Source organism: Aeromonas sp. s12 (assembly GCF_040907925.1).
Lineage (GTDB): Bacteria > Pseudomonadota > Gammaproteobacteria > Enterobacterales > Aeromonadaceae > Aeromonas > Aeromonas veronii.
The window spans coordinates 1-113,033 of the sequence record NZ_JBFOCT010000039.1 but is presented as its reverse complement, the minus strand read 5'-3'; the positions used below and the strand labels follow the sequence as shown (position 1 = coordinate 113,033).

The 113,033-nt window shown below is 60.1% G+C and carries 101 protein-coding genes, 5 tRNA genes and 1 riboswitch (1 of these 107 running past the window's edge); of the genes, 46 read left to right on the top strand and 60 right to left on the bottom strand.

Translation table 11 applies throughout. The features are described 5' to 3' along the window. From AB5Y67_RS20680 to AB5Y67_RS20650, 7 genes are all read left to right on the top strand, one after another. Positions 1–2,636, top strand: partial view of a M66 family metalloprotease gene (locus AB5Y67_RS20680; RefSeq protein WP_320628423.1) — the 3' portion only. 346 nt of this gene lie to the left of the window's left edge; 2,636 of the gene's 2,982 nt are visible here — the last part of the coding sequence; the start codon falls outside the window, past its left edge; the stop codon is at positions 2,634–2,636. Positions 2,637–2,715: 79 nt separating this feature from the next. Beyond that, entirely contained in the window at positions 2,716–4,632 is a 1,917-nt protein-coding gene (locus AB5Y67_RS20675) for a glycoside hydrolase family 19 protein (protein ID WP_199427356.1), read from the top strand. A gap of 793 nt (positions 4,633–5,425) precedes the next feature. Beyond that, positions 5,426–5,501 (top strand) — tRNA-Ala (locus AB5Y67_RS20670). A gap of 28 nt (positions 5,502–5,529) precedes the next feature. Continuing rightward, positions 5,530–5,605, top strand: a tRNA-Ala gene (locus AB5Y67_RS20665). 65 nt (positions 5,606–5,670) lie between these two features. Continuing rightward, positions 5,671–5,746 (top strand) — tRNA-Ala (locus AB5Y67_RS20660). A gap of 48 nt (positions 5,747–5,794) precedes the next feature. Beyond that, a tRNA-Ala gene (locus AB5Y67_RS20655) sits at positions 5,795–5,870 on the top strand. Between the two features lie 34 nt (positions 5,871–5,904). Then, positions 5,905–5,980, top strand: a tRNA-Ala gene (locus AB5Y67_RS20650). 171 nt (positions 5,981–6,151) lie between these two features. On the opposite strand, the gene AB5Y67_RS20645 is transcribed toward AB5Y67_RS20650, so the two are convergent. Beyond that, positions 6,152–8,335, bottom strand: coding sequence for an ExeM/NucH family extracellular endonuclease (locus tag AB5Y67_RS20645; RefSeq protein WP_199416424.1), 2,184 nt, complete (start codon positions 8,333–8,335; stop codon positions 6,152–6,154). Between the two features lie 293 nt (positions 8,336–8,628). Continuing rightward, a riboswitch (cyclic di-GMP riboswitch) is annotated at positions 8,629–8,711 on the top strand. A gap of 149 nt (positions 8,712–8,860) precedes the next feature. Here AB5Y67_RS20645 and AB5Y67_RS20640 point away from each other — a divergent pair. Further along, complete coding sequence (locus tag AB5Y67_RS20640) at positions 8,861–11,857, top strand: glycosyl hydrolase family 18 protein (protein WP_199416429.1); 2,997 nt, start codon at positions 8,861–8,863, stop codon at positions 11,855–11,857. 139 nt (positions 11,858–11,996) lie between these two features. Continuing rightward, complete coding sequence (locus AB5Y67_RS20635; RefSeq protein WP_005335238.1) at positions 11,997–12,941, top strand: chemotaxis protein CheV; 945 nt, start codon at positions 11,997–11,999, stop codon at positions 12,939–12,941. Positions 12,942–13,123: 182 nt separating this feature from the next. Here the strand turns inward: AB5Y67_RS20635 and AB5Y67_RS20630 are convergent, their stop codons facing one another. After that, positions 13,124–13,735, bottom strand: a complete 612-nt coding sequence (locus tag AB5Y67_RS20630) for an arylesterase (protein ID WP_199427355.1) — start codon at positions 13,733–13,735, stop codon at positions 13,124–13,126. A gap of 56 nt (positions 13,736–13,791) precedes the next feature. On the opposite strand from AB5Y67_RS20630, the gene AB5Y67_RS20625 reads away from it, so the two are divergent. Both AB5Y67_RS20625 and AB5Y67_RS20620 read left to right on the top strand, forming a co-directional pair. Then, the gene (locus AB5Y67_RS20625; protein WP_123172480.1) at positions 13,792–14,487 is read left to right on the top strand and encodes an ABC transporter ATP-binding protein; all 696 of its coding nucleotides are present in this window, start codon (positions 13,792–13,794) and stop codon (positions 14,485–14,487) included. Between the two features lie 36 nt (positions 14,488–14,523). Continuing rightward, a complete protein-coding gene (locus tag AB5Y67_RS20620) occupies positions 14,524–16,971 on the top strand; it encodes an ABC transporter permease (RefSeq protein WP_199427354.1) in 2,448 nt (815 codons plus the stop codon). A 126-nt stretch (positions 16,972–17,097) separates the two neighbouring features. Here the strand turns inward: AB5Y67_RS20620 and AB5Y67_RS20615 are convergent, their stop codons facing one another. Beyond that, positions 17,098–18,003, bottom strand: coding sequence for a TIGR01777 family oxidoreductase (locus AB5Y67_RS20615; protein ID WP_110302630.1), 906 nt, complete (start codon positions 18,001–18,003; stop codon positions 17,098–17,100). A gap of 252 nt (positions 18,004–18,255) precedes the next feature. On the opposite strand from AB5Y67_RS20615, the gene AB5Y67_RS20610 reads away from it, so the two are divergent. Beyond that, positions 18,256–19,785, top strand: a complete 1,530-nt coding sequence (locus AB5Y67_RS20610; protein ID WP_325793506.1) for an EAL domain-containing protein — start codon at positions 18,256–18,258, stop codon at positions 19,783–19,785. 74 nt (positions 19,786–19,859) lie between these two features. On the opposite strand, the gene AB5Y67_RS20605 is transcribed toward AB5Y67_RS20610, so the two are convergent. After that, on the bottom strand, positions 19,860–21,041 hold the full coding sequence (locus AB5Y67_RS20605) for a PLP-dependent aminotransferase family protein (protein WP_199427352.1): 1,182 nt from the start codon (positions 21,039–21,041) through the stop codon (positions 19,860–19,862). 349 nt (positions 21,042–21,390) lie between these two features. Here AB5Y67_RS20605 and trmB point away from each other — a divergent pair, with 349 nt between their 5' ends. The 6 genes from trmB to AB5Y67_RS20575 all read left to right on the top strand — a co-directional run bounded on the left by trmB (position 21,391) and on the right by AB5Y67_RS20575 (position 25,835). Beyond that, positions 21,391–22,104 carry a tRNA (guanosine(46)-N7)-methyltransferase TrmB gene (gene trmB / locus AB5Y67_RS20600; protein WP_005335228.1) on the top strand — a complete coding sequence of 238 codons (714 nt, stop codon included), beginning with the start codon at positions 21,391–21,393 and terminating at the stop codon, positions 22,102–22,104. A 48-nt stretch (positions 22,105–22,152) separates the two neighbouring features. Next, the gene (locus AB5Y67_RS20595; protein ID WP_005348158.1) at positions 22,153–22,485 is read left to right on the top strand and encodes a YggL family protein; all 333 of its coding nucleotides are present in this window, start codon (positions 22,153–22,155) and stop codon (positions 22,483–22,485) included. Positions 22,486–22,607: 122 nt separating this feature from the next. Continuing rightward, the gene (gene glsB / locus AB5Y67_RS20590; RefSeq protein WP_199427351.1) at positions 22,608–23,528 is read left to right on the top strand and encodes a glutaminase B; all 921 of its coding nucleotides are present in this window, start codon (positions 22,608–22,610) and stop codon (positions 23,526–23,528) included. A 29-nt stretch (positions 23,529–23,557) separates the two neighbouring features. Next, complete coding sequence (locus tag AB5Y67_RS20585) at positions 23,558–24,853, top strand: sulfurtransferase (RefSeq protein WP_005335221.1); 1,296 nt, start codon at positions 23,558–23,560, stop codon at positions 24,851–24,853. A 203-nt stretch (positions 24,854–25,056) separates the two neighbouring features. Next, positions 25,057–25,266 (top strand): YgdI/YgdR family lipoprotein, encoded by a 210-nt coding sequence (locus AB5Y67_RS20580; protein ID WP_005335219.1) that lies wholly within the window; start codon positions 25,057–25,059, stop codon positions 25,264–25,266. A gap of 167 nt (positions 25,267–25,433) precedes the next feature. Continuing rightward, positions 25,434–25,835, top strand: a complete 402-nt coding sequence (locus AB5Y67_RS20575) for a DUF2541 family protein (RefSeq protein ID WP_103250950.1) — start codon at positions 25,434–25,436, stop codon at positions 25,833–25,835. 83 nt (positions 25,836–25,918) lie between these two features. On the opposite strand, the gene mog is transcribed toward AB5Y67_RS20575, so the two are convergent. Beyond that, positions 25,919–26,449 carry a molybdopterin adenylyltransferase gene (gene mog / locus AB5Y67_RS20570; RefSeq protein ID WP_005348144.1) on the bottom strand — a complete coding sequence of 177 codons (531 nt, stop codon included), beginning with the start codon at positions 26,447–26,449 and terminating at the stop codon, positions 25,919–25,921. Between the two features lie 393 nt (positions 26,450–26,842). Between mog and AB5Y67_RS20565 the strand changes: the two genes are divergently transcribed. The 4 genes from AB5Y67_RS20565 to folA all read left to right on the top strand — a co-directional run bounded on the left by AB5Y67_RS20565 (position 26,843) and on the right by folA (position 29,185). Then, a complete protein-coding gene (locus AB5Y67_RS20565) occupies positions 26,843–27,178 on the top strand; it encodes a DUF3135 domain-containing protein (RefSeq protein ID WP_021229719.1) in 336 nt (111 codons plus the stop codon). Between the two features lie 235 nt (positions 27,179–27,413). Continuing rightward, positions 27,414–28,211: a threonine/serine exporter family protein gene (locus AB5Y67_RS20560; protein ID WP_005348133.1), complete on the top strand. Its 798-nt coding sequence runs from the start codon at positions 27,414–27,416 to the stop codon at positions 28,209–28,211. Continuing rightward, complete coding sequence (locus AB5Y67_RS20555; protein ID WP_026035076.1) at positions 28,208–28,675, top strand: threonine/serine exporter family protein; 468 nt, start codon at positions 28,208–28,210, stop codon at positions 28,673–28,675. Before AB5Y67_RS20560 ends, AB5Y67_RS20555 begins: the two co-directional genes overlap by 4 nt. A gap of 18 nt (positions 28,676–28,693) precedes the next feature. Further along, positions 28,694–29,185, top strand: a complete 492-nt coding sequence (gene folA / locus AB5Y67_RS20550) for a type 3 dihydrofolate reductase (RefSeq protein ID WP_150389531.1) — start codon at positions 28,694–28,696, stop codon at positions 29,183–29,185. A gap of 79 nt (positions 29,186–29,264) precedes the next feature. On the opposite strand, the gene AB5Y67_RS20545 is transcribed toward folA, so the two are convergent. From AB5Y67_RS20545 to prfB, 5 genes are all read right to left on the bottom strand, one after another. Further along, a complete protein-coding gene (locus AB5Y67_RS20545; RefSeq protein WP_150389530.1) occupies positions 29,265–30,047 on the bottom strand; it encodes a phosphoadenylyl-sulfate reductase in 783 nt (260 codons plus the stop codon). Beyond that, on the bottom strand, positions 30,037–31,761 hold the full coding sequence (gene cysI / locus AB5Y67_RS20540; protein WP_150389529.1) for an assimilatory sulfite reductase (NADPH) hemoprotein subunit: 1,725 nt from the start codon (positions 31,759–31,761) through the stop codon (positions 30,037–30,039). Before cysI ends, AB5Y67_RS20545 begins: the two co-directional genes overlap by 11 nt. Then, complete coding sequence (locus tag AB5Y67_RS20535; protein ID WP_064340790.1) at positions 31,761–33,551, bottom strand: assimilatory sulfite reductase (NADPH) flavoprotein subunit; 1,791 nt, start codon at positions 33,549–33,551, stop codon at positions 31,761–31,763. The genes cysI and AB5Y67_RS20535 overlap by 1 nt, the downstream gene beginning before the upstream one ends. Positions 33,552–33,748: 197 nt before the next feature. After that, positions 33,749–35,284, bottom strand: coding sequence for a lysine--tRNA ligase (gene lysS / locus AB5Y67_RS20530; protein ID WP_005335201.1), 1,536 nt, complete (start codon positions 35,282–35,284; stop codon positions 33,749–33,751). 16 nt (positions 35,285–35,300) lie between these two features. Continuing rightward, a protein-coding gene (gene prfB, locus AB5Y67_RS20525; protein WP_100645262.1) for a peptide chain release factor 2 occupies positions 35,301–36,399 on the bottom strand; the annotation gives its coding sequence in 2 pieces (ribosomal slippage) (positions 35,301–36,323 and positions 36,325–36,399; 1,098 coding nt in all). Between the two features lie 257 nt (positions 36,400–36,656). Here prfB and AB5Y67_RS20520 point away from each other — a divergent pair. Continuing rightward, complete coding sequence (locus AB5Y67_RS20520) at positions 36,657–38,528, top strand: methyl-accepting chemotaxis protein (protein WP_199427376.1); 1,872 nt, start codon at positions 36,657–36,659, stop codon at positions 38,526–38,528. A 240-nt stretch (positions 38,529–38,768) separates the two neighbouring features. Here the strand turns inward: AB5Y67_RS20520 and gltS are convergent, their stop codons facing one another. Next, positions 38,769–39,968, bottom strand: a complete 1,200-nt coding sequence (gene gltS / locus AB5Y67_RS20515; protein ID WP_005348115.1) for a sodium/glutamate symporter — start codon at positions 39,966–39,968, stop codon at positions 38,769–38,771. 446 nt (positions 39,969–40,414) lie between these two features. Between gltS and ansA the strand changes: the two genes are divergently transcribed. Next, complete coding sequence (gene ansA / locus AB5Y67_RS20510) at positions 40,415–41,422, top strand: asparaginase (protein WP_042054747.1); 1,008 nt, start codon at positions 40,415–40,417, stop codon at positions 41,420–41,422. Between the two features lie 260 nt (positions 41,423–41,682). Here ansA and AB5Y67_RS20505 read toward each other — a convergent pair whose 3' ends face one another. Further along, positions 41,683–41,976: a YeaC family protein gene (locus AB5Y67_RS20505; protein ID WP_199427349.1), complete on the bottom strand. Its 294-nt coding sequence runs from the start codon at positions 41,974–41,976 to the stop codon at positions 41,683–41,685. A 120-nt stretch (positions 41,977–42,096) separates the two neighbouring features. After that, positions 42,097–43,530, bottom strand: a complete 1,434-nt coding sequence (locus AB5Y67_RS20500; RefSeq protein WP_043822179.1) for a glyceraldehyde-3-phosphate dehydrogenase — start codon at positions 43,528–43,530, stop codon at positions 42,097–42,099. Positions 43,531–43,741: 211 nt separating this feature from the next. On the opposite strand from AB5Y67_RS20500, the gene AB5Y67_RS20495 reads away from it, so the two are divergent. Then, positions 43,742–44,542: a DUF2989 domain-containing protein gene (locus tag AB5Y67_RS20495; RefSeq protein ID WP_043822181.1), complete on the top strand. Its 801-nt coding sequence runs from the start codon at positions 43,742–43,744 to the stop codon at positions 44,540–44,542. Positions 44,543–44,549: 7 nt separating this feature from the next. Next, entirely contained in the window at positions 44,550–45,110 is a 561-nt protein-coding gene (locus AB5Y67_RS20490) for an NUDIX domain-containing protein (RefSeq protein ID WP_199427375.1), read from the top strand. Positions 45,111–45,217: 107 nt separating this feature from the next. On the opposite strand, the gene lipA is transcribed toward AB5Y67_RS20490, so the two are convergent. The 14 genes from lipA to leuS all read right to left on the bottom strand — a co-directional run bounded on the left by lipA (position 45,218) and on the right by leuS (position 59,686). Then, on the bottom strand, positions 45,218–46,183 hold the full coding sequence (lipA, locus tag AB5Y67_RS20485; RefSeq protein WP_005335190.1) for a lipoyl synthase: 966 nt from the start codon (positions 46,181–46,183) through the stop codon (positions 45,218–45,220). After that, complete coding sequence (lipB, locus tag AB5Y67_RS20480; protein ID WP_139409042.1) at positions 46,180–46,857, bottom strand: lipoyl(octanoyl) transferase LipB; 678 nt, start codon at positions 46,855–46,857, stop codon at positions 46,180–46,182. Before lipB ends, lipA begins: the two co-directional genes overlap by 4 nt. Before the next feature lie 62 nt (positions 46,858–46,919). Then, positions 46,920–47,183 (bottom strand): DUF493 family protein YbeD, encoded by a 264-nt coding sequence (gene ybeD / locus AB5Y67_RS20475; protein WP_005335178.1) that lies wholly within the window; start codon positions 47,181–47,183, stop codon positions 46,920–46,922. A 292-nt stretch (positions 47,184–47,475) separates the two neighbouring features. Continuing rightward, entirely contained in the window at positions 47,476–48,672 is a 1,197-nt protein-coding gene (locus tag AB5Y67_RS20470; RefSeq protein ID WP_005335176.1) for a D-alanyl-D-alanine carboxypeptidase family protein, read from the bottom strand. Positions 48,673–48,858: 186 nt separating this feature from the next. Next, positions 48,859–49,839 (bottom strand): septal ring lytic transglycosylase RlpA family protein, encoded by a 981-nt coding sequence (locus AB5Y67_RS20465; protein ID WP_199427348.1) that lies wholly within the window; start codon positions 49,837–49,839, stop codon positions 48,859–48,861. Then, on the bottom strand, positions 49,781–50,779 hold the full coding sequence (gene mltB, locus AB5Y67_RS20460; protein ID WP_199427347.1) for a lytic murein transglycosylase B: 999 nt from the start codon (positions 50,777–50,779) through the stop codon (positions 49,781–49,783). The genes AB5Y67_RS20465 and mltB overlap by 59 nt, the downstream gene beginning before the upstream one ends. Continuing rightward, a complete protein-coding gene (gene rodA, locus AB5Y67_RS20455) occupies positions 50,779–51,882 on the bottom strand; it encodes a rod shape-determining protein RodA (RefSeq protein WP_005335170.1) in 1,104 nt (367 codons plus the stop codon). The genes mltB and rodA overlap by 1 nt, the downstream gene beginning before the upstream one ends. Continuing rightward, positions 51,875–53,797: a penicillin-binding protein 2 gene (gene mrdA, locus AB5Y67_RS20450; RefSeq protein ID WP_103250745.1), complete on the bottom strand. Its 1,923-nt coding sequence runs from the start codon at positions 53,795–53,797 to the stop codon at positions 51,875–51,877. Before mrdA ends, rodA begins: the two co-directional genes overlap by 8 nt. 103 nt (positions 53,798–53,900) lie before the next feature. Continuing rightward, positions 53,901–54,368, bottom strand: coding sequence for a 23S rRNA (pseudouridine(1915)-N(3))-methyltransferase RlmH (rlmH, locus tag AB5Y67_RS20445; RefSeq protein WP_064339578.1), 468 nt, complete (start codon positions 54,366–54,368; stop codon positions 53,901–53,903). A 19-nt stretch (positions 54,369–54,387) separates the two neighbouring features. Next, complete coding sequence (gene rsfS, locus AB5Y67_RS20440; RefSeq protein WP_005335165.1) at positions 54,388–54,729, bottom strand: ribosome silencing factor; 342 nt, start codon at positions 54,727–54,729, stop codon at positions 54,388–54,390. A gap of 103 nt (positions 54,730–54,832) precedes the next feature. Beyond that, a complete protein-coding gene (gene nadD, locus AB5Y67_RS20435) occupies positions 54,833–55,483 on the bottom strand; it encodes a nicotinate-nucleotide adenylyltransferase (RefSeq protein ID WP_108612148.1) in 651 nt (216 codons plus the stop codon). Next, entirely contained in the window at positions 55,477–56,514 is a 1,038-nt protein-coding gene (gene holA, locus AB5Y67_RS20430) for a DNA polymerase III subunit delta (RefSeq protein WP_257701324.1), read from the bottom strand. The genes nadD and holA overlap by 7 nt, the downstream gene beginning before the upstream one ends. Continuing rightward, positions 56,514–56,996, bottom strand: a complete 483-nt coding sequence (lptE, locus tag AB5Y67_RS20425; RefSeq protein WP_005335160.1) for an LPS assembly lipoprotein LptE — start codon at positions 56,994–56,996, stop codon at positions 56,514–56,516. Before lptE ends, holA begins: the two co-directional genes overlap by 1 nt. Positions 56,997–57,109: 113 nt before the next feature. After that, positions 57,110–59,686: a leucine--tRNA ligase gene (gene leuS, locus AB5Y67_RS20420; RefSeq protein WP_325793535.1), complete on the bottom strand. Its 2,577-nt coding sequence runs from the start codon at positions 59,684–59,686 to the stop codon at positions 57,110–57,112. Positions 59,687–59,831: 145 nt separating this feature from the next. On the opposite strand from leuS, the gene AB5Y67_RS20415 reads away from it, so the two are divergent. Next, on the top strand, positions 59,832–60,320 hold the full coding sequence (locus AB5Y67_RS20415) for a zinc ribbon-containing protein (RefSeq protein ID WP_181223064.1): 489 nt from the start codon (positions 59,832–59,834) through the stop codon (positions 60,318–60,320). A gap of 82 nt (positions 60,321–60,402) precedes the next feature. Here AB5Y67_RS20415 and AB5Y67_RS20410 read toward each other — a convergent pair whose 3' ends face one another. From AB5Y67_RS20410 to fldB, 3 genes are all read right to left on the bottom strand, one after another. Then, complete coding sequence (locus tag AB5Y67_RS20410) at positions 60,403–61,743, bottom strand: TldD/PmbA family protein (RefSeq protein WP_325793539.1); 1,341 nt, start codon at positions 61,741–61,743, stop codon at positions 60,403–60,405. After that, positions 61,743–63,143, bottom strand: a complete 1,401-nt coding sequence (locus tag AB5Y67_RS20405) for a TldD/PmbA family protein (RefSeq protein ID WP_325793541.1) — start codon at positions 63,141–63,143, stop codon at positions 61,743–61,745. Before AB5Y67_RS20405 ends, AB5Y67_RS20410 begins: the two co-directional genes overlap by 1 nt. Before the next feature lie 202 nt (positions 63,144–63,345). Beyond that, positions 63,346–63,864 carry a flavodoxin FldB gene (gene fldB / locus AB5Y67_RS20400; RefSeq protein ID WP_069554118.1) on the bottom strand — a complete coding sequence of 173 codons (519 nt, stop codon included), beginning with the start codon at positions 63,862–63,864 and terminating at the stop codon, positions 63,346–63,348. Between the two features lie 249 nt (positions 63,865–64,113). Between fldB and xerD the strand changes: the two genes are divergently transcribed. Next, positions 64,114–65,013, top strand: coding sequence for a site-specific tyrosine recombinase XerD (gene xerD, locus AB5Y67_RS20395; protein WP_100654759.1), 900 nt, complete (start codon positions 64,114–64,116; stop codon positions 65,011–65,013). A gap of 72 nt (positions 65,014–65,085) precedes the next feature. Here the strand turns inward: xerD and mscL are convergent, their stop codons facing one another. Then, on the bottom strand, positions 65,086–65,496 hold the full coding sequence (mscL, locus tag AB5Y67_RS20390) for a large-conductance mechanosensitive channel protein MscL (RefSeq protein WP_042054731.1): 411 nt from the start codon (positions 65,494–65,496) through the stop codon (positions 65,086–65,088). A 316-nt stretch (positions 65,497–65,812) separates the two neighbouring features. Here mscL and AB5Y67_RS20385 point away from each other — a divergent pair, with 316 nt between their 5' ends. The 3 genes from AB5Y67_RS20385 (at position 65,813) to AB5Y67_RS20375 (ending at position 69,518) form a co-directional block, all read left to right on the top strand. After that, on the top strand, positions 65,813–66,460 hold the full coding sequence (locus tag AB5Y67_RS20385) for a disulfide isomerase DsbC N-terminal domain-containing protein (RefSeq protein ID WP_005335146.1): 648 nt from the start codon (positions 65,813–65,815) through the stop codon (positions 66,458–66,460). Then, positions 66,426–68,156, top strand: a complete 1,731-nt coding sequence (recJ, locus tag AB5Y67_RS20380; protein ID WP_368208067.1) for a single-stranded-DNA-specific exonuclease RecJ — start codon at positions 66,426–66,428, stop codon at positions 68,154–68,156. Before AB5Y67_RS20385 ends, recJ begins: the two co-directional genes overlap by 35 nt. A gap of 177 nt (positions 68,157–68,333) precedes the next feature. After that, positions 68,334–69,518 (top strand): MerR family transcriptional regulator, encoded by a 1,185-nt coding sequence (locus tag AB5Y67_RS20375; RefSeq protein ID WP_325793546.1) that lies wholly within the window; start codon positions 68,334–68,336, stop codon positions 69,516–69,518. A gap of 67 nt (positions 69,519–69,585) precedes the next feature. Here AB5Y67_RS20375 and lnt read toward each other — a convergent pair whose 3' ends face one another. The 5 genes from lnt to miaB all read right to left on the bottom strand — a co-directional run bounded on the left by lnt (position 69,586) and on the right by miaB (position 75,251). After that, complete coding sequence (lnt, locus tag AB5Y67_RS20370; protein ID WP_325793548.1) at positions 69,586–71,130, bottom strand: apolipoprotein N-acyltransferase; 1,545 nt, start codon at positions 71,128–71,130, stop codon at positions 69,586–69,588. A 148-nt stretch (positions 71,131–71,278) separates the two neighbouring features. Beyond that, a complete protein-coding gene (corC, locus tag AB5Y67_RS20365) occupies positions 71,279–72,163 on the bottom strand; it encodes a CNNM family magnesium/cobalt transport protein CorC (protein WP_005354092.1) in 885 nt (294 codons plus the stop codon). Positions 72,164–72,258: 95 nt separating this feature from the next. Continuing rightward, entirely contained in the window at positions 72,259–72,723 is a 465-nt protein-coding gene (ybeY, locus tag AB5Y67_RS20360; protein WP_325793552.1) for an rRNA maturation RNase YbeY, read from the bottom strand. After that, positions 72,720–73,763 carry a PhoH family protein gene (locus AB5Y67_RS20355; RefSeq protein WP_201946311.1) on the bottom strand — a complete coding sequence of 348 codons (1,044 nt, stop codon included), beginning with the start codon at positions 73,761–73,763 and terminating at the stop codon, positions 72,720–72,722. The genes ybeY and AB5Y67_RS20355 overlap by 4 nt, the downstream gene beginning before the upstream one ends. Positions 73,764–73,817: 54 nt before the next feature. Then, the gene (gene miaB / locus AB5Y67_RS20350; RefSeq protein WP_005335132.1) at positions 73,818–75,251 is read right to left on the bottom strand and encodes a tRNA (N6-isopentenyl adenosine(37)-C2)-methylthiotransferase MiaB; all 1,434 of its coding nucleotides are present in this window, start codon (positions 75,249–75,251) and stop codon (positions 73,818–73,820) included. 265 nt (positions 75,252–75,516) lie between these two features. Between miaB and AB5Y67_RS20345 the strand changes: the two genes are divergently transcribed. From AB5Y67_RS20345 to AB5Y67_RS20330, 4 genes are all read left to right on the top strand, one after another. Continuing rightward, entirely contained in the window at positions 75,517–76,680 is a 1,164-nt protein-coding gene (locus tag AB5Y67_RS20345; protein ID WP_325793555.1) for an FAD-dependent oxidoreductase, read from the top strand. A gap of 49 nt (positions 76,681–76,729) precedes the next feature. Then, positions 76,730–77,296 carry an isochorismatase family cysteine hydrolase gene (locus AB5Y67_RS20340; RefSeq protein ID WP_325793556.1) on the top strand — a complete coding sequence of 189 codons (567 nt, stop codon included), beginning with the start codon at positions 76,730–76,732 and terminating at the stop codon, positions 77,294–77,296. A gap of 132 nt (positions 77,297–77,428) precedes the next feature. Continuing rightward, complete coding sequence (locus AB5Y67_RS20335) at positions 77,429–78,109, top strand: cold shock domain-containing protein (protein WP_123172508.1); 681 nt, start codon at positions 77,429–77,431, stop codon at positions 78,107–78,109. Positions 78,110–78,308: 199 nt separating this feature from the next. Then, positions 78,309–79,247: a sensor domain-containing diguanylate cyclase gene (locus tag AB5Y67_RS20330; protein WP_005335125.1), complete on the top strand. Its 939-nt coding sequence runs from the start codon at positions 78,309–78,311 to the stop codon at positions 79,245–79,247. Between the two features lie 94 nt (positions 79,248–79,341). On the opposite strand, the gene AB5Y67_RS20325 is transcribed toward AB5Y67_RS20330, so the two are convergent. Then, positions 79,342–80,250 carry a LysR family transcriptional regulator gene (locus tag AB5Y67_RS20325; RefSeq protein WP_199416099.1) on the bottom strand — a complete coding sequence of 303 codons (909 nt, stop codon included), beginning with the start codon at positions 80,248–80,250 and terminating at the stop codon, positions 79,342–79,344. A 116-nt stretch (positions 80,251–80,366) separates the two neighbouring features. On the opposite strand from AB5Y67_RS20325, the gene AB5Y67_RS20320 reads away from it, so the two are divergent. Continuing rightward, positions 80,367–80,612, top strand: coding sequence for a hypothetical protein (locus AB5Y67_RS20320; protein WP_182963374.1), 246 nt, complete (start codon positions 80,367–80,369; stop codon positions 80,610–80,612). Positions 80,613–80,644: 32 nt separating this feature from the next. Beyond that, positions 80,645–81,292, top strand: a complete 648-nt coding sequence (locus AB5Y67_RS20315) for an HAD-IA family hydrolase (protein ID WP_199416098.1) — start codon at positions 80,645–80,647, stop codon at positions 81,290–81,292. Positions 81,293–81,406: 114 nt separating this feature from the next. Here AB5Y67_RS20315 and AB5Y67_RS20310 read toward each other — a convergent pair whose 3' ends face one another. Then, complete coding sequence (locus AB5Y67_RS20310) at positions 81,407–82,009, bottom strand: nitroreductase family protein (RefSeq protein ID WP_042082707.1); 603 nt, start codon at positions 82,007–82,009, stop codon at positions 81,407–81,409. A 248-nt stretch (positions 82,010–82,257) separates the two neighbouring features. On the opposite strand from AB5Y67_RS20310, the gene AB5Y67_RS20305 reads away from it, so the two are divergent. Continuing rightward, positions 82,258–83,808, top strand: coding sequence for a sensor domain-containing diguanylate cyclase (locus AB5Y67_RS20305; RefSeq protein ID WP_162516197.1), 1,551 nt, complete (start codon positions 82,258–82,260; stop codon positions 83,806–83,808). 247 nt (positions 83,809–84,055) lie between these two features. Further along, positions 84,056–84,538 carry a YMGG-like glycine zipper-containing protein gene (locus AB5Y67_RS20300; protein ID WP_005354064.1) on the top strand — a complete coding sequence of 161 codons (483 nt, stop codon included), beginning with the start codon at positions 84,056–84,058 and terminating at the stop codon, positions 84,536–84,538. Positions 84,539–84,634: 96 nt separating this feature from the next. On the opposite strand, the gene AB5Y67_RS20295 is transcribed toward AB5Y67_RS20300, so the two are convergent. From AB5Y67_RS20295 to AB5Y67_RS20275, 5 genes are all read right to left on the bottom strand, one after another. Further along, positions 84,635–85,591, bottom strand: coding sequence for a D-2-hydroxyacid dehydrogenase (locus tag AB5Y67_RS20295; RefSeq protein ID WP_150389512.1), 957 nt, complete (start codon positions 85,589–85,591; stop codon positions 84,635–84,637). A gap of 133 nt (positions 85,592–85,724) precedes the next feature. Continuing rightward, a complete protein-coding gene (locus AB5Y67_RS20290) occupies positions 85,725–86,489 on the bottom strand; it encodes a DUF3530 family protein (RefSeq protein ID WP_199427327.1) in 765 nt (254 codons plus the stop codon). A 134-nt stretch (positions 86,490–86,623) separates the two neighbouring features. Continuing rightward, complete coding sequence (gene efp, locus AB5Y67_RS20285) at positions 86,624–87,190, bottom strand: elongation factor P (protein WP_005335100.1); 567 nt, start codon at positions 87,188–87,190, stop codon at positions 86,624–86,626. Between the two features lie 45 nt (positions 87,191–87,235). Further along, entirely contained in the window at positions 87,236–88,432 is a 1,197-nt protein-coding gene (gene earP, locus AB5Y67_RS20280) for an elongation factor P maturation arginine rhamnosyltransferase EarP (protein WP_325793560.1), read from the bottom strand. A gap of 96 nt (positions 88,433–88,528) precedes the next feature. Next, positions 88,529–89,572 carry a GMP reductase gene (locus AB5Y67_RS20275; RefSeq protein WP_199427325.1) on the bottom strand — a complete coding sequence of 348 codons (1,044 nt, stop codon included), beginning with the start codon at positions 89,570–89,572 and terminating at the stop codon, positions 88,529–88,531. A gap of 381 nt (positions 89,573–89,953) precedes the next feature. Here AB5Y67_RS20275 and AB5Y67_RS20270 point away from each other — a divergent pair, with 381 nt between their 5' ends. The 3 genes from AB5Y67_RS20270 to AB5Y67_RS20260 all read left to right on the top strand — a co-directional run bounded on the left by AB5Y67_RS20270 (position 89,954) and on the right by AB5Y67_RS20260 (position 92,389). After that, positions 89,954–90,448, top strand: coding sequence for a RimK/LysX family protein (locus AB5Y67_RS20270; RefSeq protein ID WP_199427324.1), 495 nt, complete (start codon positions 89,954–89,956; stop codon positions 90,446–90,448). A gap of 138 nt (positions 90,449–90,586) precedes the next feature. Next, positions 90,587–91,063 carry a CesT family type III secretion system chaperone gene (locus AB5Y67_RS20265; protein WP_234915133.1) on the top strand — a complete coding sequence of 159 codons (477 nt, stop codon included), beginning with the start codon at positions 90,587–90,589 and terminating at the stop codon, positions 91,061–91,063. 33 nt (positions 91,064–91,096) lie between these two features. After that, positions 91,097–92,389: a phospholipase gene (locus AB5Y67_RS20260; RefSeq protein ID WP_139748386.1), complete on the top strand. Its 1,293-nt coding sequence runs from the start codon at positions 91,097–91,099 to the stop codon at positions 92,387–92,389. Positions 92,390–92,483: 94 nt separating this feature from the next. Here the strand turns inward: AB5Y67_RS20260 and AB5Y67_RS20255 are convergent, their stop codons facing one another. The 7 genes from AB5Y67_RS20255 to AB5Y67_RS20225 form a co-directional block, all read right to left on the bottom strand. Then, on the bottom strand, positions 92,484–93,926 hold the full coding sequence (locus tag AB5Y67_RS20255) for an ATP-binding protein (protein WP_325793561.1): 1,443 nt from the start codon (positions 93,924–93,926) through the stop codon (positions 92,484–92,486). After that, entirely contained in the window at positions 93,923–94,609 is a 687-nt protein-coding gene (locus AB5Y67_RS20250) for a response regulator (protein WP_005335091.1), read from the bottom strand. Before AB5Y67_RS20250 ends, AB5Y67_RS20255 begins: the two co-directional genes overlap by 4 nt. Positions 94,610–94,739: 130 nt before the next feature. Then, positions 94,740–95,306: a tetratricopeptide repeat protein gene (locus AB5Y67_RS20245; protein WP_234915135.1), complete on the bottom strand. Its 567-nt coding sequence runs from the start codon at positions 95,304–95,306 to the stop codon at positions 94,740–94,742. 67 nt (positions 95,307–95,373) lie between these two features. Continuing rightward, positions 95,374–96,243, bottom strand: coding sequence for an SDR family oxidoreductase (locus tag AB5Y67_RS20240; RefSeq protein WP_199427320.1), 870 nt, complete (start codon positions 96,241–96,243; stop codon positions 95,374–95,376). Between the two features lie 42 nt (positions 96,244–96,285). Beyond that, entirely contained in the window at positions 96,286–96,939 is a 654-nt protein-coding gene (locus tag AB5Y67_RS20235) for a TenA family transcriptional regulator (protein WP_368208066.1), read from the bottom strand. Next, a complete protein-coding gene (locus tag AB5Y67_RS20230) occupies positions 96,936–98,402 on the bottom strand; it encodes an AMP-dependent synthetase/ligase (protein WP_199427319.1) in 1,467 nt (488 codons plus the stop codon). Before AB5Y67_RS20230 ends, AB5Y67_RS20235 begins: the two co-directional genes overlap by 4 nt. Then, the gene (locus AB5Y67_RS20225; RefSeq protein WP_100645294.1) at positions 98,399–99,073 is read right to left on the bottom strand and encodes a thermostable hemolysin; all 675 of its coding nucleotides are present in this window, start codon (positions 99,071–99,073) and stop codon (positions 98,399–98,401) included. The genes AB5Y67_RS20230 and AB5Y67_RS20225 overlap by 4 nt, the downstream gene beginning before the upstream one ends. A gap of 144 nt (positions 99,074–99,217) precedes the next feature. Here AB5Y67_RS20225 and AB5Y67_RS20220 point away from each other — a divergent pair, with 144 nt between their 5' ends. After that, complete coding sequence (locus AB5Y67_RS20220) at positions 99,218–99,865, top strand: class I SAM-dependent methyltransferase (RefSeq protein ID WP_199427318.1); 648 nt, start codon at positions 99,218–99,220, stop codon at positions 99,863–99,865. 46 nt (positions 99,866–99,911) lie between these two features. Here AB5Y67_RS20220 and AB5Y67_RS20215 read toward each other — a convergent pair whose 3' ends face one another. Then, the gene (locus AB5Y67_RS20215) at positions 99,912–101,300 is read right to left on the bottom strand and encodes an FAD-binding oxidoreductase (protein WP_199427317.1); all 1,389 of its coding nucleotides are present in this window, start codon (positions 101,298–101,300) and stop codon (positions 99,912–99,914) included. A gap of 28 nt (positions 101,301–101,328) precedes the next feature. Continuing rightward, positions 101,329–102,252, bottom strand: a complete 924-nt coding sequence (locus tag AB5Y67_RS20210) for an ABC transporter six-transmembrane domain-containing protein (protein ID WP_199427316.1) — start codon at positions 102,250–102,252, stop codon at positions 101,329–101,331. A 107-nt stretch (positions 102,253–102,359) separates the two neighbouring features. Here AB5Y67_RS20210 and AB5Y67_RS20205 point away from each other — a divergent pair, with 107 nt between their 5' ends. The 3 genes from AB5Y67_RS20205 to AB5Y67_RS20195 all read left to right on the top strand — a co-directional run bounded on the left by AB5Y67_RS20205 (position 102,360) and on the right by AB5Y67_RS20195 (position 105,130). Further along, complete coding sequence (locus AB5Y67_RS20205) at positions 102,360–102,953, top strand: TetR/AcrR family transcriptional regulator (protein ID WP_005335070.1); 594 nt, start codon at positions 102,360–102,362, stop codon at positions 102,951–102,953. A 109-nt stretch (positions 102,954–103,062) separates the two neighbouring features. After that, positions 103,063–104,289, top strand: coding sequence for a winged helix-turn-helix domain-containing protein (locus AB5Y67_RS20200; RefSeq protein WP_199427315.1), 1,227 nt, complete (start codon positions 103,063–103,065; stop codon positions 104,287–104,289). Between the two features lie 91 nt (positions 104,290–104,380). Further along, positions 104,381–105,130, top strand: a complete 750-nt coding sequence (locus AB5Y67_RS20195) for an ABC transporter substrate-binding protein (protein ID WP_103250772.1) — start codon at positions 104,381–104,383, stop codon at positions 105,128–105,130. 89 nt (positions 105,131–105,219) lie between these two features. Here the strand turns inward: AB5Y67_RS20195 and AB5Y67_RS20190 are convergent, their stop codons facing one another. The 8 genes from AB5Y67_RS20190 to AB5Y67_RS20155 all read right to left on the bottom strand — a co-directional run. Further along, positions 105,220–106,344, bottom strand: a complete 1,125-nt coding sequence (locus AB5Y67_RS20190; RefSeq protein WP_199427314.1) for a M20 family metallopeptidase — start codon at positions 106,342–106,344, stop codon at positions 105,220–105,222. A 25-nt stretch (positions 106,345–106,369) separates the two neighbouring features. Beyond that, the gene (locus AB5Y67_RS20185; protein ID WP_005335063.1) at positions 106,370–106,837 is read right to left on the bottom strand and encodes a YjiG family protein; all 468 of its coding nucleotides are present in this window, start codon (positions 106,835–106,837) and stop codon (positions 106,370–106,372) included. After that, the gene (locus AB5Y67_RS20180; RefSeq protein WP_005335061.1) at positions 106,834–107,562 is read right to left on the bottom strand and encodes a nucleoside recognition domain-containing protein; all 729 of its coding nucleotides are present in this window, start codon (positions 107,560–107,562) and stop codon (positions 106,834–106,836) included. The genes AB5Y67_RS20185 and AB5Y67_RS20180 overlap by 4 nt, the downstream gene beginning before the upstream one ends. Positions 107,563–107,814: 252 nt before the next feature. Further along, a complete protein-coding gene (frdD, locus tag AB5Y67_RS20175) occupies positions 107,815–108,171 on the bottom strand; it encodes a fumarate reductase subunit FrdD (RefSeq protein ID WP_005335059.1) in 357 nt (118 codons plus the stop codon). A 10-nt stretch (positions 108,172–108,181) separates the two neighbouring features. After that, the gene (locus AB5Y67_RS20170; RefSeq protein ID WP_005335058.1) at positions 108,182–108,580 is read right to left on the bottom strand and encodes a hypothetical protein; all 399 of its coding nucleotides are present in this window, start codon (positions 108,578–108,580) and stop codon (positions 108,182–108,184) included. A gap of 16 nt (positions 108,581–108,596) precedes the next feature. Continuing rightward, positions 108,597–109,331: a succinate dehydrogenase/fumarate reductase iron-sulfur subunit gene (locus AB5Y67_RS20165; protein ID WP_005335057.1), complete on the bottom strand. Its 735-nt coding sequence runs from the start codon at positions 109,329–109,331 to the stop codon at positions 108,597–108,599. Then, the gene (gene frdA / locus AB5Y67_RS20160; RefSeq protein ID WP_047437968.1) at positions 109,324–111,108 is read right to left on the bottom strand and encodes a fumarate reductase (quinol) flavoprotein subunit; all 1,785 of its coding nucleotides are present in this window, start codon (positions 111,106–111,108) and stop codon (positions 109,324–109,326) included. The genes AB5Y67_RS20165 and frdA overlap by 8 nt, the downstream gene beginning before the upstream one ends. 509 nt (positions 111,109–111,617) lie before the next feature. After that, positions 111,618–113,033 (bottom strand): methyl-accepting chemotaxis protein (locus tag AB5Y67_RS20155; protein ID WP_368208065.1); only part of this gene is annotated, 1,416 nt, incomplete at its 5' end.

The window sequence follows — 113,033 nt, the reverse complement described above, 5'->3', positions numbered from 1 at the left end:
TCTACCACCTCGCGGGAGCTCCTGCCGGGGGAGTGAGTTTCATCCCGGAGAGCGGCACCACTGCCGTCATCAGCAGCAGTGCTGATTTGGCCAAACTGAGCGACAAGAGCGGCGCCTTTCTCAAGGATCGGCTGACCGGGCGCGCGCTGGTGGAGATCCAGACCGCCGACGGCCGCTGGGTTCGGGATATCTACCTGCCCGTGAGCCCGGAGCTGGAGGGCAAGATGGTGCGGATCCGCTCCAGCGCCGGTTATAACTCGACAGCCTTCTATGGCGAGCGACAGGTGACCGTCTCCCGTGGCCAGACCCTGCAGTTCAAGTTTGCCAATGGGCAGTGGTTCCGCGAGGGGGAGCTGGAGAACAACCGCATCACCTATGCAGCGGATACCTGGAGCGGCGAGCTGCCTGCCGAGTGGATCCAGCCCGGACTGAACCTCTCCGTTCGTCAGGGCAATCTCAGTGGTGAACTGCGTGATATCAAAGTCGGCGCCCCCGGCGAGCTGCTGCTGCACACCATCGACATCGGCATGCTCACCACGCCGCGGGATCGCTTTGCCTTTGCCAATGACAAGGAGGCCCATCGCGAATACTTCCAGACCATTCCGGCCAGCCGGTTGATCGTCAGTCAGTATGCACCGCTCTCCCTGCCTGAGGTGATGTTGCCCAATGGCACATTGCTGACCGACTTTGACCCAAGCGAAGGGGGCTGGCATGGCGGCACCATGCGTCAGCGCATCGGCAAGGAGCTTATCTCCCACGGTATCGACAATGCCAACTACGGCATCAACAGCAGTGCCGGTGAAGGGGAGGGAAGCCATCCCTTTGTGGTGGCCCAGCTGACGGCGCACAACAGCCGCGGCAAATATGCCAATGGGGTTCAGGTGCACGGTGGTTCCGGTGGTGGTGGCATCGTCACGCTGGATGATTCGCTGGGCAACGAGTTCAGCCACGAGGTGGGCCATAACTTCGGCCTTGGCCACTATGTGGATGGCTTCCGTGGCTCGGTTCACCGCAGTGCCGATCAGCTCAACTCCAGCTGGGGCTGGGACAGTGACAAACACCGTTTCATCCCCAACTTCTCGCCGACCCGCACCAATGAGGATGCCTGTCTGGATGGCCAGTGCCAGCCACCGTTCGATGGCCGCAAGTTTGGCCACGATGCGATGGCAGGCGGCCGCCCTCTCTCCGGCGCCAACCGTTTCACCCTCTATACCCCCAATTCGGCCGCCATCATCCAGCGTTTTCTGGAGAGCAAGGCGGTGTTCGATGCCAACTCGGCCACCGGCTTTAGCAAGTGGAACAGTGCGACGGCCAGGATGGAGCCCTATCAGCACACAATCGAGGGGATCGAGAAGGTCGATGCCCCCATGGATGCCCTGAGCGAGGCAGGACTGAGTGCCCTGCTGGCGGATTACGGCTTGGTCAGGGTCGCCATGTGGGATGGTCGCTGGACCCGTGATATCCGGGTGCCGATTGCCTCTGCGGACAACCGTGGGCGCAGTCTGACCATCGATCACGGGGCCGGTTACAACAGCCACCTCTTTATCAACGGCAAGGAGACCCTGGTGAGCAGGGGCTTCAAGAAGAGCTTCACCTCGGATGGCCTGAGCTGGGTGGAGGTCTCCCCCATCGATACCAAGGTTGCGCGCAAGCCCGAGCAGTTCGGCGTGCCGGTGACCACCCTGGTGGGCTATTACGATCCGCAAGGAGCCCTGCGCAGTTACATCTATCCGGCTCTGCACGGCGCCTATGGTTTCACCTACCCGGATGACAGCAACACCCTGTCCGGCAATGACTGCCAGTTGCAGGTGGAGACCCGCGATGGTCTGCAGCGCTTCAGGCTGGCCAATCACAGAGCGGCCAGCAGCGTCATGAACAAGTTCCACATCAACCTGCCCACCGCCAGCGAGCCAGGTCGCGCCACCATCCAGTGCCGTGGCCAGACACTGGTACAGCAGAGCTTGTTGCCACCGCAGCAGACCCTCTCCTTTACCGTCAACGGGCGGCCGCTGGAGCAGGGCGTGGTTGAGAACCAGCCTCCTGTGGTGACCGTACCGGCGCAGCTTGGCGGCATCGGCGGTGAGTGGCTGACCATCACTGCCGAGGCGAGGGATCCCGAGGGCGATGCGCTCAGCTACCGCTGGCACTTCCCGGCGGGCTGGCAGGCGGACGGCGAGACCAGTGCCAACCTGCGTCTGTTACCGCCAGTTGTCACCACCAGCGAGCAGCATGAGCTGAGTGTGAGCGTCTCGGATGGGGTACATCAGAGCGAAGGGCGCGTCGTGCTGACGCTGGAGCCCGTGGCCGACGGCTCTTGCAACACCACAGATCCGGAAGCGGCGAATGTTCCCGCATGGCAGGCCAGCAAGGTCTACAACGGTGGCGACAAGGTGAGCCACAACCAGCTGGTATGGCGTGCCAAGTATTGGACTCTGGGCAATGAACCGGGCCGCGTCGCCGATCAGTGGGCGCTGGCGAGTCAGGTTGAGCTGGGCTGGAGCGCTACCGTTGCCTACAACGGCGGTGAGCTGACCAACCACAACGGCCGTCAGTGGAAGGCCAAGTGGTGGACTCAAGGCAACGAGCCGGGCAAGCACGATGTCTGGCTGGATGTCGGGGCGGCAAGCTGCCCCTAGGTTGAGTCCATGATGAAGATGGCGGAGCCTGTTCAGGCGGGCTCCGCCTTTTGCCACAAAACCATAGAGAGCAACAATAATGAAAAAAAACCGCATCACCCTTCTGCTTGCCAGCATGATGCTGAGCGGCCACCTGTGGGCGGCCGAGGCATATGACATCAACAAATCCTATCCGGGCGGCAGCCAGGTCAATTACAACGGCCAGATTTTCGAGGCCAAGTGGTGGGTCAACCCGGGTCAGACTCCCGGCATGGCGGCCGCCAATGAGTGGGATACCCCGTGGAAGCTTGTTGGCGAAGGGGAAGTGACCCCGCCGGATACCGGTGGCGATGACAAGCCCAATCCGCCAACGCCTACCCCGCCGGATGGCAGCACCACCCCCGTCTATATGAGCCTGGCCGAGCTGGATGCCAAAGAGAAGGCGCTGACCGACTTCCCGGCGATGGAAGCGGTCAAGGCCTCCATCGCTACCCGGGACAATCTGGTGGTCGAGGCGGTGCAGCCGGGCCGTGCCGACAACCCGGGCAACGTCAAGCGGGTCGAAAGCCTGCTGAGCGAGAGCCAGTTCAACTACCTGTTCCCGCTACGCGCCCCCGAGTACACCTATCGTGGCCTGTTGCAGGCGGCGGCCAAGTTCCCGGCCCTGTGCAGCGACTACAGCGACGGCCGCGATGCTGACGCCATCTGCCGCAAGACGCTGGCAACTATGTTCGCCCACTTCGCCCAGGAGACCGGTGGCCATGAAAACTGGCGCCCGGAGGCCGAGTGGCGTCAGGCGCTGGTCTACGTGCGCGAGATGGGATGGAATGAGACCATGCGCGGCGGTTACAACGCCGAGTGCCGTCCCGATGTGTGGCAGGGTCAGCAGTGGCCGTGCGGTACGTTCGACAATGGCGAGTTCAAGAGCTACTTTGGCCGCGGTGCCAAGCAGCTCTCCTACAACTACAACTATGGCCCCTTCTCCGAGGCGATGTTCGGCACGGTGCGCACCCTGCTCGACCGCCCCGATCTGGTGGCCGACACCTGGCTGAACCTCGCCAGTGCGGTGTTCTTCTATACCTATCCGCAGCCGCCCAAGCCTTCCATGCTCCATGTCATCGATGGCACCTGGCAGCCGAATGACCATGACAAGCAGAACGGTCTGGTGCCGGGCTTCGGGGTCACTACCCAGATCATCAACGGCGGGGTGGAGTGCGGCGGTCCGGTCGAGCACGCCCAGTCCCAGAATCGCATCAACTACTACCGCGAGTTTGCCAACTACCTCGGAGTGGCGGTGCCATCCGACGAGGTGCTGGGTTGCAAGAATATGAAGGTGTTTGATGACAATGGCGCCGGTGCCTTGCCCATCTATTGGGAGCAGGACTGGAGCTATGTGGCAGAGAACCCCAACGGTGGCAAGAGCTATGCGTGCAAGCTGGTGGGCTACCAGACCCGTTTCAGCGCCTTCAAGGCAGGGGATTACAGCCGCTGCGTTCAGCACTTCTATCCGGAGGTGGTGATCGAGGATAACGGCGGTGGCACCAACCTGCCGCCGGTGGCCAATATCACTGGCCCGGCGCAGGCCGAAGGTGGCAGCAAGGTGACTCTCTCTGGCCAGCACTCTAGCGATCCGGAAGGCAAGCCGCTCTCCTATGCCTGGACTATCCCGGCTGGAGCCTCTGCCCCGGCACTGGATCAGGTCACTCTGGAGTTGACCCTGCCCAAGCCGGCCAGCGATACCAAGCTGGAGATCAAACTGACGGTCACAGATGAAGGTAATCTGAGCCGCAGCACCACCCATAGCCTGCTGGTGAAAGGGGAGGAGGGGGGTGTAACGCCGCCTGACTATCCGGTCTATAAAGAGGGGACTCCCTACAAGGCGGGTGAGCGGGTCAGCAACGGCGGTGCCAGCTACGAGTGCAAACCGCACCCCTACACCGGCTGGTGTGCAGGTGCTGCCTGGGCTTATGAGCCGGGCAAGGGTACGGCCTGGGCCGATGCCTGGATCAAGCTCTGAGCCGTTCCAGGGTTGCAAGGCTTGCCGATTAGCCGGAGCACTATCTGGTCTGGTGCAATGACAATCCGGAGCAATAAAAGATGGGGCCTGCGGGCCCCATTCTTGTTTGGTGGAGTTCAGGTTTGGCCGTGGAACATCTGGCCCGGACAGGACAGCGCCTCGAAAGGGCTGTGTGATGATGTGTGTTGTTGTTTTATTACATTTTCCGTGAAAGGCTTTCAGCAATTATTTGCCGTAGCGGAAGTAGTATTCACGGGTGGAGGGGGCATAGGCATCTTTCTCTACAACGCCGTTCTTGGTGGTTGCACCGCGCAGGTGGAACAGGACTGCCAGATTCTCAAACATGGTTTACCTCATCGCTCTGTCATTTATGGTTATGGGGTGTGACCTGGGTCACGGTTTGATCCTATGGTCATTTGTGAGCCAGATCAACTTTCCGTGTTGTAAATTTACAAAAATCATGGAAAGGGTTTTCAAATGCAATGCCCTTTATGGAAAGGCTTTCCCGAGGTGACGGGGGAGAAGCTGACGATCAGCCTGCAAAAGATGCCTGAGAGCGGGGGCGTTGCACGGGGAAAGAGGCTTGCTGCACGGCCTCTCCTTTATAGGTGCTTGAGCCGATTTGTGACATAAAACAGAGAGATAGCACGCGTCTTGCTGGTAAAAACAGCGAACTGCTGCAATTTTGACTAAACGAATCAGTCGCGGTTATTTTAGGGTTGACAGCAAAGCGGGTGATGCCTATCATGCGCCTCCGTTGCCGGAGATAACTTCGTCAGCACCGAGGTGAGTTGGGGTTATAGCTCAGCTGGGAGAGCGCTTGCATGGCATGCAAGAGGTCCGCGGTTCGATCCCGCGTAGCTCCACCAAATTCTCCTCGAACAATCTGGAATCAAAGGGGTTATAGCTCAGCTGGGAGAGCGCTTGCATGGCATGCAAGAGGTCCGCGGTTCGATCCCGCGTAGCTCCACCAGATTCTTGATTGTTTTATTGAATACCCAGGGCAGTGTGGTGTGTATCACCCAAGCCGACCTTTGTGGGGTTATAGCTCAGCTGGGAGAGCGCTTGCATGGCATGCAAGAGGTCCGCGGTTCGATCCCGCGTAGCTCCACCATTATTTAGGATGAATGGCCGCCAGAACCATTCATTCAGTACCGAATTTGGGGTTATAGCTCAGCTGGGAGAGCGCTTGCATGGCATGCAAGAGGTCCGCGGTTCGATCCCGCGTAGCTCCACCAAATTCAGAGTGACTGTCGGTCATTCACAAAAATTGGGGTTATAGCTCAGCTGGGAGAGCGCTTGCATGGCATGCAAGAGGTCCGCGGTTCGATCCCGCGTAGCTCCACCAAATTCTTGTTAAAAGAAACAAAAAGGCCACCGCATCGCGGTGGCCTTTTTGTTTTCTCCATCATTTATTTTCTCCATACGCCCGCGCCTTTCATTTGTAAATCCAATGACCTGAATGAAAAAGCCCGCGAGAGTCACGGGCTTTGGTTGCACTATTCAAATGCGCCTGTGGTTAACGGCGACGTCGCCAGGCCAGCGGTAACAGGGCCAGCAGGCCGAGTCCCAGTGCACCACCGCCTGAGGAGGTGTCCGGTTTGGTGGCATCGCTCTCCAGTCTCAGGTCGACGATGATGGGATCATGGTCAGAGGCACTGAAGGGGTTGTCAGACTTGAGCAGGGAGCCGGTGTACTGGCTGCCGTATTCGAACAGGGAGCTCTCGAAGGAGTTGATGTGCCAGTCGGCGACACCTGCCACCTTGCTGGCCAGCGCCGGGTTGGCGAGGGCATAGTCCAGGGTGCCCAGCTCCCCGTCGTAGCTGTAGGAGATGGCTTTCTCCTTGTTGAATTTGACGTTGAGATCGATCAGGCCGTAGCTGCGAGTCACTTCGCGACCGAGCTGTTCATAGGACTGATCACCGATAAAGGTGTGGGAGGCTGATACGATCTTCCGCTCGCTGGTGGCCGGGTTGTAGTCGGTCAGTACCCGGATCGGATCTTCCTTGGCGTAGGAGTTGAAGTCGCCCACCAACAGCACCTGGCCCGGCAGTTTGCTGACCGCCTCACCCAGCACCTTGGCGGCAGAGACCCGGAACTCGGTGCACTTGCCTTGCAGGTCGGCCGGTTCTGTCTTGCCATCGCCATTTTCGTAGCAGCCTGACCCCTTGGATTTGAGGTGGTTGACCACCAGTGTCAGCGGCTCCTTGCTCTTGGCGAGGGTGAAGGTCTGAACCAGTGAGTCGCGCTGACCGGCTGTCTTGGCCACACCACCAGTGGTGTAGCGCTGCTCCGGCAGCTTGATGACGCTGGCATCTCCGCTGGGGGTGAGCAGGGCAGGACGGTAGATCATCGCCACCATGATAGCGTCGCCGCCGAAGAACTTGCCATCGGTAAGGGCAGTGACCGGCAGACGCACATAGGCGTAGTGTTTGCTCGCATCCTTCTGCTGTTCGTTGAGGCGGGTCACAAGATTGTGGAGGGCCGAGTTATCCTCGAAGCCGTTGTTCTCCATCTCCATCAGGCCGAGCAGATCGGCATCCATTGCGGTAATGGCATTGACGATCTTGGTGCGCTGTTTCTCGAACTCGGGCTGGCTCTTGGCACCCCGGTTACAACCTTTGGCGTTGTCGGCATCCGCCTGATCCTTGCACAGGATATTGAGTGCACCGCCAATGCTGGAGTGGCTGGTGAAGTAGTTGAGCACGTTGAAGCTGCCGATCCGCAGATCGCTACCAGCGAGGCGAGCCGGCGCATCTTGACGATCCTCTTCAGGGCTGCGCAGCAGAGCACCGGCAGTCAGGGTGATATCGCTCGGTACCATCAGACGGAAGGCATCCTTGTTGTATACGATCACCCCCTCCAGCCCGGTCAGTTGATCACCGATGCGCAGATAACCCTGATCGGCATCCCAGCTCGGGAACCAGGGCAGTACGCCATCCGGCGCTTTGTAATCAGACTCGACCACCAGACGGTTGCTGCCATTTTTGGTGGCCAGTGCGACAGCGTCCGCACTGTTGGCAACATGAAGTTGGGTCGGTTTGATCAGCGGGGTTTTGTGGGCCAACTCTACGTTGTTGCGATAGACCTTGTAGTCGAAGCCGTAGTTGCGGGTCAGGTGCAGGTCACTGCTGCTGTCGAGACGTACCCGCATCCCTTCGTGGCGATTGAGCGCTTGCGCCAGCGTCTCCCCTTCATTGACCTGCAGTACGCTGGTCGGCACATTCAGCCCTTGTGCGGTGACTTGCAGGCGGGCTTTGCTGGATTCGAAGGTGGGCTTGAGCTGGGTGCCGCCGTAATACTCCTCGACCTTGGCTTCGAGGCAGAGTTCAGCCCCCGGTTTGATGTCTTTATATTTGGTCGCGAAGTCCTTGTCGTTCAGATAGACAAAGATGCCATCAGAGGTGGCCGGATTGCCATCGCCCACCGGGTCAGTCAGATAGAAACCCTTGGTCAGGCTTTGGCCCAGCGTCGTCACGATACCGCGAACGTTGAAGGTGCCCGTGCTGATTTTGCCGGTCACGTTACCGTTCTTGTCGGTCACGGTCTGGGTGGCCAGCGCGCTGGCGGAACCTGTGCCCTGAATGGTCGGGATGGGAGTGAGTTGAGCCGGATCGGACGGGCAGACAAATGCCGCATGGGCGCCTGAGGATGCAAGTGCCAGCCCCACGGCCAGCGACAGCAGGGTACGAGTACCTTTCATAGGTGTTCCTTTTTTATTTTTGCCAGTGATTCCATAGCCTTGGCTCGTTGACCAAGGGCGCGCATTGTCACATTTCTGGCATGTCATACCAGTGAGCCAACGCACATTAAACGAATCTGGGAAGATGAGGAAAAGCGTTTTTATGATCCCAGTAACAGTATGATTTTTTTGATAATTCAATCAATTCTAACCCTGTGATCATGACGCTTTCGTGGCAGGGGATAATTCTCTTTGAGAATAAAGATTGAGGGGATCTTGTCGCCTTCCTATACTGGGTTCGTTCCTCACGGAACCCAGGTAAAGGGCAAACCGGCAGTGATGTCGGGGCGCAATGCTTCCGGTCTCGAGCGTGGATCCAGATAGCGGGGTTTCCCTGGGTGAGGGGTGGTTTTTGTGGCAGGTCCATTGCCAGTTGTCTGCGCCCATCATGCAGGTTGCGATTGTTCTTTGCCTTGGTGACCAATGCCAAGACAAAACAAGGAAGATAACAATATGCAACAGCTCTTCAGACCCAGCAGGCTTGCCATGCTGGTCGCCCTTGCGGCTGCGCCCGCCTGGGCCCAGGCCGCTTATCCCGCCTATAAATCCGGTACTGCCTACAAGGCTGGCGATATCGTCAGCAACGTCGGTGCCCTCTACGAGTGCAAAGAATTCCCCTATTCAGGCTGGTGCGGGGCATCCCCCTATCACTATGAGCCGGGTGTCGGGGTGGTCTGGGCAGATGCCTGGAAGCCCTATGGTGGCGAGGTGCCCCCTCCTGCACTCGGCGTAGCCGTCAGCTCGCCAGCTGCCGGTGCCAGCTTCAACGAAGGTACCAGTGTGGCGCTGGCGGTGACCTTGAGCGGCCCGGTGACGGCCTTGGCCCGGGTGGAATATCTTGTCGACGGCAAGCTGGTCGCCACGGCGAACGCCTCGCCATGGAGTGCCAGCTGGAGCGCCGCCGGAGTGGGGGCCCATACCCTCAAGGCTCGCGCGCTGGATAAAGACGGCAAGGTGCTGAGCGAGGCGGATTCGAGCTTCAACGTCGCCGCCGTGGTGGCGCCAGAGGCGCCCAAGGCGAGCATCAGCAGCCCGGCCAATGGGGCCAAGGTGACGCTGGGTCGCAGTGTGGCGGTGAGCGGCAACGTCACCGATGCCAACAACGATGTGGCCAAAGTCGAGCTCTATGTCGACGGCAAGAAGGTGGCCGAAGATACCACAGCCCCCTGGCAGGTGAACTGGACGCCGGATGCCAAAGGGAGTGCCGCCCTCAAGCTGGTGGCCACTGACAAGACCAATCTGAGCGGTGAGTCGGCGGCGGTGACCGTCAATGTCGAGGAGGCCGCGCTGCCGCCCACCGGTGGCAACCTCTCTTGTGACATTCGCCAGATCTATCGTCCGGATGGTTACGAGTGCATGGGGGATGACCATGCCCGTCGGGTTATCGGCTACTTCACCTCCTGGCGCACCGGCAAGAACGGCCTGCCCGCCTATCTGGTGAGCGATATTCCATGGAACAAGATCACCCACATCAACTACGCCTTCGCGGCGGTGGATGAGCAGAGCCACACCATCAAGGTGGACGATGCAGCCACCAAGATGACCTGGGATGGCGTGCCGGGTGCCGAGATGGATCCTGAATTCGCCTACAAGGGCCACTTCAACCTGCTGTCGAAGTACAAGAAGCAGTATCCGGACGTGAAGACCCTCATCTCGGTCGGCGGCTGGGCCGATACCCGCGGCTTCTACACCGCCACTACCAAGGGGGACTGCTCGGTCAATACTGCCGGTATCAACACCCTGGCTGACTCGGCGGTGAGTTTTATCCGCCAGTACGGCTTTGATGGGGTCGATATCGACTACGAATACCCCACCTCGATGAAGGATGCGGGCAATCCCAACGACTTCCCGCTCTCCAACCAGTGCCGGGCCAAGCTGTTTGCCAACTACGAGGTGCTGATGAAGACCTTGCGGGCGCGGCTCGACAACGCCGGTAACGAAGATGGCCGCAAGTATATGCTGACCATCGCCTCACCGGCCTCGGCCTATCTGCTGCGCGGGATGGAGAACTTCCAGGTCACCCAGTATCTCGACTACGTCAACCTGATGACCTATGACTTCCACGGCGCCTGGAACCACTTTGTCGGTCACAACGCGGCCCTGTTCGACAACAATGCTGACCCCGAGCTCTCCCATTGGGGCGTCTATACCCAGACCCAGTTTGGCGGTATCGGTTACCTCAACGCCGCCTGGTCTGCCCACTACTTCCGCGGTGCGCTGGCGGCTGGCAAGATCAACGTTGGCGTGCCCTATTACACCCGCGGTTGGCAGGGGGTAAGCGGTGGCAGTCACGGGCTGGGTGGCAAGGCAGCCCTGCCGAGCCAGAACGAGTGCCAGCCGGGCACTGGTGGCAGCACCATTCCGTGCGGCAACGGGGCGGTCGGCATCGACAACATCTGGCATGATCTCGACAAGAACGGCAAGGAGATCGGCGGTGGCGCCGTGCCCATGTGGCATGCCAAGAACCTGGAGAATGCGGCCAGCCTCGGCATCACCACATTGCCAAGTTATGGCACTGCCTGGGGTCTGGATCCCAACAATCCGGCTCACGTGATGCAGGGCAAGTATGTGCGTTACTACGATGACAAGGCCCACGCGCCCTGGCTGTGGAACGAAGAGAAGAAGGTGTTCCTCTCAACCGAAGATGAAGAGTCCATGGGCCACAAGCTGGACTACATCATCAAGCGCGGTCTGGGTGGCGTGATGTTCTGGGAGATGGCGGGTGACTACGCCTTCGATCCGGCCAAGAACGAGTACGGCATGGGCAGCACCCTGACCACCTTGGCTTACGAGAAGTTTGCCAAGGCAACTCCGTACAACACCAAGCAAAACGATCTGGCCGCGCCGAGCGCCCAGCTCGACATCCAGGTCAGCCTCTCCGGCTTCAAGGAAGGGGACTCCAACTACCCGATCAACCCGAAACTCAATCTGGTCAACAAGTCGACCCAGACCATTCCGGGCGGCGCGCGCATCGAGTTTCTGGTGCCCACTTCCACCTCTGACACCATCACGGATCAGAGTGGCATGGGGCTGAAAGTGGTGGAGAGCGGTGGCAACGACAATTCGGAAGGCATTGCCAATGAGAAGGACTTCCACAAGGTCGCCATGAACCTGCCGGGTTGGCAGACTCTGGCACCGGGGGCCGAGATTGAAGTCGCCATGACCTACTACCTGCCCGCCGCTGGCGTGCCGAGCGGTATGCGCATCATCAGCGGCAGCCAGACCATTGGTCTCAAGGCCGAGTTCCCGACCTTGCCGGAGGCCGTGCTGGGCTCGGGTGGCGGTGAGAATCCGGGCACCAGCTGCAGCAGCCAGAACGTCAATCCGGCGGCCTACAAGGCCTATCCGAGCTGGCCACAGGGGGATCATGCCAATGGCGGCGATCGCATCACCCATAACAAGGTAGTGTGGCAGGCGAACTGGTGGACCAGCAGCGAGCCCAAGGCAACCGATGGCAGCTGGAAGTCTGTCTGTAGCTATTGATTTTAAAATCAATGAGATAAGTGAGGCTTCGGCCTCACTTTTTTTGTCTGGTTGGTCGCTCTGGTTGAAAATGCGCCTGCCTTTCCTGGCGGGCAGCCTCTATAATAGAGTCGATTAATAATCAGATGGATATCAGCGTATGGCGAGTATATTGGATTCCGTTGATCAACGAACTCAACTGGTGGGTGAAAACCGCCTCGAGTTGTTGATGTTTCGTCTCGGCACCCGTCAGATGTTCGCCATCAACGTCTTCAAGGTACGGGAAGTGGTCAAGTTGCCCCATCTGAGCAAGATGCCGGGCTCCCATCACAATATCAGCGGGGTGGCCAATATCCGCGGTACCTCGATCCCGGTGATCAACCTGCGCAGCGCCATCGGCATGCGCCCCATGCCCATCGACAGTGAATCCAACCTCATTATCACCGAGTACAACCGCACCATTCAGGGTTTTCTGGTGGGGCAGGTGGCCAACATCGTCAACATGACCTGGAAGGACATTCTGCCACCGCCGCGCTCTGCCGGGCGCGCCAACTACCTCACCGCCATCACCCGCATTCCCGAAGATGGGGTGGATCAGATCGTCGAGATCATCGATGTAGAGAAGGTGCTGGCGGAGATCATCACCTATGACATCCGGATCTCTGAAGAGGTGCTGGATCGGGAGATCCTGCCCGAGATGCATGGCCGCAAAGTGCTGATCGTCGATGATTCCAGCACCGCCCGCAATCTGGTGCGCGAGACCCTGGGCCAGCTTGGGCTTGAGGTGATCGAGTGTCAGGATGGTTTGCAGGCGCTGACCCTGCTCAAGGGGTGGTGCGATGCTGGCAAGAAGGTGACTGACGAGATCCTGCTGATGATCACCGATGCCGAAATGCCGGAGATGGACGGCTACCGCCTGACCCACGAGGTGCGCAGCGATCCGCGCATGTCCGATCTCTTTATCACCCTCAATACTTCACTCAGTGGCAATTTCAACGAGGCCATGGTCAAGAAAGTTGGTTGTGACCGCTTTATCTCCAAATTCCAGCCCGACTTGCTGGTCGGCGTGGCCCAGGAGCGGCTGCGTCAGGTGCTGGAAAGCTGAGAAGCTGCCTGCCGGTTATGCTAAATCAGTAACAAAACATCCCGCTTCGGCGGGATGTTTTGTTACTGGGTATTGGCGATGGATTGGTTGAATCAAGGTGCCACGCAGAGATCGTCGACCATTCAAAACATCCGATTTTGGCGGGATATTTTGTTATGGGATATTGGTGATAGATGGCGGGCTTATTGGCTGAGCAGCGGCTCCATAAAGCGTGCGACTTTATCGCGGATTTGGGGCTGGGCCGCCGGGGTGGGATGAATACCATCGTTCATCATAAGTTCAGGGCGCAGCGCAATATCATCCATAAAGAAGGGCAGCAGCGGCAGATCGTTAGCCTGGGCCAACTCGGGAAAGATCTGTTCGAACTGGCGCAGATAGCGGGCACCGTAGTTGCGGGGCAGCTGGATTTGGGTCAACACCACGCGGGTCTGCTGCTCCTTGGCGAGCGCGATCATGCTGGCCAGATTCTGGCGGGTAATGGTCGGTGCGAAGCCGCGCAGGCCATCGTTGCCCCCCAGTTCGATCAGCAGCCAGTCCGGCTTGTGCTCCTTCAGCAGAGCGGGCAGACGGGCCAGCGCCCCTTGTGTCGTTTCACCGCTGATGCTGGCATTGAGCAGGGTGTGTTTGCCCCCCTCCTCCTGCCATTTCTGGCTGAGCAGGGCGGGCCAGCTCTGCTCAACCTGCATCTGATAGCCGGCGCTCAGGCTATCTCCCAGCACCAGCAGGGTCTGGGCCTGAGTCGACGAGAGCAGGCTGCCGAGGCCAACAAACAAGGCAAACAGAATACGCACCATCAATTCAACTCCCGCTATGGATTGTCATCAAGGGATTGGAACAAAGGATACAGAGCATGAGTTCAACCCCCATTATTGTCGTCAAGGGCCTCGGCAAATCGGTTCGCCTCGGCCAGGAAAGCCTCACCATCCTTGAAGGGATCGATCTGCAAGTCAATAGCGGCGAGACGGTGGCACTGGTCGGCGCCTCCGGCTCCGGCAAGTCCACCCTGCTGGGGCTGCTGGCCGGGCTCGATCTGCCGAGTCAGGGGGAGATCGAAATCCTCGGCAAATCCTTGGGCGAGCTGGATGAAGAGGGGCGGGCCAGATTGCGCGCCGAGCAGATCGGCTTTGTGTTCCAGTCGTTCCTGCTGCTCCCGACCATGACGGCGCTGGAGAATGTGATGCTGCCCGCCGAGCTGCGCGGCGAGCGTGATTGCGAACCAAGAGCTCGCGATCTGCTGGCCGCGGTCGGGCTTGGCGAGCGGTTACACCATCTGCCGCCACGGCTTTCCGGCGGTGAGCAGCAGCGGGTGGCCATCGCCCGCGCCTTTATGACCCGTCCAAGCCTGCTGCTGGCGGACGAGCCGACCGGCAACCTCGACAGCAAGACCGGCGAGAAGGTGATCGAGCTGCTGTTTGAACTCAATCGCAAGCACGGCACCACGCTAGTGGTAGTGACCCATGACCATCAGCTGGCCGAGCGTTGCCAGCGGCAACTGGTCATGACGGCGGGTCGGCTGGATCGCGAGGTGGCCCATGATGTGGTGTAACGGGGTGAGCAGCGGATCTGGCGGGAGATGCAAGGGATGATGCAGTGGCGATTGGGATGGCGACTGCTGCGCCGGGAAGGTTTCAGCGGCGAGCTGCGCTGGTTTGTGCTGGCGCTAGCGCTTAGCGTGGCGTGTGTCTTGAGTGTGGCATTGGTGGCGGATCGGCTCGATGCCGGACTCAAGGCGTCGGGCCGCGACTTTATCGGAGCGGATCGGGTGTTGCGCACTGCCGCTGCGCTGCCGGATGGCTGGCTGGCCCGAGCGAAACAGGATGGCTTGGCGGTGCAGACCACCGTCAGCTTCAACAGCATGCTGTTTCACGGTGATACGTTGCAGCTTGCCTCCATTCGGGCGGTGCCCGACGGTTTTCCCTTTTACGGCAAGCTCACTCTGGAACCTGCCCGCGCCCCAGCTCCCGGCGAGATCTGGCTCTCCGCCCGGGTGATGCAGCTGCTCAAGGCCAAAACGGGGGATGAGCTGGAGGTGGGTAATACGGTGCTCAAGGTGGCAGGCCTGCTTGGCGAGGAGCCGGATCAGGGCTTCAGCCCCTTCCTGCTGGCGCCGCGTGCGCTGATCCACAGTGCCGATATCGAGGCGACCGGAGCCCTGCTCCCGGGCAGCCGCCAGCAGTGGCGCTATCTGTTCAAGGGGCCGCGAGAGTCGCTGGCCCGTTACGAGCAATGGTTGTTGCCGCAATTGCAGGCCGGACAGAAGTGGATCAAACCGGATGACAGCGAATCCCAGGTGGGTCGCTCGCTGGCCAATGCCGAGCGTTTCTTCCGGCTTGCCTCGTTAAGCGGGGTGTTGCTGGGGGCGTTGGCGATGGGGATTGCGGTGCGCCACTTTGCCGAGCGCCAGACCAATATGGTGGCGCTGCTCAAGACCCTGGGGGCATCTCGTCGCTCGCTCTGGCAACTGATGGGAACCCTGCTGCTGTCGCTGACGCTGATCGGTGCGCTGCTGGGTCTGGTGGCGGGCACAGCCATGCAGTGGCTCACCTTGCAACTGCTGGGGGACCTGCTGCCGCCGGATCTGCCGCCCCCCTCCTGGCGCCCCTTTGCGCTGGGCGTGGCAGTGGCGCTCTTTATCACCCTGCTGCTCGCTTTTGTGCCCTTCTTGCGGCTGCTGAAAGTGCCGCCGCTGCGGGTATTGCGCCGGGAGCTGGAGGCGGGTATTCCCCCCTGGCTGGCCCTGCCGGTCGGCCTGTTCGGGCTGTTTGCGCTGGTCTGGGGCTTTACCGCCGATGTACGGCTGGCGCTGGGTCTGGTGGGGGGCATGGGCTTGCTGATGGGGCTGCTGGCCCTGCTGGCGGCGCTGATGTTGCGGCTGGGAGCGAGAGTGAGCGGGCCTCATGCCTTGCGGCTGGCGCTGGCCCATCTGTCGCGCGAGCGCAGCAGCGGCCTGTTTCAGCTGGCGGGCTTTGCGCTGGCATTGATGCTGTTTGGTCTGTTATGGGCGGCCCGGGTCGATCTGCTGGATGAGTTTTCGGCCCGTCTTCCCGTCGATGCGCCCAACCGTTTTCTGGTCAATGTGGCGGAGAACGAGCGGGAGGGGATCCTGAGCGAACTGGCGGCGGCCGGGGCCAACACTTCCGACTTCTACCCCATGGTGCGTGGCAGGCTGACCCATATCGCCGGTGAGGCGGTGGGCGAGGGGGCCAGCAGTGGTCGTGAAGGGGTCGATCGGGAGCTTAACTTCACTACCACGGCGATCCTGCCAATCGACAACAAGCTGGTGGCCGGTAAATGGCTTGCCGGGCCCGGCGAGGTGTCGGTGGATAGCGAGCTGGCCAAGCGGCTCGATATCAAGTTGGGGGACATGCTCGCCTTTACCATCGAGGGGCGCAGCTTTGGCGCCAGGGTCACCAGTCTGCGCAGCATCAAATGGGACAATATGCGTCCCAACTTCTACATGATCTTCTCCGAGGATCTGCTGGCACCCTTCTCCCGAACCTGGCTTGGTAGCTACCGGCTGCCCGAGGCGGGGCGCACTGCCGAGGTGGAGTTGATCCGCCGTCACCCCACGGTGAGCCTTATCGATGTGGATGACCTGATTGCGCGGCTTACTCAGGTATCGGAGCAGGTGAGCCGGGCGCTGGCGCTGATGCTGGGGCTGGTGACAGTGGCCGCACTGCTGGTGCTGCTGACCCAGACCCAGGCCAGCATGGCCCAGCGTCGGCGCGAGCTGTTGCTTATGCGCACCCTGGGTGCCAGCAGCGAACTGCTGAAAAAGATGCTGCGTTGGGAGCTGGTGGCCAGTGGTGCGCTGGCGGGGCTCTGTGCCGCCATGGTGGTGGAGCTCTGCTCCTTTGGCCTGCAGTGGTGGTGGTTCGAGGGGCTGTGGCAGTTCCACTGGACCATCTGGCTCGGCCTGCCGACGCTGGGGGCACTGCTGGTGACGCTGGCGGGGCAGGGGATGCAGCGTCAGCTGCTGGCTGGCACCCTGAGCGATCGGTTGCGAGGGCTGGGTCAGGGACTGTTGTAATCCCGCCAGCGCGAACCGATGCCACAGAGTGCAATAGCGCAGCCACAATAAACAAGCAGCCCGGCCATTGGCCGGGCTTCTTGTTATGCGAGGTGCTGACGAGCGGACGCCGCGAGCGGGTGTGAGTTAGCGGGGCTCACGCAGCAAATTGGTGAGGGCGCTCGGCAGCTCGGGATAGCTGAAGTGAAAACCGGCCTGTTGCAGCCGTGCTGGTATCACCTTTTGTCCGGTCAGCAGCAGATCGGCCGCTTCACCCATCACCAGTTGTAGCAGGGGGGCGGGCACGAAAAAGAGGTGCGGGCGGTGCAACGTGGTGGCAAGGGTCTGGCTGAACTCCCGGTTGCTGACCGGATGGGGTGCAGTGCCGTTGAAGATGCCGCTGCACTCTTCGTGATCCAGCAAGAACAGCATGGCGCGCACCAGATCCTGCACATGGATCCAGCTCATCATCTGGCTGCCCGATCCCATGGGGCCGCCGAGTCCGAGTCGGTAGGGGGGGAGCATTTTGGGCAGGGCGCCGCCATCCATGCCAAGCACCAGCCCGATCCGAACGATACAGACCCGGGTTTGGCGGCTCTGGGCCTCCTGCGCCAGGGTTTCCCACTGCTGGCAGAGCTGGTGGGTAAACTCGTCGTTGGGAGAGCGGCACTGCTCATCGAGGGTTTCGGTGCCCTGTCTGCCATACCAGCCGATGGCGGAGGCGTTGATCAGCACCTTAGGCGGCGTGCTGGATAGCTTGATGAGATCCACCAGCTGCTCGGTCAACAGCCAGCGGCTATCGCAGAGCAGCTGTTTGCGCGACTCGCTCCAGCGTCCGGCGGCGATGGGTTCACCGGCCAGATTGATCACCGCGTCCACGTCATTGAGGTCATCAAGCCGGTCGAGGTTATCCAATACCTTGATATCGTGACCGAGCAGGGAGTAGGCGCGGCTCCCCTGCCTGCTCAAGACCACGACCTCGTGATTGACCTTGAGATGGGCAACCAGCTTGCGGCCGATAAAGCCGGTTCCTCCGGTAATAAGAATCTTCATCGCTGCATGCTCCTGCTGCCGTTTGCTCAACTTTAATGGTGTGGCTTCCCTTCAACAAGTGAGGCGTGCTTCGGGAGTTTTCTGTTTGACGTTTTTTAACTCTATCCTCTTCTTACGACATATTGTTGAACAATAGTTTGAATTGATTGATTTTTGTTGGGTGGAGATTTGTTGAACAATCGCTATTATGGCGACCCTTTTCGCCTGTCCACCGAGGCTGTCACCCATTATCCGAGTATCAAAGAGGCCGCCATGCCATTTCGTCGTTTGAAACGTCGCCAGCTTTACTCGAGGATTCTGTTGGCGCTGCTGATGGGGGGCGGGATCCTGCTGCTGGGGGTTGTTGCCGTTATCTGGCAGACCGTGACGGAGACAGAGCGTGATGCCGATTCACGGTTGCAGCATGCCCGTGTGATGTTTGAGCGCTCCATCGGCCATGCCCAGCATGCGGCCATCAATGTGAAGGGGATGCTTGGTCACTCCTGCAAGGAGGCGGCACAACTGCTGCGCGAACAGGTGGCCACGGTGCCTTATGTCCGTTCCGCCAATCTGGCTGTCGGCAGCCACATCTACTGCACCTCGCTCTATGGTGACTACGATGGCCCCTTCAATCCCGACCGCTATGTGGATGGCAGGTTGCAACTGCTGCCTGGCAATGAGGTCACACCGGATCGCCCCTTGATCGTTCTGCGTCATGAAACGGACAAGGGGAGTGTGCTGATCGGTGTAGATGGCTACTACCTGCGCAATACCCTGGAGATCTCCAGCAAGAACTCCCCGATGGCTCTCGTGGTGGGGCAGAGGGCTCTGTTTGGCTCAGGTCAGGTCGGGGCTGCGCCCTCTCCGACAGAAGAAGGTTATATTGCCCTCGCTTCGGCCGATTTCCCCTATCAGGTCGTCACCCGGGTCACGGTGCATGACTACTGGAGCCACGCATGGCGCTACTCCAGATATACCTTGTTCCTCTCTCCGTTGCTGGCGCTGCTGATTGGATTCGGCACCTTCAGGCTGATGGGGCGTAGCAGCTCACCAGCGGAAGAGCTCAAGCGGGCGTTGATCGAAGAGGAGTTTATCCCCTATCTGCAGCCGGTGGTCTCCGGTGAGGATGAGCAGTGGCGTGGCTGTGAGGTGCTGATGCGCTGGCAGCATCCCAAGCAGGGGATGATCTCGCCGGATCGCTTTATTCCGCTGGCGGAAGATAGCGGGCTGATCGTGCCCATGACCAGCCTGTTGATGGCGCAGGTGCGCGACCACTTCTCCCCTTATGCCCGCAAGCTGCCGGCAAAGTTTCACTTTTGCTTCAATATCAGCGCCAAGCACTTTCAGGATCTCGACCTGTTGGCTGACTGCAAGGCGTTTCTCGACGCGTTTAAGGACAATCCCGTTGATTTAGGGCTGGAGCTGACTGAGCGTGAACTGCTGGTAGCTGATGAGACAACGGCCCGGATGTTTGCCGAGTTGCGCAAACTGGGCGTGTTGATCTCTATCGATGATTTTGGCACCGGTCACTCCAGTCTCACCTATCTGCAACAGTTTCAGGTCGATGCAATCAAGATTGACCGGAGCTTTGTAGAGATGATCGGCACGGATGCACTCTCCAGTCATATCGTTGAAAACGTGATTGATCTGGCGAAGCGACTTGAATTGATCCTGATCGCGGAGGGGGTCGAGAAGCAGTCGCAGGCGGACTACCTGCGGGCGCGCCACGTTGACTATCTGCAAGGGTATCGTTACAGCCGCCCCATTCCGATGAAGCAGTTTTGCAAGACCCTGTTTGGCTGAACGGTTGAATGGGGAGCATAAAAAACCAGCGATCACTCGCTGGTTTTTTTGTTGATACGGTTTGGCTTGGGCGATCAGAGCATGCGCTGGAGGGCGCGGGCCAAGCGTTTGACCCCCTCTTCAATGGTCGCTTCATCGACGCAGGAGAAGCTCAGGCGCAGGGTGTTCTTGATCTCGGGGCGCACGTAGAAGGGGGCGCCGGGTACGAAGGCCACCTTCTCCTTGATCGCCTCGTCAAACAGCGCCATGGCACTGATGTGGGAAGGCAGGGTCAGCCAGAGGAACATACCCCCTTCCGGTCTGGTGTAGCTGACACCGGGCGGGCAGTGACGGGCCAACGCGGCCTCCATGGCAGCGCGCTGGCGGCCATAGACCTCCTTGATCTTCTCCAAGTGAGCGTCGAGGGAGTTGTCGGTCAGGAAGCGGTGCAGCACCTGCTGGCTGAAGGCGTTGCTGTGCAGATCGGTGGCCTGCTTGGCGATGGTCACCTTCTTGCGCAGCCACTCCGGCATCACCATCCAGCCCAGCCGGAAGGCGGGCACCACGGTTTTCGAGAAAGAGCCGAGCAGCACGGTATTGTTTGGCGCCAGCTTGGCAATGGGGGGCAGATGCTCGCCCTCGAAACGCAGCTCGCCGTAGGGATCATCTTCCACCATCAACAGCTCGTGGCGCACCAGTCGCTCGGCCAGTGCCTCGCGGTTAGCGCGGCTGTAGGAGACTCCGCTCGGGTTCTGGAAGTTGGGCACGCCGTAGAGCAGCTTGGCATTGGAGCCGCTTGCCAGCAGCGCATCCAGCGCCGCCAGATCCAGACCCTCTTCTTCAAGGGTGATCGGCTTGAAGGTGGGCTGGTAGACAGAAAAAGCCTGAATGGCGCCAAGGTAACCCGGCTCTTCGATGATGAGATCCTGACCCTCGTCGATCAGCACCTTGCCCAGCAGATCCAGCGCCTGCTGGGAGCCGCTGGTGATGAGGATGTTGTCCGGATTGACCTGCATGCCGTGGCGGGCCAGATAGCGGTCGGCAATATATTGGCGCAGCGGGGCGAAGCCTTCGGTCGCCGCATATTGCAGGGCGGCAGCCCCTTGCTCGCGCAGCACATCCTGACAGGCCTGATCGATCGCCTTGACCGGAAACAGGTGGGGATTGGGCAGGCCACCGGCGAAGGAGATGATCTCCGGATTGGCGGCAACTTTGAGGATTTCACGGATAAAGGAAGGTTCAACCTTCTCGAAGCGCTGGGCAAAAAACGGCTGCATAGACAATTCTCTCGGCATGTGGGCGGTCGCTCCATTCGACCGCCAGGTTATCCGTTTGTATCAGATTTCAGAAATGAGGCAATGATTGTCACAAAAATCGCCAAAAAAGGGCTGGAACGACTCTACTGCGGATTATATTGGACGGTTAGTCGGTGTGGCGATGCCAGTGAGGTAGCTGGGAAGTGGATGGCCGGAATATTTGTTGCGCGAAACACTTGCGCCTTGGGCCTATCTTGGGATAATTCGCTCCCCTGTTTTCGCGGGTCGATGAAATGCCGAGCCGCGAGCGGTCCCGCTCGGGATCGGACACAAGATGTATTACCCGGATTGATGAAATAACGAGACCATTATGCCTGTGACCCAAGATGTATTTAACGAAGACGGCAAGTTCATGCGCAAGATCCGCAGCTTTGTCCGTCGCGAAGGCCGCCTGACCAAAGGGCAGGAGAAGGCCCTGGAAGAGCTCTGGCCGGTCATGGGCATCGATTTCGAGCCAAAGCAGCTCGATCTGGTCGCACTGTTTGGTCGCGAGGCTCCTGTGGTGCTGGAGATCGGCTTTGGCATGGGCGCCTCTCTGGTTGAGATGGCCAAGAATGCCCCCGAGAAGAACTTCATCGGCATTGAAGTGCACTCCCCGGGCGTGGGCGCCTGTCTGGGTACCGCTCAGGAAGCGGGCGTCACCAATCTGAAAGTGATCTGTCACGATGCGGTCGAGGTGCTGGAGCACATGATCCCGAACGGTTCACTCTCCTGCCTGCAGCTCTTCTTCCCGGACCCCTGGCACAAGAGCCGTCACCACAAGCGTCGCATCGTGCAGCCTGCATTTGCCCAGGACATTCGCCAGAAGCTGGCCATCGGTGGCGTGTTCCACATGGCGACCGACTGGGAAAACTATGCCGAGCACATGCTGGAAGTGATGAGCGCCGCCGAGGGTTACGAGAACACCTCTGCCACCGGTAACTGGGTGCCGCGTCCGGACTGGCGTCCGCTAACCAAATTTGAACAACGTGGCCACCGTCTCGGCCACGGGGTTTGGGATCTGATTTTCAAGCGTGTCAGCTAAGCTGGCACGTCAACACACCTAGCGTATCAACTAACTTGAGGAGCTATCATGGCCAATCGTAGCCGCCGCCTGCGCAAGAAACTGCGCGTCGATGAATTCCAGGAAATGGGTTTCGACATCAGTTTCAACTTCCCGGTCGGCACTGCCGAAGAGACCATCGATGCGGTAGTCGATGCGATGATCGATGAGGTTGTTGAACCCCGTAAACTGGCTTTTGCCGGCTCCGGTCACCTGGCCTGGGAAGGGATGATCTGCACCCAGCAACTGGGCAAGTGCACCGAAGAAGACCGCGCTGCCGTCAAATCCTGGCTGGAAGGCAAGGGGATGGAAGCCGTGGTCGTTACCGAGCTGTTCGACCTCTGGTACGGTGAACCGGCCTGATACAAGGCTGCCGCATCTGGCGCCTTGTTGTGGGTAACTGAAAAATCCCGCCGATGGCGGGATTTTTGTCAGTGGGGATGGGATCTCCACCGCTGTTTTAGTCATGGAATCGCTTATTGCTTATGGTGTTGTCATCCGAATTACTGGCCAGCATCCTTGAAGAGGTGCGCCCGTTGCTGGGACAAGGCAAGGTGGCCGACTACATTCCGGCACTGGCTCAGGTGCCTGCCGATCGGCTCGGTATCGCTGTCTGTACCGTCGAGGGGGAGCTGTTCACCGCCGGTGACGCTTTTGAACCCTTCTCCATCCAGAGTATCTCCAAGGCCCTGAGCCTGACCCTGGCACTCACCCTCTATCAGGAGGAGGAGATCTGGGCCCGTGTTGGCAAGGAGCCCTCCGGCCAGCCCTTCAACTCGCTGGTTCAGCTCGAGTTCGAGCAGGGGATCCCCCGCAACCCCTTTATCAATGCCGGGGCGCTGGTGGTGAGCGATCTGCTGGAGACACGCCTCACTGCGCCCCGTCAGCGTACCCTCGAGCTGGTGCGCCGCCTTTCCGGCAATTCGGCCATCATTGCGGATCAGGTCGTCGCCCGCTCCGAATATCAGCACTCTGCCCGCAACGCCGCCATCGCCTATCTGATGAAGGCCTACGGCAACTTCGAAAACGAAGTGGACAAGGTGCTGCAAAGCTACTTCAATGCCTGTGCCATTCGCATGAGCTGCGTCGATCTGGCGCGGGCATTCATCTATCTGGCCAACCGTGGTGTGCCACTGGGCGAGAGCGTACCGCTGCTGCCCGCCCGCACCACCAAGCAGGTCAACGCCCTGCTCGCCACCTGCGGTCTCTATGATGAGGCGGGCGATTTTGCCTATCGGGTCGGCATGCCGGGCAAATCGGGTGTCGGCGGCGGTATCATCGCCCTGATCCCGGGCGAGCTCTGCGTCTGTGTCTGGTCGCCCGAGCTCAACAAAGCTGGCAACTCGCTGGCGGGGACGGCGGCGCTGGAGCTGCTGGCCGAGCGGCTGGGTCGCTCCATTTTTTAACCTTGTTCACTATGAATCGAGAAATCACCATGAAACGACATCTTCGCTTCCTGCAGGCCGCGCTGGCGACCTTACTGCTCTGGTGTGCCCTGCCCGCCGTGGCAGGGGAGTTGCCACCGCTCTCGCTGGCCGATGCCAAGGCCAAACAGGCTGTCATCCTGGATACCCGCGCCAGCTACTTCTATCAGGGGTGGCCGATGGAAGGGGAGAAGCAGGGCGGCCATGTGGCGGGCGCCGAGAACCTCTCAGCCGAGTGGAAATACAGCGATGAAGAGTGGCCAAAGGCGCTCGAGATCAAGGGTCTGAAGGCCGATCGTCCGGTTGCCCTCTACGGTGCGTCCCGCGAAGTGGCCGAGGTGGCCCGTCTGCTGCGCAAGCAGGGGATCAAGCAGCTGTTCGAGCTGCAAGGGTGGCAAGCCGCACCGCGCGAGTCGCTGGCACGCTGGCAGCAGCTGGTCTATCCGCGCTGGTTGGCGGATCTGCAAGAGGGCAAGCCGGTTGCCGCGGCGCCCAAGGGTGACTGGAAGCTGTTTGAAGTGGATTGGGGTTCACCCAAGGCCTACCTCATCAGCCACATCCCGGGGGCCGGTTATATCGATACCAACAGCCTCGAAGAGGAGCCGCTGTGGAACAAGGTCTCTGACGAAGCGCTCAAGAAGCTGCTGCTGGATAACGGCATCCGTCACGACACCACCGTCATCCTCTATGGTCGCAACACCATGGCGGCTGCCCGTGCCGCGCATCTGATGATGTATGCGGGGGTGGAAGATGTGCGCCTGCTGGACGGTGGTCTGGATGCCTGGTTTATCCAGCACCTGCGTACCGAAACCGGTCTGCCCAACAAATATGAGCCGGTGAAGGAGTTTGGCGTGGCCATTCCCGCTCACCCCGAGTACTACACCACGCTAAGTCAGGCGAAAGAGCTGCTCAAGCAGCCCGATAGCGCCCTGGTCAGCGTGCGTACCTGGGACGAGTTTGTCGGCAACACCTCTGGCTACAGCTACATCAAGCCGAAGGGCGATATCCCGGGGGCCAAGTGGGGTCACGGCGGGGTGGATGCCAACAGCATGAGCGACTTCCACAACCCGGACGGCACCATGAAGCCGGCCCGCGAGATCCTCGCCATGTGGGACCAGTGGAATATCGAGCCGACCCAGCAGGCGGCGTTCTACTGCGGTACCGGCTGGCGCGCCTCCGAGGCCTTCTTCTACGCTTGGCTGATGGACTGGAAACAGATCAGCGTCTACGACGGTGGTTGGTACGAGTGGAGTTCCGATCCCAAGAACCCGACCGTGACCGGTGAGCGTCAGCCTGCCAAGTCCTGATTACGTGCTTGCGCTGAAAAGAAGAGGCCGGACAGAGATGTCCGGCCTTTTTCATTGCGCTCGCCACCCGGCCAGATAGCGAGGCTAAGTCGCTGATTATTGACGGCGATCCCGCTTTGCTCATCCCGCCATCCCGTGCCGTGCGATTGAACTAGGCTTCAAGAAACATCCTCGTGGTGAGGATGATCGCAGAAGAGGCCGCAATGAAAAAACTGATGATGATCCTGGTGTGCGCCCTGGGGCTGGTGGCATGCAGCTCCCAATACATCATGAGCACCAAGGATGGCAAGATGATCACCACAGAGAGCAAACCCAAGCTGGACGAGAGCACCGGCATGTATCGCTATTACGATCATGAAGGGCGCGAGGTAATGATCAAGAAAGATGACGTGACCCAAATCATGGAGCGCTAAGCGCTCTCTTGCCGCAAGGGCCGCTATCTGCGGCTCTTCTCTTTTTGCCGAAAAGTCGCGCTGTTTTATCTGTTGATCCCCGCACATTCGCAGCAAATTCAGCCGTGATACAGCTTCCGTTATGGTTTAACCCTTATCATCACACTCCATTTTTTATTGGAGGTGTTATGTCCTTGATGTCTATCTGGAATTCCCGTTTTTCCGCGCGCAGCTTGCTGGGTGGTGCCTTGCTGGTGGTGGCGTCAGCCAGCCATGCCAGTGACGATCAGTTCACGCTGGGGCGGACTATTTTGCTGGGAGCCGGTGATCATGGTGCGACAATTCCTTTGGTGGTTTGCCGTCAGACCAAATATATCAAGGTGAAGGCGGAGCGTGATTTGACCCTGGATCGGGTGGTGGTGACCTATGGTGGTGATCGTACCAAGACCATTCGTTTCGATCGGGAAATGAGCAGTGATAAAGAGACCGAGTGGAAATCACTGGGCTCGCGCCGTTGTGTGAAAAAAATCGAAGTGTACGGTAATTCAGAGCGCAGCAAAGCGGGCGTAAAAGTATTCGGCCGCAAATAATTGATGCGGTTTTTCTGCGCAAACAGATGAGTTAAAAATAATGGCGAGCCGTGGCTCGCCATTATTTTTTATGGTCGGGTTCGCTATTTTTTCGGCCGAAACGGCTTGATGACAGTTTCATCGCACTCGAGATACGGCCCTTCCATCAAATCGATACAGTAGGGGATGGCGGGGAAGACTGCATCCAGACATTCGCGGATTGATTTGGGCTTGCCCGGCAGATTGACGATCAGGGTATCGTCGCGCAGCCCGGCAGTCTGGCGCGACAGAATGGCAGTCGGCACAAACTTGAGGGATTCGGCCCGCATCAGCTCGCCAAAGCCCGGCATCATGCGATCACATACCGCCTCGGTCGCTTCCGGCGTGACATCCCGCTTGGCCGGACCGGTGCCGCCTGTGGTGACGATAAGGCAACACTGCTCCTCATCCGCCAGCCGGATCAGGGTCGCTTCAATCTGCTCCTGCTCATCGGGGATCACCTGATAGACAGGTTCCCACTCCGAGGTCAGATAGGCGTTCAGGGTGTCGATGATGGCCTTGCCGGAGAGGTCTTCATAGATGCCCGCGCTGGCGCGATCGCTGACGGTGACGATACCGATTTTTGCCTTGCTCATGGTCTGCTCTTGAATGTCCGATAAAAGTGGCAATTAAAATAACATAATCAGTGAGATATGTTAAACCGTCAGGAGATGACGCGGGTCGGTGAGGGAAGAATAAAGTGTCGAATGAAGCAAAATAAGGCCACCCGGATTTTTATTTGCAATAAAAAACAGAAAATCACAACCTAAAATGTATAAGTGTTTTATCTCGCCTGAATTAAAAACAATCGCTTGTTTCCAAACACAATTAAAATAGATAGACACCCTCGTAGTGACCATTATCCGGTTTAGTCGCCAGTGGATGGATTGAACCCTTTTTAGCCGCGTCGTATATACAGATTTATATGGCTGGGACGTGATGGTGTGGTACCGCAGTGTGTTGCCAGCAATAGTCGCCAAGGAGGGCATATGGAGTTGCCTGATTTTGACACCCTGAAGGAGTTGGCTGCGAGTGAGCCCTCCCGGCTGGATGCGATTCTGGAGCAGCAGATCGACCAGTTGATGGCCCGTGCGAGCCCCGATCAGCAGCGCCGTCTGCGCGGGTTGCAGTTCAAGATTGATGGTCAGCGCCGGCTGGCGAAAAACAATCTTGATAGCTGTATCCGGATTACCAACATGATGCGGGAATCTTTTTATTTGATGCGCAGCGAAATGAGCCAGTTCAGAGAAGAGGGGGACCCTCCGCCTGAAAGCGATGGCAGTGGTAAAATAATCCATCTGGCGGACTATCGACGTCGCAAATAATCTGCAATAACCCCCTTGAATGATATTTCAGCCAAATCGGTGAGGCCATGATAAAGGGAATTGCTGGCGACCTGATTGTTATGGTTTTTAATGTTAGTCGTAATGTATTTGTGATGTAACCTCTTTTATCCTTCTTGTAATAACTAATTAGTCAGGTTGTGATAGGGGTGGATGAATAACAGTAAAAGTTAGGCTAATATGGCCGAAATTTTTATTGCTACGACTCGAAGGGATTATGAGAAGTATCACACCAAGACGGGTGTTGTCGCGGGAGCAACAGACAGAGATCACCCGCATTATCGTCAAGGTGGGTCAGATGTTGGCCCAGTTCGGGGCGGAGAGCCGGATCATCGAGCAGACCACGGTGCGGCTGGGGATGGCGCTGGGGCTGGAGAGTGTCGAGATGGCCATCTCTTCCAGTGCCATTGTGCTCACCAGCCTCTATCAGGGGGGTTGCGTCACCACTACCCGGCGAGTACGCGAACATGGCATCAATATGCAGGTGGTGTGCGAGATCCAGCGGATCTGCATCATGGCGGAAAAAGAGCTGATCGGTGCCCGTGAAGTGCGCCAGCGCCTCGAAGCCATCGTCCCCTTCCACTATCACCCCTGGCTGGTGGTCCCCATGGTGGGGCTCTCCTGTGGTGCCTTTAGCCTGCTGTTTGGCGGAGACTGGCCCATCTTCCTGGTGACCTGTTTCTCGTCTGCCGTGGCGATGCGGGTGCGCCAGCTGATGGCCCGCCATCACCACAGCCCGCTCATCAACTTTGCCGCCACCGGCTTTATTGCCACCTTGCTCTCCTCCAGCGCCACCTTCTTCAACTGGGGTGACCAGCCCTATCTCGCCATGGCGGCCAGCGTGCTGCTGCTGGTGCCGGGCTTTCCGCTGATCAATGCGGTCTCCGACATGGTGAAGGGCTACTTCAACATGGGCTTGGCCCGCTGGGGGACTGCGACCCTGCTGACCATCAGCGCCGCCATAGGTATCATTTTGGCCATGTCGGTCACCGGGATCTGGGGGTGGAAAGTATGATGGATTTGCTCTGGCTACTGGCCAAGGATGCCTTCTGGTCCTCCATCCCGGCGGTGGGGTTTGCCATGCTGTTCAACGTGCCACCACGGATGCTGAAGTATTGCGCCATGGGCGGCGCGCTGGCCCACAGCCTGCGTACCTTGCTGATCCACTATGGTATGCCCATCGAGTGGGCGACGCTGGCGGCGGCGACCACGGTCGGCTTTGTCTGCGTCTACTGGTCTCGCCGTCTGCTGGCGCCTCGTCCGGTGTTCAGCGTTGCCTCCATCATTCCGATGATCCCGGGCAGTTATGCGTTCAAGACCATGATTGCGGTGGTAGAGCTCAACATCAACGGCGTGACCATGGAGTTGATCCAGAGTGCGGTGGAGAACGGCCTCAAGGCGCTCTTTATCGTCGGTGCCCTCAGTTTCGGTTTGGCGATCCCCTCTCTGGTCGTGTACCGTAACCGCCCCATAATCTGACAGACGGTGAGAGGCCCCATGAAGATTTCCATGATTGCCGCCATGGCCCACGACAGGGTGATCGGCAAGGACAACCAGATGCCCTGGCATCTGCCTGCCGATCTGGCTCACTTCAAGCGTGTCACCCTTGGCAAACCGGTATTGATGGGGCGCAAAACCTTTGAATCCATCGGTCGACCGCTACCCGGACGGCGCAATCTGGTGATCAGCCGCAATCCCGGCTATCAGGCCGAGGGCATTGAGGTGGTGGGCTCCGTCGAGGCGGCGCTGGCTCTGTTGGCAGGCAGCTTGGTGGAGGAGTTGATGGTGATCGGTGGTGGTCATCTCTATGCCGAGATGTTGCCGAGCGCGGATTGCCTCTATCTGACGCAAATCGATCTGGCGGTGGAGGGGGATACCCGTTTCCCCGCTTTTGACGATGGCCACTGGCAACGCGTTGATTGCGAGAGCCACCCTGCCGATGAGAAGAACCCGCACCCCTATAGCTTCGAGACCTGGCAGCGCCGCTGACGGACGAATGCTAATGGGCAAATAACAACAAGGGCATCTTCGGATGCCCTTGTTGTTTTGTTGGGTTTTCAAGACGGGATTAGATGCCTGAGCCGTCGTTCTCGCCATTTTCCTCGTGCAAACCGCACTCGCGCTTGAGGCCGAAGAAGCGGGTCTGCTCCTCGCTCATGCCCGGCTCCCACTTGGCGGTGGTGTGGACATCGCCCACCGAGAGATAACCCTGCTCCCACAGCGGGTGGTAGGGGAGGTCGAACTCCTTGAAGTAGTAGAAGACATCCTTGTTGCTCCAGTCGATCACCGGCAGGAACTTGAAGCGGCCGCGCTGGATGCCGAGCACCGGCAGCTTGCCACGGCTGCCGGACTGCTCCCGGCGCAGGCCGGAGAACCAGGTCTGGGCCCCCAGCTCACGCAGGGCGCGGTCCATCGGCTCCACCTTGTTGAGCTGGTTGTAGCGGGTGATCCCCTCAACCCCCTGCTCCCACAAGAGACCAAATCGCGCCTCCTGCCAGGCCGGGCTGAGCTCGGCCCGGTAGATCTTCAGGTTGAGCGCGAGGCGCTCGGTCAGCTCGTCGATGAAACGGTAGGTTTCGGGGAAGAGATAACCGGTATCGGTCAGCACCACGGGCACGTCGGCCCGCTCGCGGCTTACCAGATGGAGCATCAGCGCCGCCTGAATGCCGAAACTGGATGAGAGCACATGCTCCCCCGGCAGATTGGCCAGGGCCCAGCACACCCGCTCGGGGGCGCTCATAGTATCCAGCTCCCGGTTGAGGGGCACCAGTGCCTCGACTTGCTCCTCACGGCCGAGGGCCAGCAGTGCCTGCAGGTCAAGGCGGCCATCTTCAGTGACATTAAGCGGCATAGAAGTCCCTCGCAGAATCGATAACGGGGGCAATTACCCCAACCCGGATCACGAAGTCGCCGAAGCACTCACCCTGATTGCGCTCGGTGGCCCAGCGGCCGATCAACGCGTCGAGTTCGGCCAAAATCTGCGGCTCGGTGATGTTCTCCTGATAGAGGCGCGGAATGCGGGTGCCTTCCAGGTTGCCCCCCAGATGGAGGTTGTAGCGGCCAGGCGCCTTGCCCACCAGACCCACTTCCGCCAGCATGGCGCGGCCGCAGCCGTTGGGGCAACCGGTGACACGGAAGATGATGGCGTCATCCGCCAGCCCGTGCTTGGTGAGCAAGCCCTCGATGTCGGTGACAAACTCCGGCAGCATGCGTTCGGCCTCGGCCATCGCCAGCGGGCAGGTGGGCAGGGCCACGCAGGCCATGGACTGCTTGCGCTGCTCGCTTACGCCGTCATCCAGCAGGCCGTATTGGCGTGCCAGCCCTTCGATGCGGGCCTTCTCGCTGGCAGGCACCCCGGCGATGATGAGGTTCTGGTTGGCGGTCAGGCGAAAATCCCCCTGATGCACCTTGGCGATCTCCAGCATGCCGGTTTTGAGCGGCTTGCCCGGGAAGTCCAGCAGGCGGCCATTCTCGATAAACAGGGTGAGGTGATGCTTGCCGTCGATCCCCTCGACCCAACCGAAGCGATCGCCACGGCTGGTGAACTTATAGGGGCGAACCGGCCCGAACTGGATGCCAGCGCGGCTCTCTACCTCGGCCTTGAAGGCTTCGACGCCAACCCGTTCAAGGGTGTACTTGGTCTTGGCGTTCTTGCGGTTGACCCGGTTGCCCCAGTCGCGCTGGGTGCTGACGACGGCGGCCGCCACCTCCAGCACGTGAGAGAGCGGAATAAAGCCAAAGTCGCTCGCCTTGCGCGGGTAGGTGCTGGTGTCGCCGTGGGTCATGGCCAGACCCCCGCCCACCAGCACGTTGAAGCCCACCAGCTTGCCACCTTCGGCAATCGCCACGAAGTTGAGATCGTTGGCGTGGATATCCACGTCGTTGTGGGGCGGGATCACCACAGTGGTCTTGAATTTGCGCGGCAGGTAGTTGGAACCCAGGATCGGCTCCTCATCCTGCCCCAGTTTTTCACCGTCCAGCCAGATTTCCACGTAGGCGCGGGTCTTGGGCAGCAGGTGCTCGGAGATCTTCTTGGCCCACTCGTAGGCCTCCTGATGCAGCTCTGACTCCACCGGGTTGCTGGTGCAGAGCACGTTGCGGTTCACGTCGCCAGCGGTGGCGATGGAATCGATGCCGGTGCTGTTGAGGGTCTGGTGCATCAGCTTGATGTCGCGCTTTAATACCCCGTGGAACTGGAAGGTCTGACGGGTGGTCAGGCGGATGCTGCCGTAGAGGCTGTGTTCTTCGGCAAACTTGTCGATGATCTGCCACTGGGTCGGGGTGATGATCCCACCCGGCAGGCGGGCACGCAGCATGACGTTGTGCAGCGGCTCCAGCTTCTGGGCAGCGCGCTCCGGGCGGATGTCGCGGTCATCCTGCTGGTACATGCCGTGAAAGCGGATCAGCTGGAAGTTGTCGCCGTTGAACCCCCCGGTGAGCGGGTCCTGCAGATCCTGCTCTATGGTGCCACGCAGGAAGTTGCTCTCGCGCTTGAGGCGCTCGTTGTCGGCCAGCGGCCCTTCGACCGGTCCCGCTTTTGGGTGAGAAAGAGGTTGTTTGCTCATCAATAGACATCCCTTTGATAACGTTTGGCACGACGCAATTCGCTCAAATACTCTTCTGCTTCCTCACGGCTCTTGTGGCCGTGTTCGGCAATCACTTCCAGCAGGGCCTCCTGCACATCCTTGGCCATCTTGTTGGCGTCGCCACACACATAGAAGTGAGCGCCTGCTTCCAGCCACTGGTAGAGCTCAAGCCCGGCCTCACGCAGACGGTCCTGCACATAGATCTTGTTGGCCTGATCCCGGCTGAAGGCCAGGGAGATCTTCGACAGCAGCCCCGATTTCACATAACGCTGCCACTCCACCTGATAGAGGAAATCCTGGGTAAAGTGGGGGTTGCCGAAGAAGAGCCAGTTCTTGCCCTCGGCCCCCTGGGCTTCCCGTTCCTGCATAAAGGCGCGGAACGGGGCGATGCCGGTGCCCGGGCCCACCATGATGACGGGGGTGTCGGGGTTTTGCGGCAGGCGGAAGTTGTCGTTGTGCTCCACGAATACCCGCACCTCGCCATCCTCAATCAGCCGATCCGCCAGATAGGAGGAGGCGGCACCAGAGCGCACAGTGCCATCTTCCTGTGGGTAGCGCACCACGCCGACGGTCAGGTGCACCTCCTCTTCCACCTCGCTTTGGGCGGAGGCGATGGAGTAGAGGCGCGGGGTGAGGGGGCGCAGCAGGCCAACCAGCTGCTCGGCAGTGAGCGCGGTCGGGAAGCGTTTCAGCACATCCACCACCTGAGCGGAGGCCACCAGTGCATTGACCTGGGCCTTGTCACCGGCCAAGTCTTTCAGCGCTGCGTTGTCCGATATGTCAGCGAGTCCTGTGATAAAGCCGCCGTGCAGCCGGGTCAGTTCGAAGTGACCGGTCAGTGCGGCGAGCAAGGTGCCGTGGGCCGTGGCTTCATCGCCGGATAGGCTGGTCAGGGCCAGCACTTCGCCCACCAGTTCGGCGTCGTTGTCGAACCAGACACCGAGGGCATCTCCCGGCTGATAGGTGAGGCCGGAGTCGGCCAGATTGATCTCGATATGGCGGATATCCTTGGTGGAATCTCGGCCAGTGATCTTCTGATTGACCGACAGGCGTGCAGGGAAGGGGTTCTCCTTGCTGTATTGGCTGTGGCCAACCGCCTGCTGCACCGCGCTTGCTACGCTGCTGCTGGCCGCTCCGGTAGAGAGGGTTGCGGTGATGGCGTTGAGTGCCTGTTCGCCCCACGCCTTGGCTGCATCCTGATAATCCACATCGAGGCTGGCGAGCTCATAAATCCGCTCGGCTCCAGCGGTGGCGAGGAAGTTGTCAAAATCTTTGCCGGTCTGGCAGAAAAATTCGTAGGAGCTGTCACCCAGCCCCAGCACCGCGAACTTGAGGCCGTCCAGCTTGCCAATCTTGCCTTTTTTAAGCTGCTCGAACAGATCGACGGCGCTCTCCGGCGGTTCACCCTCCCCGTAAGTGCTCACTACCACCAGCAGGTGGCTCTCTTTCTTGAGCTGCTTGGGTTTGTAGTCGGCCATCGATGCTAGGGTGACGGGGAGGCCGCGGGCCTCTGCCTGCGCCTTGATGGCAGTGGCGACCCCTTTGGCGTTGCCGGTCTGGGAGCCGTAGAGAATGGTCAGGCTGCCGCTGGGCGCAGCCACGGCGGCGCTGGTTGCAACGCCTTGGTGACCGCTCTGGGAGAGGCCGTAGAGATATCCGCTCACCCAAGCCAGTTGCTGGGTATTGAGGGTCGAGAGTACCTGACCCAGCTGACGTTGTTGCTCGTCAGAGAGGGGGGAGAGGTTGAATGGGGAATCCTTCAATTGCATCACACGCGTCTTCCATGGTCTGATTTTTGGCCAGATTAAAGGGCGTGTTGGATAACAACAAAGAATAAAAATATCTTCTTTATTCCATTATTGAATTTATAAAGTGATTTGGCGGTAAAGAAGATAGAAAAACGCCCCGCTGTTGCGGGGCGTTTTCAAGCTATCGCGCTCGGGATGGATCCCGGCGGGCATGAACCTTATTTCTGCGGACGCAGGGCCGGGAACAGGATTACGTCACGGATAGTGTGGCTGTTGGTGAACAGCATCACCAGACGGTCGATACCGATACCCTGACCGGCAGTCGGCGGCAGGCCGTGTTCCAGCGCGGTGACGAAGTCGGCGTCGTAGAACATGGCTTCGTCGTCGCCAGCTTCTTTCTGATCAACCTGATCCTGGAAGCGCTTGGCCTGGTCTTCTGCATCGTTCAGCTCGGAGAAGCCGTTGGCCAGCTCGCGGCCACCGATGAAGAATTCGAAGCGGTCGGTTACATCCGGGTTCACGTCGTTGCGACGGGCCAGCGGAGAAACGGCAGCCGGGTACTCGGTGATAAAGGTCGGTTGCAGCAGCATGTGCTCCACGGTCTCTTCGAAGATCGCGGTGATCACGTGGCCCAGCTCCCAACCCTTCATCAGCTCGATATGCAGACGCTTGGCAACAGCCTTGGCGCTCTCGAGGGTAGCCAGATCGTCCAAGGTTACATCCGGGTTGAACTTCAGGATGGACTCGACCATGGTGAGGCGCTGGAACGGCTGACCGAAATCGATGGTCAGGCCCTCTTCGCCCTCTTTGGCGTAACGGATCTTGGTGTCGCCCAGAATGTCCTGCGCCAGGGTGCGCAGCAGCTCTTCGGTCAGGTCCATCAGATCGATGTAGTCGGCGTAGGCCATGTAGAACTCGATCATGGTGAACTCGGGGTTGTGACGAACCGAGATACCTTCGTTACGGAAGTTGCGGTTGATCTCGTAGACACGCTCGAAGCCACCGACCACCAGACGCTTCAGATAGAGCTCCGGAGCGATACGCAGGTACATGTCGATGTCCAGCGCATTGTGGTGAGTGACGAACGGACGCGCGGAGGCACCACCCGGGATGACTTGCATCATCGGGGTTTCCACTTCCATGAAGCGCTTTTCGTTGAAGAACTTGCGGATACCGGCAACCACCTGGGTGCGGATCATGAAGGTCTTGCGGGACTCTTCGTTGGCGATCAGATCCAGGTAGCGCTGGCGGCAGCGAGCTTCCTGGTCGGTCAGGCCTTTGTGCTTCTCGGGCAGCGGACGCAGCGCCTTGGTCAGCAGGCGGATATCGGAAACGTGAACGGAGAGCTCACCGGTCTGGGTCTTGAACAGGGTACCTTCGACACCCACGATGTCGCCCAGATCCCACTTCTTGAACTGCTCGTTGTAGAAACCTTCCGGCAGGTCGTCACGGGTGACGTAGACCTGGATCTTGCCGGCCATGTCCTGCAGGGTGGCGAAAGAAGCCTTGCCCATGATCCGGCGGGTCATGATGCGACCGGCAATCTTCACCCGTTTACCCAGGCTCGTCAGCTCCTCGGCGCTTTTGTCGTCGAACTCTGCGTGCAGATCGCCAGAGAGGCTGTCGCGACGGAAGTCGTTGGGGAAAGGATTACCCTGGGCGCGCAGGGCGGCCAGCTTGGAACGACGCTCGGTCATCTCGTTGTTGAGTTCGAGAGTTTGGTCGACTTCCGGAGTGATGGTTTGTTCAGACATGGTGATTCCTGCTTGTTTACAGACCTGATTTCAGGCTGGCTTCGATAAACTTGTCCAAGTCACCGTCGAGCACCGATTGGGTATTACGGGTTTCGACGCCGGTGCGCAGATCCTTGATACGGGAGTCATCCAGCACATAGGAACGGATCTGGCTGCCCCAACCGATATCAGACTTGGTCTCTTCCAGGGCTTGTTTCTCAGCGTTCTGCTTCTGAATTTCCAGCTCGTAGAGCTTGGCTTTCAGTTGCTTCATACACTGGTCTTTGTTTTTGTGCTGGGAACGGTCGTTCTGGCACTGTACCACGACACCGGTCGGAACGTGGGTAATACGCACCGCGGATTCGGTTCGGTTAACGTGCTGACCACCGGCACCGGAGGCGCGGTAGACGTCGATCCGCAGATCCGCCGGGTTGATCTCGATATCGATATCGTCGTCGATCTCGGGGTAGACGAACACAGAACAGAAGGAGGTGTGACGGCGGCCACCGGAATCGAACGGGGACTTGCGAACCAGACGGTGCACGCCGGTTTCGGTACGCAGCCAGCCGAACGCATATTCGCCGGTGAACTTGATGGTGGCGGACTTGATGCCAGCCACGTCGCCTTCGGAGCATTCAATCAGCTCGGGCTTGTAGCCGTGGGCATCGCCCCAGCGCAGGTACATGCGCAGTACCATGTTGGCCCAATCCTGTGCTTCGGTACCACCGGAGCCGGATTGAATATCGATATAGCAGTCGGAGCCGTCGTGCTGACCGGAGAACATGCGGCGGAATTCGAGATCCACCAGCTTGGCTTCCAGCTGTTCGGATTCGGCGATGGCTTCGTTGAAGGTCTCTTCGTCTTCCCCTTCCACGGCCAGGCTCACCAGCATCTCGACGTCATCCACGCCCTGGGTCAGGGTGTCGATGGTGCCGACCACGTTTTCCAGCGCGACGCGCTCTTTGCCCAGCGCCTGTGCGCGCTCGGGTTCATTCCATACGTCCGGCTGTTCCAGCTCGGCGTTGACCTCTTCTAGACGCTCTTTCTTGGCGTCATAGTCAAAGGTACCCCCTAAGAAGCTCGGTCCGCTCAGACAGCTCCTTAAGTTTATTTAATACGGGATTAACTTCGAACATCGTGAAAACTCTCAGGGTCGATGTGATTTAAAAACGGGATATTCTAGCCAATTGTGGAAGGAATAAACAGGGTTGCCTTGGCTTGTGCGGCTCATGCCGTCAATTTCTGGTGCACTTTTCTCCACCTCGGTAGAAAATATCGCCCGCAGACCCATTTTCAGGTTCAGTTTTGGCCATTCGGGTCGCTAATGACTACGTGTAGTGTTGTGCACTTTTAGGGAAAAACCCGCTCCTCACCTCAATAAGAAGAACACATGATGAAAAACCTGTCACTCAAGCAGAAGATACTGTTGTCAGTGGTGATCGCCCTTTCGTTGGTGATTTTGTTGCTCTCCTGGCAGAGCTATAGCAGCCAGAAGTCCCTGTTGCTGCAAGGCAGCCAGGAGCAGTTGCAACGGCTGGGCACCCAGCATGCCGAGCGTGTCAGCGACTGGCTCGCCGCCCGTCGCGACGTGATCCAGGCGCTCGGCAACAAGGCCGGTGCCGAACCCCTCAATGCCTTGCAACAGGCACAAGTTTCCGGCCGTTTCCAGCTCACCTATTTCGGTGAGAGCAGCGGCAAGATGAATGACTCCGATCCCTCCATCAACCGCGATGGCTACGACCCGCGCTCCCGTGGCTGGTATCAGGAGGCGATGAGCAAAGGTGGCCTGATTGTCACCAAACCCTATCTCGACGTGGCTTACAACATCATGGTGGTGACCCTGGCCCAGCCGGTTTCTGGCGGGGTAGTCGGTGGTGACCTCTCCATCGCTTCGCTGGTGGAAGACGTGACCAAGATGCAGCTGCCTGCCGACGGTTTCGCCATCATGATGCACAAGGATGGCACCATCATCGCCTACAAGGATGCCGCCAAGGCGATGAAACCGGCCAGCGAGATCGACAACGATCTGACCAATGCGCTGATCGAGCAGAGCAAGTCGAGCAAGGATTTGGTACCAGCTTATTTTGACAGCGAAGGTCGCGACAAGCTGCTGTGGGCGGCTGATATCCCTGACACGGATTGGGAGCTGGTGCTGGTGCTGGACAAGGCCGCGCTGGAAGCGCCGCTCTCCTCCCTGCTGATGACCCAGCTGGGGATGGCGCTGCTGGTGCTGGTGGGCAGCATCCTCGCTATCTCCTGGCTGGTCAGCATGCTGCTTGGCCCGCTCACCAAGGTCTCCCAGGCGCTGGCCCGCATTGCCGATGGTAACGGCGATCTGACCCAGCGCATCAAGATCGACGCCAACGACGAAGTGGGCCAACTGGCCAACAGCTTCAACCGTTTCGTCGGCAGCCAGCATCAGCTGATCGGCAATATCCGTCAGCTGGCCAACGAGTTGAACGCCGATGCCGAGCGCAGTCTGGTGACCAACCAGGCAGCGGTGGACGAGCTGCAGCGTCAGCAGCAGGAGGTGACCATGGTCGCCACGGCAGTCACCGAGATGGCGAGCGCCACCATGGAGATCGCCGGCAACGCTGAGAACACCGCCGCTGCTGCCCAGCAATCTGCCCAGAGCAGTGAGCAGGGCAAGATGCTGGTCAACAAGACCCGCCAGTCCATCAATGGTCTGGCTGAAGAGGTAGGGCAGGCGACCGAGGTGATCGGCGAGCTGAGCCGTCACGCGCAGGCCATCACCAGCATTCTCTCCACCATTCAGGGGATTGCCGAGCAGACCAACTTGCTGGCGTTGAACGCGGCCATTGAAGCGGCCCGTGCCGGTGAGCAGGGTCGTGGTTTTGCGGTGGTAGCTGACGAGGTGCGGGTGCTGTCGCGCCGTACCCAGGACTCCACCCAGCAGATCCAGTCCACCATCGAGACCCTGCAACAGACCACTGCCCGCGCGGTGAGCCTGATGCAGACCAGTCAGGGGCTGGCGGACAACAGCGTGCAGGATGCCGATCAGGCGGTGCGCGCTCTGGAAGAGATCACCAGTGCCATCTCCCTCATCTCCGACATGGCGGGTCAGATCGCCACCGCCGCCGAGGAGCAGACCCAGGTGACCGGCGAGATCACCCAGAACACCACCGCCATCAAGGATGTGAGTGACGAGATCACCGCCGCCGCCATGCGCGATCTGGATCAGGCCCACAGCCTTAAAGGGCGTGCTGCTGACCTGAACCAGCAGGTGTCGACCTTTATCCTGTAAGGTGCAACTCTCGGCCTGTTCCGGCTGACATAATCAAGCCCCGTCCTCTGTCGAGCGCGGGGCTTTTTGTTGTTCGGGGGAGTGCGGGATGTGGGGATTTCGGGTTTTCTGAGTTGCTCACGGGTCACCTTGATGGCGGATACGTGTCCCGGCTCTGCCTGCGTCAGCTGGCGAGTAGAGAACAAACAAAGAGCCCACCGAAAGGTGGGCTCTGATCATATACGTCTGACGGAAAGGGAATTACAGGAATGGCATCGCCATAAACAGCTTGATCACCATGGCGTTGATGATGTCGATAAAGAAGGCACCCACCATGGGCACCACCAGAAACGCCAGGTGGGAGGGACCGAAGCGCTGGGTAATGGCCTGCATGTTGGCGATGGCTGTCGGGGTGGCCCCCAGGCCAAAGCCGCAGTGACCTGCCGCCAGCACGGCCGCATCGTAATTTTTGCCCATGACCCGGAAGGTGACGAAGATGGCGTAGAGCGCCATCGCCACGGTCTGGGCGGCCAGCAGGATGAAGATGGGCAGCGCCAGGCTGGCCAGATCCCACAGTTTCAGGCTCATCAGTGCCATGGCGAGGAACAGCGACAGGCTGACGTTGCCCAGCAGGGAGACCTCGCGATCGCTCACTTCATGCCAGTTCAGCAGGGTCAGGACGTTGCGCAGCAGCACGCCGACAAACAGCACGCAGACGAAGATCGGCAGCTCGAAGGCGCCCCCTTTGAGCGAGGCGGAGAGCAGCTCGCCGCCCTTGAGGCTGATGGCGATCAGCGCCAGCGTCTCGATGACGCTGAAAGTGGTGAGGGGGCGCTCCATGTCGGGCATTTCGAAGCCCTGGGGGGCCTCATCCTGATTGTGCTCCTCACCGGGTACCTGCACTTTCTTCACCAGATAGCGAGCCACCGGGCCGCCAATCAGGCCGCCCAGCACCAGACCGAAGGTGGCACAGGCGATGGCGAGCTCAGCGGCGGATTGCACGCCGTACTTCTCGGAGAAGGTAGCGCTCCAGGCAGCCCCGGTGCCGTGGCCGCCGGAGAGAGTGATGGAGCCTGCCAGCAGCCCCATGTGGGGATCCAGACCGAGCAGGGTAGCCAGACCGACACCCAGACTGTTTTGCACCAGCAGCAGGCCGGTGACCACCATCAGGAAGGTAACCACCGCCTTGCCGCCGCGTTTCAGGCTGGCGAGATCGGCGGAGAGACCGATGGAGGCGAAGAAGGCCAGCATCAGCGGGGTTTGCAGGCTGGTATCAAATTGCAGCTCCATCTGCAGGGTGGAGCGCAGCAGTAGCAGTACCAGCGCGACCACCAGGCCGCCGGCTACCGGTTTGGGGATGTTGAAGGTACGCAGCAGCCCGACTCGGGTAACCAACACCCGGCCAAGCAGCAATACCAGAGTGGCAGCGACCAGCGTTGCGTAGGAATCAAGTTGTAACATTCAGTACTCCCATGTTGATTGGCTGTGTCTTTCATAGCAAAAGACTTACAGATTCAGCCGGGATGAAAACAGTGTGGCTTATGTGCCAGCAAAGAAGGGGAAACATCTCCCCGCCCCAGGAAAGATGGGGCTTGTGCGGGCCTGAAATGCTCAGGCATCCAGATGAGATTTTAGTAAAATCCGGCGGATTGTAGCAAAAAGCATCGTTTAATTCCATCTTTGTCGTATTAATGCTCGTTTTAGTGGTTTATTGTGACATTTAACACTATGTAGGTAGAGGGCAGAAAAGCCGAAAAGGGTGCATGGAACGGCTGTCATTTGGGGCGCCAGTCTCTATAATTCGCCGGTTTCCGCTGCACGCAGAGGCGCTGGCGGGCGTTGACATTGTGGTTCACCCCGACATGGTTCATGTTCCGGCGGTGTTCACTTCATCAAGAGGAGAGGGTGTGAAGAAGTCTATCTACATTGCCTACACAGGCGGCACCATTGGGATGCAGCGTTCCGATCACGGCTACGTGCCGATGGCGGGCTTTATGGAAGACTGTCTGGCGCGGATGCCCGAGTTCCACCGCCCCGAGATGCCGGATTACCATATCCACGAGTATGCGCCCCTCATCGACTCCTCCGACATGACCCCGGCGGACTGGCAGCGCATCGCCGAAGACATTCGCGACAACTATGAGAAGTACGACGGCTTTGTGATCCTGCACGGCACCGACACCATGTCGTTCACCGCCTCGGCGCTCTCCTTCATGCTGGAAGATCTGCACAAGCCGGTCATCATCACCGGCTCCCAGATCCCGCTGGCCGAGTTGCGCTCCGACGGCCAGCAGAATCTGCTCAACGCCCTCTACATCGCGGCCAACTACCCGATCCACGAGGTGACGCTGTTCTTCAACAATCAGCTCTATCGCGGCAACCGTAGCAAGAAGGTGCACGCCGACGGCTTCCACGCCTTCGACTCCCCCAACTATCCGCCGCTGCTCAACGCCGGGATCGCCATCTCGCTGGAAGCGGGTGAGCTGGGCGTGCCCTCTGCGCGGCCGCTGGTGCTGCACGACATCACCCCCCAGCCCATCGGCGTGGTGACCCTCTATCCGGGGATCTCCAGCGAGGTGATCGCCAATATCCTGCAACAGCCGGTGAAGGCGCTGATCCTGCTGTCGTTCGGGGTTGGCAATGCGCCGCAGAACCCGGCCATGCTGGCGCTGCTTTCCGAGGCTTCGGCCCGCGGCGTCATCATCGTCAACCTGAGCCAGTGCCTGCACGGCAAGGTCAACATGGGTGGCTATGCCACCGGCAACGCCCTGTCGCGGGCCGGGGTGATCTCGGGCTTTGACATGACCGCCGAAGCGGCACTCACCAAGCTCCACTTCCTGCTGAGCCAGGACTTGCCCTCCCACCGCATTCGCGAGCTGATGCAGCAGTCCCTGCGCGGGGAGCTGACTCCCTGACTGGTTTCCCCCTCACCCTAACCCTCTCCCGGCGGGAGAGGGGATAGATCGGGGTGCTGTTGGCAGCGAGGCTTGCCATGAAGATCGCTGGCAGGTGGCCCGCTAACTGTCCGCAGGCTGCGAGACTGCTCCCTTCTCCCCTGGCGGGAGAAGGTGGGGATGAGGGGAATTGTCACCCTGCACAGGGAAAAACAGAGGGGAGCCATGATGGCTCCCCTCTTTGCTATCTTGCTGCCGTATAGCGGAAGGTGCGGTCTGTCTTAGTGATTGAGGTCGACCCGCACTATCTCTTCCTCATTGCGATACTGACGCTTGAGCTCGCTCTTGCTCTTCATCACGATCTCGCCGTCACGGCCGATGTTCATGTGTTCAGGATTGTCGATGTGCATCGCCTGCCAGGCCATCACGGCTTGCAGGGAGGTGGCCTTCTGCTCGTCGGTGAGGGGCTTGCCATCGGGCCACTTGCCCAGCTCGACTGCGGTTTTGAGCCGCTCATACACCTCTGCGGGCATCTGCCTGATTGCTTGCAAAAACTCACCCTGTTGAAACGACATCCGGCCTTCTCCTTGAACTATTGAGCCATAAACTGCGGGATCTGACGGGCCATGCAGGTAGACCCTATCGGTCTATGCCGGCAGATCCTGGCGAGCTGTGCAGGTAGACCCTATCGGGGTCTATGCAGGTAGATCCTGGCGGACTACGCCAGCCATCTGCTCCATCACCCGCACTACCTGACAACTGTACCCGAACTCGTTGTCATACCATACGTAGAGCACGCAGTGATCTCCCTCGGCGATGGTCGCCTGGGAGTCTACGATGCCCGCATAACGGGAGCCTACCATGTCGGAGGAGACCAGCTCGGTGCTGGCGCTGAAGTCGATCTGGCGGTGAAGGGCCGAGCTTAACGCCATCTGCTGCAGATAGGCGTTGAGGCTCTCCCGATCGGTGGCCTGCTCCAGCGACAGATTGATAATCGCCAGCGACACATTGGGGGTCGGCACCCGGATGGCGTTGCCGGTCAGCTTGCCCTTGAGCTCGGGCAGCGCCTTGGCCACCGCCTTGGCGGCGCCGGTGCTGGTCATCACCATATTGAGGGCTGCACTGCGACCGCGGCGCTCGCCTTTGTGATAGTTGTCGATGAGGTTCTGATCGTTGGTGTAGGAGTGGACCGTCTCCACGTGGCCGTGGCGGATGCCGTACCGTTCCTGCATTACCTTGAGCACCGGGGTGATGGCATTGGTGGTGCAGGAGGCGGCAGAGATGATCCTGTCATCGGGGCCTATCACCTCATGGTTGACCCCGAACACCACGTTCTTCATCTCCCCTTTGCCGGGGGCAGTCAGCAACACCTTGCCAGCACCGCGCGCCTTCAAGTGCTCGGAGAGGCCTGCCTCGTCACGCCAGACGCCGGTGTTGTCGACGATCAGCGCATCGTGAATACCGTAGGCGGTGTAGTCGATGTCGGCCGGGCTATTGGCGTAGATCACCTGAATGAAGGTGCCGTTGGCGATGATGGCGCTGCGCTCCACATCCACCTCGATGGAGCCGTTGAAGGGGCCATGCACCGAGTCGCGGCGCAGCAGGCTGGCACGTTTCTCCAGATCTCCGTCGCGACCGCCACGTACCACGATGGCGCGCAGGCGCAGCGGATTGGCGGCGCCGGTGCGCTCGATCAGCAGGCGGGCCAGCAGGCGGCCGATACGGCCAAAGCCGTAGAGCACCACGTCTGTCGGCTGCGGCATCTGGCTGCGGCCAAGGGCCGGTGCCAGTCGCGCTTGCAGATAGTCCTCGATCCCTGCCTCATCCTGATGATCCTGCCAGTAGCCGACTGCCAGCTTGCCAAGGTCAACCTCGGCGGCGGTGGGTTTGAGGGCCACGATGGCCTGAAGCAGGGGGAAGCTTTGCTGGATGGGGAGGGGGGCGCCCTGGTGGCGGCGGACGACCCGGTGGGCCTTGAGGATATCGATGGTGGAGGCGTTTTGCAGCGGGCGGCCGTAGAGAGTGATCTCGACCCCTTGTTGTCGGTAGAGGCGACCAATCAAGGGCTGCATGGCTTCGGCGAGCTCCTGGCTCTCCTGCCACGCTTGCAAGTAGTGCTCGTGGGTCATTGACCAGATCCTTTATTTCACGTTGTTGGTGTAAATAGAAAATTCGTCGAATGCAGATCAGTGTAGGGGTGTATATTTCGTTATATTATTCTGCAGTCGCGGCCTTATATGGCGCGCGCATTGTAATGGATATGTAACCGGTTTGCTAGCCGGAGGTGGCCCGTAAAGGCGCCAGTTGTTACCAACCCGCGTTACCAACAAGATGTGAACCATGGCCAATTTCCCCCTGCGACAGACCTTCATCGTGCTTTCCGTCGGCCTTGCCGTGGCTGGCTGCAATGACGATCGGATCCACAACATCTGTGGCAATCATCCCGAGCTCTGCCAGGATCTGGTGGACGATGGCTGGTGCCGCTACGAGCGTACCGATGTGATCCGCAGTCGCTTCTATCTCAAGGAAGAGGGGACGGATCGGCGCAAGTATGAGCTGATGCGTAACCTTGAGCGCTATCTCAAATGTGCCGAGCGCTCCACCAACATCGAGTACAAGAATGCCCGCGAGCAGAAGAGTCCACGGGTCGAGGGCATGCTGGCGGCCGGGGATCAGTTGGCCCAGCTCGATGCGGCGACCCGCAATTCACAAGATCCCTACCTGCTGCTCTGGCACTGGACCAACAACACCAACGAGTTGGCTCGTCAGCAGTTTATGGCGCTGGAAGGCACCAAGGCGCTGGATGAACCCGAGCTGCAACTGGCTCTCGGTGGTATCTACGCCAAGAGCGACCCCGAAAAGGCCATTGCCACCTTGCAGCACGGCCTCTCCCTCTATCAGGAGGGGGATAAGGTGAACAGCCGCATATTCACCTCCCTCAGCACCCTCTATATGGGCCAGAAACAGTATGGGCTGGCCTATCTGTGGGGCAAGGTGAGCGAATCGTTTCAGGATAGCCCCGAGGTCTCAGCCAAACGTTTTGGCATCTACCACACCCTGAGCAAGACAGAGCAGGATGGTTACGATGTGCGGGCTGCCGAAATTGTCGAGCAGCTCAAGCATGGCAACTACCGGCCCTGAGGCAGTGATGACGACGCTCTCCCCGGCCAGCTGCTGGCCCAATCCGTTCGATCTCTCTTTCGTTCATGGCGAGGTACGTACCGATGGCCGCACCCTGGAGCGCCTCACGGTGCGTGCCGTGGTGCCCCGTGGCGACGAGCTGCTGCTGGTCCACTCCCGGGTCAACGGCGATCTGATGTTCCCCGGGGGCGGCATTGAAGCGGGGGAGAGCCACTATGTGGCGCTCGCTCGCGAGCTGCTGGAGGAGTGCGGTGCCGAGCTGCGGGAAGTGGGGGGCCTGCTTGGCGAGACCCGTGAATATCGCGCCGCCCGCGAGCCGGGGTTCGATGCCTACTGCATCCGCTCGCTCTACTACTTGTGCCGGATTGGCGATCAGCTGGTGGCCCCGCAGCCGCAGCCCTACGAGATCCGGCTTGGCTTCGTGCCCGGCTGGTTTGCCCTCGACGAGGCGCTGCAGACCAACAAGACCCAGCTGGCGGGGCCCTGTCCCCAGTGGACGGCGCGAGAGACCCGGGTGCTGGCCCAGCTGCAACGCTGGCATCAGCAGGGGATCTTCGACCACGGCTGATGAGTACATCAAGCTGCAACTGTCAGTGACACCAACAAAAAGAGCGCCAATAGGCGCTCTTTTTTATTGCGAGGGTGGCGGTTACTTGGCCACTCTGTCGTGCGAGATCATTTGACCTCTTCGCCCTTGGCTTGCAGATCAGCATGGTAGGAGGAGCGAACGAAAGGACCGCAGGCGGCGTGGGTAAAGCCCAGCTCCATGGCGACATCTTTCAGCTCGTCAAACTCTGCTGGCGGCACGTAGCGTTTCACCGGCAGGTGGTGGCGGCTCGGCTGCAGATACTGACCCAGGGTCAGCATGTTGACGCCGTGGGCGCGCAGATCCTTGAGCACCTCGACGATCTCTTCGTTGGTCTCGCCAAGGCCCATCATCAGACCGGATTTGGTCGGTACGTGGGGGTGCATCTCCTTGATGCGGCGCAGCAGCTCCAGCGACCACTTGTAGTCGGCACCCGGGCGGGCGACGCGATACATGCGCGGCGCGGTTTCCAGGTTGTGGTTGAAGACATCCGGCGGGGTTTCGCGGAACACCTCCAGTGCCTGCTCCATCCGGCCACGGAAATCCGGGGTCAGGATCTCGATGCGGGTCTGCGGGCTGTGCTCGCGGATCTCGCGGATGCAGTCGGCGAAGTGCTGGGCACCGCCGTCGCGCAGATCGTCGCGGTCCACCGAGGTGATCACCACATACTTGAGGTTCATCTCCTTGATGGTCAGCGCCAGCTTCTTCGGCTCTTCCGGATCGAGTGCCAGCGGGCGGCCGTGGGCCACGTCGCAGAAGGGGCAGCGGCGGGTGCAGATGGCGCCCATGATCATGAAGGTGGCGGTGCCGTGGTTGAAGCACTCCGCCAGGTTGGGGCAGGAGGCCTCTTCACAGACCGAGTGCAGCTTGTTCTTGCGCAAGGTGCTCTTGATGTGTTCGATCTTCTGGCTGGAGGGGGGCAGCTTGATCCGCATCCAGTCCGGCTTGCGAAGGAGTTCTTCGTTGGGATCCGGCATGAATTTCACCGGGATCAGGGCCATCTTGTCGCCATCGCGCAGCTTGACGCCCGGCTCCATACGAACGGGTTTGCTCATGATTCACTCTCGGTGTTTGTTATTGTTTGATAGCCAATCAGGCGAGCCAGCTCGGCCACCAGAATGGATTGCGCCTCGGCCACGCTCTGCGGGCCGCCCAGGGCGCTGGTCTGGGTCATGGCCATGCCCGCATAGCCGCACGGATTGATGTGCAGGAAGGGGGTCATGTCCATGTTGATGTTGAGGGCCAGCCCGTGGAACGAGCACCCCTTGCGGATGCGCAGACCCAGCGAGGCCAGTTTTGCCTCCATGCCAAGGTCATTTTTCACATAGACCCCGGGGGCATCGGCCTTGGCATAAGCCTGGATATCGCTTTTGGCGAGGGTATTGATGATGGCTGTCTCCAGCGCGGTCACCAGCTCGCGAACCGAGAATTTGCAGCGGCGGACATCCACCAGTACGTAGAGCACCAGCTGGCCCGGGCCGTGATAGGTCACCTGACCGCCGCGATCGCTCTGCACCACCGGGATATTGCCCGGATTGAGCAGGTGTTCGGCCTTGCCGGCCTGGCCCTGGGTGTAGACGGGATCGTGCTCGACCACCCAGAACTCGTCCGGGGTGTCGCTGGTGCGGTTGTCGGTGAAGGCTTTCATGGCGTCCCATACCGGCTGGTAGGGGCGGCGACCCAGCTGCCTGACAATCAGGCTGGACTGGGTGGGGATCTGGGATGACATGGCGTCCTCGCGGCGTGCTGCGGCCAAAAACAGTCGCCCCGCAGAACGGGGCGAGAGAGAAATTACAGTACGTATTTCACCAGCTCGATCTTGCCAAGGGCGTGGTACATCGCTTCGATGTGCTCTTTGCTCTGGGCAGTCACGGTCACGCGGACCGAGTGGTAGTTGCCCTTGGAGCTGGGCTGGACTGTCGGGCTGTAGGTGCCGGGGGCGTGCTGCTGCAGCACTTCAACCACCATTTCCGGCAGTGCCGGGTCGGCAACGCCGAGTACCTTGAACGGGAATTTGCAGGGAAACTCCAGCAGTTCATCAAACTTGGTATTCATTTACTCACCTTTTGCGTCATCACCGGGATGACTTCATCTTGGATGGCTAGTGGCCGATGGCCCGTGGAGGCCGCCATTTCAAGTCTATATGGGCACGGCTCATAACTATATGGGCGCTGCCCGGACCGGGATCAAGGCCAGGATCGGTCAGACAAGGATGGAAGTGCTGCTTTTTACCACAAATCAGGGTAAGGCGGAACCTGCAGTTTACAGGGTTATTCACTGCTTTTGTCCGTCACAGACAGCAGCGGCGCCTGTTGGCGCCGCTGTTTGGTGAGGATTGTGCGTTGGATTACTTGAACCAGCTGGTGACCAGCAGTACCAGATAGTCCCACAGACGGCTCATCAAGCCACCTTCCTGCACCTCTTCCAGGGCAACCAGCGGCACCTGCTTGATCTCTTTGTCGCCCTGTTTCAGGAACACGGTACCGACGCGCTGCCCCTTGGCCAGCGGCGCTTTCAGTTCGCTGTCGAGCTGGAAGTCAGCCTTCAGGTTGTTGCCCTGACCGCGGGTGACCAGCACGGAGACATCTTTGTCGACGCCCAGTTTCACTTCCGGTTTGTCGCCCATCCAGATCTTCTGGGTGACCAGCTCGGTGCCTGCCTTGTACGGGGTCAGGCTCTGGAAGAAGCGAAAGCCGTAGGTGAGCAGTTTTTTGCTCTCGGCGGCGCGGGAGGCTTCGCTGCTGGCGCCCAGTACCACGGCGATCAGGCGCATGCCTTCGTTGTTGGTGGCAGAGGAGACCAGGTTATAGCCGACCTGGCTGACGTGGCCGGTCTTGATGCCATCCACTTGCAGGGATTGATCCCACAGCAGGCGGTTGCGGTTGTGCTGGGTGATGCCGTTGAACACGAAGGATTTCTGGGAGTAGATCTTGTACTCCTCCGGCAGGTCGCGGATCAGCGCCTGACCCAGACGGGCCATATCGTGAGCGGTACTGTAGTGACCTTCCGCATCCAGACCGTGCGGGTTCATGAAGTGGCTGTCGTTCATGCCGAGCTTGGCGGCCCAGCTGTTCATCAGGCTGGCGAAGGAGTCGGTGCTGCCCGCCAGGAATTCGGCCATGGCGACGCAGGCGTCGTTGCCGGACTGGATGATGATGCCCTTGTTGAGATCATCGACAGAGACCTGCTTGCCCACCTCGATAAACATCTTGGAGGAGTCGGAGTAGTTCTTGGACCAGGCGTTCTGGCTGATGGTCACCATGTCGGTGCGCTTGATGTTCCCCTTCAGCAGCTCCTGGCCGATGATGTAGGAGGTCATCATCTTGGTCAGACTGGCAGGCGGCAGACGCTCTTCGGCGTTCTGCTCGGCCAGCACCTGACCTGAGTAGTAGTCGATCAGAATATGGGCCTTGGCGGAGATCTCCGGCGCGGCGGGAACCACCATGGGCATGGCATTCGGGGTTGGTGTCGGCACCGGCGTATTGGCCTGGGCGGTTACGCTGATCAGTGAGGCCAGAAGAACTGAACGGGCAAATTTGGACATCTTGAAATTCCTGCGAGCCAGATGGGGATAAAATGCGGGCCTAACTATACCAGATGCGCCCGCAGGTTATAGCCCGAGATGGCGATCAGAACTGGTTTTTTATCCATCACTCCCTGTCATCACGCCATAAAACGACGTGATGACAGTGAGTAAGCGGTTAGTCACATCCGCGGCAAAAGGGGACGATCAGGGCACGATAAAGGCCTGTTCCAGTCCGCCCTGACGTACTTTTTCCAGCACACTTGCCTGCTGGTCGGCGGCGACCGGGCCAATCAGCACCCGGAAAATGGCGCCATGAGCATCGATCCGGTAAGGCACGCCGTAACGCTGGGTCATCACCTTGCCCATCGCCTCTGCCCGATCCCGGGAGCCGCTGGCCAGTACCTGGATCATCTTGCCATCACCACTGCTGGCGGGCGCTGCGGCCTTGGCCGGAGCTGACTTGACCGGTGCCGCTTTGGCGGGTGTGGCCGCGGGCGCCTTGACGGGAGCGGGTTCGGCAGCGGGAGTGGCCATCGCCAGCGCCGTCGGTTCACCCAGAAAACCATCTTGCGACAGCGTGCTGGAGGCCGCAGCTGGAGTGGTCGGAGTCATTTCGATGGGCTTCATTGGCTCCATGATCACCATCTGATCCGGAGTGTCGCTGATCAGCTCCAGCCGTACTCGGGCCTCACCGCTATCGACCATCTCCAGCTGCTTGGCCGCTGCGTAGGAGAGGTCGATCAGACGTGGGCTGTTGAACGGGCCGCGATCGTTGACCCGCACTATGGTCTCCAGCCCGTTGTCCAGATTGGTGACCCGCACATAGCTCGGGATGGGCAGGTTGCGGTGGGCGGCACTGAACAGCTTGCTGTCCAGCACATCGCCGTTGGCGGTCTTCTGGCCGTCCAGATCCGGCGACAACCAGCTGGCGGTGCCCTCTTCGCTGTAGTGTTTGATGTCGCGCCACACCTCGTGCTTCTGCTTGCCGATCCAGTAGTCCCGGTTGCCGCTGGCACTCAGGGGCTCGGGGCGCGGAATGGCGCCGGTGGCTTGCGGGATCTCGATAACGGGTGGCTTGCTGACCGGTGCTTGCGGCTCGACGGGGGCGCTCTGTTCCGGCTGGCTGCTACAGGCGGCCAGCAACAAGCTCAGGCTGAGCGGGAGGAGTTTGTGACGAAGATGCATACGCTTCCTGAATGGCTTGGCTAAGTTGATACACCGCCATCGCATAGAGTGGGCTGCGATTGTAACGGGTGATCACATAAAAGTTATGCCGTGCGACCCAGTATTCCGGTCCATCGGCTTGGGCAAACGCCAGTAACTTGACCGGCGTCTGTGGGGCCAGCGGCGTGGCGAGCTCAATCCCTGCCGCCGCCAGTTCTGACCACTGTTGTGTGAGCTCGGGCTCAGGCCTGAGTAGAGGTTCGACTGCCATCAACCCGATTTGGGCCGGTTCCACCACGGATTCGCCCCAGCGCCACTGGTGGCTGGCAAAATAGTTGGCCACGCTGCCGATGGCATCGACCGGGTTGGCAAACAGATCCCGCTTGCCATCCCCGTCAAAGTCGACGGCGTAGTGGCGATAGCTGGAGGGCATGAACTGCCCCATCCCCATGGCGCCTGCATAGGAGCCCTTGAGGGTATCGAGTTGCCACCCTTCCTCTTTGGCCAACACAACCAGCTGGGCAAACTCCTTGGCGAAGAAGTTGGCCCGCTCCGGGTAGTGGAACCCCAGGGTGTAGAGGCTATCGAGCACCGGATGACGGCCCATCTGGCGACCGTAGAAGGTCTCGACCCCTATGATGGCCACGATGAGCGAGGCGGGCACCCGATAGGTCTGCTCCGCGCGGGCCAGTGTCTCGGCATGTTGCTGCCAGAACTGCTGGCCGTCACGGATGCGCTCCGGGGTAACAAACAGCGGCCGGTAGCGATGCCAGGGTTTGGCCTCCCACGGCTTGCTGATGGTGTCGAGCACCTCTTGGCGCAACTGGGCGCGGGCGACCGCGGCCTGCAGCTCCGCCAGCGGCACCTGCTGCTGGTCGGCGAGCAGGGCCAACCGATCCGGCGACACGGCGGCGGTCGCCATCGTGGTGGCGAGCGAGAGCAGCAATCCAACCCGTCTCATCAGGCGAGCAGTCTTCTATGAGTCTGGATGGACATCAGGATACCGAATCCAGCCATCAGGGTCACCATGGAGGTGCCGCCATAGCTCACCAGCGGCAGGGGCACCCCCACCACCGGCAGGATGCCGCTCACCATGCCCATGTTGACGAACACATAGACGAAGAAGGTGAGGGTGATGGCGCCGCCCAGTAGTCGCTCGAAGCTGTTCTGGGCCTGCATCGAGATAAACAGGCAGCGGCTGATGACGTAGAGGTAGAGCACCAGCAGCAGGGCAACCCCCACCAGACCGAACTCCTCGCTGAATACCGCGAAGATGAAGTCGGTATGGCGCTCGGGCAGAAACTCCAGCTGGGACTGGGTCCCTTGCAACCACCCCTTGCCAAAGACGCCGCCGGAGCCGATGGCAATCTTGGACTGGATGATGTGATAGCCGCGGCCGAGCGGGTCTTTCTCCGGGTCGAGCAGCATCAGCACCCGCTGGCGCTGGTAGTCGTGCATCAGGAAGAACCAGAGCACCGGCATAAAGGCCAGCATCAGCAGGACCGCCAAACCGATCAGCCACCAGCTGAGCCCCGCCAGAAAGATGACGAAGAAGCCGGAGGCGGCCACCAGAATGGAGGTGCCAAGGTCAGGCTGGGCGGCGATCAGCAGGGTGGGCAGCAGCACCATGATGAGGGCGATCACCACATGGCTGAACTTGGGGGGCAGCGAGTGGCGACTGAGCCAGGCGGCCACCATGATCGGCATGGAGAGCTTCATCACCTCGGAGGGCTGGAACTTCATAAAGCCCAGATCGAGCCAGCGTTGGGCCCCCTTGCCGATGTGGCCGAAAACGTCCACCGCAATCAGCATCAGCACCACCACGGCGAATAGCGGCACCGACCAGCGGGCGTAGAGGGAGGGGGGCAGCTGGGCCAGGCCGATCATCAGAGCAAAGGCGAGACCGCCGCGCACCAGCTGGCGCACGATGGAGTCCATATCCTGACCGGAGGCGGAGTAGAGCACCACCATGGAGAGGGTCATCACGGCCAGCAGACCGAGCAGCAGGGGCAAGTCGATATGCAGCTTGTACCAGATGCTCTGCTGGCGGGCAGAATTACTCATTGGGAGCGACCTCACTCGGTTGGGACGGCTTTTCCGGTGCCGGTGGCAGTTGCGGATCAGGGGGCAGCAGATAGGCATCCAGCATCTGGCGTGCAATGGGCGATGCAGCTCGACCACCACCACCTCCGATGGAGTTTTCCAGTACCAGAGCTACCACCGCTTTGGGTGCCTCGAAGGGGGCATAAGCAACGAACAAAGCGTTATCGCGATGCTCCGCCTTGACCGTCTTGATGTTGTAAACCTGATTTTCCTTCAAACCGACTACCTGGGCTGTGCCCGATTTGCCGCCTGAGGAGTAAGGCGCCTTGGCAAACGAGTGACGGCCACTGCCTTCACTGCCATGGTTGACTCGCCACATCCCATCCTGCGCCACTTTCCAGAAGCTGTCGTTCTTGAGCTTGAGGGCGATATTGGGGTTGATGGGGGCATCGACCACCCCCGCCTGGGAGGCTGTGCTCTTGAGCAGGTGCGGGGTGACGTCGTGACCATTCTGGGTCAGGATGCTGATCGCCTTGGCCAGTTGGAGCGGGGTGGCGCTCCAGTAGCCCTGACCGATACCGACAGAGATGGTGTCACCCTGATACCAGGGCTGGCGCCAACGGGCCATCTTCCAGTCACGGGACGGCATGACCCCCTTGGTCTCTTCATAAAGATCGACCCCGGTGTACTGACCGAAGCCAAACTTGGTCATGTAGCTGTGGATCTTGTCGATGCCGACTCGATAGGCGAGATCGTAGAAGTAGGTATCTGCCGAGACCTCGATGGCGCGATAGACATCGAGCCAGCCATGACCCCAGCGGCGCCAGTCGCGAAACTTCTTGGTGGTACCGGGAATGGAGAAGCTCGGGCCGCCGAAATAGCGGTAGCCCGGGGTGATGGCCCCCTCGTTGAGACCCATGATGGACATCATGGGCTTGACGGTGGAGGCAGGGGCATAAATGCCCTGAGTGGTGCGATTCACCAGTGGCCGCGCCGGATCGTTGAGCAGCGCCGAGTAGTTGGCGCTGGAGATACCGGTCACGAACAGGTTGGGGTCGTAGCTCGGGCTCGACTCCAGGGCCAGGATGGCGCCGGTTTTCGGGTCCATCATCACGATGGCACCGCGCTGACCAGCCAGCAGTTGCTGGGCCTTGAGCTGCATCCGGACGTCGATATTGAGGTAGATATCCTTGCCGGGAATAGGCGGCTGGAACTTGAGGGTGCGGACAATCCGGCCGCGGTTGTTCACCTCGACCTCCTGATAGCCCGCCACACCGTGTAGCTCATCTTCGTAATACTTCTCCACCCCCTGCTTGCCGATATCCTTGGTGGCCGCGTAGTTGGCGAGTTTTTCTTCCTTCTCGAGGCGCTCCACGTCACGGGTGTTGATCTTGGCCACATAGCCCAAAGCATGGGTGAGGGTGTCACCAAACGGGTAGTAGCGCTTGAGGTAGGCCTCGATGCTGGCGCCCGGGTAGTTGTGCTGGTTGACCGAGAAGAGGGCCACCTGATATTCGGTCAGCTTCTCGTAGAGGGGGACCGGCTTGAAGCGGCGCTGGCGCTTCACTTCGGCGAGGAACTTCTCCTTGGTGCCTTCCGGCAGACCCAGCAGGGTGATCAGCTGGTCGGCGGTTTTTTCGAGATCTTTGGTCTCTTCCGGCACGATTTCCAGACTGTAGACCGGGCGGTTTTCCGCCAGCAGCACACCGTTGGTGTCATAGATGAGGCCCCGTGGCGGTGCCACCGGCACCACGCGGATTCGGTTGGAGTTGGAGCGAGTCTGGTAGGTGTCGTAGGACTCGACCTGCAGATAATAGAGATTGCCCAGCAGCACCAGCATCAGCACGACGATACCGATGTAGGCTACCAGGGTGCGCCGGAAGAACAGATTGCCCTCGGCACTGTGATCGCGCATTTCGATGCGTTGTTTCAGCATGCCTTTACCTCAAGACCCTTGGGGGCAATAAGAGCAGGAACTGCATTGTTCACTCTCTGTGATAGGGGTGAATATGAGAGGTGAGACTCCAGAGACGCATGGCTCACTCTCTATGATACGGATGATTGGTGGTGATGCTCCAGGCCCGATAGAGGCTCTCGGCCACAATTACCCGTACCAGCGGATGGGGCAGGGTGAGCGGTGACAGTGACCAGCTCTGTTCAGCGGCAGCCTTGCACTCGGGTGACAAGCCTTCCGGCCCACCTACCAGCAGGGCCACATCGCGGCCATCGAGTTTCCACGCCTCCAGCTGGGTCGCCAGCTGCTCCGTGGTCCAGGGCTTGCCCGGAATGTCGAGGGTGACGATGCGCGAGCGCCCTGCAGCCGCCAGCATGGCTTCCCCTTCCTTCTGCAGGATGCGGGGAATGTCGGCATTTTTGCCCCGTTTGCCTGCGCCGATCTCGACGAGTTCAAACGGCATGTCTTTGGGGAAGCGGCGACGATACTCTTCGAAGCCATGCTCTACCCAGGCGGGCATCTTGGTGCCCACCGCAATCAACTGGATCTTCATGGTCGTTACACTTGTGCTCTTATTGCGTATTCATTTGAGCGGCACCGCTCCACAGCTTTTCCAGTTGGTAGAAGTCACGATGTTCATCCTGCATCACATGCACGATCACCGAGCCCATATCTACCAGCACCCATTCACCGCTCAGTTGCCCTTCCACGCTCAGCAGATCCAGACCCGCGTGGCGGGCTTCGCTGGCCAGATGGTGGGCAATGGCGCTGACGTGACGACTGGAGTTGCCGGAACAGATGATCATGGTGTCAGTAATGCTGGATTTGCCGCGTACATCGAGGGTGATGATGTCGCGGCCTTTCATGTCATCGATCTTGTCGATGATAAAGGCATGCAATTCTTGGCCTTGCAATGAGTCTCTCCTGTATTCCGGCGCGCAGCGTTTGCGTCAGGGCGGCGGATTATATCATGGTCACTCCCGTTTCCCATCGGGTGGGGCGGGATTACGACAGGGGCTAGCGGCGGTTGGCGCGGTAGAGCCCCTGTTGATCAATATAGTGCGCAACCGACTCGGGCAAGAGGTAGCGGGTGTCTTGTCCCGCATCCAGCAAGGCTCGCAGTCGGGTGGCTGACAGTTCGATGGGCTGGTTGTCCGCCAGCCAGATATGACCGGCCAGACGCTGATGCAGCGCGTTGGCATCTGTGGTGTGATGGCGCGCCAACAGCTGCGCCACCTCGGTCGGATAATCCGGTTGCCAGCCCGGCCGCACGCTCACCACCAGATGGGCATAGTCGAGCAGCTCCTGCCAGCGGTGCCAGCTTGGCAGGCTCAGCAGGGAATCCATCCCCATCAGAAAACAGAGCGGCGTATCGGGCAGTTCATGACGCAGCTCGATGAGGGTATCGATGGTGTAAGAGGGTTTGTCTCGTCTCAGCTCCCGCTCATCCACCACAAAGTGGTGGTTCTCTGCCGCCGCCAGTTTGACCATGGCGAGGCGCTGTTCGCTCGAGCAGAACGGATTGGCGCGGTGGGGCGGGATATGGTTCGGGATCAGCCGCATCTCGGCCAGCCCGAGGGCATCGCGCGCCTCGATGGCCGGGCGCAGATGGCCGATATGGATAGGATCGAACGTGCCCCCCAGCAGGCCAATGGGCGCCTTCAGCACGGGTTGCTCTCCATCACCAGCGGCAGCGGGGTGCCATCACGAAAGCCGAGGGCAATGGTCTGCAGCATCAGCCACGCCTGCTCGGTATCAAAGCGGCGTTGAGCGTCGTCCAGTTGGGCCATCAGTTGCCACAGTTGCTGCAACTTGGCAAACGGCAGTCGGGTCAGCGCTTGCTGAATGAGCTGCTGGCGGCTCTGCCAGATGCGCAGGCGGCTGAAGTGCTCCCCCAGCGGCTGGCCGTTGCGCATCGCCAGCGACAGTTCGGTCAGCTGTTCCAGCTCGCGGCAGAGGGTCCAGGCCAGCATCCCCGGCTCGGTGCCTTCGGCCCGCAGGGCGGCCAGAATGCGCTGAGCCCGGTTCACTTTCCCTTCCAGCAGGGTATCGACCAGCTGGAACGGGGTGAAGTGGGCGTGGCGGATAATGGTCTCTTGCAGATAGGTGACGCTGATGGGCTGGGGCGGCGAGAGCAGGGTCAGCTTCTCGATCTCCTGACTGGCGGCCAGCAGGTTGCCCTCGTAGGAGTGGCACATGAAGTTGATGGCATCCGGCAGCGCCTTGAGGCCGAAACGCGCAAAACGGGCGCTCATCCAGCGCGGGAAAAACTTGGGCTCCGGATGGTTGACCGGCACATAGGTGCCAATCTGGTAGAGCTTGTCGAACCAGGCTGCCTTCATCTGGGTCTGGTTGAGGCGACCGCCACTCAGCACCAGCAGTAGGTCGGGACGAAGCTGCTTGCCGATTTCGCTGATACGGGCTGCGAGATCCTTGTCCACCTTGGCGGGCAGCTCCAGCTCGATGATCTGGCGGGCGGAGAAGAGGCTCATGGCCTGACAGGCATCGTAGACCTGATTCCAGTCCAGCCCCTGCTCCACCACGAAGGTGTGGCGTTCATCGAAACCCTGCTTGCGGGCGACCTGACGGATGGCATCGATGGCCTCCAGTCGCAACAGGGGCTCGTCGCCAAAAACGAGATAGCAGGGCCGAAGCCCTGCTTTGAGGTGGTCACCAAATTGTTCCGGGTAGATCCGCATCAGAAGCTGACCTGACTCAACTGCCGAATCACCTGATTGGCCGCCTGCTCCTGCATCTCGCGGTTGAGCTGCTCCTGCTCACGGGAGGAGGCGAGCGCTGCATCCGGCTTGTTGAGGAAGCTGCGGTTGAAGTTGATGGGGAAGACCTGAGTCGGCTTGCCCGGTACCGAGATGGTGAACTGGGTACCAAAGCCCAGCACATATTCGGTGTCCGTCCCCAGCGCGTTGACCGAGGCGACCTGACTGGTGCTGCCTACGCCGCCCAGAGTGAGCACCGGAATGCCCTCCTTGTCGGCCAGGGTCACGCCAGAGGCCTTCAGGCGGGTGGTAACCATCCGGTAGAAGTCGCTCTTGTTGTCGCCCACGACCTTCATGGTCATCAGCTCGCTCGGAATGCCGTTGCCGCGCATGTGAAAGCCGCAGCCTTGCAGCAGCAGACCAGCCAGCACGATGGCCATCCAGCGGGTGAAGATGGTGCCCATAGAAAATCCTCTTTGCATTAAGGGAAAGCGGCGGGCGCAGGGCCCGCCGTTATCATCCGTTTGCTGTTACAGATTGGCAATGATCAGTTGGTAACCAATCAGTTGGCAGCCAATTAGTTAGCGACAATATTGAGCAGCTTGCCAGGTACATAGATCACCTTGCGCACGGTCAGACCGTCGGTGAACTTCTGCACGGAGGCATCGGCCATCGCCAGCTTCTCGACATCAGCCTGGCTGATCTCGGCCGGCACGGTCAGTTTGCCGCGCATCTTGCCGTTGATCTGCACCACCACCAGCTTCTCGGTCTCGACCATGGCCGCTTCATCGGCCACCGGCCAGACTGCGTGATCGATGTCGTCGCCCTTGCCCAGCATCTTCCACAGCTCGAAGCCGATGTGCGGGGTGATGGGGTAGAGCATGACTACCACAGCTTCCAGCGCTTCCTGCATCAGGGCGCGGTCCTGCTCGTCGTTGCCGAGCTTGGAGAGATTGTTCATCAGCTCCATGATGGCGGCGATGGCGGTGTTGAAGGTCTGACGGCGACCCACGTCATCGCTCACCTTGGCGATGGTCTTGTGCAGTTCACGGCGTACCGCTTTCTGCTCGTTGGTGAGAGCAGCGACATCGAGTGCGGCAACGGCGCCACCGGAAACGTGTTCGAAGGTGACGCGCCACAGGCGACGCAGGAAGCGCTGGGCACCCTCTACGCCGGAGTCGGACCACTCCAGAGTCATCTCGGCCGGAGAGGCGAACATCATGAACAGACGGACGGTATCGGCGCCGTAACGCTCGACCATCAGCTGCGGGTCGATGCCGTTGTTCTTGGACTTGGACATCTTGGTCATGCCGGAGTGCATTACCTCACGGCCTTCGTTGTCGATGGCCTTGGTGATGCGACCCTTCTCGTCACGCTCTACCTTGACGTCGGTCGGGCTGACCCAGACGTTGCCGCCCTTCTCGTCTTTGTAGTAGAAGGCGTCGGCCAGCACCATGCCCTGGCAGAGCAGGCGCTTGAACGGCTCGTCGCTGTTCACGAGGCCTGCATCACGCAGCAGCTTGTGGAAGAAGCGGGCATAGAGCAGGTGCATACAGGCGTGCTCGATGCCGCCGATGTACTGATCCACCGGCAGCCAGTGGTTGGCAGCAGCCGGATCCAGCATGCCCTTGTCGTAGTCCGGAGAGCAGTAGCGCGCGTAGTACCAGGAGGACTCCATAAAGGTGTCGAAGGTATCGGTCTCGCGGAACGCTTCCTGACCGTTGTAGGTGGTCTTGGCCCACTCGGCGTCGGCCTTGATCGGGCTCTGGATACCATCCATCACCACATCTTCCGGCAGCAGTACCGGCAGTTGGTCTTCCGGAGTCGGCACCACGGTACCATCAGCCAGAGTCAGCATCGGGATGGGGGCACCCCAGTAGCGCTGACGGGAGACGCCCCAGTCACGCAGACGGTAGTTGACGGTGCGCTTGCCCTTGCCGAGCCCTTCCAGCTTGCTGGCGATGGCATCGAAGGCGCCCTGGAAGTCGAGACCGTCGAACTCGCCGGAGTTGAACAGCACGCCCTTCTCGGTGTAAGCGGCTTCGCTCACGTCGACGTCGCCATCAACCGGCTTGATCACAGCCTTGATGTCGAGGCCATATTTGGTGGCGAACTCGAAGTCACGCTGATCGTGGGCCGGAACCGCCATCACGGCGCCGGTGCCGTAGTTCATCAGCACAAAGTTGGCTACCCAGACCGGTACCTTGCGGCCATCCAGCGGGTGAATGGCGTAGAGGCCGGTGGCCATGCCCTTTTTCTCCATGGTAGCCAGTTCCGCTTCGGCTACCTTGGTGTTCTTGCACTCTTCGATAAAGGCGGCCAGCTCAGGATTGTTCTGGGCTGCTTGCAGCGCCAGCGGGTGACCGGCAGCGATACCGACATAGGTGACGCCCATGAAGGTGTCCGGACGGGTGGTATAGACCTCCAGCTGCTCAGCCTGACCCTCGATATTGAAGCTGATGTTGACCCCTTCGGAGCGGCCAATCCAGTTGCGCTGCATGGTCTTGACCATCTCCGGCCAGCCTTCCAGATTGTCGATGTCGTTGAGCAGCTCTTCGGCGTAGTCGGTGATCTTGATGAACCACTGGGGGATCTCTTTCTGTTCCACCGGGGTGTCACAGCGCCAGCAGCAGTTGTCGACTACCTGCTCGTTGGCCAGCACTGTCATGTCGTTCGGGCACCAGTTGACGGAGGAGGTCTTCTTGTAGACCAGACCCTTCTCGTAGAGCTTGGTGAAGAACCACTGCTCCCAGCGGTAGTAATCCGGTTTGCAGGTGGCGACTTCACGATCCCAGTCATAACCCAGACCCAGCATCTTCAGCTGGTTCTTCATGTATTCGATGTTTTCGTAGGTCCAGGGCGCCGGTGCGGTATTGTTTTTGATCGCGGCGTTCTCGGCCGGCAGACCGAATGCATCCCAACCTATGGGTTGCAGCACGTTCTTGCCATTGAGGCGTTGATAACGGGAGATCACATCACCTATGGTGTAGTTACGAACGTGCCCCATGTGTAGTCGACCAGACGGATAGGGGAACATGGACAGGCAGTAGAACTTCTCCTTGTCTACCTTCTCCACGGCCTTGAAGGTTTTCTTGGCATCCCAGTGCTTTTGCACTGCTGGTTCGATTGATTGGGGAACGTATTGCTCTTGCATTGGTGACATCCGGATCTGTGAAATGAATAGATAAATCAGCTGGGAAATCGCAATAGAATACCCATATCCTGCGGCGGCAACAACCGCCAGCGTCCCTTGGGCCTTAAGCCGGGCCAGATCAGGGTTTAGTAGAGGAGTTAGAGCCATGGACAAACGTCAAAAAGGGTACGAAGCCTTCATTGCCGAGCTGCAAAAACAGTGGCAAGAGACTGAAGAGTTCCAGGGGGAGCGCCTCAACCGGATGATTGCCCGCGTTCAGGCCTATCTGGAGGCAGCCAGTGACCTCACTCAGGACGAGCTGGCGCTGATCGCCGAGTATGTGAAGCGGGATCTGGGCAACTATGACGAGGGGCGCAAGGATGAGCAGGTGGAGGAGTCTGCCTTTATGCTGGCCCTCAAAGATACCGCCTGGTCCTGGCTGGCGGATGTGACCGACCGCGCTCAGGTGGAGTGGCGCGAGCTGGCCGACGAGCTGGAGCACAAGGGTGTTTACGAAGCGGGCGATTGGGTAGGGCTCGGGGTCATGGTGTGCGACCAATGCGGCTGGCGCCATACCGTGCTGCATCCCCAGCAGCTCGATACCTGCCCCGAATGCGGCTGCGCCGAGTATCATCGCGAGCCGCTCTCGCCCTGAGTCAGGCCTCAAGGCGGACGAGATAACGAGAAAAAGGCGCCATCAGGCGCCTTTTTCTTGCTTGCAGGTTTCGTCGGGGCGTTTACTTGCCCGCGACGGAGAGGCCGCCAAAACGGATCTGCGGGGCGTAGAAGCCCTTGCCGTCGTTGTGGTGCAGGGTATCCCCGACCGCTTCCAGCTCGCCCAGCAGGCGGTAGAAGTTGCCTGCTACCGTGATGCCGCGCACCGGCTGCAGGCGAACGCCATCACGACAGAGGAATCCTGACGCGCCAAAGGAGAAGTCGCCGCTGACCGCATCGGCACCCGAATGCAGGCCGTCCAGCTTGACCAGCTCCAGATAGTCACCGCTCTGCACCTCCGCTTCACAGTGAGGGCCCGCGCCGAACACCAGATGGCGAGCGGTCACATCGAGGGCGCTGCGAGCGCCGCGGGCGGCCGAGCCGTTGCTGGCGACGCCAAAGTGGCGGGCGGTGGCGCTGTTGTGGAGCAGGGTCTTCAGCTCCCCTTCGCCAATCAGCAGCAGATCCGAGCTGGCCGCCCCCTCGCCATCAAACGCCTTGATGTTCATACCGCCCGGCATATAGACCATGCTCTCCAGAGTGAGCCAGCGTGACGCCACGCTCTGGCCGACCTTGCTGCGCCAGGGGTTGATCCCTTGTTGGGCCCACTTGCCCGACAGCACACCCTGAAAGCAGCCAAACAGGCTGGCGAAGCAGTTGGTGCTAAAGATGACGCTGTAGCGACCGCTCGGCACCGCTTCACCGGGCAGCAGACCATCGGCGATGGCGTAGATTTGCTCGATCAGGGCCTGACTGTCCAGCTCGTCGAAGCGACGGCCATACTGCCCCTGCGAGTGCATCGACTGGCGGCCATCCCGTTCCACCAGCGCCGAGGTGTAGCAGCCGACGCTGAACTCGCCGTGCTGGCAGAGGGTGCCCTGACTGTTGGCGAGCCAGAGCTGGCTCTCCCCTTCGAAGAAGCTGTTGTAGGGGGCGCCGCTCACATCGGGCATGGCCAGCATGTCTGATTCGAGGCGCAGGGCCAGGGCGATCTTCTCCTCAACCGGCGTGGTATCGGGCTGGTTGATCTCGGCGCAATCTGTGGTGATCCGGCTATTGGCCACCGAGATGCGCTGATCCGGATCCACCTTGGCAAAGCGGCTGGCATCGAGCGCATCCTGCAGCATGGCATCCAGCGCCAGCTCATCGAGGGATTCCGAGTAGGCGATGCCGACTCGGCCCTCTTTGATCAGGCGAATACCGAGTTGCTGGCTGCTGGTGACCTTGTATTCACCCAGCTCGCCCTTGTCTGCCTTGAGGGAGAAGGCCTTCTCCTGATTAGCGATGATGTCTGCCTCGGCGCCGAGGTCGGCCACCTTGTCGAGCAGGCGGGTGAGCAGTTGGTTCATGTCAAGTTGGCTCATCAGGCGTTCCCTCCCACCAGAATGTTGTCTACTTTCAGCGCCGGCTGGCCCACCGAGGTGGGGACCGAGCCCGAGACAGAGCCGCACATACCGGCGGCCAGCGCCAGATTGCGGCCCACCATGGAGATCTCTTTCAGCACCTGCGGGCCGGTACCGATCAGGGTGGCTGATTTGAGCGGTTTGGTGATTTTTCCGTGCTCGATGAGGTAGGCCTCCTGCACGTTGAAGTTGAACTCGCCGGTGCCGGGCTGTACCGAGCCGCCCCCCATCTTCTTGGCGTAGATGCCATGTTCGACGGTGGCCAGCATATCGTCGAGGCTGTGGTTGCCCGGTTCGATATAGGTGTTGCGCATGCGCGAGGTGGGGGCGTACTTGTAGGATTCGCGCCGCCCGGAGCCGGTGCGGGCGTAACCGGTCTTGAGGGCGCCCATTCTGTCCACCAGAAAGCCGGTCAGCACGCCGTCCTTGATGAGCTGGGTATGCTGGGTCGCCATCCCCTCGTCATCGACGTTGATGGAGCCCCAGGCATTGCCTTGCAGCCCTTCATCCACCGCATTGACCACCGGATTGGCGATGAGCTGGCCCATCTTGTCGTGGAATACCGACGCCTTCTTGGCCACCGAGGTGGTCTCCAGCAGGTGGCCGCACGCCTCGTGGAAGATGACGCCGCCAAAGCCGTTCTCCATTATGACCGGCAGGGTGCCGCTCGGGCAGGGAGCCGCGCCCAGTTTCACCAGTGCCTGACGGGTGGCGGTGAGCGCCAGATCGCGCGGATCGATGCGATCGGCATGCTCCCAGCCCATCAGGGCGCCGGGGGCCTCGTAACCGACGCTCTGCTCGCTCCCTTCCATGGCGATGGTCTGGGCCATGATGCGGTTGTAGTGGCGGCGATCGGCCACTTGCACTCCTTCGCTGTTGAAGATTTCCACCTCCTGCTCCCAGCCCAGCACGTTGCCGGAGAACTGGCTCACCTTGTCGCTCTCGGCGCGGGCCGCCGCATCCATGGCGTGCAGATAGGCGATCTTCTGCTCCAGCAGCTTGTCTGCCGACAAGGGCAGGGCCACAGGGTTGCGATCGCTCAGGCGGGTGAAATCGAAGGCGGTGGCGGTCACCACGGGGTCGCGGCGGTCTTTGGCCGCCAGCAGGGTGACGATGCGCAGCAGCTCGTCGCGGCTTGCCAGATTGGTGTAGCCGTAGAGCACCTTGTGGCCGTAACAGAGGCGCACACCGATGCCGAAATCGAGGCCGCCGCTGATGTTCTCTATCTGGCTGGAGAGCAGGCTGAGCTGGCTGCGGCGCTTGCTCTCGACAAACAGCTCGGCGAAATCGGCACCCAGTGCCAGCGCGTGATCGAGCACGTCACGGGCGATGGCGGGGGCCAACAGGGAGAATGGGGTCATAGAATATCCTTTTCTGGTCTGTCCGTTTGCTTCCGACATCCGGCTCTGATTGTTATGGGATGTCGAGTCCATTGTTGCAGACCAGCACAAAAAAGTCGCTATAGCGTCATGCGATGATACCGATTGAGAAAATCGGTGCGATAACTGCGCCCGGCGGCCAGGGCCAGGCGCTCAGGGTCGTTTTGCCAAAACGTGGGAAAGATCAGAGCAGGGCGTGGATTTCGCTCAGGATCTGCTCGACCCACTGCTCGATGCGCGGATCGGTCTGGTCATATTGGTTGGCATCATCGAGGGCCAGCCCGACGAAGTGACGGCCATCGTCGATCAGTGCCTTGGAGGCATCGAATTCGTACCCTTCGTTGGGCCAGTAGCCCACCAGCTTGACTCCTTTTGGCACCAGCTGGTCGTGCAGCATGCCGAGGGCGTCCTGGAACCATTCGCCATAACCGAGCTGATCGCCGAGGCCAAACAGGGCCACGATGCGTCCCTCCAGATGGAGATCGGTGATATCTTCCCAGCGGGACTCCCAGTCCTCCTGCAGTTCGCCAAAATCCCAGGTGGAGATTCCGAGGATCAGGATCTCGTAATCCTCCATCAGGCGTAGGGAGACATCCTTGATATTGTGAATATCCACCAGCTCGGGGCCGATGAGGGCGCGGATCTTCTCGGCAGCCATCTCGGTGTAGCAGGTGGTGGAACCGTAAAACAGACCAATCTTCATCGCTCTTCTCTCTGTTGGCGCTTTCTCGCGTGCTTTGGCGCGTTCTCGCATGCTCGTGTGGGCTGCGCCATGTTGGCAACACGATGGGTAACGTAAGGGGAGGGCGCCAGTCTAGCAGATTGCCATTCGACCTTCACCGCCCGGCAAGGGGCGTGGCAAACGAGCCTTACCTTTCCAATGAAAGTGCCTTGTCTTTCCAAGGAGTTGGCGCGTTACAATGGGCCATCTTTCCCTTGATTGCAGCGCACCATGAGCAAACCCGACCCCCATCCCCTGATTGAACCCTTTCTCGACGCCCTCTGGCTGGAGCGGGGATTGTCTGACAACACGGTCAGCTCCTATCGCAGCGATCTGGAGAAGTTCTCCCTCTGGCTCGACGAGCAGGGGAGCTCGCTGCTGCTGGCGGGAATGGACGAGATCCAGCACTACCTCGCCTGGCGGGTCGATCACCAGTTTGCGGCGAGCAGCACCGCCCGCTTCCTGTCGGCCCTGCGCCGCTTTTACCAGTACCTTAACCGCGAGAAGCTGCGCAGCGATGATCCGACCGTGCTGCTGGAGGGGCCCAAGCTGCCGAAAAAACTACCCTCAGATTTAAGCGAAGCGGAAGTGGAGGCACTCTTGAGTGCGCCGCTGGTGGATGACCCGCTGGAGCTGCGGGACAAGGCGATGCTGGAGCTGCTCTACGCCACCGGGCTGCGGGTTTCCGAGCTGGTGGGGCTCACCGCCGAGCATGTCAGTTTGCGTCAGGGCTTGGTGCGCGTAGTGGGCAAGGGCAACAAGGAACGGTTGGTGCCGATGGGCGAGGAGGCGATGCACTGGTTGGAGCGTTACTACCGGGAGGCCCGTACCCTGCTGCTGGGGGGCACCAGCTCGGATGTGGTCTTCCCCTCCAAGCAGGCCCGTATGATGACCCGCCAGACCTTCTGGCACCGCATCAAGCTTTACGCGCAGCGGGCCGGGATTAACGGCGAGCTATCCCCCCATACCTTGCGCCACGCCTTTGCCACCCATCTGCTCAACCACGGCGCCGACCTGCGAGTGGTACAGATGCTGCTGGGCCATGCGGATCTCTCCACCACCCAGATCTACACCCATGTGGCCAACGAGCGACTCAAGGCGCTGCACGGGGAGCACCACCCCAGAGCCTGAGTGGCTGGCCTCCCAAAAACAAAAAACCGCCAGCAGGCGGTTTTTTTATCTCTACACGACAGGAGATGGCGCTTATTTCCCTTGCTGGGATTTCAGCAGATCACGGATCTCGGTCAGCAGCTCCTGATCCTTGGTCGGGCCTGCCGGGGCGGCGGCTTCCTCTTCCTGCTTCTTCTTGAGGGTGTTGATGGCCTTCAGTCCCATGAAGATGGCAAAAGAGATGATCAGAAAGTCGATGATGGTCTGGATGAACTTGCCATAGGCGATGACCACGGCGGGTGTTGTACCTTCTGCGGCCTTCAGGGTGACCGCCAGGTCGCTGAAGTCCACGCCGCCCAGGATCAGGCCGATGGGCGGCATGATCACGTCACCGACAAAAGAGGAGACAATTTTGCCGAAGGCGGCACCAATGATAATACCGACCGCCATATCGATGACGTTGCCGCGGGCGGCAAAGGCTTTGAATTCTTGAATCAGACTCATTATTTCCTCCGAAATTAAACAAGATAGCGCGTTGATTACCCTTGCCAAAGGGCGAACTCTTGTCAGGAAAAACAGAGGCTAAGCCGCGTTGTTCCTGTCGTCCTGACTAGCTTGCGGGCGTTATGAGTCCTTGGCAATCGGGGGGAGCCATTTTTTTGGTACAAAGTGATATTAATTTTTTGGTAAGTAGCTGGTTGAATGATGAGCTGTGCTGCTGTAGTTTGCTGGGTCGATTCATTCATACCACGTGAGTAAACAAGTGAAGTATTTACTACTGGGAATGATGCTTTTGTGCACATTTGCTGCCAGAGCGGGGATGGATACCCAAGCCTTGAAACAGACCATCACAGCCCGGCTGGGGGTCCCCGTCTATCTGGTTGAACCGACCCCGATCGCGGGGTTGTATATGCTGGGCACCTCGCAGGGGGTGCTCTACAGCGATGCCAAAGGGGATTATGTGGTGCAGGGGGTCATGCTGGATATGACCCGCGACATGAAGAACCTGACCATCTCGGGTATGCGCGAGCAGCGCCGACTTGGCTTGGCACAGGTGGCCCATGCCCCCATCGTGCTCAAGGCCCGGGATGAGCGTCACCGGGTTGCGCTGTTTCTCGGCGAGCAGGACGCAAAGCGCCGTCAGCTCTCCGGCACCTTGCAACACTTGCAGGCATCCGGGGTGAGCGTGGCACTCTATCCGGTGATTGATCACGCCGAACGGGCCGCCGACTGGTGTAGCGATCCCCTGCTGCAAAATGATCCGTTAAAAGCCTATTTGCCTCAAACGGCATGTAGTGAGACCCTTATCCAAAATATTGGCCTGAGCCAATGGTTGGGGGTCAAGGTACTGCCGGCCTGGGTCTCCTCCGACGGGGATCTGGTGCGCGGGTATCAGAGCCCCGAACAACTGCTCAAGATACTGGATCATATTGATGTCCCTGCAAATCCGTCGTCGTCCGCGAGTTGATGATTCCCATCTGCCTGCCACCCTGCATCCCCTGCTTCGCCAAATCTTCGCCAGCCGTGGCGTAGAGGATCCCGCCCTGCTGGAGCGCAGCGCCAGCCAGCTGTTGCCGCCCCAGCGCCTTTATGGCATGGAACAGGCGGTGCCGCTGCTGGCGGATGCCCTGACCGCCCAGAAACGGATCCTTATCGTCGGCGACTTCGACTGCGATGGTGCCACCAGTTCGGCGCTGTGCGTGCTGGCCCTGCGCGCCATGGGGGGGCGCCACATCGATTTTCTGGTGCCCAATCGCTTCGAGTTTGGCTACGGCCTTACCCCCGAAATTGTCGAGCTGGCGGTGGCCCGTGGCGCCGAGTTTCTGATCACGGTGGATAACGGCATCTCCAGCATCGCCGGGGTGGCGGCAGCCAAGGCGGCCGGCATGCAGGTACTGGTTACCGATCACCATTTGCCGGGTCAGGAGCTGCCTGATGCCGATGCCATCGTCAATCCGAACCAGCATGGTTGCAATTTCCCCTCCAAATCCCTGGCCGGGGTGGGGGTAGCCTTCTACCTGATGGCGGCCCTCAACACCCATCTGCGTCAGCTCGGCTGGTACGAGCGGCAAGGGTTGCGAGCCCCCAATGTGGCGGATTACCTCGATCTGGTGGCCCTCGGCACGGTCGCCGACGTGGTGGCGCTCGATGGCAACAACCGCATTCTGGTCCATCAGGGGTTGCAGCGGATCCGGGCCGGCCGTTGTCGCCCCGGCATTCAGGCGCTGGTGGATGTGTCTGGTCGTGATGGTCGCCGCCTCACCGCCGCCGACCTCGGTTTTGCACTGGGGCCACGCCTCAATGCGGTAGGGCGCCTCGATGACATGTCGCTCGGGGTCGCCTGTCTGCTCTGCGATGATCTCAATCTGGCGCGCCAGCTTGCGGCCGAGATGGACAGCCTCAATCAGGAGCGCAAGGAGATCGAGCAGGGGATGCAGCAGGAGGCCCTCGCCACTCTGGAGCAGATCCGGTTTCGCGATGGCGAGGTGCCGTCGGGCATAGTGCTGCACCGCAACGAGTGGCATCAGGGGGTGGTGGGGCTGGTGGCCTCCAAGGTGAAGGAGAAGTACTACCGCCCGGTCATCGCGTTTGCCGAGAGCAGCGAGACCGAGCTCAAGGGCTCCGGCCGCTCCATCCCCGGCGTGCACCTGCGCGATGCGCTGGAACTGCTCGATACCCGCCATCCGGGCCTGATGGGCAAGTTTGGCGGCCATGCCATGGCGGCGGGGTTGACCCTCCCCAAGGCCAACATTGAGGCGTTTGGTCGGGCCTTTGAGGCGGTCATCAGTGAGCTGGTGACACTGGAGCTTTTGACCGGGGTGCTGCTCACCGATGGCGAGTTGTTGCCAGACGAGCTCAACCTCGAGCTGGCGGAGCTTATTCGCGCCTCCGGCCCCTGGGGTCAGGCCTTCCCCGAGCCGCTGTTCGACGGCGAGTTCGTGCTGGTGCAGCAGCGGCTGGTGGGGGAGAAGCACCTCAAAATGATGCTGACAACCGATTCCGGTCACGCGGTGGATGCCATCGCCTTTGGCGTCGATCTCAAGCGCTGGCCCGATGCCTCGGTGAAGCGGGTGCGGCTTGTCTACCGGCTTGACGTCAACGAGTGGCGCGGCAACCGCAGCGTGCAGCTGCTGGTGGAGCATCTGGAGGCAGCCGGTCTTTGAGCCGGTAGCATCGCTGCTCTATCGCCGCTTTATCACAGATAGCGCTGACAACGGCCACCCTCGGGTGGCCGTTTTTGTTGGCAGATCTCTGGAAAAGGGCGTTGACCTGTCTATAGCTTTACAGTTTAAGCTCGTCTCTATCGGGTCACCTGAGGGCCCGCACCGTGAGTGATTGCCATGAAAATATCCGAACTGGCCCGCCGCTGCGGCCTCGCCCGCTCCACCCTGCTCTATTACGAGAAGCTGGGGGTGATTGTCGGCACCCGGGCCGCCAACGGTTATCGCCACTATGACGAGGGGGATCTGCAGCGACTGCAGATGGTGCAGGCCCTGCAGGCGGGTGGTCTCAGCCTCAATCAGTGCCTCGCCTGTCTGGTTGGCGAGATAGATCAAGCAGCATTGCAGGCCCGGGTCAGGGAGCTGGATGAGGAGCTGGCGCGGATGCAGCGTGCCCGGGATCTGTTGGCGGATCTGGCAGGGCTGCGCCCGCGCTCTGGTGAGGAATTCAAGGCCTGGCAGCTGCAACTGCAGCGCGAGGCACCGGAGGCCTACTTCGCGTGGGTGATGAAACAGGGTTTTAGCGAGAAAGATCGCTACCACTTGCAATGGTTGAGCAAAGACATGAATGAACATGAGCGTTACATCAAGGACTTTATCCAGCTGCTGGATGGCATGAGTTACTGGGGGCCGGGGGATCGCGCCTTCACCCAGCAGCAGTTTGCCGCCTTGCCCATCCGGCCGCGCCGGATCCTCGACATGGGCTGCGGGCGCGGTGCCTCGACCATGGCGCTGGCTCAGGTGACCGATGCCGACATTGTGGCCATCGATCTGGAAGAGGATGCACTGGCCGCCGTGGCGCACTCCGCCCGTGCAGCGGGCTTTGAGCATGTCTCCACCCTCTGCGCCAACATGGCGGCACTGCCGGACGATCTGGCCCCGGCCGACCTCATCTGGGCAGAGGGGAGCGCTTACGTGATGGGGGTTGCCAATGCACTGAAGGCGTGGCGTCCGCTGCTCGCGAGCCCACAGGCTTGCATCGTGCTGAGTGATGCGGTCTGGCTGACCGATAACCCGCCCGAGGAGGCGTTGGCATTCTGGCAGCAGGATTACCCCGCCATGCAGACGCTGGCGGGCCTGCTTGAGACGGTACAAGCGGCAGGCTACCGCTGCCTGTCACACACACCGTTACCGATGAGCGCCTGGAACAACTATCTGGACCCTATCGAGGTCAATCTGGTGCGCTATCGAGACGAGCTTGGGGAGAGTGCCGCCTGGCAGGACTTGAGCCGGGAAGTGGCCATCCACCGCCAATATCTGGGCAGTTACGGCTATGTGATCTGCTGCCTGCAAAAAGATACGTGATTAGCTGTCGTAAAAAAACGAGGCGCCTGTGGGCGCCTCGTTGTTTATCAGGGATTGCGGATGGCCATTACAGCTCGCGGGCCCAGGGGTGAGCCTTGGGGCGCAGCGCCAGCGCCAGACCCAGCAGCAGCACGGTCAGGCCATAGAGGGGCCAGCTGCCAAAGCGCAGGTAGGGGGTCTCGCCGTGGGCGGGACGAACCTCGCTGCGCAGCACGCCCGCTTCAAACTGCGGGATCTGGCCGATAATGCTGCCGTCGATGTCGGTAACGATAGTGATACCGGTGTTGGTGTCGCGCAGCAGCGGGCGAGCCAGCTCCAGCGCGCGCATCCGGGCGATCTCCATATGTTGCCAGGGGCCGATGCTGGTGCCGAACCAGGCGTCGTTGGAGACGGTCAGCAGGAAGTCGGTATCGGCATTGACGTTGCGGCGTACCTCCTCCGGGAAGATGATCTCGTAGCAGATGGCGGCGGCAAACTTGAGCCCCTTGGCGATCAGGTTTGGCTGTACTTCGTCACCCCGGCTGAAAGAGGACATCGGTAGGTTGAAGAAGGGGGCGATGGGGCGCAGCAGATCTTCAAATGGCACGAACTCGCCGATGGGCAGCAAGTGGTATTTGTTGTAGCGGTTGGAGTGGTTGTAGAAGTAGGACTCCTTGCCATCCGCATCCTGCACCCCCATGCCGAGCACGGTATTGTAGAAGCGCTGTTGCTGCTCGTCGTAGTGAATGATCCCAGCCAGCAGGCCGGTATCGTTCACCTTCATCGCCTTGTCCAGATTCTCCAGATAGGGGCCCATCGCCTTCTCGATGGCCGGGATCGCCGACTCCGGCCAGACGATGATGTCGGCATCCTGATTCTCGCGGCTCAAGTCCTGATAGGTGCGCACCGTGGGGGCCAGCGCCTCCGGATCCCACTTGAGGGACTGGGCGATATTGCCCTGCACCAGTGCCACCTTGACCGGCTCACCACGGGTAACCCAGTTGAGCTGCATCAGACCGTGAGCACCTGCCACCAGCAGGGCAGGCACCGCCAGCCAGAGCGGGGAGCGGGATTTCCACACCAGCCAGATAGCGGAGGCGGACAGCAACAGGGCGAGGGTGATGCCCTGCACCCCGAGAATGGGGGCAAATCCCTTGAGCGGGCCGTCGATCTGGCTGTAACCAAACCAGAGCCAGGGGAAACCGGTCATCACCCAGCCACGTAGCCAGTCAGCCACTAACCACAGAGCCGGGAAGGCGAGCAGCCAGCGGCTCCAGTGACGGCCGCCAAAGAAGCGGGCGAAGGCCCAGCAGGCGAGCGTCGGGTAGAGGGCCAGATAGGCGGAGAGCCCGGCCAGCAGGACGAAGGCGACCGGCAGCGGGATGCCGCCAAACTCGGTCATGCTGACATGGATCCACCACAGCCCCGGTAAAAAGAGTCCCATGGCGTAGCCAAAACCGCGCCAGGCGGCCTGTTTCGGCGTGGCTTTGTCCAGCAGGGCGTAGAGGCCAAGCAGGGAGGGGATCACCAGCGGCCAGTAGCCGAAGGGGGAGAAGGCCAGCACGGCGATGGCACCAGAGGCCAATGCACTGAGGCTTAACAGAATTTTGGAAGTAACAGGGGATAATCTCACGGGCGATGGTGCTCGTCTTGGTGTGCAACTGGGGTCGAATGGCCGGTATCTTAACCTGTAAGCAGGGCAACGGCGAGCCTCGATGCCGGTGGCAGAGAGCACAACGCCCCGAGGTCGGGGCGTTGTTTCACACATCGAGCGGATCTGCCTATTGTGGCTCGGATTGCGCCGCCGCGTGGTGCTCGGGGATCTTCACCTGCAGCTGCTGCAGACGGCGCCGGTCGGCATGCATCACCTTGAACAGGTAGCCGTCCAGCTCGATCTCCTCGCCCTTCTTTGGCAGGTGGCTGAAGGCGTGCATCACCAGACCGCCCACCGTATCCACCTCTTCATCGCTGAATTTGGTGCCGAAGAAGTCGTTGAAATCCTCGATCTCGGTCAGGGCGCTGATGGAGAAGACCCGCTTGCTGAGGCGGCGGATCTCGTCCGGCTCATCCTCGATGTCGTCAAACTCGTCGTCGATCTCGCCAACGATCAGTTCCAGTATGTCTTCGATGGTCACCAGACCGGAGACGCCACCAAATTCGTCGACCACGATGGCCATGTGGTAGCGCTCTTCACGGAACTCCTTGAGCAGACGGTCAACCCGTTTGCTTTCCGGCACGATCACCGTGGGGCGCAAGATTTTCTCGAGCTGCAGCGGCTCGCTGGCGTGATGGCCGCCAAACCCGAAGGGGAGCAGATCCTTGGCGAGCAGAATGCCTTCCACATGATCCTTGTCCTCGTTGATCACCGGGAAGCGGGAGTGGCCGGACTCGATGATCACCGGCAGGATCGCATCCACCGGTTGGGACTTCTCGATGGTTACCATCTGGGAGCGAGGGATCATGATATCGCGCACGCGAAGATCGGCGATCTCCAGCACCCCCTCGATCATGTCCTTGGTGTCCTGATCGATGAGGTCGCGCTCTTCGGCATCGGCTATCACGTCTACCAAATCATTGCGGTCTTTTGGCTCGCCCTGGAAGAGTTGGCTGAGTTTGTCGAGCCAGGTTTTCTTCGGCGAGCCGGTACTAGGGTGATCGTCGGTCATTTTCTCTCTTGGTTACTCGTATGAACACACTTGAAATAGTTCGGGTTATATAAGGATGGCCATCTGCTGTTTCAAGACGATGACCATCCGGTTCTTTACTCTTCGTCGTTCAGATAAGGATCGGCAAAACCGAGCTCCTGCATGATGTCGCGCTCAAGCGCTTCCATCTCTTCGGCTTCCTCATCCTCGATATGGTCATAACCTAGCAGATGCAGACTGCCGTGCACAACCATGTGGGCCCAGTGGGCCATGAGGGGCTTGCCCTGCTCCTTGGCCTCGCGCTCTACCACCTGACGGCAGATCACCAGATCGCCGAGCAGCGGCAGCTCCAGACCGGGTGGCGCCTCGAACGGGAAGGAGAGCACGTTGGTGGGCTTGTTCTTGCCGCGATAGGTGAGGTTGAGTTCGTTGCTCTCCGCCTCGTCGACGATGCGCACCGTCACTTCTGCCTCCTGCTGGAAGCCGAGAATGGTGCCGTCGAGCCAGCCTTGCAGCTGGGCTTCGGTGGGCAGGCCGTCGGTGCTGGCACTGGCCAGCTGCAGATCCAGGGTTACGCTCATTGCTCACTCTCTTTGCCGGAATGGGGTGCTGCTTTTTCGGCTGCCTGTTTGGCGTCGAATGCCTCGTAAGCCTGCACGATACGGGCCACCACCGGGTGGCGCACCACGTCTTTGGACTCGAAGAAGTTGAATGACAGACCATCGACCCCTGGCAGCACTTCCAGCGCGTGGCGCAGGCCGGATTTGGCGTTGCGCGGCAGGTCTACCTGGGTGATGTCACCGGTGACCACTGCCTTGGAGTTGAAGCCGATGCGGGTGAGGAACATCTTCATCTGCTCGGTGGTGGTGTTCTGGGCCTCATCGAGAATGATAAAGGCGTCATTGAGGGTTCTTCCGCGCATATAGGCGAGCGGCGCCACCTCGATGATGTTGCGCTCCATCAGCTTCTCGACCCGCTCAAAGCCCAGCATCTCGAACAGGGCGTCGTAGAGGGGGCGCAGGTAAGGATCCACCTTCTGGGAGAGATCGCCGGGCAGGAAGCCCAGCTTCTCCCCCGCTTCCACCGCCGGACGGGTCAGCAGAATGCGGCGAATTTCCTGACGCTCCAGCGCATCCACGGCTGCCGCGACCGCCAGATAGGTCTTGCCGGTACCGGCCGGGCCTATGCCGAAGCAGATATCGTGGCGCACGATATTGGCAATGTACTGGGCCTGATTTGGGCTGCGTGGCTTGATGAGACCGCGCTTGGTCTTGACCGTCACCTCCTTGCCATAGGGGATGCTCGGCGCAGGTTCGTCATCCTGCTCCAGCACCCGCGACTCCTGAATGGCCAGATGGACCATGTCGGGAGTGATGTCAGTCACCTTGCCACCCTTGAGGGGCTGGGTTTCCACATAGAGGTGTTTGAGGATGACGGCGGCGGCATCCAGCTGGGCCGGTTTGCCCACCAGCTGGAAGTGGCTGTCACGGTAGCTGATCTCGACGCCGAGGCGGCGCTCCAGCTGCTTGATGTTGTCATCGAAGGGGCCGCACAGGCTGGCAAGGCGCTGGTTGTCGGCGGGCTCCAGATGCAGATTCAGGGTCGAGATGTGTCGGCTCAAAATATCCTCGTCTCAAGGCGCCCCCCATCCGCCGGGCGAATGGGGAGGAGGGGATTAATGGGGTGTGAAGGCGGCAACGCCCAGCTCGTCCGGTACGTTATCCGGGCGACGGGCCAGGATTTCGCTCGGTGCGGTGGCGATCCGCAGGTTCATCTCGCTCTCGCCGCGGATGAACTTGCCGCGCAGGGAGTTGGGACGCACCTCGGTGATCTCCACGTCGGCAAAACCGCCGATCAGGGTGTGCTGGCCTTCGAAGTTGACCACCCGGTTGTTCTCGGTGCGACCACACAGCTGCATCGGGTCGAGCTTGGAGGGCCCTTCCACCAGGATGCGCTGGGTGGTGCCCAGCATGGCACGGCCAATCTGCATCGCCTGGTTGTTGATGACGTGCTGCAGGCGGGCCAGACGGGCTTTCTTCACTTCCATGTCGACATCGTCGGGCATGTCGGCGGCCGGGGTGCCCGGGCGCGGACTGAAGATGAAGCTGAAGCTCATGTCGAAACCCACATCCTCGATCAGCTTCATGGTCGCTTCAAAGTCTTCGTCCGTCTCGTTCGGGAAGCCAACGATGAAGTCGGAGCTGATGGTGATGTCGGGACGGGCGGCACGCAGGCGACGGATCTTGGATTTGTACTCCAGGATGGTGTGCGGGCGCTTCATCATGGTCAGAATACGGTCGGAGCCGCTCTGCACCGGCAGGTGCAGGAAGCTGACCACTTCCGGGGTGTCTTTGTAGACTTCGATGATGTCGTCGGTGAACTCGATCGGGTGGCTGGTGGTGTAGCGAATGCGATCGATACCGTCGATGGCGGCCACCAGACGCAGCAGCTCGGCGAAGGTGCAGATGCCGCCATCAAAGGTCGGACCGCGGTAGGCATTGACGTTCTGGCCGAGCAGGTTCACTTCGCGCACGCCCTGCTGAGCGAGCTGGGCGATTTCGTAGAGCACGTCGTCCAGCGGTCGGCTCACCTCTTCACCGCGGGTGTAGGGCACCACGCAGTAAGTACAGTATTTGGAGCAGCCTTCCATGATGGAGACGAACGCGGTAGCCCCTTCGGCGCGAGGTTCGGGCAGGCTGTCGAATTTTTCGATCTCGGGAAAGGCGATATCAACCTGGGCACCACGGCCCTCTTGCACTTCCTTGATCATGGCGGGCAGGCGATGCAGGGTCTGCGGGCCGAACACGATATCCACATAGGGAGCGCGTTGGCGAATCGCATCGCCCTCCTGAGAGGCAACGCAGCCACCCACGCCGATCACCAGACCGGGCTTGTTGGCCTTGAGCTTTTTCCAGCGTCCCAGCTGGTGGAACACCTTCTCCTGCGCCTTTTCGCGGATGGAGCAGGTATTCAGCAGCAAGACATCTGCCTCTTCGGGCTCTTCGGTAAGGGTGTAGCCATTGCTGGCATCCAACAGGTCGGCCATTTTGGACGAGTCATACTCGTTCATCTGGCAACCCCAGGTTTTAATGTGAAGTTTCTTGCTCATTGCTTCTCTTGACTTGTTTTGAAATCGGCATGGTCAAAGGACCGCGCATTTTACTCCGCAATCTGGATACTGCCTAGCTAATATCCAGCTGGCAATGGTGCTCACCCGATACCTGTTGCCAGCAAGCTCAATAAGCTTTCTCCTTGATTTGACGCAGCAATTCCCCGTTTGTCTCACTGTTTATCAGTCGCCCTTGCGCTATCATGCAGCCATCCGGTTCACGTCCGGGCGCTGTCGCCGGACGCACCCTTTCAGGAATAAATGTATGGAACAGTGTGATATCGCCATCGTCGGCGCCGGCATGGTGGGCGCCGCCACCGCCTGTCTGCTGGCGGCTCAGGGTCTCTCGGTGCGGGTCATCGAGACCCAACTGCCGGAGCATTACGCGCCGGAGCAGCCGCTGGATCTGCGGGTCTCCGCCATCAGTCAGGCCTCGGTGGCGCTGCTGGAGCAGGCCGGTGCCTGGCACCATCTGCAGCAGATGCGGCTCTGCCCCTACCGCCGGCTGGAGACCTGGGAGCTGGACGGTTTTGCCACCCGCTTCAATGCCGCCGATCTCGGTCTGCCCCAGCTCGGCTACATCATCGAAAACCGGCTGGTGCAGCTCGCCCTGCTCAAACGGATGGAGGATTTCCCCACCATCCAGACCCACACCCCGGCGGCGGTGACCAGCCTGCGCCAGAGTGCAGATGACGCTGTGCTGACTCTGGACGACGGCACCGAGCTGGCGGCCCGCTGGGTGCTGGCTTGCGACGGCGCCGAATCCCACACCCGCAAGCTGGCGGGTATCGGCGTATCGCGCTTCGAGTACCGCCAGCACTGCATGCTGATCAATATCGACACCGACTTTGCGCAGGAAGATATCACCTGGCAACAGTTCACCCCGAGCGGCCCGCGCGCCTTCCTGCCGCTGCTCGGTCAGCACGGCTCTCTGGTGTGGTATGACAGCCCGGCCCGGATCCGGGCGCTGGCAGCCATGAGCAACGAAGGGCTTGCCGCCGAGGTGCGTCGCCACTTCCCAAGCCGGCTCGGCGGATTTACCGTCACCGGCAAGGGGAGCTTCCCGCTGGTGCGCCGCCACGCCAACGACTACCACGCCGGTCGGGTGGTGCTGCTTGGCGATGCCGCCCACACCATCAACCCGCTGGCGGGGCAGGGGGTCAACCTTGGCTTCAAGGATGTGGCCTGCTGGGCTGATCTGCTGCAAGGAGCTGGCGCCGACTGGCATCAGCTGGCGTTGGCCGAGCGTTACGAGCGACGCCGTCGCCCCGACAACCTGCTGATGCAGTCGGGGATGGATCTCTTCTACGGGGTGTTCAGCAACGAGATTGGCCCCCTCAAGCTGGCCCGCAATCTGGCCCTCAATCTGGCTGACAAGGCGGGCCCCCTGAAGGAGATGGCCCTGCGCTACGCACTTGGGCTGGTATGACAGGTAGAAACCAGGTAACACGGGCTGAATGCGCGAAGGAGCAAAGGTGATGAACAAGGCACTGCTGGTGATCGATTTTATCAACGACATCGCCCACCCCGACGGGCGCATTGCCGCCTCCGCAGCCCATGTGCTGGAGCAGGATGCTGTTGCGCATGCCAATCAGGCGCTGGCCCATGCCCGCGCCAACGGCTGGCTGGTAGTGCTGATCAAGGTGGGCTTTGACGGCGGCTATCAGCTGCAACCCAAGGGGTCTCCCATGTTTGGTCGTGCTCACCAGTTTGGAGCGCTGTCGCTTAGCGACCCGGGCACCGATTTTCACCCGGATCTGGATGTGCAGCCCGGTGATCTGGTGTTGGCCAAGCCCAGGGTCAGCCCCTTCTATGGCACGGCGCTGGAGCCTGCGCTGCGGGCCAATCACATCGACCACCTCTATCTGTGTGGGGTGAGCACTAGCTGGGCCATTCAGGCGGCAACGCGGGATGGTCACGATCGCGACTACGCCATCACCATTCTGGAGGATGCCTGCGCCGCCGCAGATGCCACCGAGCATCACACCTCGCTGCGGATGCTGGGTCGCATCGCCGAGATCATCAAGGTGTCCCAGCTGGCTTGATCCTTAACGCAGGCTGCGCCCGATCACCGTTTTGAGATTGACTCTGCGGCTCCCTGTCGGGCCGCTGCGCTTTTGGGCAACATGATTGTCGGGCAATATAGTGCTCACATGGATAACAACAAGGATGGACAGATGCGTTATCAGGGACGGATCGCGAGCTGGAACGAGGCGCGCGGCTTTGGATTTATTACGCCGGAGCAAAATGGCGCCGAGCAGACAATCAATGGATCACGCAGTGCAGGGCTGTTTGTGCATGTTACGGCGCTGCAATCAGATGGCCGGGTGCCAGAGCCGGGGGAGCGTGTCACCTATCTGATCGGCAGTGGCCAGGATGGCAAACCGAGGGCGTTACAGGTCTTTTTCCCCGATCGCCCGCTCACGTTGGCGGATGCCGTGCCGTCGGCCGCAACATCAGCCACAAGGTCAGCCACATCATCAGCTGCGCCATCGTTTCGGGTGGCAAGTCAGCCGCCACGACCCACCTCGACCAGAGAGCGAATTAACCCCTATCGACGTCGCAAGAGCAGCTGGAGTGGCAAACTGATCCCCCTGCTGGTGCTCGTCGGCCTCTTTTCCATCTATTCTCGTTTCTCGGCCGAGTCGATGGCGCCATTGCCGGTCTCCTCTTTCAATCAGAAGGAGGTCAGCACGCCACAGGGAACGACTTTTATTCGCCAGTGTGATGGTCGGCAGCATTGCTTCCAGATGACCTCCTGCGAGGAGGCAACCTGGTTTTTGCAACATTGCCCGAACACCAAAATGGACGGAGAGGGCGATGGCATCCCCTGCGAAAATCAGTGGTGTGGGCATTAAATGTGACTTATCAGATACATATGCTCATGATGTGCTCTTGTTATCCGGAACAGGGAAACTGGCCTGAAACCTTGCCGGATGATGTGCGATGGTGAAATTTGGTCTCAGTTGGCTAAGTGGGAACGGGGTGCTGTACTCTATCTGCTGACTTAATTGTTAATAGATGGCGGTATGCCACTTTTGCCACAGGATGGCCACCATGGCGGATGATATACAGACGCGGCAGAGTCACTTCGCCGAGCGAGCCCATCATCTGGCTGCGCTGCTGGATTCGCTGGAAGACCAGATATCGGTGATAGATCGGGATGGCGTGATCCATTACACCAATCTCGCCTGGGATCTGTTTGCCGAGCAAAACGGCATGCCCAAGGGATATAACTGGATTGGGGTCAATTACATGGGGGCTTGTGACGCTGAATCCGAGCCCTCTGGATTGGCTGCCGTGGAGGGGATCCTCCGGGTCATCCGTCATCAGCAGGAGAAGTTCTATCTGGAATACCCCTGCCACAGCCCCGACACCCAGCGCTGGTTTATGATGCGAGTAGCGCCGGTACCCGGGCTTGACGCCGAGTATTTTTCCATCGCCCATATCAATATCACCGAGCGCAAGCTGCTGGAGCTGGAAGTTGCCAGCCTCTCCCAACATGATCCCCTGACCGGACTGGCCAATCGGCGGCTATTCAACAGCTTTTTGCATAACGAGTGGCGGCGCAGCATGCGTGAACATACCCCGCTCTCCCTCATCATGCTGGATCTGGATAACTTCAAGGCGTGCAATGACCATCTTGGTCATCAGATGGGGGATGGATCCCTCCAGCTGGTGGGCCATCTTCTGCAATCTTTCTGCCAGCGTCCGGCGGATCTTCCCTGCCGTTTTGGTGGTGACGAGTTTGCCCTGATCCTCGGCAATACCGATCGAGATGCGGCCCAGCGGATTGGAGAGGAGATCCGCCAGGCCATCAACGATCTCGACATCGTGGTGGCAAATAATATTCAACTTAGCGCCAGCATTGGCATTGCTACCTACACGGCAGAGCAACTGCTGGAGGGGGAAGGTGCGTTGCTGGCCGCGGCCGATGCGGCGCTTTATTGCGCCAAGGGGGCGGGTAAAAACCGTAGTCACTGCGCCAGCTGTTGAGCCGCATTGCCGCTTTTGTCCTGCATGCGCCCCCTTGATGGGGGCGCACTGTTTTTTGGTTGATCACGGTGCTAGCCACCAGCGAGTGCTGGTTTCAGCGTTCGGGCGTGGCTGATACCGGCAGGGGATGGCTGGCGATCACCTGCCTGACGAAGTGATCCCGGATGGGGTCGGCAAAGTCCGGATTCCATACCATGCTGACTTCCCACTCGGAGCTGGGACCAGAGAGAGGATAGAGGGTGACATCGGGCCCTGCGATAAAGCTGACGCTGCGTGGCAGGATGGCGTTGCCGATGCCCGCCGCGACCAGCGCCACCAGCGTCTGGATATCTTCGGCCTCCTGGACCATGCCGGTCAGCCGATTGGCGCCGAGAAAACCGGCGATCTGCTGGCTGAGCCCGGGGCAGCGGTGGCCCACCATCTGCAACAGGGGTTGACTGGTCAGTGCCTGCTGGACGTCGAATGCGGCCGGGTCTGGCTCGGTCATCCGTGTCGGCACCGCCAGCACCAGCCGGTCGATCAGCAGTCTGTGCTCCTGCAACTGGGGCATCTGAGGTCTGCGCATAAAGCCAAGCTGCAACTGGCCGGAGAGCAACTGCTCTTGCTGGATGGCGGAGGGCATATCCTGCAGATGGACCATCACGTCCGTGACCTGCTGCTTGAAGCGGGCCACCAGCGCAGGGGCCAGCGCGAAACTCGACAGGCCAAACCCAATCTTGAGCCGACCGGCCACGCCACTCGCCACTGCCAGCGCATGGCTTTCGAACTCCCGACCGTGTTTGACCAGTGCGCTTGCCTGAGTGAGCAGCTGGGCGCCGAGCGCCGTCAGCTCGGCACCATGGCGGCCCCGCTTGAACAGGGTGCAGCCCAGCGCCTGCTCCAGCCCCTGGATCTGCTTGGTGAGGGCAGGTTGGGTGATAAAGAGGCGGCTGGCCGCTTCCCGGTAGTTGGCGGTGTCGGCCAGCGTCACAAACGCCTGCAGTTGCCTCAAGTCGAATTTCATTCCAATTGGTTATCCAAAGTGGTGATTTATTGATTATAAATTATCTAATCGCCTTGTTCTAATGGCGTGGCAAGGGGGGAATCGCCCTCCTCTGAACCGGAACAAGGAGCCATATTATGTCTACCCAACGCTATCTCTTTTTGATCAAGGGCACGCTGGTGCTGGCCCAGCCATTGGTGGCCCCGGAGACGGGGGAGCTGCTCGTCAGCCTGCTGCAACAGGGTTTTGTGGTCGGCCCCTTGCAGGTGTGGGCTGGCAGTGCCGAGCAGGCGCTCGCTTGTTATGAGCGTGCCGCCCAGCAGCAGGCCTTTGCCGATGCGCTCTCTGGCTCTCTGCCCGAGCTGGCCGGGGTGTCTGTATGAGAGCCTGTATGAATGCCTGTATGAGTGCTGGCATGAACACGATCACCCTGTCGGTATCCGCCCTGCTGCTCGATATGGATGGCACCCTGGTCTGCTCTACCGGCGATGTGGAGAAGGTGTGGCGGCTCTGGTGTCAGCATCATCAGCTTGCCCCAGAGCCGGTACTGGCTATGTGCCACGGTATGCGCTCACGTGAGGTGATCCGGGCGCTGGCCCCGCAGCTGGATGTAGAGCGGGAAGCGGCGCGGCTTGACGAGCTGGAGATGCTGCATACCGGCGGTGACGCCATCGCAGGGGCTGGTGAGTTGCTGCGCCGCTTGCCGCCAGAGCTTTGGGCCATCGTGACCTCCGCCAGTGAACAGGTTTCCCGTCACCGCCTGAGTTGTGCCGGTTTGCCGTTGCCCCATGTACTGGTGGGGGCCGAAGCTGTGATCAATGGCAAACCCGATCCCGAGCCCTATCTGCTGGGGGCTGAACGGCTTGGCGTCTCGCCTGATTGCTGTCTGGTATTTGAGGATGCCCCGGCCGGTATCGAGAGCGCCCTGCGTGCAGGTTGCACTGTGGTGCAGGTGGGGGGGGATGCGCCGTTCAATCCGGCGGTGGTGGCGGTGATCCGCGACTGGCGCGAGGTGAAGGTGGAGATTGGAGAGACATCCCTGCTGGTGACGCTGCCCGCCTAAGCTGCGGAGATAATGCGTTACGACCTAAAATTGCGGTATGAGCCATTGCCATCAACACTGTATGCCGCAATAAAAACGCCCCCGAGATGCGGGGGCGTTTTGCTTTCTCAACGGTTATTTGAAAACGCGAAAACGGGTAGCGTCGTCGATAAAGGTTTTGTCACCGGCCGGTTGCTTGATGCTGCCAAAGGGCATTTGGGCGCGCAGCAGCCAGCTGGCGGGCAGGTTCCACTCCTTGCGTACCGCCTCGTCGATCAGCGGGTTGTAGTGCTGCAGGGAGGCACCGACTTTCTCCTGCGCCAGCGTCGTCCAGACCGCAAACTGGGCGATGCCGGTGGCATGTTCCGACCAGATGGGGAAGTTGTCGGCATAGAGGGCAAATTTTTGCTGCAGATCCTTGATGACGTCGGTGTCTTCGAAGAACAGCACGGTACCGAAGCCAGCGCGGAAGCTGCCATCTACCTTGGCCTCACTCTGGGCGTAGGCTTCCGGCGGCACAATCTTTTTCAGCTCGGCTTTGACGATATCCCACAGCTTGTGGTGCTGGGCGCCAAACAGGATGACGGCACGGGAGCTCTGGGAGTTGAAGGAGGAGGGGCTGTGCCTGATGGCATCCTGGATCAGGGTCGTCAGCTGCTCCGGTGTATGGGACACCTGGTCGCCCAGGGCATAGATGGTACGACGTGCTTTGATCTGTTCGATAAACGGACTGCTCATAACATCTCCTTGTTCTGCTTGGCGTTGCAGCCGGTGATGGACGGTGTGTCCAGCGCCTGCCGAATCAGGTATAGACTATAACACCCGCAATGCAGAGCGGGGTTAACCTGGGGTAACTAGCGTTTTTCCTGTCAGTTGATATTCGTTTGCGAACCTTGACGTTTCGTTAATGTTGGAAATGTCATTTAAGGGGCGCGAAAGTGATATTAATCAATGATTCACTCTCCTTTCTCTCCCACAATTCCCGTATGTTTTCTTGGTTCGGATGTGATGTGAGCCGTTCGTATCTCAATAAACGCTACTATGTGCTGGTCCCCCTCTCTGCATTGATTGGTTTGATGATCCTGATAGTGACGATCATCATGGCTATTGCCAGCTATCTGAGGGATATCGACATGACGGTATCCGGTTTCGGCCACATGGCATCCTCCGTTGAAGCGTCCCTGATCCACGAGATGGTGAAGGTCAATGAGCGGCAACTGGCGGTGCTGGAGGCCTCGCTCGACAAGGAGAAGATCGCTCGCGGCGGGCTGGCCGACTCCCCCATCTGGGCCATTGCGCACAAGATCAAACCAGGCAACCACTACATCTACTTTTACAACCTGAACGCGGATCGTATCGACAGCTACCCGGACTGGCTACCGCCCCCCGGTTATCAGGCGGCGCTGCGACCCTGGTATCAGGTGACCACCATGCCGGGCGACGAGCTCGTCTGGTTTGGCCCCTACCCTGAATACAATACCAATGAACTGATACTCAGCCTGATCAAACGGGTGCGGGACGATCAGGGGCAACTGCTGGGGCTGCTGATGGTCGACATGTCGTTCGACTCGCTGCAGCAGGCGCTACAGCGGACGGTTGGTGGCAATCAGGCTGCACTTTATCTTACCTTGCGCGACAGCGGCCAGCTGGTGGTGGGCAGCAATATGGATCTTCTGGCAGATCACCCCATCGAGCAGCATCAGGGCCAGCAGTGGCTCGGTCTGGATGTGTTGTGTCATGGTACTTTCCTTAAGCGCGAGCTGGCGGACATTGGCTGGGATCTGAATATCTATCTGCCGCCCGTGCTGTTTCGCAACAGCCTCTATGAGGCGCTGCAGATGGTGGTTTTGCCATTGATCTCCCTGTTTGCCATCTGGTGTTGCACACTGAGTCTGCTGGTGCGGATCTTCCGCCAGGAGCAGGCGCTGGTGTCGGGCTCACTGACCGGTATCGTGCGCAATCTGGAGAGTTCTCCCCCCATAACCAAGGCCAATACCTGGTTTGTGCGACGCAGCCTGAACGAGATCGATCAGGTCAGGGCCAGCTTCCTCAAGGGACAGGATGCGCTGTTGCGGGACCCTCTGACCGGTATCATGAACCGGCGAGCCTTCGAGCAGCACAAGAGCGCGCTGGAGCTGAGGGGGGAGCGCTTCTGGCTGCTGCTGTTTGATATTGATCACTTCAAAGGACTCAATGACAGTCGGGGTCATGCCTTCGGCGATCAGGTGCTTTGCCGGGTGGCAAATTGCCTTGCTGATGTGCTGGGGGTGAGCACGGTTTACCGGATTGGTGGCGATGAGTTTGCCGCTCTGCTGCAACAGCCACAGGATGAGCTGGCGGAGAAGCTCAATTGTCTGCTGGACGTGGTGCGACATCAACAGTGGCGTGAGCACAAGGGACAGGTCACCTTGAGTATCGGCGGCGCCTGCCATTCACCCGTTGCCGACCCCATCTTCGAGCGTGCTGATGCAGCCCTTTATCGTAGCAAGGAGGCTGGCCGGGACTGCTGGCATCTGGCGGATGAGGCTGCTGACTGACAGCTTTTGTCCCAGCGCGGCGGGTCTGTGCCGGGACACGACAACCAAATTGTGGGGCGCCCAGCCGTAATAGTTTGGCGTTTTGGTGATTTTAATCTTTAAATTCAATTGCTTGATCTTACTCTTCCATTTTGGGTGGTGGCCGTGCGGCCATTGACTGTCGCATCCCTCATTTCTGCTGGCTGGCGAACCCCGTGGCGCTTTGTATAGTGCCGCTGAATATTAATCAGGTTTGACAGGAGTACCCATGGAGATGAATTCACGTGCTCTTCGCGCACTGGCACTGCTGGGCGCCTTGCTGGCTGGCAGCACGACCGTGCACGCCTCCGAGACCCTCAATACCATTTTGGGTGGCGGTGCAGGCGGGGTGGCGGGCACCATGATCGGCAAGGAGCTGGGGGGTGATACCGGTGCGCTGGTGGGGGCTGCGTTGGGCGGTGCTGCCGGTGGGGCTGCGACGGCCAACAAGGGCAACAAGAATGAAGCGGCCCTTGGCGGCGCTGTGGGGGCGCTGGGCGGTGCCGCTATCGGCAAGAGTGTTGGTGGCGATACCGGCCAGCTGATCGGCGCCGGGGTTGGCGGGGCGAGCGGTTCGGCCATCGGTGCCAAGACCGGCGATGGCCACAAGAGCCAGGATCGCTATTACGATGATGACGACGATCATCACCATCACAAGCACCACAAAAAGTACAAAAAGCACAAGAAGCACAGATGGCACGACGACGATTGATGTGCGCGCAGTGAGTGCGAAAGATGCAAAACGGGGCCTGTTGGCCCCGTTTTGCATGGTGTGGTCACTCGATTTTGCGGTTACTCGCTCGTGCGGTTACACCAGCCGGTGCTGGCGGCGACCGGCGGCAAAGGCGTTGATGTTGTCGATCAGCTGATCGGCGAGACGCTGCATCGACTCCTCGCTGGCCCAGGCCACATGAGGGGTCAGAATGAAGTGGGGGTATTGCAGCGCCTTCATCAAGGGATGGTCGGGGGGCGGGGGTTCGACGCTCGCCACATCGAAACCGGCGCCACCGAGGCGGCCGTTGGCCAACGCTTGCAGCAGCGCCTCCTCATCCACCAGTCCGCCACGGCCGACGTTGATCAGCAGGGCGCCCGGTTTCATCAGATCCAGCTCCCGCTCGCCAATGAGGTTGCGGGTGTAGGGGGTGAGCGGGCAGTGCAGGCTGATCACATCCGAACTTTGCAGCAACTCGTCGAGGGGGAGGCGATCCTCGTCGTGGCTGGTGCCGACCTGGCTCTGGGCGTAACGCACTGTCATCCCCATCCCCTTGGCCCGCTCGCCGAGCGCCTGACCGAGCGTTCCTTTGCCGATGATGCCAAGCTGCTTGCCGTGCAGATCCATGATGTTGTGGTCGAAAAAGCAGAACTGGCCGCTCTGTTGCCAGCGCCCCTCCAGCAGCGACTGGCGCCAGCAGAAGAGGTTGCGCGACAGGGCCAGCATCAGCGCCATGGCGTGCTCCGGCACCGAGGGGCCCGAGTAGTTGCGGATATTGCACACCCCGACGTTGGCGGCGCGGCACGCTTCCAGATCCACGTTGTCACTGCCGGTGGCGGCCAGGGCGATGAGTTTGAGCTCCGGCAGCTGGGCCAGTTCGGCGGCGCCGATCCGTACTTTGTTGATGATGGCGATACTGGCATCTTTCAGCCGCTCGACCACCTGTTCCGGGGCTGTGCTGGGATAGCTCTGCCAGTGGTGGGGGAAGTCGGGGTGATGCAGGGTGATGCCCGCATCCAGGGTATCGCTGTCGAGAAACACAATCTGCTGCATGGGCCTTCCTGCCATTGTTCAGGTTCGAGAGGCCATGATGCCAAAGAGGATGCAGTCAGGGCCAGCCTGCCGCTGTGTCATGGCGGGGCTTTCTCCGGCAGATGTGATGTTGCGCGTGCTTTGTGGCCCGAGGTCAGAGCCAGCCCAGATGGTTGAGCCACCCCTGAATGCGGGTAGGGGTTTCGCCCAGCTCCATCAGGGCGTAGGGGCGATAGTTGAGCTTGTTGCTGCGCCGGCTCTCGCTTTTGCGGGCCTCGGCGGCCAGCAGTGGCCAGCGACCGCCATCCTCCTGATAGAGATCCAGTGTGGGGATGGCCGCCTGAGCCACCTGTTTGGCCAGGGTCTGATTGCTCTGCTGATTGGGGAAGAAGCCATCGAGCAGCACCAGTGCATCGGGGGCGGGTAACTGTTCGCTGGCGATAAGGTTGGCAGTCCAGGCGGCGCCTGTGCCTTGCGCCAGGATCAGCTTGAAACCCCCCTCCTGCAGCTTGGCGTCCGCCAGCTTGCTGATCCGCTCGGCAAACTGTTTGCGAAATGTATCGCTGTTTTTCGCTTTTTTCTCGGCGGCTGGGTCCAGTTCGGTCTGCTGGGGGGAGGGGAGCAGCAGCAGGGTATCAAAGCCCAGTCGGCCGAGGGCGCGAGTCAGTTGCCAGAGTTGGCCGCTGCGCTGCCAGTCGGGCAGTAAAATGGCGAGCCCCAGATAGTTTTCACTGTCGTGTTTGGCGAACAGCACCGTCTGCTTGTCGATCTGGGTGGCATCGGGTAGCCCTTTCCAGTCGCTCGCTTGCCAATGGTCGAGGGGTATTGGCTCGGCAACGGGGGGCGCGACCTCGCTCGCCTCTGCCCCATAGCCAGCCAGCAAGGTCAATAACAGCAGTGATAAGGATAATCTGGCCATAGTGTGCTCCCCCGGTTATCTGGGTTAGCGGCGGCGGCGGGATTTTCTGAAGGCGGGCGGAGTGATGGCAACCCGGAGGCAATAAAAAAGCGAGCCGTTGGCTCGCTTTTTTGTAATCAATTCAAAGCGGTCAATTAGTTGACGCGACGCTTGAATTCACCGGTGCGGGTATCGATTTCGATCTTGTCACCGATCTCTACGAAAGCGGCAACAGCCAGCTCGTAGGTAGTGCCTTTCAGACGGGCAGGCTTGGTCACTTTACCGGAGGTGTCGCCACGGGCTGCCGGTTCGGTGTACTCAACTTCGCGCACGATGGTGGTCGGCAGTTCTACGGAGATGGCTTTCTCGTTGTAGAAAGTCACTTCACACAGATCTTCCATGCCGTCTACCAGGTAGTTCAGCACGTCACCCAGGTTGTCTTTCTCTACGTCGTACTGGTTGTACTCGGTGTCCATAAAGACATACAGGGGGTCGGAGAAGTAGGAGTAGGTACACTCTTTACGCTCCAGCTGAACAACGTCCAGCTTGTCGTCGGCCTTGAAGACGGTCTCGGTAGCGCTGCCGTTCAGCAGGCCCTTCAGCTTCATTTTGACCACGGCGGAGTTACGGCCGGATTTGTTGAATTCAGCCTTCTGAACCACCATCGGCTCGGTGCCGATCATGACTACGTTACCAGCGCGGATTTCCTGTGCGGTTTTCATGTAAAAAATTCCTGTTCGTGAAACGGACGGATAAAAACTGCCAGATTATATACGGCTTTCTAAAAATTTCACCAACCGTGTGACGAGATCCCCATACCGGAGCAACTTCTGTGACCAGCTTCGCCCATGTTGCTGCCAAATGGTGCCATATCGGGGCCATTGGGCCCAAAGTTCGCCGCAATCTTCGCCACGGTTGAGAGCCAGATTAAAGCGGCGCAGCCATTGAGCACATTCGGCGGGCAGATCGGCAAGATAGTGGTCAAGGAACTGCTCCAGCTTGACCAGATGAGCCTCCTCCTCCTGTTGGTAGATGTGCCAGAGGAAAGGACGAGCCGCCCACTGGGCCCGCACGAAGGAGTCCTCCCCACGCACCAGATTGAGATCGCAGCTCCACAGCAGCCGATCGTAACCGGCCTGATCGGTCATCGGCAGCAGCTTGATGGTGAGGTTGCCCGCGTGGAGCAGATCCCCCGCTTGGGCGGTGGTGATGGCATCTGCCAGACCGGCACCGGTGAGCACATCGTTGAGAGAGCGCCCCAGCGGCAGCAGCAGGGTGACGGGCGTGGCGCTCTGGCACAAGCTCTCGACCAGACTCTTCAGCGCATCGCTCTCGTAGGTAAAGAGGCTGACCCGCAGCTCGTTCTCTTGTTTTGGCGGCAAATCGAGACTGGCCCAGTAGGCTGCCAGTCCCGCATCATCTTGCTGCCACTGCTCCCGTTCGGCGATGAGGTCGCGTTCGCACAAAAGGCCGCCGGTTTTAGCGGTAAAGCCTGGGAAGAAGAAGTATTTGTTGAGGCTTTTATTGCCAACACGCTGGGGCGAGGCGAGGCCGTGGCAATCCTCGACCCAGCTCTCTGCCGAGAGGTACTCCAGATTGATCCAGCATGGGGGGCTGGGTTGGCTCGCCATCAGCTCTATGAAGAGGTCGGGCAGCTCGCAGGCAAAGGCTTCGATCACCACCCTGGCCGGTGTCATGTCGCTCGGCAGGGTCTCATGCCAGTGCTGGATATAGATGCCATCGACCCACTGGCCATCCTGCGCCGGGTCGAGCCCCGGACAGATGCGGGCGAAACTTGCCAGATCGTCCACCCAGAGCCGCACCTGAACCTCATTGCCATGTGCCGCAATATTCCCCTCCCGTTTTAGCTGGCGGGCAAGTCGCCAGGTGACGCCGATGTCACCGAAGTTGTCGACGACGCAGCAGAAGATGTCCCAGTCAAACGGGGGCAGGGGAGTTGTCATGGCTCGTGATCCCAGATGCAAAAAAACCGGTGCGCAGGGTAGCACACCGGTTGACTGGCTTCTAACCGTCAGCGCGTGACGGCGGTCTGTGGCAGGTTACTCCTTGCCGTAGATGTTGTTCTCTTGTTCGCGTACCCGGATAAAGGTGGTGCGCTTGGTGAGTTCTTTCAGCTGGCTGGCACCGACGTAGGTACAGGTGGAGCGCACGCCGCCCAGAATGTCGCGCACGGCGTTCTCGACCGGACCGCGGTAGGGCAGCAGTACGGTTTTACCCTCGGAGGCGCGGTATTCGGCGACGCCACCGGCGTGCTTGTCCATGGCGCTGGAGGAGCTCATGCCGTAGAACTTCATGAAAGGCTCACCGTCTACATCGACGATCTCGCCACCGCACTCCTCGTGGGCTGCCAGCATGCCGCCCAGCATCACGAAGTCGGCGCCGCCGCCGAAGGCTTTGGCGACGTCGCCCGGGCAGGTGCAGCCGCCGTCACCGACGATCTGGCCGCCGAGGCCGTGGGCCGCATCGGCACACTCGATGATGGCGGAGAGTTGCGGATAACCGACACCGGTCTTGACGCGAGTGGTGCAGACCGAGCCAGGGCCGATGCCGACCTTGACGATGTCGGCGCCGGAGAGGATCAGCTCTTCGACCATCTCGCCGGTCACCACGTTGCCCGCCAGAATGACGTGGTTGGGGCAGGCTTCACGAATCTTGCGCACGAACTCGACGAAGTGTTCGGAGTAGCCGTTGGCCACATCGACACAGATGAAGCGCAGCGCTTCGGACATGGCGAGGATCTGGCGGGTCTTGGCGAAATCTTCAGCCGAGGTGCCGGTGGAGACCATCACATGGCCCAGCAGCGCCGGGTCGGTCTCGTTGACGAAAGCTTGCCACTGCTCAAGGCTGTAGTGCTTGTGTACCGCGGTCATCATCTCGAAACCGGCCAGCGTGCGCGCCATGGCGAAGCTGCCGACGGTATCCATGTTGGCGGCGATAACGGGTACGCCTTGCCATTGGGTCTGAGTGTGTTTGAAGGTGAACTGACGGGTCAGGCTTACTTGGGAACGGCTCTTGAGAGTAGAGCGCTTGGGGCGGAACAGGACATCCTTGAAACCGAGCTTCAAGTCTTCTTCGATACGCATTACAAATTCCTTATTGAGCCTTGTTGAAAGTCACTTTTGCAGTGGCAAATTTTCGGCAGGCGCAAAAAAACCGGTGGTTTTCAGGCCCTCCGGTTTACAACAGTGTAGGCAAAAATCCCTTCAGAACAAGACTGATAATTTGTAAATCCTTGTGGTAGCCTTTGGCGTCACAACCTGAGGTTAACCACCAGTTTCATCCAGCACCGTTCGGTGCCTTGCTCTCCTTCGATATTCCCGCCCGCTTGGGCCGCCGTTCGGCCACTCTTTGTCGTCTCTCTCCTGACCCGCCAGATATTATCCAAGTAGCTGAAATAAATCGGATTGACCCACAATGGGACTGTGGTAGATCTGGGCGCAGGATTGACAAGGCAGGGCACTAAAATGGGCAAGATGATGGTGGGGATCACCCTGATGCTGGCACTGTGTGGCAGTGCGCTGGCTGAGACCCCGACCAGCTATGGCTGGATCGAGAAGGGGCTTATTTTGCCTACCGGCGTGGCGGTGAAGATGAAGCTCGACACCGGGGCGCTCACCTCTTCCCTCGATGCACGCTCCATTACCAGATTCAAACGGGATGGCAAGCCCTGGGTGCGCTTCATGCTGGTGGTGACCGATGCCGACAGCGGCAAACTGGTCAAGCAGCAGTTCGAACGGCGGGTCGAGCGCAGCGTGACGGTGCGCGGGGCGGGTGGTATGGCGCAGCGGCCAACGGTGACCATGTCTATCTGTCTGGGGGACAAGGTGTATGAGGAGTGGTTCACCCTGCGGGATCGCAGCAAGATGATCTATCCGGTGCTGCTGGGCCGCCGTCTGCTGGCGGAGCTGGGCCCGGTAGATGCCAGTCGAACCTTTACCGTACAGCCCGCCTGCCGTTAGGGGCAATTTCGGCGTGAATCTAAAAAACGCCGTTTCACAGCTAAATCCCCGCGCCTCTGCCAGAGGTAGCATCTCCACCATACCCTGAAGCGTGCGAGCTCGTTCGCCAGCAAGGGCTTGAGCGTGGAGTGCATCATAGTGAAACCCTATCAACAAATCGTATCTGAATGGCTATTGCTCGCGGGCGAACAGCAGGGCGTAGCCTTGAGTCTGGGCAGCGATGGCCACTGCCGTGTGCCATTCGGTCTGGATGGCGAGTGCCTGGTCGAAGTGCCCGATAACGATGATCTGCAGGCATGCTACCTCTATATCCCCTTGCTGCGTCTGCCTGACGATGCGGTAAGTCAGTTGCAGCTGACCCGCTCGGCCCTTGAGCTGAACATGTTTGGTTTGACCACGGGGGGAAGCCAGATCAGTCTGGACAGTCGCAGCAACCATCTGGTGCTGACTTTTTCCTCTCTCATCGAAATGCTCGATAAAACTCTGTTTATGCAGACCCTGGGTGAATTTCTTGATCTCGGCGTCACCTTGCAGACGCAATTGCAGGCGTTGCACGCCCGGCAGGAGACAGCTGCCATTCCCTCCCCGTTATCTGGCGTCATGATCCAGTGTTGATGGATCGTCATTGGTATTAATCAGGAGTAGAAGATGTCTATTCAAAGCATTGTACAACCCCAGCGTGCTAGCGCTGTGGCCTCTCATGAGCATGGGGAGGTGCAATCCTCATCTCGCCAGCACTCGGTTCATCATAATCTGGCTTCTCACTATACCAGCCTCGGCTTCGGCTCCCGGGTTCAGCCGGGCAAGGTCTTGAACACCTCGCTCAAGTGGTTGACCCTCAGTGCCCCGGCTCGCAAGATTGGCATCGCCATCCAGGGCGGCCATGATTCCCATGCCCAGAGTGCCAAGGGCAAAGCTCGTTACTGGACGGGCGCCATCATCAAAGGGCTGGCCAATATCACCGGTGGTGTCAGCAGCGTGGCCAGCGGTGCGGTGACGGCCGGGGTGGCCGGGGTGAAAAACCTTGGCGAGTCAGCGGCGCGTCTGGTGGCCTCCTCCTCTCTGGGGTTGGCGGGTAGCGTGATGAAGGGGGCCTCCCATCTGCCGCTCGGTATGTCAGAGCGGTTGCAACAAGGCTCACAGCAGGCCTTGAGTGCCGCCAAGGGGATCATCAAACCGGCCTTCGTGGCGAAGGCGCAGCAGGAACCACTGACTGCCGAGGGGGCGAGAGCGGTGATGGATGCGGCCCAGCTGGCGCGGGTCAGCTGCTCCAGCAGTTATCGGGAGATGCCGGCAGGCTACAGTCACGCCACGCTGGCAGATATTCCCCCTTCGATATTGGCCCGCCGTGAAGATGGTTCCGGTGGCACCGGGAGTGCCCTGACACTTCATGTCACCCCAGGCAAGAACGAGAATGACCCCTTTATCCTGACAGGTGATGCCTGGTCTGCGCTCAAGGTCGCCGTTTACAAGCGTGGCGATACCATGGTGCTCTCGTTTGTGGGCACTCAGCCTGCCAAACGCCCCGGCACCCTGAAGAGCGATGCTGGCGCGGCCCTTGGCATCAAGGACAGCGCGTTTCAAGATGCCGACCGGCTGGTGAAGGCCTTTGCCCAGCAGTATGGCGGCAAGGTCGAGGTGCTAGGCCACTCATTGGGGGGCGGTCTGGCGCAATATGCCGGCATCAAGCACGGGCTCAAGGTCACGGCGTTCAACAGCATGGGGCTGCATGTCGGATTGCGGGATCGCCTCGCTCACAAGCTGGACGATGCCAATGTCACCCACGTCAACACCAGCGGGGATCCGCTGAGCCAGAAGGTGGAACACGGTGTGTTCGGGCTGGATGCCTCTTCCCAGGTGGGCAAGCGTTATGTGATTGAACACTCTGGCGGGCATCGCATGGAGGCGGTGACGGCAGGTTTGGATGCACTGCTTGCCTGATCTGCCGGTGATGGCGCGGCGACAAGTCGCGTAGCATCAGCGTGCTAATTATCTATAAACAACGCCTCCCTCGGGAGGCGTTGTCATTTTCGGATCAGGGCAGGGAGTGGGTGTGGGTCGGTAGCCAGACGCTCACCTCCAGCCCCCCTTCCGGCCGGTTGTGGACATCGAGGTCGGCGCCGTGCAGCTGGGCGATGCGCGAAACAATGGCCATGCCGAGACCCACGCCATCCCCCTGCTGGGGATTGACCCGAAAGAAGCGTTCATACAGCCGGGGCAAGGCACTGGCGGGAATGCCGGGGCCATTGTCGCTCACATCCACCCTCACCCGGTTGCCCTCTCGCAGTACCCGCACCCTGATCTCGCCCTCCGGCTGGGTATAGCGCAGCGCATTGTCGATGAGATTGCTGAACAGCAGCTCGAGCAGGGTGGCCTGCCCCATCACCAGCAGCGGCAATTCACACTCCAGCGACAGCTGCTGATCCTTCTTGAGCGCGATGGGAGCAAGCGTTGCCAGGGTGCCTTGCAGCAGGTGACCCACCTCCAGTTCGGTCAATACCAGCCCCTGCTGGTTGTCGATGCGGGCCTGGGTCAGCAGTTGGCGGATCAGCCGATCGCTGCGATCGAGGGCCTGCAGCATCTTGTGCAGGGATTGCTGGCGGCTCACTTCATCTTCGGCCGCAAGGGCATTTTCACTGTGGATCCGCAGCACCGCCAGCGGGGTGCGCAGCTCGTGGGCCGCCTCGTTGGTGAACTGCTTCTCCCGCTCTATGGTTTCCGCCAGCGCCTGCATCAGCCGGTTGATCTCGTTAGTGAGGGGGGTCAGCTCCTGAGCGCTTATCTTGAGGCTGAGCGGGCTCAGGTTGGCGGGGTGACGTTCGCTGATGGCCTGGGCCAGCTGACGCAGGGGGGCCAGCCCGCGGGTGATGAGCCACCAGAGCAGGGCCAGCAGAAAGGGCAGGGTGATCAGCAGCGGCAGCATGGTGAGGGTGGCCATCTTGCTGGCCAGTTCGCTGCGCTCGTCGTCCCGCTCGGCCACCACCAGCCAGGTCTGCTCCTGCTGGTTGTAGAGAGTGAAGGTGCGCCACTGGTGATTATCTTTTTCGACCGTGTCGAAGCCGATAGCCAGGGTGACCAGCGGCTGCTCCGGGGCGCTGGGGGCGCGCAGCAGCAAGCCGCCCTTTTCATCGAGCAGCTGGAAGTAGAGATTGCGTTCGAACTCGTGGCCGTAGGGGGTGATCTCCCGATCTTCGCCGGTCAGGTTGAGGCCGGGGTCTTTTTGCCACTCATCGGGGTTCTGCGCCTCCCACTCCTGATAGACGGTGCCGTTGGCGGGCAACTGCCCCTGCTGGGCCATGTAGCGGGCCAGCAGCTGGTTGGTGATGCGGGCCGACTGGGCTAGGCGGGCATCAAACAGCTCCTCCATCTCGTGGCTCGCCTCCATGTAACCGATAAAGGCACTGATGGTGAGACTCAGGCTCACCAGCGTCAGGATACCGGTGAGCAGAAAGCGGCGAATGGAGCGGGGACGTTTCATCGTGCGGGTGTCCGGCTTGGCTGTTCGAGCTGGGGAATGATGTAGCCGACCCCGCGAATATTGCGGATGAGGTCGCTGTAGAACTTCTTGCGCAGATGGTGGATATGCACCTCTACCGCGTTGCTCTCGGCCCCTTCATCCCAGCCGTAGAGGCTCTGTTGCAGCTGATCCTTGCTCAGCACCCGGCCGCTCTGGCTGATGAGCTCTTGCAGTAGTTTGTATTCGTGGGGGGTGAGTTTGACCGCTTCCCCCTGATAGGTGACCTGCTGGGATTCGGGATAGATAAGGATATCGCCATACTCCAGCACCGCCTGAGCCTGCCCCTTGCTGCGGCGAACGAGGGCGCGCAGGCGGGCGTTGAGCTCCTGCAGGGCGAAGGGCTTGACCATGTAGTCGTCGGAGCCGGCATCGAGGCCGACCACCCGATCGTCCAGCGCATCGCGGGCGGTGAGGATCAGCACAGGCAGTTGGTGTCCCTCTCGCCGCAACTTGCGCAGCAGGCTGAGGCCATCGATGTCGGGCAGGTTGAGATCGAGGATCAGGGCGGCGAACTCGTCGCTCTTGAGGGCTGCCAGAGCGGGCAACCCCTGTTGCAGCCAGTCCACCGTGTAGCCGCTATGGCGCAGTGCATCCTGCATACCATCCCCTAGCATCACATCATCTTCTACCAGCAGGATCCGCATTCTTTTCTCCCTGTTTGTTGGGTGTCGTGATCTGGCTCAGCGCCAGGGCGTGCCGTGGCATAAACAACCCTGCCCACCAGTATGCAAGCTGGTGGGCAGAGTTTAAATAGTTCTTTGATCCATCAGGGTTTTATAGCTTGGCCAGCCGCTCGCGGACCTCCATTCTGCGCCCTTCGTCGGCCACTTCGCGACCCGGGCGGGCCGGGGCAGCCAGCGCCTTGTCGAGGTAGGTTTTGGCCTCGGCCTTGCGACCCTGATCCAGCAGGAAGTCACCGTAGAAGAAGTTGGGGTCGATGCCATCGGGATTGATGGCCAGCGCCTGCTTGAGCAGCTGCTCTGCCTTTTCGTCATCGCCAAAGCCGACCGGCCAGCCGGGCACCTGATAGTAGAGGGAGCCCAGACTGGTGTAGGCAGAGCCATCCAGCGCCTTGGGATCCTGCTTGAGCGCCAGCTCCAGCTTGGCCTTGGCCTCTTTCACCAGCCCCAGTGCCCCCAGCCCCCCTTTGGCCCCCGCCCAGGTGCTCTTGACGATGGCCGACCAGATCAGCAGATCGGCGCGAAAAGGCTCCTTGGCGCTGGCCGCTTCGGCCTGGGTGCTCAGGGTTTCGAGGCAGCTCTCTTTCGCCTTGCCGGTCTGTTGATACTGGCAGACGGCCCACTGTTGCTGGATGGGGACGAGGGCATCACCCGCGGCCATGACCGAGGAGGACCCCAGCAGGATGGCGATAGCACAAGAGGTCACTGATTGACGGAAAAAGTTCATATTAATGCTCCTTCTTGGTCGGGATCGGGCGGGACAAGTCTGGTTGTGGCGTACTGTTGGCGCCGGTATCAGCCGTCCCTGGCTGAAGATGACGGGCATAACGTTTGATGAGCGGTAGCTGTCTGGCCAGCGCCTTGTCGACGATGCCGGGCAGCAGGGCATTGAGCCGCACGAACAGTTTTTCCGGCCAGCCGAGCCAGCTGCGGCGGGTTTCGTTGCACAGGGCGATGACCGCCTCTTCGGCCACCTCCTGCGGGCTGTCGGTCTGGGTGCCGAGCGCCGCATTCATCTCGTAGGCGGCCTCAGAATTGAGTTTGGTGCGGGTGGCGCGTGGGGCGAAATGCAGCACCTTGATGCCGCTGCCCTCCAGCTCTCGTCCCAGCGCTTCGCTAAAGCCGCGCAGGGCAAATTTGCTGGCGCAGTAGACGCTGTAACCGGGGTAGCCGATGCTGCCCAGGCTCGACCCCATGTTCATGATGATCCCCGGCTTGCGCATGGTTGGCAGCAGGGCACGGGTGAGCTGGATGGGCGCCTCGATATTGAGCAGCAGCTGGCGCTCCACCTGCTCGAAGCTCTGATCTTCCAGCCAGGCAAACTGGTTGCAGCCAGCGTTGTTGATCAGGATGTCGATCCCGTCCTCCAGCGCTGGGTGTTGCAACAGCTTGGCCCGCTCCTGCGCAGAGCCGAGGTCGGCGAGCACCACCTGATGGCGCTCGGGATGAGGCAGTGACTTGCACAGCCGCTCCAGCGTCGGGCCGCGACGACCGTGCAGCAGCAGGTGTGCCCCTTGGGCCGCCAGCTCCTGTGCCAGCTCCTCACCTATGCCACCGCTGGCGCCGGTGAGCAGCACGAGTTTCCCTTCAAGGTTCATGGTGTGGGTTCCCTTTTTGCTGTCTGCTGATCCGCTGCCAACTTACGGTGTGGCGGTGAGGTTGTAGAGCATCTCGCCGTAGAGGCGGTAGACCACCTTGGCCCCGTGGATGATGGCGGCCTGATCTGCCGGGCTCTCGACCTTATCCATCAAGGATTCAAAGAACTTGAGGTGCTCCTGATCCAGGGCGCCGTGGGAGCTCAGGTAACTCATCGCCTGCGGTGGCAGGCCGAGGCCCTTTTTCAGCTGGTCGGCGACGGTGAGGGCGATGGCGACGCTGGTGCCTTCCAGTACCTGCACCATGCCGAAGAAGCCCATGGGGTTGCCGCGCTGGATCTGGTCATAGAGGAAGGCGACCATCAGCTCGATGGGCAGCCCGGGCTGGCCGTGGCGCACCGCTTCGGCATCACCGTCACAGGCGCGGATATCGTTGAGGATCCACTCCTGATGGCCATACTCCTCGTCGATGTACTCGGCAATGGCACCGCGCACCCACTCGTACTCCTGACCCAGCTTGCCGCCGGTGGCCATCAGCAGCGGAACTGTGTGGCGCACGTGGTAGTAAGCCTGCGCCAGAAAGGCGAGATAGGTGTCACGGCTGATATCGCCACGGCGGCAGGCTTCGATGATGGGGGCGTTGAACAGATGCTCACGCTCCTGAGCAGTGGCTTGTTGCAGAGTCTGGTAGAAGCTCATGACGATTCTCCTGTAAGGCATTGGCTGATTTGCCGGGAAAAGTGTTGGTAAATCTCGTTGCGACGGGGGCGCCCGTTGGCGGTGAGCAGGCCGGGATGCTGGTCGAGTGCCACCGGCAACCAGTGGTGCAGCCGGGCATAATCGGGCAGTCGCTGGTTCAGACCGGCGATCTGGCGGGGCAGATCCGCCTCTTTGCCCGGTAGGGGCTGGATCAGCGCCACGTTGGCAGGCTGACCATCGCCAAACACCACGATGCGGGCGATGGCGGGGCAGAGCTGTGCTTCGGCCTCCACCCACTCCGGCGAGAAGTTGCGGCCAAAGGCGGTGATCTGGACATTCTTCTTGCGCCCGGTGATATGGAGGTAGCCCTCATCATCGAGATGACCCAGATCGCCAGTGGCGATCTGTTCGGGAGTCGGTTCGTTGCTGCCGAGATAGCCCAGCATGGCACTGCCGCTCACCATAATTTCGCCGTCGCTGGCGATGGTGACCTGACAGTGGGGCAGGGGGCGGCCGACGCTGCCGGGCTTGTCAGCATCCAGGCTGTTGAGCGCCACCACGGAGCTGCACTCCGAGAGGCCATATCCCTCATACACCGGCAGGCCGAGCTGGCGGGCATGTTTGATCAGGTCGGGGGCCACCTTGCCGCCACCGACGGCAATAAAGCGCAGGCTCTTGAGCTGTTGGGCCAGCGTCGGGGTGCTGGTGCAGAGCGCCAGCAGCAGGCGCAGCAGTTCGGGCACCAACACCAGACTATGGGTCGACCAGCGCAGCAGGGCTTCTCCCAGCATGGCAGGGTTGAGCGAGCTGGAGCCGGTGAAACCGAGCTCCCCGAGGGACGGAATGCGGCTGCAGGCGCCGGTCAGCAGCGGCACATAGAGGCCGGTGATGTTCTCAAGCAGGGTCGCCAGCGGCAGCAGGGTCAGGTGTTTTTCTACCTTGGCTGGCGCGACTCGCTCGGCCAGCGCATGGCTCACCGCCATCATCTGGGTCAGTGACAGGCAGACGCCCTTGGGCTGGCCCGTGGTACCGGAGGTGTAGGTGATCTTGGCGGTGCCCTTGGGCAGTGCCGGTCGATTAGCCGGTATGTGGCGCCAGAGTGGCAGCTCGCCTGTGATCAGCGAGAGCGGCTCGGCGGCATGCCACCCCTGATGATATGGGCCGACCAGCGCATCGGCGCCGCTGCTCTCCAGCAACCAGGCCTGCTGGGCCTGACTGAAGAAGTGGGGCACCGGTATGACCACGATCCCGGCTTTGGTGCAGGCGAGATCCAGCAGCGCCCAGGGCAGGCCGTTGTCCAGTTGCAGCGCCAGACGGCTGATGTCGAGCTGTTGCAGCTGGCTGGCCAGACGCTGGATCTGTTGCCACAGGGTCTGGTAATCGAGACGTTGCTGGCTGCTCAGCAGCGCTGGGGATTGCGGATCCTCGCGGGCATGTTTGGCGATGGCGTCGAACAGGCTCATTGGGCGCACCTTTTTTGATGGGGTTGGTTATCACTGCTCTTGCCGGCATCGTCAAACAGGGTCGGCATGGGGGCCAGCAGATTGAGCAGCAGGCTGCGCTGGGCCAGCACCTCGCGCCCCTGATTGATGTCGCCCACCATCACCTTGGGTTGGCAACGGTAGTACTCACCCCAGGCGTCGGCGTCGGCTCCTACCTGATGGGCCTGGGCGGGGGCCAGCTCCACCGGATTGAGTTGCAGGCGGGCAAAGCTGTTGCGCAGCTTGGCAGTGCCGGTAAAGACCACGTAGTCGAGGGCGTTTTCACATAGCAGACGACACAGGGCAGCGAACATCAGGCGGGCATTGCCCGGTTCGCTGCAGGCCAGATTGCCCACTTCGATAATGCGGTTGCGTGCCGGGTAGACCCCGAGGCGGGTATTGATGGCGGCCTCGATGGGTTGCTCCAGATACTGTTCCAGATAGAGAGGCCCCTCACTGGCATGATTGAGACCACAGGCACCGACCAGCGTCCCGTCCGCCCGATAGAGCCCCAGCAGACAGGGGAGGAAATGGGGGATGCGGGCGTTGAACTCGAGGGTGTAGGCTGCCTGGATATAGGTTTGCAGCGCCATGACCTGCTGCGGGGACTTGGCTAGCAGCAATCGGTAGGGGGCCTGGATCTCGATGGTCATGGGTGACTCCTTCTCTTGCGATGGTTTGAGAGTAAAAGGGCAAACTTAAGAAACCCTTAAGGAGCAAAAAAAGTTGTCAGCGAGGCAGCGGGCAGGCAATCTGCGCCGCTGTTATCCAACAGGAAGCCCCCAAGAGGAACCGCCATGTCATCCACCGTCAGCTGCCCCCTGTGTGCCAGCCATCGCAGTTATCCTCTGCCGGTGGCGGGCAAGCGCTATCATCGCTGCCTCGCGTGCGAGCTGGTTTGGCTGGATGAGGCCGATCATCTGGATGAGGCGGCGGAGAAGGCGGTCTATGACGGTCACGACAATCGGGTGGATGATCCCCGTTATCGCACTTTTTTGATGCGGGCTTTTGGCGAAGTGCTGGCGCGGGTGCCGCTACCTGCCAGTGGTCTCGATTTTGGCTGCGGTCCCGGCCCCGCGCTGGTGGCGATGGGGCGCGAGGCGGGTTACCAGATGGCGGGGTATGACAAGTTCTACGCAGATTTTCCAGAGTTGCTGACGCGTCAGTATGACTTCATCACCAGTACCGAGGTGATCGAGCATATCGCCGAGCCGCGCATGGTGCTGGCGCAGTTGTGGGATTGCCTCAAGCCTGGCGGCCTGCTGGTGCTGCAGACCCAGCGGGTGCTCAGTGACGAGCGGTTTAAAAACTGGCGCTATCGCCACGACCCGACCCACATCGTCTTCTTTGCCGAGGCATCGTTTCAGGTGCTGGCCGCCAGCTGGCAGGCCGAACTCAGCTTCCCCCACGCCGATGTGGCGGTATTGCAGAAAGGCACGCCCTGAGGCGTGCCTTCGTCTGTTACTCGGCTGTTTCTTGCTCGGGTCTCGGTTACTCCTTGTAGCCCTTGTCCTGCCACTGGTAGTACATCAGGGCAGATTTGACGCCAATTGACTTGAACGGCTCTGGCGGCAGCCACATCGGCAGACTCTGCTCCGCGTGGTTGAACCAGGGGTGCTCCTTGCCTTGATAGAGGCTGGCCACGATGTCGCCAAACAGGAAGGAGAGGTTGATGCCGTGGCCGTTGTAGCCGAGGGCGTAGTAGATGTTCTTGTGCTCCCCCATTACCCCCACCGCTTCGGTGCTGTCGCCGGTCATGCCGAGTACCCCGTCCCACACCTGTTCAAACTTGATCCCCTTGAGGGCCGGATAGAGGGTCACCAGCTCGGTCATCATCATTTCGCTGACCCGGTTAAGATCGCCCTTGTAGTTGAGGCCGTCGTTGAAGACGTACTCGGCATTGCCGCCACCGATGACGATGCGGTTATCCGGGGTCAATACCAGATGGAACAGGATGTTGCGGGTGTCGTAGTAGGGCACCCGACTCTGCCACTGGATGGCGGCCAGCTGCTTTTTGGTGAGCGGCTCGGTGACGGCGCTCTGGGCGTGTACCGGAAAGACCCGGCCGCTGAAGTAGCCAAGCTTGGAGGTGTAGCCGTTGGTCGCCAGCACTATGCTGTCGGCGGTCACCTTGTACTTGTCGGCCACATTGAGCTCGATCTGCTTGCCCTCCTTGATCCCCATTACCGGGCTCTGCTCGTAGATGGTGACGCCCGCCTGCTCCACCGCCTTGCGCAGGGCATTGACCAGTTTCATGGCGTGTACCTGACCGCCATTGGGGTCGTAGACCGCCCCCGCGTAGCGATCGGTGCCGAGTTTTTCCTCTGTGGTATCGGCGTTCCAGTACTGGAGCGGGATGCCGAGGCGATTGGCGGTTTTCACATAGTCGCGGTACTCGGCGATATCCTCCTCATCGAGGATCGCCTCCACATAGCCATCGAGCTTGAGGTCGGCCTCGACGCCGGTTGAGGCGACCAACGCCTGCAGCTTGCGCATGCTGGCGACGGTGAGATCGTAGTGGCGCTTGCTCGCCTCCCCCTCCTCGTAGAGATCCATCACCTCGGAGCCCGGCAACACCATGCCGCCGTTGCGGCCCGAGGCGCCGCTGCCCACCTGCCTGGCTTCGAAGATGGCGATCTTGAGCGACGGATTGGCCTTGGCCAGATGCCAGGCGCTGGAGAGGCCGCTGTAGCCGCCACCTATGATGGCGATATCCACCTTCAGGTCTTGCGCCAGCGGGGCACTCTCCTCTGCCGGTTTCTCCTTGAACCAGTAGCTGGTGTTGGGCTCAAAGTCGCTCGTCTTGGGGCCGCAGGCGGCGAGGAAAAAACAGCTGATGCACATGGTCAACGCTCGTTGGCAAAGGGTGGTCGGATTCATCTTCTACTCCGGTTACAGATACAAAATATCAAATCATTTCATCGGGTTGGGCGGTGTTGACCCGGCGACCTATGTCTCTCAGCCGGGCCAGCTGATCGGCAAGACCGGGCCCCTCATCCAGGCTGGTGACAAAGTTCCAGAGGTAGGTCATCACAGCATAGACATGGCCTGCCGAGACCTGGGGTTGGGCCATCAGCATGGTGATGGCCAGCAGGAACAGCAGGGAGGCGCTGATGCCGACCGCCAGAAAAGCGAGTGCCTCCCGATCCGAAATCCGGATTCGGAGCCAGGCCAGCGCGCGGTAGTGGCGGGCGAGGCTGGCTGATTGGGCATGGGTGACCAGTTTGACCTCGTGTTCCAGCCGATCGTTGAGCCGCTCGTGCAGCAGCTGGTTCTTGCGCGAAAAGCCGGGCAGCAGCAGGCCGAACAGCAGCAATACCCCCATGCAAGCGATGCCGACCCAGAACTCGATCACCATCAGCATCACGGCCGCACCGACGATGGAGATCAGGCTGGTGGCCAGGATCGGGATATGTTTCTCGAAAAAGTCGACAAACTCCCGCGCCAGAGTGACCCGCGCCACTATGGTGGATTGCCCCTCCTGCTGCTGGCGCTGGGTCAGGATCACCGGCACCGCCAGTGCCGCATAGATATGGGTAAAGGTGCGGGTATCGACCGCCCGGCGCAGGGCGCCGATGAGCCAGAACAGCAGCACGATGAGGGCGTAGCTCGAGGCCTGCCACCACTGGCCCTTGACGATGGCGTCGATGGCAAAGCCGGCGAACAGGGGATAAACCACCAGCAGGATGTTTTCGAGGGCCACTAGCGAGAAGGTGCCTGCCAGCTTGAGGGGATTGGCCCGCGCAATCGCCCCCAGCGAACGACCGGCCGAGTGTGGCAACGGCGTGGCCTGCTCGTCGCAACTGGCTGCCGAAGTGGTTGGTATTGTCATGGGTTATCTCCTAAGATGTCGGAAACGCTAAGTTTGAGCGAGTGCTCAAAGTTTGTTTGAGCGACTGCTCAAAGTCAAGCAGATCGATTGATATTGCAGGAGGTCAGATGGCACGCCCATCAGCAGAACAGCGCAAAGAGATGATCATCGAGGCCGTATTGGCCTTGTTTCGGGAGAAGGGGATGGCGGCATCGTCAACCCGTGATATTGCCGAGCGCACCGGTCTGGCGCGCAGTCACGTCTACCACTACTTCAAGGATTGGAAGGAGCTCTGCCTCTGCGCCGTGGAGCGTTTCACCTATCAGGAGATCGCCGAGCAGCGGGAGTGGCTGTTGCCGCTGCCGGCCCGCGAAGCGTTGCCGCTCTTTGTGCGGGACAACCTGCCGACCAGTCAGGATGCCTCCTGGGCCATCTATCTGGATGCCTGGAACGAGTCACTGCGCGACCCGGTATTTGCCGAGAGCTACCGCAAAATCATTCTGGCGTGGCGCGAGGTGCTGGAGCAGATTCTGCAAAAGGGGATCGACAGCGGCGAGTTTGTGGCGGGCGATGCCCGGCGACTGGCGCGCCAGATCACCTCCCTCATCAACGGCTATGCCGATGACCTCATTCTGGAGCCGACCCCCGAGACGGTAGAGGCCACTTATCAAGAGATCATGCTGGTGGTGAATCAGCTGGTCTTGCCCCCGGCCCACTCATAGCGGCGCAGGCAAAAAAAAGGGTGGGGAGGCATGCCAGCGTGGTGCCTCCCCCGGTTTTGTTGGCTATCAGCCGGGCGCGCGATAGCCAGATACCAGGGAGCGGTTGTTGATGTCGATTACCCATTTGTCACTGCAAGATGCCCGTCATCTGCAACTGGCGGCGCAGGGGCTGCTTGCCCCCCGTCGCAGCAAGGCGACCCCGGCCGATCTGCTGGCCACCATCCGCCGCATGGCGCTGCTGCAAATAGACACCATCTCGGTGGTAGCGCGCAGTCCCTATCTGGTGCTCTTTAGCCGTCTCGGCCAGTACGAACCTCGCTGGCTGGAGCAGTTGCTGGCCGACGGCGAGATCTTCGAATATTGGGCCCACGAGGCCTGTTTCGTTCCCCGTGAAGATTACCGGCTGCTGCGCCACCGGATGCTCGATCCCGCCGCCATGGGCTGGAAGTTTTCGGCCAACTGGCTCGCTACCCATCAGCAGGAGATTGGCCAGCTTATCGAGCGCATTCGTCAGCACGGCCCGGTGCGGGCGGCTGACTTTGAACGCACAACCGGCAAGGGGAATGGCTGGTGGGACTGGAAGCCGGATAAGCGCCATCTGGAGGTATTGTTTACCAGCGGTCAGCTGATGGTGCGGGAGCGACGCAACTTTCAACGGGTCTATGACTTGGCCGAGCGGGTCATCCCCGAGTGGCGTGACGAGCGGGATCTGCCGAGCGTCGAGCAGGCGCAGCGGGATATGGTGCGCGCCAGTTGCCGGGCGTTGGGGCTGGTCAAAACTGGCTGGGTGGCGGACTACTATCGGCTGCGACGCGGCAAATACGACGCCCTGCTCCATCAACTGGCGGACGAGGGGGAGCTGTTGCCGGTACGAGTGGAGGGATGGCAGCACGGCGCCTTTGTGCACGCCTCGCTGGCTGATGAGCTGGCAAGGGCACAGGCGGGCACCCTCAAGGCAACCCATACCACCGTCTTGTCGCCGTTCGATCCGCTGGTGTGGGATCGCAAGCGAGCCAAGGATCTGTTCAACTTCGACTATCGCATCGAGTGCTATACCCCGGCGCCGAAGCGTCAGTACGGTTACTTCGTGTTGCCCTTGCTCCATCGCGGCAAGCTGGTGGGCAGGATGGATGCCAAGGCCTATCGCCAGCAGGGGATCTTCGAGATCAAGAGCCTCTATCTGGAAGCCGGGGTGAGAGTGACCCGCCAGCTTGCGCAGGATCTGGCGAAAGCCCTGCAAAAGTTGGCTGACTGGCACCAGACGCCGCAGCTTCGTTATGGTGCCATTCCGGCCAATTTGCTGGCGTTGTGGCATGAAAGCGCCCCTGCAAAGTGAGCAAAATCCCTTCTGGGCTAAGCTGCAAGAGGGATCAACAGTCCGGGAGCGGGAGATGAAACGAGTGGCAACATGGTGGGCGGGATTGGCGATGGCCATCTTGTCCCCCGCGCTATGGGGGCAAGAGCCGCCAGTGAAGATCTGTCTGGGGGAGGGCAACGAGTGGGCCCCCTTTACCTACTGGGAGCGCAAGGACGGGGTGCCCGATACCAGCCGCCTGACCGGTTCGGCGACAACGCTGGTACTCGATGCCCTGCAACAGAGCGGGCTCTCGCACCAGATCCGCTATCTGCCCTGGGCGCGGGTGCAGCAGGAGCTGGCGGATTATCGCCAGAATGGTCTGTGCGAGCTGACCTGGGATGCCAGCTACAAGCCGGAGCGGGCCGAGTTTGCCTTCTACAGCGTTCCCCTCTACTACACCCACCTCGGTTTCTTCTATCTCAAGCGCCGCTACCCCGAACCGCCGGATCTGCAGACGGTCAATCGTTCCCGGGTGTGCGGGGTGATTGGCTACAACTACACACCCTACGGGCTTGCGCAGGAGCCACGCCGGGTCAAGCAGTTGCAGCAGGCGCTCGATATGCTGGAGCGGGATCGCTGCGACTTTCTGCCAAGCGAAATCGAACCTCTGGTGGCAGGCATCAGCCTTGGCATCTACCGCAGCGAGAGCGGGTTGCTCAATCTCGCCCTGCCCAGCCGCAAGGGATTCTATCTGCTGGTGAGCAAGGGCTCCCCTCGCGGTCACCAGCTGGTGAACATCCTCAATCAGTCGCTGGTGGCGTTTCAGGAAGGGGGGCATACGGATGAGGTGATGCGCCGCTTCTTGCCGCCGATGGAGTAATAGCGAAGGGTTGCTGTCATTCAGGGGGAGCAGATAAACAGAGGGCCAGCAGGTGCAAACCGGCTGGCCCTTTTTTACGTGAGAGCTTGTCAGTCTGCCAGACGGGTCAGTACCTTCACCAGCAGCTCGATGCGCGGGGCAATGCTGGCCAGATCCAGATACTCCTCGTCACTGTGGAAACCGGCACCGATGGGGCCCAGACCATCCAGAGTGGGAATGCCGAGGGCGGCGGTCAGGTTGGCATCGGAGCCGCCCCCCACCTCCTGCCAGCTGATTGGCAGTCCCAGTTCGGCGCCACACTCCTCCACCAGCTGCATCAGCGCCAGAGTGCCTTCTGATGGCACCATGGCCGGTTTGTGGGCCTCGCGGGTCAGCTGGATGGTGACGCCGTCCAGATGCGGCCGCTCGGCCAGGGTCAGCAGATGATCGTTGATCTGGTGGTACTCCTGATTGTCCCAGAAGCGGACGTCTACCACGGCGCTGGCATGTGCCGGCACTATGTTGGCGCCATTGCCCCCCTCGACAATGCCGATGTTGAGGGTGGTGCCGCTATCGAAGTTGGTCAGGGCGTTGATGGCCAGGATCCAGTGGCCCAGCTCGGTGATGGCGCTGCGCCCCTTCTGCGGTTCGTTGCCCGCGTGGGCTGCCTTGCCGGTGAAGTCGATGCGATAACGGGCCATCCCCTTGCGCGCCTTGACCAGCGAGCCATCGGCGCGGGCTGCTTCGGCCACCAGCACCTGTTTTACCTGTTTGGCCACCGTTGCCAGCCAGTCACTGGAGTGGAGGGAACCGATCTCCTCGTCCGGGTTCATGCAGACGCAGATGCTCAGGCGATCGCGCACCTCGCGGGGCAGTTCACGCAGGGCATAGACGATGTTGAGCAGGCCGGATTTCATGTCGGAGACACCGGGGCCGTAAGCGCGCTCACCATCTACGCTCATCGGGCGGGCGGCGGCGGTGCCGAGGGGAAAGACGGTATCCATATGGCCGATCAGCATTACATCGATCTGCGTCGCATCAGGCTGGTTGCGGATCTCCAGTCCCACACCGGCTGCGCCACAGTCGACCCGCTTGATCTGCCAGCCGCCCATCGCCTCATATTTGGCCGCCATCAGGTCGGCCACTGCCGCAATGCCCGGTTGGTGCAGGGATCCGCAATCCAGATTGATCAGCGGGGCCAGTTCGGTCAGGTATTGATCCAGAGAAAAAGTCATTGCTTGCTCCACTATCAGGTTCGGGTCAGAGAAGGATGTTCATCACCAACATGGCGCCGAAGGCGTTGAGTACCGAGATGGCGACCATGATGGGGATATAACGCCCTTCGGTGCCGATACAGCCGAGGATGCGGCCCATGTACTGCACCTGGGAGCCCATCAGGTAGATGGCTGGCGCCAGAATGGCGATGTGAGTGCCGTTGAGGATCCCCTGATCGAACAGGGTGATGACCACACCGACTGCGCCCCCCATCGACATCCAGGCGCCGATCAGCACGGCTGCCGCCTCACCGGGCAACCCGAAGATGGCCATGACAGGGGAGAAGATGGCGCCCATGGCATCCAGCGCGCCGGTGATCTGCAGCGCTTTGATGATGACGAAGGCCATCAGTACGTTGGGAACGGTGGAGGTGGTGGCGATGACCCAGCCCTTCTTGGCCCCTTCGACGAAGATATCGGTGACGATGGGTTTCTTGATGTTGGCCTGGCTCATTTGGCTTGCTCCTGAGTGTTGAGAGTCTGCTGAGTGTTGTTATCCGTCTGCTTGCCTTCGCTCATATTGAGGTAGACCCGGAACAGGTTTGCCCCGACAAATTTGAAGGCGAACATCACGATGACAGCCAGACCGATGGAAGAGCTGACCGCCGGGCTGCCATCCGCCAGCGTCAGGGTGAACAGCACGGCGCCGGAGGAGAAGAAGTTGACGATGGTGGCACCAGCGGAGAACTGGAACATGGTGAACACATCGGTTTCACGCTTGGTGATGAGCCCTTCATCCTTGAGCTGACGGGTCATGGCGGCACCGGCATCGGTACTCTGCAGGGAGGCGATAAGGGCGAGGCCGGTGTTGCCCGGGATCCCCATCAGCGGACGCAGCAGCGGGGTCAGCAACTTGCGGGCCGCTTCCAGCGCGCCGTAGTGCTCCAGCACATTGATCATGCCGAGGGCAAACATCACGGTGGGGATCAGGGTCAGGGCAAACAAAAAGCCATCGCGAGCCCCGTTGCCCCCCTTGCCACGCATGTCGGTCATGGCGGTCTTGATGCCGTCACCATTCTCGCTGACGCTCTGGACCATGGTACCGAACGAACCGTTCAGCGTGGTGAAATCGAATACCCCGTACCACTCGCCGGATTGCAACAGTCCGGAGAAGAAGACCACGGCGAAGGCCAGTGCCAGGTAACTGCCTATGCTCACCGAGCGTGTTTTGTCTGTCATTAGTTAGCTCCATATGAATAATTATTTAATCTGAATAATTATAATTGATATGGATGTCACTAAATTGATGGTGGTCAAAATGGTTTACTACAAATGACGAATGTATTGGGGTTATGTGACTGTGATCGCCATATGCTTGGACGATAATCTGGTTTTTATTGAATTGTTTGAGTGAATAAAAAGCAGGGGCGGGATAGCGGGACAATAAAAAACCGGGCACGAGGCCCGGTTTGGTCAATCAGTCAGATGTGATTACTGGAGTACCAGCACCATCAGCAAGCCGACGCTAATGGCAGATACCAGGAAGGCAAAGCCATAGAAAACATAGTGGTGCAGCTTGGTGGTGTGGATCCCCAGATCGTGCAGACCGTGGTAGATACGGTGCATACCGTGCCAGACTGGCAGGGCGATGATCACCAGCAGGATGCAGGCACCCCACCAGGAGCTGGCGAACGCGTGCACGCGGTCATAGCTCATGGTTTCCACGTCCATGATGCCCATGGGCACCAGCAGACCGGTGATGAGGACAATGACCGGCAGCAGCATGGCAACGACCATGCCACCCGCACCAAACAGACCCCAGTAAATTGGTTCGTCAGAACGTCTCATTGTTTTCTCCTCAGGCCACGATGATCAGGACAAGCAGGGACACCACCGCCAGCGCCACATACTGGGCGAGAACGATCGGCTTCTCCGGTACCAGGTCTTCACCACGGAAGATACGCATGGCTTTCGGCGCCAGGGCGAACCAGGTTTTGGCATGGAACAGGCACGCCGCGAGAGCGACGACATGGAACAGGATGGCGATCGGGCTTTGCAGGGATTCCAGCCAGCCGTTGAACGCTTCCTGACCCTGAACCAGGCGCATCAGGCCCCACATCAGCACAACGGCGTAGATGGAGACGAAGATACTGGTGCCTTCACGGATCATGTAACCGGTGTAGAAGGCGTTCTTCAGCCACCAGTCTTTCTTCATTTCGCGGACGTAAGGTTTACGTTTGCTATCAGTGTTGTTCATGGTCTCAATCCTGCTCTCAATCTGGCTTGAACATGGCGATCATGTAGTCCTTGGCGCTTTCGACCTTGCCAAGCTGGATGGCCGCTGCCGGATCGACGCCCTTCGGGCACACTTCGGAGCAGTAGCCCACGAAGGTACAGCCCCAGACGCCTTCGTCCTGGCTGATGATGCGCATACGCTCTTTGGCGCCAGCATCACGGTTGTCGACGTTGTAGCGATAGGCCAGAGCCAGTGCCGCCGGGCCGGTGAACTTCTTGTTGATGCCGTACTGCGGGCAGGCCGCGTAGCAGAGACCACAGTTGATGCACTGGGAGAACTGCTTGTACTGCGCCATCTGGGCCGGCGTCTGGATGTACTCGCCATCACACAGGCTGCGCGGCTCGCTCGGGATGATGTACGGCTTGATGCTCTCCAGCTTCTCGATGAAGTCGGACATGTCGACCACCAGATCGCGCTCGATCGGGAAGTTGTTGAGCGGCTCGACGGTCATCTTGCCCGGCAGATAGTCGCGCAGGAACGCCTTGCAACCCAGCTTGGGCACACCGTTGACCATCATGCCGCAAGAGCCGCAGATCGCCATCCGGCAGGACCAGCGGAAGCTCAGGGTAGAGTCCAGGTGATCCTTGATGTACTGCAGGGCGTCCAGCAGAGACATCTCTCTCTGGTATGGCACCTGGAAGGTTTGCATCCAGGGCTCGTTATCCTGTTCCGGACGGTAGCGCAGGATCTCAATTTCAATCATCTCAGCCATTCTTCTTAGCCTCGTCTTGTTTCTCACCCTCGGAGCCGTACACGCGTTTTGCCGGCTGGGACTTAGTGATCTTCACATCGGAGTAATCGATGGAGGGCGTTTCGCCATTTTTGTAGAACGAGAGCGTGTGCTTGAGGAAGTTCACGTCATCGCGCTCTTCGTAACCATCCAGACGCTGGTGGGAACCGCGGGACTCTTTACGATTGATAGCGGAGTGCGCCATGGCTTCAGCCACGTCCAGCATGTAGCCCAGTTCGATGGCGTACAGCAGATCGGTGTTGAAGACAGAGGACTTGTCGTTGATTTTGACCTTTTTGTAACGGGCTTTCAGCTCGTTGATCTTGTCGATGGTGCCCTGCATCAGCTCTTCGGTACGGTAGATACCGACACCGGCTTCCATGGACATGCCCAGCTCGTTGCGGATATCGGCCGGGTTTTCGGTACCGTCTATGTCCATCAGGGAGAGGTGCTGCTTGATGAGCGCCTCGGCCTTGGCGGCCAGCGCTTCGGTGTTGCCATGCTTCTGAGTCTTGGCAAATTCACCTGCCTGCTCACCGGCCAGCTTGCCGAATACCACGATCTCGGACAGGGAGTTGGAACCCAGACGGTTGGCACCGTGCAGACCGACGGAGGCACATTCGCCCGCGGCGTAGAGGCCGGGCAGACGGGTGGCACACTTGTTGTCAGTCTCGATACCACCCATGGTGTAGTGGGCAGTCGGACGTACCGGGATAGGCTCTTTGGCCGGATCCACGTTGACGTAGGCTTTGGCCAGTTCGCAGATGAACGGCAGACGCTCTTTCAGGTACTTCTCGCCAAGGTGACGCAGGTCGAGGTGAACCACATCGCCCATCGGGCCCTGAATGACGCGGCCTTTCTGCTGCTCTTGCCAGAATGCCTGGGAAACGCGGTCGCGCGGACCCAGCTCCATGTATTTGCTCTTCGGCTGGCCAATCGGGGTTTCCGGGCCCAAGCCGTAGTCTTGCAGGTAGCGGTAGCCATCCTTGTTCAACAGGACGCCACCCTCACCACGACAACCTTCGGTCATCAGGATGCCGGTGCCCGGCAGACCGGTCGGGTGATACTGGACAAACTCCATATCACGCAGCGGTACGCCGTGACGGTAGGCCAGTGCCATGCCGTCGCCGGTGACGATGCCACCGTTGGTGTTGTAGCGGTAGACACGGCCAGCACCGCCGGTTGCCACGATCACGGATTTGGCCTGGATGAAGCGGGTGATACCGTTCTGGATGTCGAAGGTCAGTACGCCCTGAACGCGGCCGTCGTCCACGATCAGATCAAGACAGAAATGCTCGTCGAAGCGCTTGATGCTCGGGTATTTGACGGAGGTCTGGAACAGGGTGTGCAGAATATGGAAACCGGACTTGTCTGCGGCGAACCAGGTACGGGGAACCTTCATGCCACCAAACGGACGCACGTTGGCTTTGCCATCCGGCTTGCGGCTCCAGGGGCAACCCCAGTGCTCCAGCTGGATCATCTCTTTGGTCGCGTTGTTGACGAAGTATTCCACTACGTCCTGCTCGCACAGCCAGTCACCACCGGAGACGGTGTCGTTGAAGTGGTTTTCGAGGGAGTCGTCATCACGGACGACACCGGCGGCGCCGCCTTCGGCAGCAACCGTGTGGCTGCGCATCGGGTAAACCTTGGAAATCAGGGCGATGTCCAGGTCTGGCTGTGATTCGGCTATAGCGATAGCGGCGCGTAAGCCGGTACCGCCAGCACCGATGATGGCCACATCGGTCTTGATAATATCCACATCTGCCTCCTTAGGGATAGATTTGCTGGGCACGATTTTGCTCTATGAAAAAAATTCAGGCTTGATGCAAGTCAAACTGCTAGGTTTTATTCCCTTTTTATTGGTTATTTTTCTATAAAACACCCAAATCCCTGGATGAAAATGTCGTTATTATCGTCATTTTTTGGTGTTACTGAGCAGTTGAACACCTAGCTACGAGCACTTTAACTTCTGGATTGTACGTAGTTTTCTTTCAATAAAATGCGAATCACCTCTCTTTTTAGGTACTCGCGAAAAAAATTTTAAGTTTTTTATTGTAATTTTTTAATGAGAATTATTGGCATTTATCTATTCGGATAGAAATAGGTAATCCGAAATGCTGCAGTGACCACGGCGGTGATCTGATAATTCCAGGCGAATTACAAGGATTTCAAGGCGGGGTATTTGGCAGGTAATGTGAGATTACTCACTGAAAATTAAGCGCTATTTAGAAAAATAAAAGGGGCCTGTACGGCCCCTTTTGCTCATGCTCAAATGCGGAACATGCCGACCTGATTGCTCAGTTCACCCGAAATATTTTTAAGTTGTTCAGAGAGATGGCGTGAGCTGTCAGCATCCACTGCCAGTTCGTCCGAGACATCTTTCACTGCCTGAATGTTGCGACTTACTTCGTCGGTGACGGCCCGCTGCTCTTCAGCCGCGCTGGAGATCTGGGTCGCCATGTCGGAGATCTGGTTGATCGAGGTGGTGATCTGTTCCAGCGCATGGGTGGCGTTGTTGGCGTCATCCACGCTGTTCTGGGCCAGCAGCTGGCCTTCGTGCATGGTACTGACCGCTCCCTGGGTATTGCGTTGCAGGGTTTCGATCATATTGCGGATCTCGACGGTGGAGCTGTGGGTACGCTGTGACAGGACGCGCACCTCGTCGGCAACCACCGCAAAGCCGCGACCCTGTTCACCGGCACGGGCCGCTTCGATGGCGGCGTTGAGTGCCAGCAGGTTGGTCTGCTCGGCGATGCCCTGAATGGTGGAGAGGATGGTGTTGATCTCCTGAGCGTTTTTCTCCAGTTCCTGAATGATGTTGGAGGCCTGTTCCACCTGGGTGGCCAGATCGGTGATGGAGCGCTGGTTGCGGGCGATCACCTGCTTGCCATGCTCGCAACTGCTGGAGGAGCTGCGGGCCGCTTCGGCGGTCTGCTCGGCGTTGCTGGCGACCTCGACTGCGGTGGCTGACATCTCGTGTACCGCAGTGGCGATCTGGGAGATCTCGTTTTGCTGGCGTGCCAGCCCCTGATTGGCCTTCTCCGCCATGCTGTGGGAGGACTTGGCCTGCTGGTTGAGCTGGCCGGAGGAGTTGGAGATATCCTGCACCATCACATGGATCCGCTCGATGAAGGTGTTGACGTGTTTGGCAACCGCGCCTACTTCATCCTCACGTTCAATCTTGATGCGGCGAGTGAGATCGCCGTTGCCACGGGAGAGATCGGCAATCGCTTCGCCCAGGGTTTTCAGAGGGGCCAGCGAGCCGTTGATGGCGACATAGGAGAAGCCAGCCACGATCAATATGGTGATAAGTCCCTGAATAAGTGAGGAGGTGACCATGCGGCGTACCGACTGGTAAGCGGTTTCGTCATCCACCATCATGCCGTAATACCAATTGGTGTTGGGGATCGCGTTAAAGTCAAAGACCTCTTTCTTACCGCTGATCACCAGCTCGTTGATCGTACCGTCATGAGCGATCTGATTGATGTAAGACGCGGTCAACTCGGGGGCTAGCGTTGTGGCGGGTTTCAGACTCAGGGAGGCATCGGGGTGGGCGATGATGGTGCCGTTGCTGTCGACCAGAATGGCGTAAGTCCCCTCGGTAGTGACCGTCAGAATGTCCGAGATAAGGGCGCTGATAGAGACATCTCCGGCGATAACCCCCTGGGTGTTGCCACGCTGGAA

Excerpts from the sequence above, each read along its gene's own strand:
- AB5Y67_RS20470 (WP_005335176.1), bottom strand. The coding sequence starts at position 48,672 with ATGTCCAAATTTGCCCGTTCAGTTCTTCTGGCCTCACTGATCAGCGTA.
- lptE (WP_005335160.1), bottom strand. The coding sequence starts at position 56,996 with ATGGGCACCATCTTCACCCGCTGGATGGCCATCGTGCTGGCTGGTCTG.
- glsB (WP_199427351.1), top strand. The coding sequence starts at position 22,608 with ATGGTGTTGTCATCCGAATTACTGGCCAGCATCCTTGAAGAGGTGCGC.
- AB5Y67_RS20275 (WP_199427325.1), bottom strand. The coding sequence starts at position 89,572 with ATGCGTATCGAAGAAGACTTGAAGCTCGGTTTCAAGGATGTCCTGTTC.
- AB5Y67_RS20270 (WP_199427324.1), top strand. The coding sequence starts at position 89,954 with ATGGGCAAGATGATGGTGGGGATCACCCTGATGCTGGCACTGTGTGGC.
- AB5Y67_RS20220 (WP_199427318.1), top strand. The coding sequence starts at position 99,218 with ATGTCATCCACCGTCAGCTGCCCCCTGTGTGCCAGCCATCGCAGTTAT.
- mltB (WP_199427347.1), bottom strand. The coding sequence starts at position 50,779 with ATGAGACGGGTTGGATTGCTGCTCTCGCTCGCCACCACGATGGCGACC.
- AB5Y67_RS20580 (WP_005335219.1), top strand. The coding sequence starts at position 25,057 with ATGAAAAAACTGATGATGATCCTGGTGTGCGCCCTGGGGCTGGTGGCA.
- AB5Y67_RS20290 (WP_199427327.1), bottom strand. The coding sequence starts at position 86,489 with ATGGCCAGATTATCCTTATCACTGCTGTTATTGACCTTGCTGGCTGGC.
- recJ (WP_368208067.1), top strand. The coding sequence starts at position 66,426 with ATGTCCCTGCAAATCCGTCGTCGTCCGCGAGTTGATGATTCCCATCTG.
- frdD (WP_005335059.1), bottom strand. The coding sequence starts at position 108,171 with ATGAGACGTTCTGACGAACCAATTTACTGGGGTCTGTTTGGTGCGGGT.
- AB5Y67_RS20340 (WP_325793556.1), top strand. The coding sequence starts at position 76,730 with ATGAACAAGGCACTGCTGGTGATCGATTTTATCAACGACATCGCCCAC.
- AB5Y67_RS20535 (WP_064340790.1), bottom strand. The coding sequence starts at position 33,551 with ATGCAATTGAAGGATTCCCCATTCAACCTCTCCCCCCTCTCTGACGAG.
- AB5Y67_RS20465 (WP_199427348.1), bottom strand. The coding sequence starts at position 49,839 with ATGCATCTTCGTCACAAACTCCTCCCGCTCAGCCTGAGCTTGTTGCTG.
- AB5Y67_RS20200 (WP_199427315.1), top strand. The coding sequence starts at position 103,063 with ATGTCGATTACCCATTTGTCACTGCAAGATGCCCGTCATCTGCAACTG.
- AB5Y67_RS20625 (WP_123172480.1), top strand. The coding sequence starts at position 13,792 with ATGAGTTCAACCCCCATTATTGTCGTCAAGGGCCTCGGCAAATCGGTT.
- AB5Y67_RS20235 (WP_368208066.1), bottom strand. The coding sequence starts at position 96,939 with ATGAGCTTCTACCAGACTCTGCAACAAGCCACTGCTCAGGAGCGTGAG.
- AB5Y67_RS20545 (WP_150389530.1), bottom strand. The coding sequence starts at position 30,047 with ATGCCGCTTAATGTCACTGAAGATGGCCGCCTTGACCTGCAGGCACTG.
- AB5Y67_RS20505 (WP_199427349.1), bottom strand. The coding sequence starts at position 41,976 with ATGTCGTTTCAACAGGGTGAGTTTTTGCAAGCAATCAGGCAGATGCCC.
- AB5Y67_RS20560 (WP_005348133.1), top strand. The coding sequence starts at position 27,414 with ATGAGAAGTATCACACCAAGACGGGTGTTGTCGCGGGAGCAACAGACA.
- AB5Y67_RS20260 (WP_139748386.1), top strand. The coding sequence starts at position 91,097 with ATGTCTATTCAAAGCATTGTACAACCCCAGCGTGCTAGCGCTGTGGCC.
- trmB (WP_005335228.1), top strand. The coding sequence starts at position 21,391 with ATGCCTGTGACCCAAGATGTATTTAACGAAGACGGCAAGTTCATGCGC.
- AB5Y67_RS20620 (WP_199427354.1), top strand. The coding sequence starts at position 14,524 with ATGATGCAGTGGCGATTGGGATGGCGACTGCTGCGCCGGGAAGGTTTC.
- efp (WP_005335100.1), bottom strand. The coding sequence starts at position 87,190 with ATGAAAACCGCACAGGAAATCCGCGCTGGTAACGTAGTCATGATCGGC.
- AB5Y67_RS20300 (WP_005354064.1), top strand. The coding sequence starts at position 84,056 with ATGGAGATGAATTCACGTGCTCTTCGCGCACTGGCACTGCTGGGCGCC.
- holA (WP_257701324.1), bottom strand. The coding sequence starts at position 56,514 with ATGCGGATCTACCCGGAACAATTTGGTGACCACCTCAAAGCAGGGCTT.
- mscL (WP_042054731.1), bottom strand. The coding sequence starts at position 65,496 with ATGAGTCTGATTCAAGAATTCAAAGCCTTTGCCGCCCGCGGCAACGTC.
- AB5Y67_RS20635 (WP_005335238.1), top strand. The coding sequence starts at position 11,997 with ATGGCGAGTATATTGGATTCCGTTGATCAACGAACTCAACTGGTGGGT.
- fldB (WP_069554118.1), bottom strand. The coding sequence starts at position 63,864 with ATGAAGATTGGTCTGTTTTACGGTTCCACCACCTGCTACACCGAGATG.
- AB5Y67_RS20205 (WP_005335070.1), top strand. The coding sequence starts at position 102,360 with ATGGCACGCCCATCAGCAGAACAGCGCAAAGAGATGATCATCGAGGCC.
- rlmH (WP_064339578.1), bottom strand. The coding sequence starts at position 54,368 with ATGAAGATCCAGTTGATTGCGGTGGGCACCAAGATGCCCGCCTGGGTA.
- rodA (WP_005335170.1), bottom strand. The coding sequence starts at position 51,882 with ATGAGTAATTCTGCCCGCCAGCAGAGCATCTGGTACAAGCTGCATATC.
- AB5Y67_RS20385 (WP_005335146.1), top strand. The coding sequence starts at position 65,813 with ATGGATACCCAAGCCTTGAAACAGACCATCACAGCCCGGCTGGGGGTC.
- mrdA (WP_103250745.1), bottom strand. The coding sequence starts at position 53,797 with ATGCTGAAACAACGCATCGAAATGCGCGATCACAGTGCCGAGGGCAAT.
- corC (WP_005354092.1), bottom strand. The coding sequence starts at position 72,163 with ATGACCGACGATCACCCTAGTACCGGCTCGCCGAAGAAAACCTGGCTC.
- AB5Y67_RS20180 (WP_005335061.1), bottom strand. The coding sequence starts at position 107,562 with ATGACAGACAAAACACGCTCGGTGAGCATAGGCAGTTACCTGGCACTG.
- AB5Y67_RS20575 (WP_103250950.1), top strand. The coding sequence starts at position 25,434 with ATGTCCTTGATGTCTATCTGGAATTCCCGTTTTTCCGCGCGCAGCTTG.
- AB5Y67_RS20585 (WP_005335221.1), top strand. The coding sequence starts at position 23,558 with ATGAAACGACATCTTCGCTTCCTGCAGGCCGCGCTGGCGACCTTACTG.
- miaB (WP_005335132.1), bottom strand. The coding sequence starts at position 75,251 with ATGAGCAAGAAACTTCACATTAAAACCTGGGGTTGCCAGATGAACGAG.
- AB5Y67_RS20595 (WP_005348158.1), top strand. The coding sequence starts at position 22,153 with ATGGCCAATCGTAGCCGCCGCCTGCGCAAGAAACTGCGCGTCGATGAA.
- AB5Y67_RS20415 (WP_181223064.1), top strand. The coding sequence starts at position 59,832 with ATGGACAAACGTCAAAAAGGGTACGAAGCCTTCATTGCCGAGCTGCAA.
- ybeD (WP_005335178.1), bottom strand. The coding sequence starts at position 47,183 with ATGAATACCAAGTTTGATGAACTGCTGGAGTTTCCCTGCAAATTCCCG.
- AB5Y67_RS20645 (WP_199416424.1), bottom strand. The coding sequence starts at position 8,335 with ATGAAAGGTACTCGTACCCTGCTGTCGCTGGCCGTGGGGCTGGCACTT.
- AB5Y67_RS20325 (WP_199416099.1), bottom strand. The coding sequence starts at position 80,250 with ATGAAATTCGACTTGAGGCAACTGCAGGCGTTTGTGACGCTGGCCGAC.
- AB5Y67_RS20165 (WP_005335057.1), bottom strand. The coding sequence starts at position 109,331 with ATGGCTGAGATGATTGAAATTGAGATCCTGCGCTACCGTCCGGAACAG.
- AB5Y67_RS20305 (WP_162516197.1), top strand. The coding sequence starts at position 82,258 with ATGTTTTCTTGGTTCGGATGTGATGTGAGCCGTTCGTATCTCAATAAA.
- AB5Y67_RS20490 (WP_199427375.1), top strand. The coding sequence starts at position 44,550 with ATGACGACGCTCTCCCCGGCCAGCTGCTGGCCCAATCCGTTCGATCTC.
- AB5Y67_RS20295 (WP_150389512.1), bottom strand. The coding sequence starts at position 85,591 with ATGCAGCAGATTGTGTTTCTCGACAGCGATACCCTGGATGCGGGCATC.
- AB5Y67_RS20310 (WP_042082707.1), bottom strand. The coding sequence starts at position 82,009 with ATGAGCAGTCCGTTTATCGAACAGATCAAAGCACGTCGTACCATCTAT.
- lipB (WP_139409042.1), bottom strand. The coding sequence starts at position 46,857 with ATGTCATCCCAGATCCCCACCCAGTCCAGCCTGATTGTCAGGCAGCTG.
- AB5Y67_RS20615 (WP_110302630.1), bottom strand. The coding sequence starts at position 18,003 with ATGAAGATTCTTATTACCGGAGGAACCGGCTTTATCGGCCGCAAGCTG.
- folA (WP_150389531.1), top strand. The coding sequence starts at position 28,694 with ATGAAGATTTCCATGATTGCCGCCATGGCCCACGACAGGGTGATCGGC.
- AB5Y67_RS20210 (WP_199427316.1), bottom strand. The coding sequence starts at position 102,252 with ATGACAATACCAACCACTTCGGCAGCCAGTTGCGACGAGCAGGCCACG.
- AB5Y67_RS20190 (WP_199427314.1), bottom strand. The coding sequence starts at position 106,344 with ATGACTTTTTCTCTGGATCAATACCTGACCGAACTGGCCCCGCTGATC.
- AB5Y67_RS20195 (WP_103250772.1), top strand. The coding sequence starts at position 104,381 with ATGGCCATCTTGTCCCCCGCGCTATGGGGGCAAGAGCCGCCAGTGAAG.
- AB5Y67_RS20345 (WP_325793555.1), top strand. The coding sequence starts at position 75,517 with ATGGAACAGTGTGATATCGCCATCGTCGGCGCCGGCATGGTGGGCGCC.
- earP (WP_325793560.1), bottom strand. The coding sequence starts at position 88,432 with ATGACAACTCCCCTGCCCCCGTTTGACTGGGACATCTTCTGCTGCGTC.
- AB5Y67_RS20630 (WP_199427355.1), bottom strand. The coding sequence starts at position 13,735 with ATGGTGCGTATTCTGTTTGCCTTGTTTGTTGGCCTCGGCAGCCTGCTC.
- AB5Y67_RS20675 (WP_199427356.1), top strand. The coding sequence starts at position 2,716 with ATGAAAAAAAACCGCATCACCCTTCTGCTTGCCAGCATGATGCTGAGC.
- AB5Y67_RS20555 (WP_026035076.1), top strand. The coding sequence starts at position 28,208 with ATGATGGATTTGCTCTGGCTACTGGCCAAGGATGCCTTCTGGTCCTCC.
- AB5Y67_RS20240 (WP_199427320.1), bottom strand. The coding sequence starts at position 96,243 with ATGAACCTTGAAGGGAAACTCGTGCTGCTCACCGGCGCCAGCGGTGGC.
- xerD (WP_100654759.1), top strand. The coding sequence starts at position 64,114 with ATGAGCAAACCCGACCCCCATCCCCTGATTGAACCCTTTCTCGACGCC.
- AB5Y67_RS20520 (WP_199427376.1), top strand. The coding sequence starts at position 36,657 with ATGAAAAACCTGTCACTCAAGCAGAAGATACTGTTGTCAGTGGTGATC.
- AB5Y67_RS20500 (WP_043822179.1), bottom strand. The coding sequence starts at position 43,530 with ATGACCCACGAGCACTACTTGCAAGCGTGGCAGGAGAGCCAGGAGCTC.
- AB5Y67_RS20565 (WP_021229719.1), top strand. The coding sequence starts at position 26,843 with ATGGAGTTGCCTGATTTTGACACCCTGAAGGAGTTGGCTGCGAGTGAG.
- AB5Y67_RS20315 (WP_199416098.1), top strand. The coding sequence starts at position 80,645 with ATGAACACGATCACCCTGTCGGTATCCGCCCTGCTGCTCGATATGGAT.
- AB5Y67_RS20255 (WP_325793561.1), bottom strand. The coding sequence starts at position 93,926 with ATGAAACGTCCCCGCTCCATTCGCCGCTTTCTGCTCACCGGTATCCTG.
- gltS (WP_005348115.1), bottom strand. The coding sequence starts at position 39,968 with ATGTTACAACTTGATTCCTACGCAACGCTGGTCGCTGCCACTCTGGTA.
- AB5Y67_RS20185 (WP_005335063.1), bottom strand. The coding sequence starts at position 106,837 with ATGAGCCAGGCCAACATCAAGAAACCCATCGTCACCGATATCTTCGTC.
- AB5Y67_RS20335 (WP_123172508.1), top strand. The coding sequence starts at position 77,429 with ATGCGTTATCAGGGACGGATCGCGAGCTGGAACGAGGCGCGCGGCTTT.
- leuS (WP_325793535.1), bottom strand. The coding sequence starts at position 59,686 with ATGCAAGAGCAATACGTTCCCCAATCAATCGAACCAGCAGTGCAAAAG.
- AB5Y67_RS20605 (WP_199427352.1), bottom strand. The coding sequence starts at position 21,041 with ATGCAGCCGTTTTTTGCCCAGCGCTTCGAGAAGGTTGAACCTTCCTTT.
- AB5Y67_RS20610 (WP_325793506.1), top strand. The coding sequence starts at position 18,256 with ATGCCATTTCGTCGTTTGAAACGTCGCCAGCTTTACTCGAGGATTCTG.
- lysS (WP_005335201.1), bottom strand. The coding sequence starts at position 35,284 with ATGTCTGAACAAACCATCACTCCGGAAGTCGACCAAACTCTCGAACTC.
- mog (WP_005348144.1), bottom strand. The coding sequence starts at position 26,449 with ATGAGCAAGGCAAAAATCGGTATCGTCACCGTCAGCGATCGCGCCAGC.
- AB5Y67_RS20640 (WP_199416429.1), top strand. The coding sequence starts at position 8,861 with ATGCTGGTCGCCCTTGCGGCTGCGCCCGCCTGGGCCCAGGCCGCTTAT.
- AB5Y67_RS20495 (WP_043822181.1), top strand. The coding sequence starts at position 43,742 with ATGGCCAATTTCCCCCTGCGACAGACCTTCATCGTGCTTTCCGTCGGC.
- AB5Y67_RS20375 (WP_325793546.1), top strand. The coding sequence starts at position 68,334 with ATGAAAATATCCGAACTGGCCCGCCGCTGCGGCCTCGCCCGCTCCACC.
- AB5Y67_RS20250 (WP_005335091.1), bottom strand. The coding sequence starts at position 94,609 with ATGCGGATCCTGCTGGTAGAAGATGATGTGATGCTAGGGGATGGTATG.
- AB5Y67_RS20245 (WP_234915135.1), bottom strand. The coding sequence starts at position 95,306 with ATGGCCGCGGGTGATGCCCTCGTCCCCATCCAGCAACAGTGGGCCGTC.
- cysI (WP_150389529.1), bottom strand. The coding sequence starts at position 31,761 with ATGAGCAAACAACCTCTTTCTCACCCAAAAGCGGGACCGGTCGAAGGG.
- AB5Y67_RS20170 (WP_005335058.1), bottom strand. The coding sequence starts at position 108,580 with ATGAACAACACTGATAGCAAACGTAAACCTTACGTCCGCGAAATGAAG.
- AB5Y67_RS20320 (WP_182963374.1), top strand. The coding sequence starts at position 80,367 with ATGTCTACCCAACGCTATCTCTTTTTGATCAAGGGCACGCTGGTGCTG.
- AB5Y67_RS20215 (WP_199427317.1), bottom strand. The coding sequence starts at position 101,300 with ATGAATCCGACCACCCTTTGCCAACGAGCGTTGACCATGTGCATCAGC.
- AB5Y67_RS20330 (WP_005335125.1), top strand. The coding sequence starts at position 78,309 with ATGGCGGATGATATACAGACGCGGCAGAGTCACTTCGCCGAGCGAGCC.
- lipA (WP_005335190.1), bottom strand. The coding sequence starts at position 46,183 with ATGAGCAAACCCGTTCGTATGGAGCCGGGCGTCAAGCTGCGCGATGGC.
- AB5Y67_RS20225 (WP_100645294.1), bottom strand. The coding sequence starts at position 99,073 with ATGACCATCGAGATCCAGGCCCCCTACCGATTGCTGCTAGCCAAGTCC.
- AB5Y67_RS20405 (WP_325793541.1), bottom strand. The coding sequence starts at position 63,143 with ATGACCCCATTCTCCCTGTTGGCCCCCGCCATCGCCCGTGACGTGCTC.
- ybeY (WP_325793552.1), bottom strand. The coding sequence starts at position 72,723 with ATGAGCGTAACCCTGGATCTGCAGCTGGCCAGTGCCAGCACCGACGGC.
- AB5Y67_RS20410 (WP_325793539.1), bottom strand. The coding sequence starts at position 61,743 with ATGAGCCAACTTGACATGAACCAACTGCTCACCCGCCTGCTCGACAAG.
- AB5Y67_RS20230 (WP_199427319.1), bottom strand. The coding sequence starts at position 98,402 with ATGAGCCTGTTCGACGCCATCGCCAAACATGCCCGCGAGGATCCGCAA.